Raw genomic sequence first — 115,343 nt, forward strand, 5'->3', positions numbered from 1 at the left:
CGCGCCGCGGGGGGGGCGGGGCCCCGGGGGGCCCCCCCCGCGCCGCCCCCCCCCCCCCCCCCCCCCCCCGCGGGGGGGGGGGGGGGGCGCCCCCCCCCCCCGGGGGCGGGGCCCCGCCCCCGGGGATGTGGGTCAGGAACCCGACGGCGGCTGGGTGGGATACACCCAGTTCGTCGGCGTCGCGGAGCCGGTGGCCGACGGGTTGGACGCGGACGCCGGAGTGCCCGAGGCCGAAGGTCCGGGGTCGGCTGGCGGCATGGAGGTCATGTCGCCGCCCGGAGCCGATGCGGCTGAGAGGTGACCGGAGCCGCCCGCAACGCCTTGGGCGGTCGATTCGGACCCTTCCGGTTCGTCCTCGCCAGGACGTGTGATCAGCGGCGGGATCCCGGGGCGCTGGATCAGAGCCCGGCCCTTGTCGCCGCTCGCGTTCGGGTCTTCGCCGTACCGGAAGCGGGTCTGCTGCTTGGGCGGCCCGGCGTCGATGCCCTCCTTGCTGAGGTTGCCGCCGGAGGGGTTGATGCCGGAGGCGACGCCATCGGTGCCCGCGCCCGGGACCTGATTCGGACCCTGCGGAGCGGGGGCGCCGGTACCGGCCCGCAGCGCCAGGCTGCCTGCGGTCTTCGCGGCTCCTGCGGCGACCGCCATGCCGGCGACACCGGTGCGGTGCATGTCGTCGTGGCCGCCGCCGTCGCTGGCCCAGTGGACGAACTTGTACGTCGCGTAGGGGCAGAGCAACACCAGGACCATCACGACGATGCCGGCCATCGCGTCGGACAGGGCCGCCATTCCGTCGCTGGCGTCGGTCTTGCCCATGGCGGAGACGCCGATCAGGAAGACCACGGTCATCAACAGCTTGGAGACGATGAGGGTGCCGGTGGCCTCGATCCAGCCGCGCCGCCACCGTTTGGCGACTTCCCAGCCGCCGCCCGCCCCGGCGAATACCGCGAGTGCGACCATGATCAGGACGCCGACCTTGCGGGCGACCATCACGCCCCAGTAGAGGAAGGCGCCGATCGCGCACCCGAAGGCGACCAGCGCGGGCACACCCCAGCCGAGGCCGTACATGGCCCCCATCTGATCAACCTTGATCACACGACGGATCGCGTCGTCGATCGAGGTGTTGGCGGCTTTGAAGAGGCCGTCGGACAGCGCGTCCACCACGGTGATGGCGACGGTCGTGAAAGCGATGGCGGAGAAGCTGAACAGGACTCCGGTCATGGTGCCGAACGCCGCCTTGGCGAGGGCGCGTTCGTCGCGGCGCCAGGCCGCGGTCATGAGCTGGATGCAGAAGATGCCGACGGTCAGGGCGAGGCCGATGGGCAGCAGCAGCTCGTAGTTGTCGCGGAACCATCCGGCGTTGAGGTCGATGGCTGTCGTCTTGTTGACGGCCTTGGCGGCCAGGTCGGCCGCGCTGGACGCCAGCTCGCCCGCCGACTTCGCGATCCACGCGCCGAGGCCGTCGGTGACGGTGCCGGCGGGGTTGGTGGCGAAGTCGACGGCGCCGCACACCTTGTCCATCAGCGGGAAGTCGCAGACTCCCATGGGTCGTAACTCCGTTCTGGGGCGAGGGTCAGGGCGCGACGGACGGCATGACGCCGACCAGGGCGCAGGGGTGGTTGGGCCGGCACTGGACCGCGAGGGTGGTGGACCGGCTCTCCGCGCCGCCGGCAGCCGATCCCTTCCAGCGAATCGACTGCTTGCCGGAGACCATGACGGCGTAGACGTACGCCTGGGTGATCGCCCCGGGGTCGTCCTGGAGGGCCTGGGTGAAGGCGTGCGGGAAGTGCCCCTCGTTGATCTTGGCGGTGGCGACCTGCTTGTTGGCCGCCATCTCCTTCCACAGCACGGCCGAGGGGACCGCCTGGTCGACGGAGGCCGGGTCGGCGTACTTCGGCTCCGTGGTCAGCCAGCCGCGCAGCGCCTTGCGCAGCTCGGGCTGCGAGTACGCGCGGGTGTCGTACGACCACAGCGCTGCGGCGGCGGCCTTCCCGTACGTGATCGGGTCGTGGGTTTTCGGCGGAACGGGCAGAGCGCGGGGCCGGGTGTGCGGCCCGGACGGTGCCGCGGACGACGAGGACGCCGTGGGCGAACTCGGCGGTGGCGCCGCAGTATCGGAGGGGCTTCGGTTCTCGCGGGTGAGGTAGGCGGCCAGGCTGGCGAGGGCGACGAGCACCGCCAGGACGGCAGTGCCGAGCAGCGCCCGGCGGCGCACGCGAGATGCGCCGCCGGGGTGGGTGGAGTGCTGAGCCATCAGTGGACCTGCGTCCCGAGCGTCGAGAAGAACGCCACTACACCGTTGGCCGCACCGAGAAGAAGGGCCGCGCCAGCGCTGACCAGCACGCCCTTCTTCCCGTTCGCCTCGGCCTGGTGACCACCGGAGTGGTGACCCCAGGCCCACACGCCTGCACTGACGGCGAGGGCTCCGACCACGGCGATGAGTCCGAACAAGTTGATCGAGCCCATCACCTGCTTGAGGACGTTGAGGCCAGGGAGCCCGCCCTCGTTGGGCTTGATTCCGGGGTCGTAGGCGAGCTGTATGACCTGTTCAGCGAGATACATGGGAACTCCAGTTCGAATGAGCGCACGCCAAAGCCCGGTGGGGCGAACCAGCGGTGCGAGGGGAGGTGAGGAGGGGGAGGAGCGCCGGTCAGACGACTCGGCGGGCCGCGAGAATCCGCGATTTCCAGGACGCGACGGTGGTGATCCGCACGACGTCACCGGTGTGCGGGGCGTGGACGATCAGGCCCTGCCCGATCGCCATCCCGACGTGTTCCGGTACGGCGGCCGTCCCCTCGGTGAAGAGGAGGTCGCCCGGTTTGAGGGCACCGACCGAGACGGCCTTGCCGTCCTTGAGCTGCGTGTAGGTGGTCCGCGTCAGAGTGACCCCGGCGGCCTTGTACGCGCCCTGCATCAGGGAGGAGCAGTCGCAGCGGCCCATCGGGTTCTTGCCGTGGGAGTCGGTGCACGTGCCGCCCCACTGATACGGGGTGCCGAGCTGGCCGAGCGCCCACCGGATCGCCGTCTGTACCTTCGGCGGCGCGGAGGCGGGAATCTTGTACTCGTCCGGCAGTGCACCCGCCGGGATGGTGCCGAAGTCCGTCCCGTCGCCGTCCGCCGAACAACCCCCCGCGGAATCGGGAGAGGGGCTGCCGGTGTCGGCAGAGCCGGACGGCGACGGGCTCGGCGATGCGCCGGCCTTCTGCAGCAGGGGCTCGATGGCCTTCTGCAGGGCGGTGGCCAGCGGCTCCCATTTGGCGTACGCCTCCGGGAAGCCCGACTTCTGTACCGCCTGCGCGGCCTGCGTTACAGAGAGGGACTGCCAGCCGGAGACCTTCTTGAGCCCCTCGTAGAACTTCGTCGAGGCGTGCACCGGATCGAGGATCTGGCTGGCCGTACCCCAGCCCATCGACGGCCGCTGCTGGAAGAGACCCAGCGAATCGCGGTCGCCGTAGGTCAGGTTCCGCAGGCCGCTCTCCTGCAGCGCGGTCGCCAGGGCGACGACCTGCCCTCGGGCGGGGACGTTCATCGCGACGCCCGTGGCCTGGATCGTCTTGGCGTTGGGCACCAGGTCGGCAGGCGCGTCCAGCCCCGGCACGGAGACCGAGCCCTTGTCGCCGCCGTCCAGGATGGCCTTCACCTGCTTGGCGACGGCGGAGGCGTCCACACCCTGTGCACCGCCGGTCGAGCACGAAGCCGAGGCGGTCCCGGCACCGATGCCAAGGATCGGCAGTGCCAGCAGGAGTGGTCCAGTGGCGCACAGACCGACGAGCACTCCTGTCGTCTTCTTCACGGCTGCCGCCGTTCAGCGCGACGGCGGTGCGGAGCGGTCGAGGGAGGTGGGTCGGGGCGCGGGTGTGTCAGGGCATGCTGCATCGCAGCGGCTCCTCGGTGGTCGAAGGAGACGCGGTGCCGACTTCTCGTGCAAAGCGGTCGGCACCGCGCCGATGTGCATCCGCCTCTCGGCGGGCCCGGGTCAGAGGAGTTGGTAGCTCCAGGACACCGGTTTCAGGTCACGCGCGGCAGCCAGCCGCGCTCGTAATCTCAGGCAGTGCACAGGGGCCTCCTCACGGCGCTCGCGGGCAGATGGGCAACATGCCTCCGACGCTGCTCGATTGGACGAGAAAGCACAGATAAGCACAGCTCAACGGGGGTGGAGCAGCGCTCCTTCCCGGTGGCACGGCGAGACAGTAGACCGGGATTCCGGCCGCGCCAAACGACTGCCATCCAGGGGCCCGAAGCAGGGAGCCACCTCGTTAGGCGCGGCCGGAATTCGCCGTTAACCTCCGCTGCAACCTCGCACCGCATGCACGCCGTTGAGCGCAGCCCGGAGCAGGTCCAGACTCCGCCGCGCCCGAAGAGAGGCCCTCCCCATGAGCTACACGCTGCACCGAGGCGACGCCCTGACCGTCCTGAAGTCCCTCCCGGACGAGAGCGTCCAAGCGGTGATCACCGATCCGCCGTACAACTCCGGGGGCCGCACCAGCTCTGACCGAACCGGCCGTACCGCACGTGCCAAGTACGTCACGAGCAACTCGGCGCACGACCTCGCCAACTTCCCGGGTGAGAACCGTGACCAGCGCTCTTACCGCTCCTGGCTCACCGAACTGCTCACCGAGGCGTACCGGGCCTCGACCGAGCACGCGGTCGCCATGGTCTTCACCGACTGGCGGCAGGAGCCGACCACCTCCGACGCCCTTCAGATGGCGGGATGGACCTGGAGCGGCACGATCCCGTGGATCAAGCCGTCCAGCCGGCCCCGCAAGGGCGGGCCGAAGCAGGACTCGGAGTTCATCATCTGGGGCGTCAAGGGCTCCCTCGACAACACCCGCGATCTCTACCTGCCGGGGCACTACATCGCCTCCCAGCCCCGCAAGGGCCGGGTTCACATCACCCAGAAGCCGGTCGAGGTCATGCAGCAGCTCGTCCAGGTCTGCCCCGAGGGCGGCACCGTCCTCGACCCGTTCACCGGCAGCGGCTCCACAGGGGTCGCGGCCCTGCGCGAAGGACGCCGCTTCGTAGGCGTCGAGCTGTCCGCGCACTACGCCGACGTCGCCGAGGAGCGGCTGCGGGCCGAACTGACGAAGGACGACTTCGAGCTGGCCGGACCGGAGGCACGATCGTGAGAGCGAAGAGAGGCCAGGGCCGGCGGCCCACAGACGCCAGAGGGGCGGCTGGAGCATCGACCAACCGATGCACCAGCCGCCCCTCCTATTACGTCAGGCCGCCTCGAACGCTCGCCGGATCAGCCGCGCCGCCTTCTCCAAGTCGGCTGCCGAGACGACGCGGACCTCCAGGTCGCCGGTCCCAAGGTGTCCGATACCGCGCATGTCCCGGGTGAAGCCCTCCTGCAGCTCGACCGTGTCCGGGTCGAGTCTGAGGTACACCAAGATCGCCTCGTGCTTCGGACGGAAGATCACCGACGCCACGTTCACCAACCGCCGGTAGGCGATGTAGTGCCGCAGCGACGCCACCTCCACCTCGCCCCATGCCGTGAGCGCCTCGTCCAGCTCCGCGTACAGGTCCCGCAGGCACTCCGGCACCGCTCCTCCACCCGCAGGCGGAGAGACCGTCGAAGCCGTCGGCACGCTGTCCGCCACGGGTGCCCGCTCCCGGCCCCGGCGAGAGGAGGCAGCGCTCGGGAAGCCGGTCGCGGAGTCCACGAGCAGCAGCCCCAGCAGGCCACCGTCGAAGATCCGGTAGCGCACCAGGTCGATCCGCTCGGGCAACCTCTGCACCGCCACCCGGTCGTGGTGCGAGAAGCCCGCCGCGATGCAGATCATCCGCGGACGACGCCAGTCGACGGACTCGGCCACCTCCGCCCCCAGCACCTTCCGCACGAGCGCCTCGAACTCGTGGTGCGCCGACTCCAGCCAGGACAGGTAGGAGACCGCCTGGGACATCACCCCGCTGTCCGAGCCCTTCTTGAACTCGATCACCACCGGGCTGCCGTTCTCATCGAGCCCCAGGGTGTCGATCCGCCCCCGGTGCCAGGGGCCAGTCGGATACTCCGATGCCAGGAAACGGACGCCCAGCATCTGCTCTAGGCCGGCCTCGACCCGCCGCTGCAGCTCCACCTCCAGCGCCACCGTCGAGCTGGGCAGTTCGATGTCTCGCCCGTCCGCGTTGCGTCGGAACAACATCAGTTCGGCCACCAGCGCCCCTCCCACCATCCCTGCAAGAGATGCAATCGACGGAGGGCTCTGGGTATTCCGTGTCCCGGCGGCCCAACGGCTGTCTGCCTAGCTCTGGGCCCGAGCTGCCCCACGCGGATGCCGCAATCGCCCTACGACAGGGAGGCCACTGCCGATGTCACGTCGCGCGCCGGTGGAGTCCTGCTTGTCCGAAGTACAAAAACCCTTCACGAGACTCGTGCAGCGATTACGCTAGCCACAAGGTCATCAGGAGGATCGATCGTTTCAGCGGTGCGGCGACCGTGCGAAGGAACGAAGGGGCCGAGAACCGACCAGACACCGGATCGAAGCGCGGCGACGTGCATCGGTGCCGTGGCGGCCGTGACTCCGGTGGGGGAGAGCCATGAACCGTTGGGTTGGCATCGTGTCGCTGCGGGAGCCCGCGGCCCCGACACCCGTGCACAGGATCGCGCTCGCCATCGAGGCGGCGCGCCGACGTACGTCTTACAGCCTGGACGGACGGCAAGTGCCCTACGAACGGATGCGAGCCGCTTTGCGCAGGCTGGGGCAGACGTATGCGGCCCGCTCTGAATGGGGTCAGTGGACATACTGCGTCGACTTGACCGGCGACTTCTTCGACGGCGGACTCGTCGGCCGTCTGCCCGCGTGGCTCACCACCGACCTTCGGGCCGAACTCGGCAGAAAGCCAGCAGCTTCAGTCGGCGACCGTGCACGGCAGCACAGGTCGGACGGTGCGCGGGCGCAGAGCCGTGGCGGAAGTGCCTCTCGAGGGAGAAAACCTGCGGCTGCCGCGCCGGCCCGGAAGGCTTCCGGCCCTGCTCGGGCAGTTCATTGGAAGCCAGACGATCCCCTGCGGCCGTATGTACGCGTCGTGCGGCAGCTCGCCGTCCTTGACGTTCCCCCGCTGACCCTGGCACAGCCCCCCGCCACCCTGGTGGGCACGTTCGGGGAGACCGTCCGTACAGCGATCCAGGACATCGCGGGCGAGTGGGATGTGGACGAACAGACCACTGCGTGGCTGGGGCTGGCGTCGATGCACATCAGCCGCCTTTACGAGAGCGGCCTGTCCGAGACGACGGTGACACCGCACGTCCTGGGCATGCTCGACCAGTTGGGCCGCAGCACGATCGACGTTATCCTCATCGACGCGTGGATCGCACAGCGGCAGCCGGAGAAGGTCGGAACACAGGCGAGTGAACACAACCGACGCTCCACGGAGGCCCGACGGTTGCTCGGCCAGTGGGCGACGGAACGCGGCCTTGTTCAAATGGGTGCCGGTGAGGCGCAGCGCCCCGCTCCCTCCGTCGCCGAGGGAGTCGCCCGGCAGATCTTCGGCCTCCTCAGTCTCACCGGTGCCCACGAGACCGCCCGCCGGCTGGTCGACGTCGTATGTGTCGGCCTTGACCACGGCACCGACCAGATCGGCGGCGCCGACCCCCTGACCGAGGCGCAGACGCTCTTCGCGAAGGAAGGGCTTTCCTACGAGTACGCCGAGGAGGGGCCCGATCACGACAAGGCATACACAGCCATCGCCCGCACCGGTGGCGGCCGCAGCGCACGGGGCGAGGGCCGCAACAAGAAGGCGGCGCGGGTCGCTGCCGTACGAGCCCTGCTGCGAGACCTTCCGCCAGCCGGGCGGCCCGCGGCCCGCCCGGCGAAGACCGCCCCCATTACTGCGCCGCCGCAGCCGTACAGAAATGCCCCTCCTCGCGGGCACCGGGACGCCCTCAGCGACCTGGTGGCTATGTTCGAACTCGACGACCGTCTGATCGCTGGCCTCCTCACCCAGGCTCTTACCCACTCGTCATACGTCTATGAGAACCGTGCCGACGTGGCGGCGCACCACCAACGGGACAACCAGTTGCTCGCCCATCACGGCTCTCTGGTCCTCAACCACTTGGCCAAGCACGCGAGAGTCGGTCGTATCCTCGCCCACGGGCTGGTCCCGGACGAGGATGAGGCCCGCATGCATACACCCGCCAACGAGGACACCGCCCGGCTCGGTACCGCCCTCGCCCTTGCCGACGGGATACGGATCGGACGGGGAGAAGACAGTCAGCGGCGGAGCACGGTTGCCGATGCCGCGCAGTCGGTCGCCGCCACTGCCTGGCGCCTGCACGGTACCCGCCTGCTGAGGAGGCGCCCCGCAGTCCTTGATGGTTGGCTCTCCGAACTCCAGTACCAGCACGAACCGGTGACCGTTCTGAACCTCCTAACAACGATGTTCGGGATGACGCACCACTACGAGTACGAGCGCACCGGCCTGGACCACCTGCAGACCTTCACCTCCACACTCGTACTGTCCGACGCGCATGGCCGTGTCCACCGGTGGGCTGTGCCGCCCGAGAGGCCATCCTCCAAGAGCGACGCCGACAAGACGACTGCTCAGGACGTGCTGGAGATTCTCGCTGCCCCGGCCGACGATCTCGTGGACGCCCTCACCACGGCTGAATGTGACCTGTTGCGGTACCTGCTTCGCGCCCAGCTCGATGGGCTGGCGACGACGACCGCGCGGCAGCGCATCCGAATAATCAGCGGCGGCCTGCTTGGTACGGATCTGCTGGCCACGGGGGACCTCGATGCATTCTGCGCCTGGGCCCGCCGGGTGCGTGATCTGCTCCACGCCGAGGACGACACCGTGCCACCACCACTAGGTGAGCTGTACCGGCAGATCCTTGCCGACACCCGCTTCGGGCCGCGCTCTCTCCTGCGTCGTATGACAGCGGAGCAAGGGAACGACCCGGACGGCACGGTCCGTCGCAACGCGGCCGAAGTGGTCGGACGCGCCGCCGCAAGAGGGCCATGGGGGGTTACGGTGCGCGACGTGGTGCAGGGTTGGTGGCGTGAACAGGCATGCCGGACTAGCGTCACGGTACGCGACGACATGCGGCAGGAGCTCTTCCTACCGCTCCCTGCGCAGCTCGCGGCCCTAGACGAGACACTGGCCTGGTGTGGAGAGGCGGCCGAGGCGGCGGGCAGCCCGATCGATGTCGAACTGACCATTCAGGACGGAATCCTGCACACTTGGATCGGACTGCAGGGCCTCGACACCAGGGTGGCCTGTGACGACTTCGCCCGGCTGCTGTCTCGCACCCTGCCACGCACCGACTGCCTCGTTGACGACGACCACGTACTGCTGCGCCTCCACGGCCGACTCGACACGGAGTCATTGACGCCGCTGGCCGCGGCCGGGATCGACGCCTACTTGTCGGGTGCCGGGTCTCCGTCGCCCCCGGTGATCGCACGCGGAGTGGAACCGGTAGCCGAACAAGAGGAAACCTCCTGAAGCCACAGTCTTACGCCCCATCACTCGTCCCACCAGGAGTAATGTCCCGGTGGCGCGACCGCAGCCGCTGAAGCAGAGGCATGGCGTGCCGGCCCCCACGTCCGCGGCCGTCTTGGCGACGGCCAGCAGTTGGCTGAGCGTGTCAGCCACGATGTGCCGCTTGCGGCCCGGCACTCTCATTCCGGCGCCGTACTCGCACGAGAAGCCGGCACGAACGCGGATGCTCGAACCGACGGCGCGTCGATAATCCTCGCCGATGGCTCAGCCTTCCGGCCCTCGCGCTCACGGGCCTTCCCCGCAGCCGATCATAGAACTTCGCGACCAGCCCGCGCTCTCGCCATCGGTGGAAGAAGGCATAGAACCGTCCCCAGGTAGGGAAGGAGATCCCGCCCGCGAGCAGGTAACGGATCGCATCCACCATCTGACGGTGCCAAGAGGGCCTCATAGAGCTGGTCGGTTCGGTGCGAACCTCCGAGCTACCAACGAGCCCTGCCTGCATGAGCCTACAGCCGGGAATTATCTCGATGGGAAATGTGTTCGATTCACGCCCTCCGCCAGCGGTTTGAGATGCGACTTCTTAAGGGGGCCTTGACCCCGAATGCTGAACACGGGTTATGCGGCTTGCGCCAGCGTAGTTGGTGAGCGGTGGAGGGCGTTCTCGAAGGCGATCGGTGATTGTTGTCCGAGGCGAGAGTGTCGGCGTCGGGTGTTGTAGCGGTGGAGCCATCGGAAGGCGTCGAGTCGGGCCTCGCACTCGGTCGGCCAGCTCTTTCGTCCTTGCAGGGTTTCGCGTTTGAAGGTCGCGTTGAAGGATTCGGCGAGTGCGTTGTCCGCGCTGGACCCGACCGCGCTCATGCTTCGCCGAACCCCTGCTGCCCTGCAGGCTTCGGCGAAAATCCTGCTCGTGTACTGAGCTCCGTGGTCGGTGTGCATGATCGATCCGGCGAGACTGCCGCGGGTTCGGATCGCCGCGGCCAGGGCGTCGGTGACGAGGTCCGCGCGCATGTGGTCGGCGATCGCCCAGCCGGCCAGTCGGCGTGATGCGAGGTCGATGACGGTCGCCAGGTAGCAGAACTTCCCGCCCTCGATGGGCAGGTAGGTGATGTCGCCGACGTACTTCGTGTTCGGCCTGTCCGCGGTGAAGTCGCGGCCGATCAGGTCCGGGGCCTTGGCGGCGGCCGGGTCAGAGACGGTGGTGCGGTGCCGGCGGTGCAACCGGACTCCTTCGATCCCGGACGCCCGCATGATCCTGGCGACGCGCTTGTGGTTGACCGCGACACCGTTCTCCTCGCGGAGCTCGGCGGTGATTCTCGGGGCTCCGTAGGTGCCGTCCGATTCCTGGTGCACCGCCCGTATCCTGGCGGCCAGGCGGGCGTCGGCCGCCTGCCGGGCGGCCCGGTCCGCAGCCGTCCGGCGCCAGTGGTAGAAGCTCGAGCGGCTGACGCCGAGGATCCTGCAGAGCCGCTTCACGCCGTGACGGCGCTGGAGGTCGGCGACACACTGGAAGCGGTTCACCAGCGTGTCTCCCCGGCGAAATACTTCGCCGCTTTCCGCAGGATCTCCCGTTCTTCCTCCAGCTCGCGGACCTTCTTCCGCAAGGCGGCGTTCTCCGCCTCCAGCGGAGCCGGCGGCAGGGCTGGTTCCTGCGTCCGCCGTCCTCGGGGACGGCTCACTCCGGCTGCCCGGACCCAGTTCCGCAGGGTCTCCGGGTTGATCCCCAGATCGGCTGCGACCGACCTGATCGTCGCTTCCGGCCGCGACTCGTACAGCGCGACCGCGTCCGCCTTGAACTCCGGCGGATAGTTCTTCATGACCACGAGATGTCCGTTCTCAGATCCCCAGGATCCAGTGTCTCGTGTGTCCAACATCCGGGGTCAAGGCCCAGGGCCTTACACCGATAGGGTGTTGACGGTCTGATGCATTGACAGGGGTGGATCGTGAGCAAACTGCACGTGGGGTATGTCCGCAAGGCGATCGAGGACCGTTTTACCGGTCTCATCGACATGTCGGACCAGGCGCGTATGTCGGGGGACAAGCTCCATCAGGCGTTCCTGAGTCGCGGTCTGGCCGCGCTCGCCGCGCAGATCGAGCACCCGTGCAGCGACCGGGTCGCCGCCACACGAGTCTTCGACGGGCAGGACGACCAGGGACTCGACTCGATCGCCGTGGACTTAGGAACCACGCGCTCCAGGATCTGTCTGGTGCAGGCGAAGTGGAGCGACCAGAACAGAGGAGGCTTCGGCGAGGCCGAGGTGCACAAGATGTTCCACGGTCTGGACCTGATGCTCGACCGGAACTTCAGCCGGTTCAACCGCCGCTTCCAGCCGTTCGTCCCGGAAATCGAGCGGGCCTACGACTCCGGCACTCCGAAGATCACCTTGGTGCTCGCCCTGATGCGCGAGGCTCCGCTCAGCGACGGCGTGCGCGACCTGATCAAGATGAAGCAGGACGAGCAAAACCAGGTTGTCCGAGACATGGTTGAAGTCAAGGTCCTCGACCTGCGCGACTTCCACCGCGCGATTCTCGGTGAGTCCGCCGCACCGAAGATCGACACCAAGGTGCAGTTGGAGTGCTTCGGCCAGGAGTCGACACCGTACAAGGCGATGTACGGCACCATGACGGTCCCCGACCTCGCTGATCTCTATGAGGAGCACCGGCGCGGCCTTTTCGCCCGGAATATCCGTGACTCTCTCGACGAGAGCGACGTGAACTCCAAGATCAGGGAGACTCTGCGGGAGGAGCCGGAGCACTTCTGGTACTTCAGCAACGGCATCACCATGCTGTGCGAGTCGATCCAGCCGATCGGCCGGGCACTGCCCGGCAAAGTGGGCAGCTTCCAGCTGTCCGGCGTCAGCGTGGTCAACGGCGCGCAGACGGTGAGTGCCATCTACCGGGCCTTCACCGAGGATACGGGCGCGGCGCAGGACGGGCGGGTTCTTGTGCGCCTGATCTCCCTGGAAGACTGCCCGCCCGGCTTCGGCGACCAGGTGACCACCACCACGAACACGCAGAACCCGATCGAGGACCGAGACTTCAAGTCCCTCGACCCCGGCCAGATCACGCTCCGCGAGGACTTCGCCAGGCTCCTCAATCGCAGTTACGTCACGAAGCGCGGCGAGACGGTGCCCGACTCGGCGCATGGCTGCTCCATCACCGAGGCCGCCGAGGCACTCGCTGCCGTCAGCCCGAACGCCCGGCTTGCCGCCGTGGCCAAACGCGACGACAACCTTGCCGGGCTGTGGGAGGACCACAACTACCAGGAGACCTTCGGCTCCGAACCTAACGTCTTCAAGGTCTGGCGCAGCGTCGAGCTCCTCCGCGAGGTCCGGGCACAGCTGCAGTCCCTCCGTGAAGGGCTGGTCTGGCGTGCCGACGCGGCGGCCTTCTACGGCGATCTCCTGGTCACCCACCTCGTCTATCGCCGTCTGGACACCCGGGCCATCGAGGATCCGGAGTGCGACTGGGCGGCGGAACTCGCCAAGGTGCCAGATTTGGTTCGTGACTCTCTGTCCTGGGTGCTCGACGCGATCAACAACGAGTACGGCAAGTCCAGCCACATCATCGCCGCCGTCCGGAACACCGAACGGATTGAGCGAGTGGTACGTGCGGCCCTGCGCAAACTCGACTCTGAGGAGGAGGCCCCGGCGCTCAACGAGGACTACCGAGTGGCTACGGCCGAGGCCAAGGGGCGGAAGGTGAACGCCGTGACGACCCTGGTCGCCGCCGGCGAGATCGAAGAGGGCACGGTTCTGGAATTCCGCCCGTACAGCAAGCCGGAGCGCCGCGAGATGACTGAGTGGCTGGCGGCGGATCCGCGGCGGACCCAGGCGACGTGGAGCAACGAGGAGGGCCGTAACCCCTTGCAGTGGCACGCTGACGACGCGTGGTACTCGCCCAGTGGTCTCGCGCGGAAAATGCGCTTCGAGGCGTCCGGGGTGAACAGCGCGGCGCAGGGCACGATCCGGTGGTTCGTGCCGGGGCAGGGGTCGCTGGACGAGCTGGCGCTGGCGGTGCGGCTGCGGGAGGGTAACGAGCCGACGGAGAAGTGAGCGGAGCCAGGGAGCAACGGGCTGGGGTGCCGCTGGCGCAGTCCCGTCGCCCGCTTCCGCCCAGGCTTTGTCAGTGCTCCCCTGTAGGGTTCGACGGCACTTGACTGCGCCCTCTCAGGCCTGGCGGAACGCGCCTTCGGAGGCGCCCTGGGGCCGTAGGATCACAGGTGGCGGCTGTGATGGCGCACGCACCGACCGCCCCAGGGCGCAGGCCCCTAGCCGCACCACCGAGCACAAGAAAGCAGCAGCACGCCGATGAAGGAACTGACCTTGGACCTGGACATCCCGCAGCGGCCCGAGGAGGACACGGAGCCTGTCGCGGAGGGCTCCGAGCCTAAGGTCACGGCCCTCAAGGAGGGCCAGGTAGTCGACTACATCTCCGGCGAAGCGATCAAGGAGACGGAGAAGGAAAAGGTCCGGCAGCGGATCGCCCGCGCCCTGGTACACGAGCACGGCATCGACCCCGGCGATATGCAGCGCGACTTCTCCGTAACGGTCAGCGAGGAGGGCGCTAAGCGGAAGCGGAGCAAGAAGGCCGACATTGCGATCTTCGAGTCCGGTGCCCCGCACACCACGGCGAACCTGCGGCGGGTGGTGATCTGCAAGCAGGAACCCAAGCGCGGGAAGTACGTCGTCAAGCTCCGCGAGCCCGACCAGGCCAGGAAGGATCTGGAGGAGCTTCAGGAGCTGATGGGCAACGAGGACCGCCCGCAATGCGCGGACGGTATGTGGACCGACGGTGTCGACTTCTTCTTCCTCAAGAAGGTGGTCGGCGACTTCGGCGCCGACTTTGAGGACCGCAGCGACTGGGAGATCGCCGACGGCACTCTCGGCAGCCGCACTGTCGCCTCGCACCAGCGGCTGCGCCAGGCCGACCCGGAGATGCTCAAGATCGCCTTCCGGCGCTGCCACAACTACATCCACGGTAACGAAGGCATGCCCAAGGACGCCGCCTTCTGGCAGTTCCTCTACCTTCTCTTCGCCAAGATGTACGACGAGAGGGTCAGCCACGGCTCCGTGCACGGCCGGTTCCGCACCGGTCTGAATGAGATGTTCGACGAGAACGGGCGCGCGGCCATCAGTAAGCGCGTCAAGGAGCTTTTCGAGGACGTCAAGGGCGAGTACAAGGGCGTCTTCAAGCCCACCGACGAGATCTCCCTCTCCGACCGGGCCCTCGCCTTCATCGTCAGCGAGCTCGCTCCGTACGACCTGAGCGGCACGGACGTCGACGCCAAGGGCATTGCCTACCAGGAGCTCGTCGGCACCAACCTGCGCGGTGACCGAGGCCAGTACTTCACCCCGCGCGGCGCGGTCAACCTGATGGTCGAGATGCTCGACCCGAAGGAGGACGAGACCGTCCTCGACCCGACCTGCGGCACCGGCGGCTTCCTCCAGGCCACCCTCAAGCACCTGCACCAAACCTGGAAGAAGGAGGCCGGCACGCTCGGCTTCCCGGATGAGAAGGAGGAGCGGGAGCGGTACGGCGACAAGCTCAAGGAGTATGCGGAGAAGCGCCTGTTTGGGTCCGATTTCGACCCGTTTCTGGTGCGCGCGACAACCATGGCGATCATGACCCTGGCGCAGACCACAGGGAACGTCTTCCACATGGACTCGCTCGCCTTCCCGCAGGGACACCTCCCAGGCGTCGAGGCGGCGAAGAAGAAGATCCCGCTCGACAAGCCCACCGTGGACGTACTCCTGACCAACCCGCCCTTCGGTGCGGACATCCCGGTCAGTGACGAGTCGGTGCTCGGCTCGTTCCGCAACGGGATCGCCAGGTCCTGGGGGCGCAACAAGGAAACCGGCGAGGTCGAGGCGAGCACGACCAGCATGCCGTCGAGCATGGCGCCGGAACAGTTGTTCATCCAGCGCGCCATCGAGTGGGTCAAGCCCGGTGGACGGATCGGCATCGTCCTGCCGAACGGCATCCTGTCGAACCCCGGACCGACGGATGAGGCGATCCGCCGCTACATCCTGCGGAACTGCTGGGTCCTCGCGAGCGTCGAGCTGCCGGTGGAGACGTTCATCGTTGACGCGAACGTCAACATCCTCACCACGCTCCTCTTCCTGAAGCGCAAGACCCGGCAGGAGATCCAGAACCACGACCTCGGGACGGAGAAGGCGTACCCCGTCTTCATGGCGGTCGCCGAGAAGGTCGGCTTCGACCGGCGTGGCAACGACCTCTACAAGCGTGAGTCCAACGGGGAGATCGTGGTGGAGACGGAGGTTGTCATGGAGCGGCTCCGTATCCGAGGCAAGGAGGTGACCCGGCCGCTGACCCGCAGCAAGAAGGTCATCGACAACGATTTGCCGGTGATCGCGGAGAAATACCGGAAGTTCCGGGCCGAGTACCCGGTGCCGGGTGTGGATCCGCGTACGGCTGGTTCTGCGCGAACGGAGGCCGGGGCGTGAAGGTCGCCGAGCTGTCCAACCCGGTGAAGTCCGACTGGTTCGCGGACCAGGGGCTTCGGCTCGATGCCTCGCCGTATGTGGCGGGGTCGATGAAGACGAAGAAGCTGCTGGAGCAGTTGCCGAAGACGGAACCGCTGGCAAGGCTGACGGTGGGGCATAACGGGGGCATCTTCAACGGGCCCATGTTCCGGCGGGTCTATCTCACTGACCCCGAGCACAGCGTGCCGTTTCTCGGGACGAAGGACATGATGGCGGCTGACTTGACCGGGCTGCCCCGGTTGCGTAAGTCGGACGCGGAGTCGTCGACTTTGTCCTATCTCCAACTCAAGCCCGGGATGACGCTGATCTCGTGCTCGGGATTCAATGCCGGTCGGCGGGCCTACGTCCGGCACGATATGGGTGACTGCTGGTCATCGCAGGACACCCTCAAGGTTGAACCCGACCCGGAGAAGATCAAATCCGGCTATCTGTACGCCTTCTTGCTCAGCAAGTTCGGCGAGTCGCTCGTGCGAGGGTCGGTGTATGGCTCGGCCGTGAAGCACATCGAGCCTCACCACATCGCGGGGCTGCCGGTGCCGCGATTGGGAACGAAGCTCGAGGGTCAGATCCACGACCTGGTGGAAGAGTGCGCGCGGCTGCGTGCCGAGTTCCAATCGTCCTCGGTCAGCGCGACGAAAGACCTCTTCACGAGCGTGGGGCTGCCCGAGCTGATCGATGTCCGCTGGCATCAGCAGGAGCGGGACCTCGGGTTCGAGGTTCCAAGCGTGGGCTCTGCCTCGCTGCGAGCTTTGAATTTCGCGCCAAGAGCGCAACGTCTGGTCGAGAAGTTGGGCTCCGTGAGTGGCCGATCGCTCGGCTCCATCTGCGAGGGCGGCAGCCTGCGTACGGGCGCCCGATTCAAGCGGATCGACAGTGATTCAGAGCATGGCATCCGCCTCGTCGGCCAGCGTCAGTCGTTCTGGTTGCGCCCTGAAGGACGCTGGATCAGCGAAGCGCACGCTCCCGATGACATTCGGCTCCAGGACGAGACGATTCTGGTTGCCGCGCGCGGCACCCTTGGCGAGAACGAGGTGTACAGCCGCTCCATTCTCGTGACTGGGTCATGGCTCAAGCATGCGTACAGTCAGGACTACGTTCGTGTCGTCAGCGGGGACTCTGACGTACCTGGCGCCTACCTGTTCGCCTTCTTCAGGTCTGAGGCGGCATTCCGCGCCCTTCGGTCGTTCAGCGTTGGGGGCAAGCAGCAGGAATACCACCCGAGGTTCCTGCGTGAATTGCCAGTCCCTCTCGCATCCCCCGCCGCCCGCGCCCGCATCGCCGCCACCGTCCGCCACGCCTACAAATGCCGCGACCAAGCCGATGTCCTAGAGGACCGGGCCCTCGCGCTGCTCACCACCGCCATCGAGGAGGCCGCCGACTGATGAGTGCCAGGATCGTTGCTGTTGGGGAGGCCGTCAACGATGCCGAGCGGAGGGTGATTGCGCACCTGCGTGATCACGCCCCCGACGACTGGACGGTCCTGCACTCCGTCGAGATTTCGTACAACCGGAACGAACTGTTCGAGGTCGACCTCGTCGTGGTCACCGGGCACGCCGTGTACGTCATCGACGTCAAGGGCACCCGAGGCCGCATCGAGGTCGACGGCGGCCGCTGGCAGCCCTCTCACCGGGCGCCGTTTCGCTCACCGCTACCGAAGCTCCGCGGGCACGCTAAGCAACTGAAGACGCTCCTGGAGACGGCTCACCGTCCGTTGTCCCGGCTCTACACCGATGCGCTGGTCGTCCTGCCCGCACCCGACGCCCTGCTCGTTGACCGGACGCCCCGCCAGCACGACGCCCGTGACACCGTCACTCTCCGGGACCTGATCGGCCGGCTCGCGGACGTGAGCCGCGTACCCACCTCGACCAACCGCTTCGACACGGACGTCTCCGCGCACCACGAGCTGATCGTGCGTGGGGTGCAGGGTTCGTCCCGGCCGCCGTCGGGCCCCCTGCGGTTCGGCAGCTGGGAAGTGGTCGAGCGGCTGAGCGAGACGGGCCCGGAGGAGGGCGATGACGTCCACCGCGAATACCGGGCGAAGAATGCCCTTGCGGTACAGGGGTCGGGCACGGTCCGGCTCTCCGTCCGCAGGGCCGATCCGTACGCGCCGGAGACCGAGCGGCTCCAGCAGCAGAAGCGGATCGGCATCGCGTACGAGGCGCTCGGCAAGTTGCCCTCGCACCCGAACATCGTCGGGGTGCGGGACTTCTTCGCCGACGAGGACAAGGACTCCTTCGTCACCGTTTACGACGACGTTCCGGGGCACGCCCTCGCCCTGCACCTGAACGGGGCCGCAGACCCGCTGACCGCCGACGCGAAGCTGCGAACGATCCGGCACATGCTGATGGGCCTGGCCCACGCGCACAGCCGCCTGATCGCGCACCGCGAGCTGAATCCGTCCACCGTGCTTATCGCACAGGACGGCCGGGCGACGCTGACCGGTTTCGAGTACGCGAAGACCGCGCAGCGCCGTGCCCACACGGTGATGCGGGAGGCGTACCAGGTCGCCGACCGTGCGTATCTGGCGCCCGAGTGCCATGCCGAACCGGCGGCGATGGGCATGAAGGCGGACATCTACGCGGTCGGTGTCCTCGGGTTCCAGCTCCTTACCGGCGAGCTGCCGTTCACCTCCGCCACCGAGCAGGCCGACGCGGCAGGGCGGCTCCCGGCGCAGGTCCTCGAAGCCGCCGAGGTCCGTGTCGAACTGGCCCACTGGCTGCAGAAGTTGTGCGCGACGGCTCCGGACGACCGGCCGACCGCCGTGGAGGCACTGCGCCGCCTCGACCTGGTGATGGGAGCGCGAAGGGCTCCCGCCCGGCGTATCGGCTCCTCGGCCTCAGTTCCCCCGGCTCCTCCTGCGCTCTCCGCCGGGCAGCCCGTGCAGGACGGTCCGCGGGGCCCGGAGTTCTTCCGTGACCTGCCGGCCGACCACCAGCTCGGTACGAAATACCTGGTGCGTCATCGTCTCGGCCGCCCCGGCTCGTTCGGTGTGGCTTATCGGGTGTACGACACGATCAGGAGTGTCGACCGGGCGGTGAAGCTGGTCCTGCGGGACCGGGACTCCGTCCTGGAGCGGCTGCGCCGCGAGGCGGGCGTCCTGGACCGGCTGCAGAACGCCCCGCACCCCAATGTGGTGTCGATGGTGGACGCGGACCGGTTGATGCCACCGGACGAGTACCCGTACCTGGTCTTCGAGTTCGTCGACGGCAAGGACGTCGCCGAGGTGATCCGCGGCGGCCGGATGGGCGCGGCGGACGTGCTGCGGCTCGCGATCGACACCGCGCGCGGGCTGCGCCACATCCATGATCGCGGGGTGTGGCACTGCGACATCAAGCCGAGCAACCTGCTGTGGACCGACGACGGCGTCAAGCTGATCGACTTCGGGATCTCGAAGTCCTCCGATTCCTCCGAGGGGCACAGCTACACCAGCCCCCGCTACAGCCCGCCGGACCTGGACCAGGTGCCCGCCGACGCTTCTGGCTACACCGACCGGGACCTGTTCGGCCTCGGCGTCACGCTGTACGAGGCGCTGACCGGCGGGCAGTACCCGTGGGAGGGTGTTGGACGGCCCTCGCCCGGTGTGTCGCCGGTGGACCCGCGCACCGCGTACAGCGGTTTCGGTGATCTGGCGCCCGGTTTCGCCGAGATCATGCTGCGCGCGGTCTCTCCGTACCGGGCGGAGCGGTTCTCCACAGCCGAGGAACTGCTGCGCGCGTTGGAGGCGCTGGAATCCGCACGCGTCGCCCCTACACCGCTTCTACCAGCCGTGTCACGGTCGTCCGAGCGGTCTCAGCCGCCGCCGACGCCACCGGCTGCCCCCAGTGTCGGTCAGGAGCCGCAAGAGCCCGAGCCGAACTCCAATCCGTTCGTGGCACACCTGCAGACGCTGTACAGCCAGAGCCGCCGCAGCAACCGCGGCACCCGCGGCCTCGATCCGCACACGATGTCCGTCTACGTCGAGACGGCCCTGGACCGGGAGCTCGTGCCCGCACTGCGGGAAGGCCGGCATGCGCTGGTCGTGGTGACCGGTAACGCGGGCGACGGCAAGACGGCCTTCCTGGAGCGGTTCGAACGCCAGGCGGGCGAGCTCGGCGCCGAGTTCGGGCCCCGCCGGGCCAACGGCAGCGACTTCACCCTGGCTGGGCACCGGTTCCGTACCAACCACGATGGCAGCCAGGACGAGGGTGAGGTCAGCGGCGACGACGTACTGGATGAGTTCTTCGCACCCTTCGCCGGGGCCGACGCATCGGCATGGCAGGTCGCGGGAGAGACCCGGTTGATCGCCATCAACGAGGGGCGTCTGGTCGACTTCCTCAGCCACCACCACGACCGCTTCCCGCACCTCGCCAAGGTGGCCAACCTCGGCCTGGCGGGCCGTGACACCGGGCAGGCCGTCGCCGTCGTGAACCTCAACGCACGTGATGTCGCGGCTCGTCCCCTCGACGCCGACGGCGAGCCGCAGGACGGCGAATCGCTCCTGGAGCGCATGCTCGACCGGATGACGCACGATCGGTTCTGGGAGGGCTGCGAGCGCTGTGACCTGGCTGCCACCTGCTATGCCCGGCACAACGCCCAGACTTTCCAGCACCCCGCCGCGGGGCCCCAGACCGCGCGGCGGCTGCGCCGCCTCTACGAGGTGACCCAGCTGCGCGGCAGGCTCCACATCACCCTGCGCGACCTGCGCTCCGCGCTCGCCTACACCCTTACCTCGGGCCGCGACTGTGCCGAGATCCACCAACTGTACGCGGGCGGTTCCGGTCAGGAGATCCTGGACAGCTTCTACTTCTCCGCCCACCTCGGCGCCCCGGCCGCCGCCGACGGCAGTCCGCGCGAGCGGGACCGACTGCTGACCCTGCTGCGCGAGGCCGATGTGGCGGCGGTTCCGCAACCGCAGCTCGACCGTCGTCTGGACTACGCCGGGCTCCTGGAGGACCGGGCGCTGATCGCGGTCGACGGGCGCGGCGACCGCGATCGCGTACTGCTGCGCGGCGCGTTCGAGCAGCTCGGCCGGTCGGTCGCCGAACGCGTCTCCCAGACCGCTGCCCACCGTCATTACGTGGACGCTGCCCGCCGCTTGCTCTACTTCGAACTCCACGACGAGGACCGTGCGGAGCGGATGCTGCCGTATCCATCGGTGCTGCACTTCATGGCGCTGTTGTCCCGCGCAACGCAGACGGGCACCAAGGAGCGGGACCGGATCCTGCGGGCGCTCAACCGTGGTGAGGGACTCGTGGCCCCGGAGCGGATCGGCGACGCTCTCGCGCTGAAGGTGCGCGACGTACCTGGCGGCACCATCCGTACCTTCCGCCGCTTCCCCGCAGAAGGGTTCCGGCTCGAACCAGGTAACGCGGCGGCCTCCCCGTACATCGAGTCGGGGCGCACCTCGCTGCGGCTGAGCTACCGGGATCCGGCCGGCAGCCAGGGCGGCACGGCCGAACTCGACATTCGGCTCGACCTGTTCGAGCTTTTCCAGCGGTTCGAGCGCGGCTACCGGCCGTCCGTGACCGACTTGCAAGGGCAGCAGCTCGCCCTCGCCGTGTTCAAGAACCGGCTGGCGGCCGTGCCGTACCAGGAGATCCTGCTCACCACACACGGACACGACCTGCGGCGGATCCACCGCACCGAGGACTCCGTCCTGCACATGGAAGAACTGACAGCACGGTCCGGCGACGACCACAGTGGTGCGGACGGTGACGGTCCGGCTGTCGCGGGCACCGCGGCCGGCATTGAAGGGGACGTCGCGAGGGCGGAGGAGACGACATGGCGCTGAGCGGTTCCCTGGGGACGTTCCACCACCCCGGCATCAGCCGGCTCGACTACAAGACGCTGGACATGGACCGTGTCCTGACCGGGCTGCTTGCGCGCCTGTGGCACCAGGGCATGCCCAGCAAGATCAACCGCTCCAACGAGCTCAAGGTCGACGTCTTTGTCAAGCTGTTCCTGGACCACCCGGAAGTCTTCGACGGTTTCGACCGGGAGACCACCACCCGGTGGGCCTCCACCCATCTCCTCGACATGGTCAACCGGGGCAAGGCCACCGAGGCGGTGGCCGGCCCCAGGCCGCTGCACGGTCTCACCCACCGGTTCCGCAACAAGCGCAAGTCCCGCCCGTACGGGGCCGACGAGCAGCTGTATGAGATGCTCGCCACCGAGGAGGGAGCCCTGGACCAGCTCCGCGAGTTCTTCTTTTCCGACGTCGACCGCGCCACCGCGGAGATCACCCCGGGGGCGGACACCGACGTGGAGACCCAGGCGCTGCTCCACCTGGTGGGACAGGCGGGCGGACAGATGCGGGACCGGCCCGACACCACCCGCCCCCGCACCCCCTACCCCGCCCTGTGCGCCGAACCGGCCCGCCAGCTGTGCCGGGACGTTCTGCGGCTGCTTTACCACCAGGAACACATGCCCCGGACCGTCCTCGTTGACTACCTGAAGATCCTCTTCGCTTTTCACCTGGCCCTCTACCACCTGCGGATGATCAAGCTGCTGCCCGCCGTGATCGAGGCCGGATCGGCGCCCGCCACTTGCCGGACGGGGCACCAGGACACGCCGACGGCGGACCGCTGCCCGCACAGCGTCCGGCTCTTCGTCGACGTCGAGGGCGTGCCCGGCACCCCGGCGGCTGCGCTCGCCGAGCGCAGCGCCGGCATTTGGTACGGGCGGATCACGCGGTTCATCCAGGCGACCTATCAGATCAAGAAGCTCGACGAGTTCTCCGAGGACCTCGTCAAGAGCCAGAAACTGGCCTCGCCCGTCGGCCGGAGCTACTTCACTCCGGTCGAAGTCCTAAGGCGGCTCTCCACCCATCCCAAGGAACGCGAGGCGTTCTTCCTGCAGCGCGCCACCCGCGTACGGGACGAGGAGAAGGACCTTCCCCCGGAGCTGAAGCAGATCACCCAGCTCGGGCTCAACGCCTTCGACGAGTACATCGAGATGCTGATGCACTACAAGGGCAGCTACCACCGCAGCTACTTCATCGACTGCCTCGACTCGATGTTGCTCAAGCACCGGCCCGGTGCCCTGCTCGCCCAACCGCGCGGCAGACGCGACAGCGCCGTCCGGCGATTTGTCCTGGACGCGCGCCTGCTCGAAGTGCTCCTTCAGGTGTCGCTCCTGAGGGAGGGCGACGACGACAGCGGCAATCTGCGTACCGCCCCCATGCGCGTGGACGAGTTCCTCACTCTGCTGCGCGAACGGTACGGACTCCACATCGACCAGCTGCCGGACGGCGACGGTTTCTCCGGCGCCCACCTGGACGACCAGGCAGCACTGCGGGCCAACGCGGCGGCCTTCCTCAATCGGTTGCGCGAGATCGGCTACTACCAGGACATGTCGGATGCCTATCTGACGCAGACCATCACTCCCCGGTACATCATCGGGGCCGCGACAACGGGGGCGACGGCCTGATGAGCAGCGCCAGCACCAGCAACGGCCTGGCGGAGCCCACCGCGAAGGACCTCCGCGAAGCCCTCGAAGGCGTCCTCGTGCCGCGCCTAGCCAAGCTGGTTGGCGAGCGGGGCGCCGGGCACTGCATGCGGGTCACCGAGGTGGAGCCCGAACTGGCGGCCGCGCTGGTCCGTAGGCTCCGGGGGGCACTCGGGCCGGCCGCCACTGTCTGTGTCCTGGGCACCGCCGACGACCTCACTCCCGGACAGCCGCACCACGACACCGTCGTCACCAGCACCAAACTGGTCGAGCTCCGCAACCGCACCGAAGGTGACGACGGGAACGGGAACAGCCTGCCCGGACCACTCCTCGTCTTCGTTCCCCCGGGCACGCGGGTCAGTGCCGAGGACTCCTTCGGTATCGCGACCTTCGAGGAAGTACCCCTCAGCGACGCGTACGCGCAGCTGGCCGACCACCTTCTCGATCAGGTACCGGAGCGGCTGCGGCCCGGCGTCGACGAGCTGCTCGCCGTACTCCGTGACCAGCCCGGACACCGGACGGGCGACCGTGCCATCGCCCTGTACCTGCTGACGCTCCGGACCAACGACTACCGCACCCAGGCCGCGGGGGCTGCTGTCTACCACTTCGGCCTGGTACCCGACTTCGAGCTGTACACCGACCCGTCGCTCGTCAAGGATCGGGCCGAGCGGAACCGCAAGCTGGTCGGCAAACTTGCCACCTCCAGCCGCTCGGAGCGCCAGCGCGTCCTCGATCTGGGTCTGACCGACGCGGACTTCGCCGGCAGGCTAGCGGGATTCGCCACCCGATGCGGCCTGGAGGACCCGGCGACATGGACCCGCCGTATCGTCGTCGACCGGGAGAACTGGTCGCTCTCCTTCGGTAACTGGCGCGTCGATGAACGGCGTCGCGCCACCGTCTCCATCGAGGTACGCGAACTCGGTCTGCCCGCCGCCGGCGACAACGCCGAGGAGCTACAGGCCCACCCAGCACTCGAAGCCATTGTGGGGCAGCCCTACCTGCTCGCCGGGGACAAGGGCGTCCGCGATCTGGCACCCCGGTTCACCATCGAACCGTCCCCGCTCAAAGTGGAGGGTCTCGACCGCTTCCGCGTGGAGATCGTCTCGGAGAGCGGCGGGCCGATCGGCCGGATTGCCCACGTCACCAAGGGGACCCGGGCCAAGCCCGATTACAAGGCACCGCTGCGCCGGCTGAACAAGATCGACTGGGAGGAAGGGTGGCACTACCTCAGAATCACCCCGCTCGACGCCGCCGGTGACGCTCTCGATATCGCCCCTGGTGCGCACGGCCTGCCCGGCGGCGAGAGCGAACGCTTCTACGTCGTCCCCGAGGGAGAGGCCGAGGAGCCGCCGGAGCGCAGCGCCGGGCGCTACGACGGCATCATCCAGGCGCTGCGCTCACTGCAGTTCGACGCGCTGGCTGCCACGGACGATCCGGCCCGTGTGAACCTGACGGACGTCCGCTGGAAGACCGCTTCAGCGCGCAGCCCCCTGCGCGTCCTCAACGCCCGCATCCACACGGCGGGAAGCGCAGAGATCCGGCTCTCCCCGCAGCTCGTACAACTCCAGCAGGATCTACTCGCCCGCCCCCAGGACACCTCCCTGCGTCGGCTCGTACTGCGCCCCGACGGCACCAGCGAGACCCCCGGGGGGAACGAGGAGGACTTGTCCCTCGCCCTGACCGGGCGGGCTGCCGAGGCCTACGACCGCTACCTCGCTACGCGTTACGACTATTTCGCCGCCCTGTGCGGCCAGGCGGGAGACGTGGTCGATCCCGATCAGCTCCTGGTCAGCGAAGCTGTCGACTTCGAGGTGATCCGCGACGAATTGGTCGCCTACACCGAGGCGTACGCGGAACTGGTGGAAGCCCAGTCGCTTCAGGCGGAGCGGGCCGGTGAGGGTGCCCGGGGCGCCGCGCTGGTGGGGCTGGCCCGCATCCAGCAGACCGACTGCGCGGCCGTCACCCTCACCGACGGTCTCGGCGGGCGCGACACCGTCCTGCTCATCTCCCCGACGCACCCCCTCCGCGCACTCTGGCTGGCGACCTGGTCGGCCCTAGGCCGGGACTGGGCCGCGCGCCTCGTCGGCGAGGACAAGCGACGGGTCATCGCCGCCCGCGACTCCTTCCTCCAAGCCCTCTCGCCCTTGGGCTTCCCGTTCGCCGTCCCGCGCCAGGACGGCCGACTCATGACAGCTGCGGACAACCTCACCCCGTACTGGGCCGCCTACCTGCCCAGCGAGACCGCCGACCCTCGTGGCCTGCTGGGCCGGCTCACCACAGCGCTGCACCTCCCGGCCGCCGGCCCTCGCGCTGCAGGCGCGTTGTCCGGTACGGCGATCGCCGACCGGATCGAGCGGTACCTACGCCTCCACCCGTACGTCCGCACCCTGGTCATGAACGTCGTCAACGCAGGCCGCGCGGAGATCGTCGCCGACGCCCTCCTCGAACTGCAGCGCCGTACCTCCACCCGGGACCTCACCTACGACATTCGCCTGTGCGTGTCCGACCCGGAAGCCCCCGAGTCTGGTGCGGCGCTGGGTGAACTGATCAGCACGCAGAGTCAGTTCACCTCCGCCGCGGCGGAGGCGTTCCTGCACGCCGCGGAAGGCACCCGGAGCGCGAAACTCGTCTACTCCGTCCGCTCAGTGGAGGAGTTCAGCGAACCCGGAGCCGAGTTCGACGCCCATCTGACCGTGCTCATCGACGCCTTCGGCGGGGAACAGCACGGTTCCGTCATACGCCACGACATTGCGCACGCCCCGGTCCACGGCCTGGTACAGCCGACGTCCTCCACGTACGAGGAAAACGAGCAGCAGATCGTGTGGCGGACCATGCCACGCCACGGCACCGCCCTGCCCGCCGAGGACGCGGAGGACATTGCCACGCTCCTGAGCCGGCTGCCCGGACTCCTCGCCGGCGCCGCGGCCAACGTCGCCACCGCGGGACAGGCGCCCCGCCATGTGCCGTGCACCGTTCTTTCCCTCGACAACACCGACCGGGCCCTGCTCTACCAGGCCCACCAGGTCAGCGACTGGGTCGTCACCATCGACAGGACCCTGGGCCTGGAGTACTTCGACCACGCCGGACAACACGACCGACCCGAGTACGTCATCGACTACGCGCCCTCGCTGGACAGCGGCCTCGGCCACCAGATCATGGTCAGCTCGAACTCGGTCGACGAACTGCGCACCCTGCTCGGACCGACCGCCCAGCAGCACGGGCTCGACGTCGAACAGCGCCACCTCAACACCTTCTTCGAGCAACTGCGCCTGCTCTCCGGCAACCTCGCCTTCAAGCTGGCCTCAACCGCCCCCACCCAGCGCACTGAAGTGCTCGGCCTGGCCTTGGCCCGCCTCTACCTGGACTACCAGGACGCACTGCGCAACCAGATCGTCGTCCCCCTGGACGCCCACCCCGAGCTGTACGCCGAAGTCCGCCGTCAGGCCCGGGAACTCGGCGACGCCCTCTCCTTCCAGCGCAGCGACCTCGCCCTGTTCCATCTCGACGCGCGGACCCGGACCATCACCTGCCGCCTCGTCGAGGTCAAGTGCTACACCGCGCTCGATGACATCGGCGCCTACCAGCGCCTCAAGACCAAGGTCATCCAGCAGCTCGGACGGAGCCAGACCGTCCTCACCGACTCCTTCGATCCGGCCCACATCGCCCCAGACCGGGTGGACCGACCGGTCAAGAACCTGGCTCTCGGCTCTATGCTCCGCTTCTACCTGGAGCGGGCGGCACGCCACGGGACCATGGGGCACGCCCCCAGGACGGCGGCCCACGCCCTGCTCGACAGCCTCGACGATGGCTACACCCTCCACTTCACCCGCAGCGGCCTGATCTTCGACCTCGCCCGCGAGGGGACAGACCGCGAACTCGACGACGAGGTGGAGTTCCACCGCATCGGCAGCGATCTGATCACCGAGTTGATCAACGCGATTCCCACTGTTCGACCGGGTGTACCCGCGCCCACGGGCCTAGCCGTTGCGGAGGAGGACGGAGCGGCCACCGCTCCCACCTTGGCGATGTCGCAGTTGGCTGTGCCACGGCTCTCCGACGCAGAGTTCCGGGCACCTGACGTACAGGATGAGCGGGATGCCAAAGATGCCCAGGAGGAAGACCGCGGGCAGGCCGGTGGGGGCACGGCAGTGACCATCCCCGATAAGGACGAGGTCGCGAACGGCAACGAGACCAGGCCACTTAACGCGCTTGAGCATGCGGGCCGCGAGACAGGTCCGGCCCAGTCCGTGGCGACGTTGCCCGTGCCTGCTTCCGACGCGGCGGAGGCGGTTCCGGTACCTCCCTCTCCGGGAGGAGCCTCATCCGCTGCTCGTCCTCCGGGCGGTACCGGAACACCGCTGCGGACGGGCTCTGCCCCTGAAAGTCAGGGCTTCCACGAGTCGCCGACCATCGATGCCCAGCCCACCTCTGTCACACCGGGATCGGCTTCACCAGGGGGCCTCCCCGAGATCTTCCTCGGCGTCACCCGCCCCTCCCCGCAACACGGTGTACTCGGCGAAGTAGCCGGCCGGAAAGTCGCGGTCGATCTCGACGAAACCCACACCATCAGCCTCTTCGGCGTACAAGGAGGCGGCAAGAGCTACACCCTGGGCAGCATCATCGAGATGGCCTCGCTGTCCGCCCCGCCGGTCAACGAACTTCCCCGCCCTCTCGCGACCGTGGTGTTCCACTACAGCCGCGACATGAACTACGCCCCGGAGTTCACTTCCATGGCGTGCCCAAATGATGACAAGGCGCAGCTCCAGGTGCTGAAGGAGCGCTACGGAGCCGACCCCCAAGCGCTGTCGGACGTGCTGCTGCTCGCCCCCGCCGCCCAGGTCGCCGACCACCGACGGAATTTCCCCGGCATCGACGTCCAGCCGCTCGCCTTCTCCTCCGCTGAACTCCAGTCGTCCCACTGGCGCTTCCTCATGGGAGCGGTCGGCAACCAGTCAACGTACATCCGGCAGCTGACCCGCATCATGAGGTCGAACCGCAACAACCTGAACCTCGGCGTCATCCGGCAGGGCGTGGCCGATTCCGGTATGCCTGACCACGTCAAGCAACTGGCCCAGGAGCGGCTCAACCTCGCCGAGGACTACATCGACGACAATGCCCGGCTCGCCAGCCTCATCCGACCAGGCCGGCTGATCGTCGTTGACCTCCGCGACGAGTACATTGAGAAGGACGAAGCACTCGGCCTCTTCGTCGTCCTGATGCAGCTGTTCGCCGAGGGCCGCAGCGGGGACGAACACTTCAACAAGCTGGTCGTCTTCGACGAAGCGCACAAGTACATCGACAGCCCGGACCTCGTCGCCGGCCTAGTCGAGACCGTCCGCGAGATGCGCCACAAGGGAGTGAGCATCCTGGTCGCCAGCCAGGACCCGCCCTCGGTACCGATCTCTCTGATCGAACTCTCCGACCACGTCATCCTGCACAAGTTCACCTCGCCGGCCTGGTTGAAGCACCTCCAGAAGGCAAACACCGCCTTCGCTAGTCTGCGCGCTGAGCAGATGGCGCAGCTTCAGCCCGGTGAGGCGTACGTGTGGGCGAGTAAGTCCACTGACCCGGTGTTCACTCACGGAGCCGTCCGAATGCGATGCCGTCCTCGGGTGACCCAGCATGGCGGAGGGACGAAGACGGCGACGGGTGGACAGTGAGCTGGCGGCACGTCGCCCAGAGTCGGACTTCGAACGAGTGGCGGGGGGACCTCGGCTTCGGCCTTGGGGCAAGGCCCCAGTCAGATTTCACGACGCCATCTGATCACCGCACCCGACTACCGCACCGAGATGCAGCACCGCTTTACCCTCTGGAACCAGATCGCCGGCGTAGCCACCGCGGTCTGAACACACCACCACCACCGGCCGCCATTCCTGACGTGCCATCAGTCAGCCCGCTCGCGGATAACTTGACAACGCCACTCGTCACTGAGCTCGCAGGGAGCGAATATCGTCGCGCATGTTGACGACGGCTGGATCGTTAGGCCCCAGTCTGCTGGCGGCAAATTCAAGCGTCTCCTCGTAGAGCGGAATCGCCCGAGCGAGGTCTCCGGCAAGCTTGTATGCGTAGGCGAGATTATTCCGCGAGTTGAACGTGTCTTGATGCTCCGGTCCAAGGACTCGGGTACGGCCGATCAGTGCCTGTTCGTAGAAGATAATGGCACGGGGAAGATCACCAACTGCGCTGTACGTGAATCCCAACATGTTCTGGGTTGCGAGGGTCGTGGGATGGTCGACTCCAATAATCTGGATACGATTTTCCAACAGCTGGTTGTAAATTGAGATGGCGCGATCCGGCTGCCCTGTTGAAATATACAGGCTGGCGAGTCTTTCTTGCGTGCTCGTCAACTCGGCGCTATCGGGGGCGAAGATGCCTGGCGCATCATCGATCACCTGCTCCAAGAGTGGAATAGCGCGGTGTGGTTCATCAACCTCGCAGAGAGCAATTGCGAGGTTGTTCCGCGACGTCACTGTGTCCAGGTGATCCCTCCCCAGTATCCGAACCCTCACGCCAAGGGCTAGTTCTAGATAGGGGATGGCGCCAGATGGATCCCCGTTGGCGAGATGGACGCCGCCGAGTAGGGCTGATGAAGCGGCAGTTGCTTCGTGATTCAAACCGAGCGTATGCAACCGATCGAACAGGACCTGGCTGTACAGTGACATCGCTGTGGCTATATCTCCGCTGGTCTCATACGCAAGACCAAGGCAGGCTCGCGCGGTGAAGGTCAGCGGGTCCTCCCCGCCAAGGATGTTTACGCAGTCGGACACCGCGTCGTCGAGCATGGAGATCGCAGCAGAGTGGTCGCCCCCTGCGAGGATGGCCCGCGCATAGTTCACCCGATAGGTCAAAACGCTTCGGCTGTCTTCGCTAAATCTCGGAGTCGCTTCATCCAGCGCCCATTTGAAGTGCTCCGTAGCCCCCGACGCGTTCTCTGCGGCAAATTGTATCTGTCCAAGCAAGTTTTGGATGTCTGGTGAGCCTGAAGGTCCCGCTCCGATCCGGACTATTACCTGATGTGCCCTCTGTGCATAGTAGTTTGCCTGTCCCAACTGGCCTTGGCGCAATAGAAAATATGCGGAAATCCGATAGAGTGCGGCTGCTCCAAGGGTTTCGTCGCTCGCTTCAATTTTCGAGGTCAGCGAGTCGACGTGCGGCATCAGACTGCGACGCCACCGTGTTTTGAAACCCTCCTCGGGATCCTCATCGCCCAGTGCCTGACACAGAATATCTGTAGCGGTAAACGATGACTCGAACGTCCCATCAGGGGAGGTTCGACTCCAAGCAATGACTAGCTTTTGCACGAGGCGGTGGACATTCAATGTCGGCTCGTCGGCACCTTCGGTCCAACGGATCACGCTGTATTTCGCGAGAAGTCCGACCGCTGTGCGCACCGCTTGTGGAGACTCCATCCGGAAAAATAGCGAACGGGGGATTCCGTCAGGCGCAAACCATGCCATTACGCGCAGCAGCTCTTCCGCAAGTGGATGGCCGCTGAGTCTCTTAAGGTTTGCCTGAAGGACCCTGGCAACTGTGTGCGCTGAGTCCTCGGAAGCCGAATGGTCGATGAGTACGTCGAGCGGGGCGGCACTCAGGTTCTCAAGATAGTGGCGTGGTCTGGTTCGGGTCTGCGCGATATTGGCTGCCGCTAATTCGATCGCGAGCGGTAGATAGCCCAGCTCTTCACACACGAGGGCAGCGTCGCTCAGGTCCTCACTGTTCAGGGCTGACCGTCCGGCGATTGTGACCAGTAGGCCCAGCGCAGCGTCAGGGTCCAGAACGTCGAGTGGCATCACCGGGCCGATGTGGTGCCAGCCCGTGGCCTGTTGGCTGGTGACGATGAATCGTCCCCGAGGCAGCTGGCTGAGTAGAGCGCGTACGTCCCTGGGGGATGAGGCATTGTCCAGAACGAGCAACCAGTCGTCATGAGTCTGAAGCCAGGCTCGCGCCCACTCCGCAGCAACTTCGCTCGGCTGATCGACCAGCCCAGGGTCAATGCGACAGGCCAGCCGGGACAGGCCGTACTCGATCTGGGTCGCGTCTCCGGCCGATATTTCCCAAACAGGGTTGTACTTGCCCCGGTACTCGGAGGCTGTCTGAGCGGCCAACGACGTTTTGCCCACGCCGCCGCATCCAGTGATTACAGCGACCGAACCGGGGGGCCCGCCGAGGATGCCCTTCAAATGTTTCTGCTCGCCGATCCGGCCAGAGAAAACCGGGCTCTTGCCGCTGTGGAACCCGAACACATCGGGGGGCGCAGGCACCGCCGCTGTCGGCTTCGGTGCGCCCGGCGCAAGAGTGATCTGGGTGATCGAGGCATTGTCACCGGTGGAAACGATCCCGGTGTTGTTCCCGACAAGGACGGATCGTTCGAAGCCCTGATCCACGCCTACCTCTGGATGGTCGCGTTGTCGCCTGTGGAGATGACTCCGTCGTTGTGCGTGACGGCGACGGAACGTGTTCCCGTCGCCTGAGCCGTCACAGGCGAGTCAGTCAGAAGCTTCTTGAGGTCGGAGGCCAAGTCGGCGTCTCCTGCAAGGGCCTTCTTTATCTGGGCGCGCAATGCGCCGAGGAAGTCCTCGTCGTCGAGGGCACTGGTCAGATCCTGAACGGCAACATCGATACGGGGCTGCACGTCCTCATTCCGTCGCAACCGTGCCAGCAACCGTTGTCCCAGGCGCACGGTCTCCATGGCCGCCGCGTCCTCGGCATGCACCAAGACGTTCGCTCCGTAGGCGGCGACGGCTGCCGTCACGCTGGGCATCACCGCATCGACAAGCGATGGATCCACGCATTCCTCCCCAGAGGTTGATCGAGTGCGTAAGAGATGTCCACTGTATCGAACAGCCTTGAGGTGCAGGGCCGTTGATTCCAGACGGTGCGGGGCAGCTCTTGTGGATGGGCGGCCGGCGCTCTGGCGCACCCGCGGGGTGCAGCGCTGGGCTGGTGCCCCAGTCACGAAGTCATCGAGGCAGCGGGAGAACTAGAAACTGGAATCTTTCCTGTCGTAGACGGGTCACGCCGAAGGCCGCCACCGCAATCCGCCCGAGCGTGCGGTGGTGCTCCGTGTCGACGAGAAGTCCCAGGTGCAATGCCTGGGACGATCGCAGCCCGTGCTGCCGGGGATGCCTGAGCGCCGCACCCACGACTACCTGCGGTACGGCATTACCAGCCAGTCCGCCGCATTCGACGTGGATGGTCGACCAGACGCAGTCGGCGTGACACGGCCGACATCGAATGTTGCGAGGCCACTTCGGCGACAACTCTCCGTAAAGGCTGACTGGCGCTCAGGTTTTCCTGACATACCGTCAACCGTGCAAGATCATCTTGCACATGCGTTGCACAAGGTGCTGAAAAGCAACGGTGATCGTCGAAGGGGTGTGAAGGTAAGTATTCGCAGGTCAGCTCGCATATTGGGGTGTCGTGCCCCTTGCCCTCAAGGGGCACAACACCCCGCCCCTCAGATGTCCCGGAAGATCTCGATCTGCGCCCCCACCGAGTTCAGCCGCTCCGCGAGCTCCTCGTAGCCGCGGTTGATCACGTACACGTTGCGCAGCACCGACGTGCCTTCCGCCGCCATCATGGCGAGGAGGACGACCACCGCGGGGCGTAGGGCCGGGGGGCACATCATTTCGGCGGCGCGCCAGCGGGTGGGGCCCTCGACCAGGACGCGGTGGGGGTCCAGGAGTTGGAGGCGGCCGCCCAGGCGGTTGAGGTCGGTGAGGTAGATGGCGCGGTTGTCGTAGACCCAGTCGTGGATCAGGGTCTGGCCGTGCGCCGAGGCCGCGATGGCCGCGAAGAAGGGGACGTTGTCGATGTTGAGGCCGGGGAACGGCATCGGGTGGATCTTGTCGATCGGCGCCTCCAGCTTGGAGGGGCGGACCGTCAGGTCGACCAGCCGGGTGCGGCCGTTGTCCGCCGCGTACTCCGCGGTGCGGTCGCAGTCGACGCCCATCTCCTCCAGGACCGCGAGCTCGATCTCCAGGAACTCGATGGGCACCCGGCGGATCGTCAGCTCGGACTCCGTGACGACGGCGGCGGCCAGCAGGCTCATCGCCTCGACCGGGTCCTCGGACGGCGAGTAGTCCACGTCCACGTCGATCTCGGGCACACCGTGCACCGTGAGGGTCGTCGTACCGACGCCGTCCACGCGTACGCCCAGTGCCTCCAGGAAGAAGCACAGGTCCTGGACCATGTAGTTGGAGGAGGCATTCCGGATGACCGTGGTGCCGTCGTGGCGGGCGGCGGCCAGCAGGGCGTTCTCGGTCACCGTGTCACCGCGCTCGGTCAGCACGATCGGGCGGCCGGGCGTGACGGAGTGGTCCACCCGGGCGTGGTAGATGCCCTCGGTCGCGGCGATGTCCAGGCCGAAGCGGCGCAGCGCGATCATGTGCGGCTCGATCGTCCGCGTACCGAGGTCGCAGCCGCCCGCGTACGGCAGCTTGAACGCGTCCATGCGGTGCAGCAGCGGGCCGAGGAACATGATGATGGAGCGCGTGCGGCGGGCGGCGTCCGCGTCGATCGCGTCCATGTCCAGCCGGGCCGGCGGCACGATCTCCAGGTCGGTGCCGTCGTTGATCCAGCGGGCGCGCACGCCGATGGAGTTGAGCACTTCGAGGAGGCGGTAGACCTCCTCGATACGGGCCACGCGGCGCAGCACCGTACGGCCCTTGTTGAGCAGCGACGCGCACAGCAGAGCCACGCAGGCGTTCTTGCTGGTTTTGACGTCGATCGCGCCGGAGAGGCGGCGGCCGCCGACCACGCGCAGATGCATGGGACCGGCGTAGCCGAGCGAGACGATTTCGCTGTCGAGTGCTTCACCGATACGGGCGATCATCTCAAGGCTGATGTTTTGATTGCCGCGCTCGATGCGGTTCACCGCGCTCTGGCTGGTGCCTAGCGCCTCGGCGAGCTGGCTCTGTGTCCAGCCCCGGTGCTGACGGGCGTCACGGATGAGCTTGCCGATACGTACGAGGTAGTCATCTGACATGCCGAAAGGCTATCTCAGATATGAGATTGCACTCGCGTGGGGGTGTGCCGTTCGGGTGAGAGCGGTGTGCCGGAGGGGGCGGGGGAGTGAAGGGCGGTGGTCGAAACCCCCTCGCGTCCCGGCCCCGCCCCTCATAGGGTCCCGCCCCATGGATTCCCGCGGCACGCACGTGCTCTCCGTCAACATCGGCCGTCCCCGCCCCAACCCCTGGAAGGGGATCAGCGAGACCGGCATCGACAAGCGGCCCGTCGACGGGCCGGTCGCGGTGACCGCCCCCGGACCCAAGGGCACCGGCGCCGTCGGCCTCGCCGGTGACCGCGTCTACGACGTGAAGCACCACGGCGGCACCGACCAGGCCGTCTACGCCTACGCGCGCGAGGACCTGGACGGCTGGGAGGCCGAGCTCGGCCGGCCGCTCGCCAACGGGGTGTTCGGCGAGAACCTGACCACCCTCGGCGTGGACGTCAACGGCGCCCTGATCGGGGAGCGCTGGCGGATCGGGCCGGACGTCGTCCTGGAGGTGTCGTGCGCGCGGATCCCGTGCGGGACCTTCCAGGGCTGGCTGGAGCGGGACGGCTGGATCAAGCGGTTCACGCGGGCGGCCCTGCCCGGCGCGTACCTCCGGGTGATCGAGCCCGGCGAGATCCGCTCCGGCGACCGCCTGGAGATCGTGCACCGGCCCGCGCACGAGGTGACCGTCGCGCTGGAGTTCCGGGCCACGACCCTGGAACCGGAGCTGCTGCCGCGCCTCCTCGTCGCCGACGCGCTGCCCGACGAGACGAAGGAGGCGGTCCGCCGCCGCATGGACGCCACGCGCCCCGATCGGGGCGCCCGGACATGACCCTTCCGCGGTCATGTACTAGAGTTATCTCGACATCGAGATATATGCCGAAGGCGCACAGCGAGCCGCCCACGGTAAGGGTTACCTAACTAAGCCTTACCTTAGCGGATGGCCCGGTGGTCCGAGGCGGCACCACGCGGCGCCCGCCGTGGTGAGGCGCGGCGCGGAGTTACGCGCACATTGATGAAGGAGACTGTCGTGTCGGCGAACAGCTTCGACGCCCGCAGCACGCTGCGCGTGGGCGACGAGTCGTACGAGATCTTCAAGCTGGACAAGGTCGAGGGCTCCGCGCGCCTCCCTTACAGCCTGAAGGTGCTGCTGGAGAACCTGCTCCGCACGGAGGACGGCGCGAACATCACCGCCGACCACATCCGCGCGCTCGGCGGCTGGGACTCCCAGGCCCAGCCCAGCCAGGAGATCCAGTTCACGCCGGCCCGCGTGATCATGCAGGACTTCACCGGTGTGCCCTGCGTCGTGGACCTCGCGACCATGCGTGAGGCCGTCAAGGAGCTCGGCGGCGACCCGGAGCGCATCAACCCGCTCGCCCCGGCCGAGCTGGTCATCGACCACTCCGTCATCGCCGACAAGTTCGGCACGAAGGACGCCTTCGGCCAGAACGTCGAGCTGGAGTACGGCCGCAACAAGGAGCGCTACCAGTTCCTGCGCTGGGGCCAGACCGCGTTCAGCGAGTTCAAGGTCGTCCCGCCGGGCACCGGCATCGTCCACCAGGTCAACATCGAGCACCTGGCCCGTACGGTCATGGTCCGCAACGGCCAGGCGTACCCCGACACCCTCGTCGGCACCGACTCGCACACCACCATGGTCAACGGCCTCGGCGTGCTGGGCTGGGGCGTCGGCGGCATCGAGGCCGAGGCCGCGATGCTCGGCCAGCCGGTCTCCATGCTCATCCCGCGCGTCGTCGGCTTCAAGCTGACCGGCGAGCTCCCGGCCGGCACCACCGCCACCGACCTCGTGCTGACCATCACCGAGATGCTCCGCAAGCACGGCGTCGTCGGCAAGTTCGTGGAGTTCTACGGTGAGGGTGTGGCCGCCACCTCGCTCGCCAACCGCGCCACCATCGGCAACATGTCGCCGGAGTTCGGCTCCACCGCCGCGATCTTCCCGATCGACGACGAGACCCTCAACTACCTGCGCCTGACCGGCCGCGAGGCCCAGCAGGTCGCCCTCGTCGAGGCGTACGCCAAGGAGCAGGGCCTCTGGCTGGACCCGGCCGCCGAGCCCGACTTCTCCGAGAAGCTGGAGCTCGACCTCTCCACGGTCGTCCCGTCCATCGCCGGCCCGAAGCGCCCGCAGGACCGCATCGTCCTCGCCAACGCCAAGGCCCAGTTCGCCCAGGACGTCCGCAACTACGTCGACGACGACGAGGAGGCGGGCAAGGAGTCCTTCCCGGCCTCGGACTCGCCGGCCGCCGCCAACGGCGTCCCTTCGAACCCGGTCACCGTCACCGCCCCCGACGGCACCACGTACGAGCTGGACCACGGCGCCGTGACCGTCGCCGCGATCACCTCCTGCACCAACACCTCGAACCCGTACGTCATGGTCGCCGCGGCGCTCGTGGCGAAGAAGGCGGTCGAGAAGGGCCTGACCCGCAAGCCGTGGGTCAAGACCACCCTCGCCCCGGGCTCCAAGGTCGTCACCGACTACTTCGACAAGGCGGGCCTGACCCCGTACCTCGACAAGGTCGGCTTCAACCTCGTCGGCTACGGCTGCACCACCTGCATCGGCAACTCCGGCCCGCTGCCGGAGGAGGTCTCCAAGGCGGTCAACGAGCACGACCTGGCCGTGACCTCGGTGCTCTCCGGCAACCGCAACTTCGAGGGCCGGATCAACCCCGACGTCAAGATGAACTACCTGGCCTCCCCGCCGCTGGTCGTCGCGTACGCCCTCGCCGGTTCGATGAAGGTGGACATCACCAAGGACGCGCTCGGCGTCGACCAGGACGGCAAGCCCGTCCACCTGGAAGACATCTGGCCCTCCGAGGCCGAGGTCAACGACGTCGTGGCGAACGCCATCGGCGAGGACATGTTCAACAAGTCCTACCAGGACGTCTTCGCGGGCGACGCCCAGTGGCAGGCGCTGTCCATCCCGACCGGCAACACCTTCGAGTGGGACTCCGAGTCCACCTACGTGCGCAAGCCCCCGTACTTCGAGGGCATGACCATGGAGACCTCGCCGGTCGAGGACATCACCGGCGCCCGGGTCCTCGCCAAGCTGGGCGACTCGGTCACCACCGACCACATCTCCCCGGCCGGTGCGATCAAGGCCGACACCCCGGCCGGTCAGTACCTCACAGAGCACGGCATCGAGCGCCGTGACTTCAACTCCTACGGCTCGCGCCGTGGCAACCACGAGGTCATGATCCGCGGCACGTTCGCCAACATCCGCCTGCGCAACCAGATCGCGCCGGGCACGGAGGGCGGCTTCACCCGCGACTTCACCCAGGCCGACGGTCCGGTGTCGTTCATCTACGACGCCTCGCAGAACTACCAGGCCGCCGGCACCCCGCTCGTCATCCTGGCGGGCAAGGAGTACGGCTCCGGCTCGTCCCGCGACTGGGCGGCCAAGGGCACCGCGCTCCTCGGCGTCAAGGCCGTCGTCGCCGAGTCGTACGAGCGCATCCACCGCTCGAACCTCATCGGCATGGGCGTCCTGCCGCTCCAGTTCCCCGAGGGCCAGACCGCCGCGACCCTGGGCCTCACCGGCGAGGAGACCTTCTCGGTCACCGGCGTCACCGAGCTGAACGACGGCACGACCCCGCGCACGGTCAAGGTCACCACCGACACCGGTGTGGAGTTCGACGGCGTCGTCCGCATCGACACCCCCGGTGAGGCGGACTACTACCGCAACGGCGGCATCCTGCAGTACGTGCTCCGCAGCCTGATCCGCAAGTAGGGATCAGCCGCAGTACGGCGAGAGGGCCGCACCCCCGGCGACGGGGGTGCGGCCCTCTCTCATGCTCCGAGAAGCACTGCCGTGCGGATCAGAACAGGAACTTGTAGCCGTCCCAGCCGCTCGTGCCGATCTGCTTCTTGGCCTTGTACGGGGCCGCGGCGTTGCCGGTGCCGCTGTACAGGTACAGCGCGCCGCCCTTGCGGGCGATCAGGTCGGTCTTGCCGTCCAGGTCGATGTCACCCGTGGAGACCAGGCGGTTGTACTGGTTCCAGCCGCTGCCGATCTCGGTGCGCTTGGCGAACGGCGCGTTCTGGTTGCCGGTGCCCTTGTACAGCCACAGGACGCCCGACTTGTCGCGCGCGACGACGTCGTTCTTGCCGTCGCCGTTCAGGTCGCCGTTGCCGGCGATCTCGCTGTAGATGTTCCAGCCGTAACCGGCCTTGATGCGCTTGGTGACCTTGCCGTTGCCGTAGCCGAGGTAGACGTACAGGTCGCCCTTGGTGTCGACGGCGAGGATGTCACCACCGGCGCCTCCGCCGATCTGGCCGGGGGAGACGAGCTTGCTGTAGGTGTTGTAGCCGTAGCCGACCTTGACGGCCGACGAGCCGAACGGCAGCCAGCCCAGGTCTCCGTTGCTCTCACGGAACCAAAGACCGTCGCTGTCACCGTCGTTCTGGTGGTCGACCTGCATCATCGCGGTGACGGTGGTCCAGCCCTCGCCGTACTGCTCGCGGGCGGTGAGCCCGCCCTTGCCGTTCGGGCCGTACGCGTACGCGAGGCCCGCGGAGTTGACCGCGTAGAGCGAGAAGTGCGGGTTGGCGGCGGCAGCAGCCGCTGCCGGCTGGTCGGCCGAGGCGCCGAGCGAAGGCTGCGGGGCGTCGGCGGCCACGGCGGAGGTGCCGGTGGCGACGAGGGCGGCGGTGAGCGCCGCGGCTGCCGCGCGAGCGGCGATGCGCATGTGGTGCCGGCCAGTGGTTTTGGCCACAAGTACTCCATGGATCGTGAAGTGGGAGTGGCCCGCCGCACGTTGGCGACGGGCCACCGATTCACGGAAATCGTGTCACGATTTCGTTCGTGAAACCTTCACGTTTCGTCATGAGTGTGTAACCGCTGTGACGGTGACCGCTCAGAAGAAGAGGCGGTACGTGTTCCAGCCCGAGGTCCCGATGAGGGCCTTCGCCTTGTACGGGGCGGCTCCGTTGCCGGTGCCCGCGTACAGGTACAGCTCACCCTTGGCGTTGCGGGCGACCAGGTCGGTCCGGCCGTCCATGTTCAGGTCACCGGCGGCGAAGAGGGTGTTGTACTGGTTCCAGCCGCTGCCGATCTTGGTGCGCTTGGCGTACGGGGCCTTCTGGTCGCCGGTGCCCTTGTACAGCCACAGGACGCCCGACTTGTCGCGCGCGACGAGGTCGCCCTTGCCGTCGCCGTCCAGGTCGCCGTTGCCCGCGATCTGGCTGTAGATGTCCCAGCCGTAGCCGACCTTCAGGCGCTTGGTGACCGTACCGTCGCCGTAACCCAGGTACAGGTAGACGTCGCCCTTGTTGTCGCGGGCGAGCAGGTCGCCGCCCTCGGCGCCGCCGAACTGGCCGACGGAGACGACGGTGTTGTAGGTGTCCCAGCCGTAACCGACCTTCTTGGCGGGGGAGTTGCCCTCGTAATACCAAATGTTGCCCGAGGTGCCGAGCTGCCAGCGGCCGTCCGCCAGGTTGTCCGCGTCGTTGTCCACCAGGCCGACGAACTTGAGGCCCGTCATGCCGGTTTCGAACTGGACGCGCGCCGAGAGGGTGCCGTCACCCTGCGGCACGTAGGTGTACGCGTTGCCCGAGCCGTCGAGGCCGTAAAGGCCGAACATGGGCGCGTCGCCGACCTCGGCGGCGGAGGCGGAGGCGGCGGCAGCGCCGGTGACGACCAGGGCCGCGGTTATCGCGGCGGCGGCGAGCCGACGGCCAGAGATCTTGGCCACGTGTGTTCTCCATGGATGGTGGGACGAGGCGTGACGCGCCGCGGGATACGGGGACACGCCACGGAATTTGAGGGTGATCCTTTCACGACTCCCTCACGTCTCCAAGGGTTTGTCGAAATGAGGCCAACACATCGCCTTCGCCCCGGTATGCGGACACCCCAAGGGCTCCAGCCGTCCTTTGTGCGCGGCGGCATGCGTACACCGGTGCATGCCGGGCACGCGGAAGTCAGCTTCCCGAAACCAGTCGGACAGCGGTAGAAGAGGAGTTGTCGTGTCATTTCTCTGGGCCATCATCGCGGGACTCATCATCGGCCTGCTGGCCAAGCTGGTCGTTCCCGGCCGTCAGCCCATTCCCCTGTGGCTGACCGTCCTGCTCGGTATCGTCGGCGCCATCGCCGGCAACGCCCTCGCCACCGCCTTCGGTGTGCGTGACACCGGGGGCATCGACTGGATCCGCCACATCTTCCAGATCGGTGTGGCCGCCGTGCTCATCGCCTTCATCAGCCCGATGTGGGCCCGACGACGCGCCTGACCCCCCCGCGCGTACGACGAACGCCCTGCCCCGCCGCGAGAAGCGGCGAGGCAGGGCGTTCGCCATGTCGTCGTCAGGCCCGGTGCGCCGCGATCAGCGCCTGATACCAGCGGTAGCTGTCCTTCGGGGTGCGCTCCAGGGTGTCGTAGTCGACCCGGATGATGCCGAACCGCTTCGCGTACCCGAGCGCCCACTCGAAGTTGTCCAGCAGCGACCACACGTAGTAGCCCCGCACATCGACGCCCGCGTCCATCGCGGACCGCAGCGCCGCCAGATGCGTACGCAGGTATTCCACCCGGTCCGCGTCCCGCACCGCACCGTCCGGCTCCACCGCGTCGTGCTCCGCCGAGCCGTTCTCCGTGATGTGCACCGGCGGCAGCGCGTCGCCGTAGGTGTCCTTCAGCGCGGTCAGCAGGTCGGTGAAGGACTCCGGCACCACCGGCCAGCCCATCGCCGTCCGCCGCACGTCCGGGTACTGCCCCTCGGCGTACCGGTTGTCCGTGGCGACCCGCAGCGCGGGGTCCGGCTCGCGGTGCGGGGCGTCGGCCACCACGATCGGGCGGTAGTAGTTGATGCCCAGGAAGTCCAGGGGCTGGGAGATCAGGTCGAGGTCGCCCTCGCGCCGGAAGTCCTGCCCGGTGATCAGCTCACCCCAGGTGTCCTCCTCGGTGGCCGGGTAGCGGCCCACGAGGATCGGGTCCGTCCACACCAGGTTGTGCTGGGTGTCGGCGCGGACCACCGCGGCCCGGTCGGCGTCCGTCGGGGCGGCCGGGACATTGCGGTCCAGGTTCAGCGTGATGCCCGCCTCGCGGACCCCCGCGGCCCGGAGCGCCTTCATCGCGAGGCCGTGGCCGACGAGCAGGTGGTGCGCGGCGGCCAGGGCACCGCGCCCCTCCTTCGCGCCGGGCGCGTGCCGGCCCACGGAGTAGCCGAGGAAGGCGCTGCACCACGGCTCGTTGAGGGTGATCCAGCGCGGCACCCGGTCGGCCAGGTGCTCCGCCACGATCTCCGTGTACTCGCCGAACCGCTCGGCCGTCTCCCGTACCCGCCAGCCGCCCCGGTCCTCCAGGGCCTGCGGCAGGTCCCAGTGGTAGAGGGTGGCGGCCGGCTCTATGCCCGCCTCCAGGAGCTCGTCCACCAGCCGGGAGTAGAAGTCGAGCCCCTTCGGGTTCACCGCGCCGGAGCCCTCCGGCAGGATGCGCGACCAGGCGATCGAGAAGCGGTACGAGCCGACGCCCAGCTCCCGCAGCAGCGCCACGTCCTCCCGGTAGCGGTGGTAGTGGTCGCAGGCCACGTCACCCGTGTCGCCGCCGTCCGTCTTCCCGGGCGTGTGGCTGTAGGTGTCCCAGATGGACGGGCCGCGTCCGTCCTCCCGCGCGGCCCCTTCGATCTGGTACGAGGCGGTGGCCGCGCCGAAGACGAAACCGGGCGGGAAGGCCGGGAACTCACTCATGGATACCCCTACTTGACCGAGCCACCGGTGATCCCGGCGGCGATGTACTTCTGGGACAGGACGAGCAGCACCGCCGCCGGCACCGCCGACAGTACGGAAGCGGCCATCACCGAGCCCCAGTCGCCGACATGGGCGCCGATGTACTGGTAGATGCCCAGCGTGATCGGCTTCACGTCGTCCGTGGTGTTCAGCGTCAGCGCGAACATGAAGTCGCTCCACGCGTACAGGAACGAGAACAGTCCGGCCGTGATCAGCGAGTTGCGGCTCATCGGCAGCACGACCCGCACGAACGTCCGGAAGCGCCCGGCCCCGTCGACCTCGGCGGCCTCGATGACCTCGCGCGGGATCGCCACCATGAACGACCGCATCAGCACGATGGCGAACGGTATCCCGAGCGAGGCGTCGGCCAGCATCAGACCGGCGTACGAGTTGACCAGGCCGAGATCCACGTACGCGCTGTACAGGGCGTTGGCGATGACGATGCCCGGCACCATCTGCGTGATCAGCGTGGAGAAGACGATCGTCCGGGTGCCGCGCAGCCTGAACTGCGCCAGCCCGTACGCGGCGGGCGCCGAGACCGCCAGGCAGATGACGACCGCGCCGAGCGCCACCGCGAGCGAGGTCAGCAGATTGCCGCCCTGGTCGGTGAGTGCCGAGCGGAAGCCCGACAGGTCCAGGCCGTGCGGGACGGGGTCGACCTCAAGCAGCCCGGACTCGGGCTGCAACGCGGTGTTCACCATCCAGTACAGCGGGAACAGCATCACGCACAGCACCAGGACGCCGAAGACGGTGGCGCCCCAGCGCCGCCCGGGCCGGCCGGTGGCCCGCGTGGACGCGGCGGGGGTACGCACGGTGCTCGCCATGCCGGTCACTTCCCCTCGTTGCGGTTGGCCCGCAGATAGAACACCGCGAAGACGGCGGAGATCAGGATCAGGATGTTGCCGACCACGGCACCGGCCCCGAAGTCCAGCTGGACGAAGGAGTTCTGGTACGTGAGAGTGCCGAGGGTCTGGGTGGAGTCGGCGGGTCCGCCGTCCGTGAGCGCCAGGATCAGGTCGAGGATCTTCACCGTCGACATGAAGCCGAGCACCAGGACCACGGTGATCACCGGCCGCAGCATCGGCAGCGTGATCGAGCGGAACGTCCGCCAGGCGGAGGCGCCGTCCAGCGAGGCCGCCTCGTACAGCTCCTTGGGGACCTCCTGGAGTCCCCCGTAGAGGATCACCATGTTGAACGGGATGCCGATCCAGATGTTCACCAGGATCACCGAGACCAGCGCCATGCCCGTACTGGTCAGCCACGGGGTGTCGCCGCCGAGGCCGATCGTGCCGAGGAAGGAGTTGAGGACACCGGTGTCCTGGTCGAGGATGCGCCGCCAGACGACGCCCGAGACGACCATCGGGACCAGCCATGGCAGCAGGATGAGCGACCGCAGCACGCCGTTCAGCGGGAAGCGGCGGTTGAAGAAGACGGCGAGGCCGAGGCCGATGCAGAACTGTCCGATCAGCGAGCCGATCGTGAACAGGACGGTATGCCACAGGGCCTTGCCGAAGAGCTCGTCGTTGAAGACCTTGCTCCAGTTGTCCGTCCCGTTGAACGGGGACTCGCCCGTGAAGAAGGTGGACGGCGAGTAGTCCTGGAAGCTCATCACGATGTTCCGGACGAGCGGGTAGCCGAAGAACAGCGCCATGAAGATCACGGCGGGGGCGATGAAGCCCCACTGGGAGAGCCGCCTGCGGCGCCGGACACGGGCGGGGTTCGGCGGCTTCGCGGTCTTCGTGGACTTCGCGGTCACGAGAGCCGGGGCGGCGGTGGGGGTCGACATGGTTCGGATACCTCAGTTCCCGCTCGTCGCGCGCTTCTGGGCGCGGGTGAGGGCGGCCTCGCTCGACTCGCCGGTCAGGGCGGACTGGAACGCGCTCTGGAGCGCGAGGGAGACGGACGACCACCGCGCGCCGAGCTTTGCGGTACGCGAACGGGCCGTGGCGACCTGGTCGGCCAGGGCGTCCAGCTCCGGCACCTTCCGGCGCCACTCGGCGGCGGCCTTCTCGTTGGCCGGGACCATCCAGCTGTTCAGCGCGTAGGTGATCTGCTCCTGCTCGCCGGACATGCAGCCGATGATCTTCGCGGACATCTTCTCGCGCTTCTCGTCACCGGTGTTGGGCACGGTCAGTACGCCGCCGCCCAGCGGGCCCACCGAGTCGTCGCCGGCCTTCGGGACCGGGATCTCGGCGATGCCCCAGTTCAGCCCCTTCTTGGAGTTCAGGGTCTCCACCTGCCAGGGGCCGTTGATCATCATCGCCGCGTTGCCCGCCATGAACTGGTCGTTCACGTCGGCCTGGGTCCAGTTGACCGTGGACTTGGACAGCGAGCCGTCCTTGAGAAGGCTCTTCCAGTAGTCCAGCGCCCCGGCCACCTCGGCGCTGTCGAGCTTCGTCTCGTCGCCGCCGTTGGACCACATGAAGGGCGTGAACTGGAAGACGCCGTCCTCCGCGCCGCCCGCGCTGAGCGCCAGTCCGTACCGCTTGCCCTGAGTCAGCTTCTTCGCGGTCTCGCGCATCTCGGCCCAGGTGGTGGGCACCTTCAGGCCGGCCCGGTCGAGGGTGTCCTTGTTGTAGAAGAGCGCCAGCGTGTTCACCGTGCGCGCGGCCCCGTAGTACGTCCCCTCGTACGAGCCGAAGTCCACGATCCCCTCGGGGATGTCCCGCGTGGTCAGCCCCAGGTCCTTCAGCGGGATCAGCCCGCCCGCGTCGGCGAACGTCGGCATCTCGGAGGCGTCCAGCTGGAGCACGTCGGGCAGCGACTTCGAGGACGCCATCCGCAGTGCCTTGGTCATCACCTGCGAGGCCGGGACGCTCTGCTGCTCGATGGTCACCCCCAGCTCCTTGCCGCACCGGGCCAGCGTCTGGGCGTCCCAGCGGTGGTACGACTCGTCGGTGGAGGAGTTCAGAACGGTGTAGACGTCCGGGTCCCGCTGCTGGCCGCAGCCCGACAGGACCGCACCGCCGATCAGCGCGGAGACGACGGTGAGCGGGACGGCGACCCGTGGGGTGAAGCGGTTCGACATTCAGCTGCCTCTTGTCGGCAAGGGCCCGGGCGGCTGCGCTGCCGCCCGACCGATTTGTTTGCTGCCAGTACTAATACGTCATAGGGGCGCCCGTTTCTAGACCGTCCTGGTGACGCACAGGTCACACAGGGGCAACATGGCCGCTCCCGCGGGGTGTTCGGGCCCTTGTTCCGGCGGATCCATAGGCTCCGACCGCTGAATCGAAGCGCTTCGAAAAATATTTGTTTTGTGTACGATCAAAATCAGGAACCACAGGAACGGACCCCCCATGAAGTTCACCGACGGCTTCTGGCAGATGCGAGACGGTGTCCACGCCTCGTACGCCACCGAACTCCGCGACCTCCGCCTCGACGCCGACCGCCTCACCGCCTACGCGGCGGTCCAGCGCGTGACACGGCGCGGGGACACCCTGAACGCCCCGCTGATCACCGTGGAGGCGTACGCCCCCGCCGAAGGCGTCATCGGCGTCCGCGTCACCCACCTCGCGGGCAAGCGCCACCCGGGCCCCGACTTCGCCCTGCCCGGCGCCATCGGCGACCCCTCCGCCGCCACCCGCGAGGACGGCGGGGCCGCCGAGCTGACCAGCGGCCCGCTCACCCTCCGGCTCCCCGCCGACGGCTTCGGCCTGGAGTTCCGGGACGCGGACGCGGACGCGGACGGGCGCCTCCTGACCGCCGCCGGGCGCAAGGGGACCGCCTTCGCCACCACCGGCGACGGCGCGCACCACATGGTCGCGCAGCTCGCGCTGGGCGTCGGCGAGACGATCCACGGGCTCGGCGAGCGGTTCACCCCGTACGTGAAGAACGGCCAGGCGGTCGACATGTGGCAGGCGGACGGGGGGACCAGCAGCGAGCAGGCGTACAAGAACGTCCCGTTCTACCTCTCCTCGCGCGGCTACGGCGTCTTCGTCAACCACCCCGGCAAGGTGTCCTTCGAGGTCGGCTCCGAGGCGGTCGGCCAGGTGCAGTTCAGCGTCGAGGACCAGACGCTGGAGTACTTCGTGGTCGCCGGACCCACCCCCAAGGAGGTGCTGGCCCGCTACACCGCGCTGACCGGCCGCCCGGCGCTGCCCCCGGCCTGGTCCTTCGGGCTCTGGCTGACCACCTCGTTCACCACCGCGTACGACGAGGCGACCGTCACCTCATTCGTGGACGGCATGGCCGAACGGGGCATCCCGCTCTCCGTCTTCCACTTCGACTGCTTCTGGATGCGCGAGTACCAGTGGTGCGACTTCGAGTGGGATCCGGCCGTCTTCCCCGACCCGGAGGGCATGCTCGCCCGCCTCAAGGCCAGGGGCCTGCGGATCTGCGTCTGGATCAACCCGTACATCGCGCAGAAGAGCCCCCTGTACGCGGAGGGCGCGGCCCGGGGCTACTTCGTCCGCACCCGCGAGGGCGATGTCTGGCAGTGGGACAAGTGGCAGGCCGGCATGGCCCTCGTGGACTTCACCAACCCGGAGGCCACCGCCTGGTTCCAGGGCAAGCTGCGCACCCTCATCGGCCAGGGCGTCGACGGCTTCAAGACGGACTTCGGCGAGCGCATCCCCACCGACGTCGTCTGGCACGACGGCTCCGACCCGGAGCGCATGCACAACTACTACACGCACCTGTACAACAAGGCCGTCTTCGAGCTCCTGGAGAAGGAGCGCGGCCAGGGCGAGGCCGTCCTCTTCGCCCGCTCCGCCACCGCCGGCGGCCAGCAGTTCCCCGTGCACTGGGGCGGCGACTGCTGGTCCTCCTTCGAGGCGATGGCGGAGTCGCTGCGCGGCGGCCTGTCGCTCTCCCTCTCCGGCTTCGGCTTCTGGAGCCATGACATCGGCGGCTTCGAGGGCACCCCGGACCCGGCGGTCTTCAAGCGCTGGCTCGCCTTCGGCCTGCTCTCCTCGCACAGCAGGCTGCACGGCTCCTCGTCCTACCGCGTCCCGTGGGAGTTCGGCGACGAGGCGGTCGCGGTCGCCCGGCGCTTCACGGAGCTCAAGCACCGCCTCATGCCCTACCTGTACGGTGCCGCCGTCGAGGCCCACCGCACCGGCGTCCCCGTCATGCGCCCGATGCTCCTGGAATTCCCGGACGACCCGGCCGCCCGCACCGCCGACCGGCAGTACATGCTCGGCCCCGACCTCCTGGTCGCCCCGGTCTTCAGCGAGGACGGCGAGGTGGAGTACTACGTCCCCGAAGGCACCTGGACCCACCTGCTCACCGGCGAGACGGTCACCGGCCCGGCCTGGCACCGGGACACCCACGGCTTCGACAGCCTCCCGCTGCTGGTCCGCCCCGGCGCGGTCCTCCCGGTCGGCGCGGACCCCTCCCGGCCGGACGGCGAGTGGACGGAGAACCTCCAGCTGCGCGTGTACGCCGCCGAGGGGACCGGCGACCTCCGCCGCACGGTCACCGTCCCCGGACTCACCGGCGAGCCCGCCGCCACGTACGAGGTGATCCGCGAGGCCGGCACGCTGCGGGTCACGGCCGACACGGACCGGCCGTACGAGGCGGTGGACGTCACGGGCGGGGCGAGCGCTCCCGCGATCTGACCCAGGCGGTGAACGCCTCGACCGCGTCCACCACCGCGTCGAACCGGAGCGAGTGGTACAGGTCGAAGGCGTGGTGCCCGCCGCGCAGTTCGGCGTAGACCACCGGGCTCTCGGACGCGTCGTGGAGTCCCGCGGCCACCTCGCGGATATCGGCCACCGGCACCAGCGGGTCCAGGTCGCCGTGGACGATCAGCAGGGGCGGCGCGTCCGGCCGGGCATGGCCCAGCGGGGACGACTCGGGGCCCTGGTGCCAGTAGCCGCCCAGGAAGCCGTTCAGCACGACGACCCCGCTGACCGAGGTGTCGGCGCCCTCGAAGCCCGGCTGGTACGCGGGGTCGTTCGGGGTCAGCGCGGCGATCGAGCCCATGTGGCCGCCCGCCGAACTGCCCGACACGAACAGGGTCGAGGGGTCGGCACCGTACTCGTGGGCGTGCTCCCGGGCCCAGGCGATGACCCGCTTCAGGTCGATCAGGTGCTCGGGGTGCCGGACCTGCGGCTTCAGCCGGTAGTTGGCGCTGATGGTCACCCAACCCCGGCTCGCCAGCCGGTACAGGAGCGGCAGCGACTGGCTGTTCTTGTGGCCGCCGGTGTAGCCGCCGCCGTGCATGTGGATCAGCACAGGCGCACCCTGCGGGCGGGCCCGGTGGTGGTACACGTCGAGCAGATTGCGGCGCCCCGCATCCCCGTACGACAGGTCGGCCACGCGCCGCACGTCCGCACGGCGCTTGAGGATCGGCACGAACAGGACGCGGAGCCACGGGGGCCGGTGCCGCAGCCCCTCGGCGAGGTCCGCGTCGATCTCGGCGCGCCACCCCTTGCCCAGCCCCTCGGCCATCGCGCGCTCGATCCGGTCCCGGTCACCCCACGCGCGGTGGGCGACCACCGCGAGCCCGGCGGCGGTCACGGCGGCCAGCGCGACGATGCCCCAGGCGCCCGGTGACTCCATGACGTCGTCCTGGGCGAAGGCCATCGCCGTCGGCACGAACAGCATCCAGAAGAACGCGGCGAACGGCAGCTCGTTGGCGGCCAGCCCGAAAATGTAGCTGGGGCGGCCCAGCGGGTGCTCGAACGGCACCGGCCGCAGCGCACACCAGGTGCCGATCGCGACGATGAGCACGGGTATCAGATATCCGACAGGCACGGCACCTCCTGGAACGGCAGCCGGGCCTGCCCACTCGCGCGCACCCCAGGTCGAGGGCGGCGCCCACCAGTCTTCCCTCACGCCCGCGAGGCATCAACGACGTGACTGGTAACGTCTTTTGACTCTGGACTAAAGAATCCGGGGGGCCGGGCGTGGAAATGCGGGAGATCGAGATATTCCTGACGCTCGCGGAGGAGCTGCACTTCAGCCGCACCGCCGAGCGGCTGGGCGTCAGCCCCGGCCGGGTCAGCCAGCTGGTCAAGAAACAGGAACGCCTCATCGGCGGCCCCCTCTTCGACCGCACCACCCGCACCGTGCGCCTCTCGCCCCTCGGGGAGCAGCTGTACGAGGCGCTGAAGCGCGGCCACGAACAGATCACCCAGGGCATCGAGGCCGCCAAGGCCACCGCCCGGGGCACCAGGGGCACCCTGACCCTCGGCACCATGGGCCCGTACGCCCTCCAGATCAAGGACACCCTCGAACTCTTCCAGGCCCGCCACCCCGACGCCCGCGTCCGGCACCGCGAGATCCAGCCCGCCTCACCGCTCGACCTGCTCCTGTCGGGCGACGTGGACATGGTCTACGTATGGCTGCCCGTCGACGGACCCGGACTGATTGTCCGGCCGACCGCGCACACCTCCGCACTGCTCCTGATGGTCTCCGCCGGGCACCCCTTCGCCGAGCGGGAGTCCGTCTGCCTGGAGGACTTCGGCGACTGCGCCGTGGTCGAGGGCGGCTCGATCCCCGCCGCCATGGAGGAGGTCCTCAACCCCCGGCGCACCCCCTCCGGCCGCCCGGTCCGCAGGGGCCCCCGGGTCACCACCTGGCAGGAGGCACTCAGCGTCGTCGCCTCGGGCCAGGCCACCGCCGCCGTCCCGGCCGAGACGCCGGACTTCTACGCCTGGCCGAGCCTGGCCTACGTCCCCATCCGCGACGCGCCGCCCTGCCGCTGGGCCCTGGTCTGGCGCACGGCGGCGGAGACCCCGCTGATCCGCGCGTTCGCCGAGGCATCGGCCGACGCCGGACGGCTCAGGGACTGACCTCTCACGGGCGCGCCCGCCCGCACCGCCCCGGCCGGAATGCGATCGTGGACCGGCGGGTTAGCGTCTGTACGGAACGTGAACGCGAGCGGTAACAGCACTGAGAGCGGATGGCCTTCACATGGGCGAGCTGATCCTGATCCGGCACGGCGAGACGGAGTGGTCCCGCAACGGGCGCCACACCAGTTACACCGATCTGCCCTTGACCCCCCTCGGTGAGCGTCAGGCCCGCGCCCTGGCCCCCCTGCTCGCCGACCGGCGCATCGCCCTCACCCTGGTCAGCCCGCTGGTCCGGGCCCGGCGCACCGCCGAACTCGCCGGGCTCGCCGCGCCCCGCATCACTCCGGAGCTGCGCGAGTGGGACTACGGCGGCTACGAGGGCATCACCACGGACGAGATCCGCCGCACCCGGCCCGACTGGAACCTCTGGACCGACGGGGTCGGCGCCGGCCCCGAGGCCCACCCCGGCGAGACCCCGGCCGAGGTCGGGGCCCGGGCCGACCGGGTGCTGGCCGAGGTGGCGGAGGCGGCCGGACGCGCCGGTGACGAGGACATCGTGCTCGTCGCCCACTCGCACTTCCTGCGCGTCCTGACCGCCCGCTACCTGCGGCTGACCCCGGCCGAGGGGACCCTCTTCCAGCTGGCCACCGGCGCCGTGTCCCGGCTGGGCCGGGAACACGGCAACCCGGTCATCACCGCGTGGAACGTCACCCTGCCGGAGAGCCTGTTCCCGGCGGCGGTCCCGGAGACACCGGAGCGGACGTGACCCCGGCGGCCCGGCCCGGCGGCCTCACCGCAGGCCGTCGGTCATCGCGTTGAGCAGGGTGCCCGACGCGTCGTCGTTCTCCAGCGAGAAGGCGAACATGCCGGCCAGGCCCTTGCTCCTGGCGTAGTCCGCCCGTGCCTGGATGGCGCGGGGGGTGTCACCGGTCCAGAAGTTCGTGCCGTCGTAGATCCAGGAGCTCTCGGTGACCGGGTCCCAATGGGTCTGCGCCTCCGTGGCGTTCAGCTCCTTCCAGGCGGCGAGCCCCGCCTCCTGGCTGAGCTGCTTGGCGGGCGTGGGGCCGGTGGCCGCCTGATAGAGCCCGTAGTCGTCACCGGCCGGGACGCCGGTCCAGCCGCGCCAGTAGAACGGCACGCCGAGCACCAGCTTGGAGGCGGGGAAACCGCCCGGGATGCCGTAGTCGGGGAGCCCGACGGTGTAGGCGGTGACGGCGGTGTCCAGGTTGTACTTGGCGGTGCCGGGCGCGATCGGCGTCGTCGGGTCGGCGGGGCTGTCGTGCAGCGGGTCCTGGTGGTTGGTGGGGCCGGTGGCGTCCCAGGCGCCGTGCATGTCGTACGTCATGACGTCCGCGTAGTCCAGGTAGTCACCGATCCGGTCGGTCTCCAGGTACGCGATCTTGTCCTGGCCGCTGGGCAGCGCGGCGGTGAGCAGGAACCGCTTGCCGACCGTCGCCCCGTACGCGTCGAGCTGCGTGCGGAACTCCTTGAGCAGCAGGGTGAAGTTGGCCTTGTCGGCGGCGGAGTAGTGGTTGCCGGTGTGACCGCCGGACGAGCCCGGGTACTCCCAGTCGATGTCGATCCCGTCGAAGATGCCGGCGGCGGACGCGGGGCCGCCGGACGGATCGCCCTGGACGTTCTTCGGCAGGTTGCCCTTCATGAACATGTCGATGCAGGAGGAGACATACGCCTTCCGCGAGGCGGCGGTCGCGGCGGCGTCGGAGAAGTACTTGGAGTAGGTCCAGCCGCCGAGCGAGACGGTGAACCGCAGGTTCGGGTACTTCGCCTTCAGCGCGCGCAGCTGGTTGAAGTTCCCCTTCAGCGGCTGCTCGTAGACGTCGGCGGTGCCGTCCACGCTGTCCGCCGCCGAGACGTCGGCCTGGTAGTCGGCGTAGGCGTCACCGGCACCGTCGCCGGCGTTCGGGTTGTCCTCGTTGCCCGCGTCGGACGCCTTGATCGTCTCGAAGCACTTGTGGGTCGTGGGGTGGATGTTCTCGAACGCGTAGGTGACCACGTCAAGGCCGGCGGCGGCCCCGCTGGTGCCGATCTGCTTCGGGTAGTAGGCGTTCTCGTAGATGCCCCACTGGTCGAAGTAGGCGGAGGCGTACGGCTTCGCGGCGGGCGCCGCCCCGGTCGTCACGGTGACCGCCGTGGACTGGGCCGAGGCGTGCGAGCCCTGGTAGCCCTGCACGGTGAAGGTGTAGGCGTGGTTCGGCAGCAGCGAGCTGACGGCGACGGTGGTGCCCATGGAGGTCGCCACCAGCTGTCCGCCCGACCACACCTTGTACGAGGCGACGGCGCCGTCCTGCGAGGAGGTCGTCGACCCCTTCCACGTGAGCACGGCGGCGTTCCCGGTGACCTTCGACGCGGTCAGCCCCGTGGGGGTGGTGACCTTGCCGTCACCGGCGGGCCCGTTGGGGTCGGTGGGCGGATCGGTCGGCGGGTCGGTCGGGTCCGTGGGGGGATCGGTCGGGTCCTTCGGCGGGTCGGTGGGCGGGGTCGTGGAGCCGCCCGGTCCCGTGAGGCTGAGGTCGTCCGCGTGGTAGGCGCCCTGCCCGTACCAGCCGTGCGTGTAGACCGTCACCGAGGTGGTGTTGGCGCCGGTCTTGAAGGTCGTGGACAGCTTCTGCCAGGAGGGCGCGGAGGGCGCCCAGGCGCTCGCGTCCACCCCGGTGCCGGTCGCGCCGAGGTAGACGTACGAGCCCTGCACCCACCCGGACAGGGTGTACGAGGTGTTGGGCCGCACGGCCACGGTCTGGCCGCACTGTCCGGTGTCGGCGGCGGTGGCGTTGCCGGCCAGGCCGCCCGATCCGCTGTGCGCGGTGGTGGTGACCGAGCCCCCGTTCGTACAGGTCCAGCCGCTCAGGGAGCCGGCCTCGAAGCCGGTGTTGGTGAGGAGTTCGGCGTCGGCCGCGGCGGCGTGCCCGGGGACGGCGGCCAGGGCGGCCCCGGAGGCGACGAGCACGGCGGCGACCGCCAGCGCTCCGTTGCGCCGGGCGCGGGCCGCCGGTCCGCGCACCTGCGCGGTCGGGGAGCCTGCTGGGCGTGCGGACATCGTGCCACCTCCGGGTACGGGTGCGGTTTATGTGTGCATGTCAGGCGGCCGCCTTGTGCGGAGATTGGACTGGACCAATGCGCCGGGTCAAGCGTGGGGCGGGACTTGGGGGAAACTTGGTGTAGACCAATTTCGGCCGAACCCGCTGTACGCAGCACGACCGGGCGGGACCAGAAGGCCCCGCCCGGTCGTGTCGGACAGCTCGGTCAGGCGATCAGCTCCACCTCCGCGAGCGATGCCTCACCGTCGAACACCAGCCGGTAGTGCGCGTACGAGCCGGGGGACTTCACGGAGAAGGCCCGCGTCTGCTTGTCCCAGGCGAAGGACTGGCCGGACCGCTTGTCGAGGTCCTTCCAGCTCTTGCCGTCCGAGGAGCCCTGGAGCACCCAGCCCTTCGGTGCCGTCGCCTTGGCGGCCGAGGTCAGCGTGTACTGGACGCCCTTCGTGGCGGACGGGACGGGCAGCTCGACCGTGGCGGCGGTGCCGGTGGTGGCCGAGGTGTCGTCGAACAGCGGGCCCTCGCCCTTCAGCACGTCCTTGCGCGGGGACGGCACCTGGTCGTCCTTGGTGATGGAGACCGGAGCGGCGTCCTTGCCGGTGCCCCAGGAGGACGGCTTCGGGCCCATGTCGAAGTCCAGCGTCCCGCCCTTGGCCAGCAGGTCGTGCGACAGCGAGGTGGAGGTCCACTTCTTGCCGTTCACCTTGAGGCCCTGGACGTAGATGTTCTTCGCGCTGTTCTTCGGCGCCTTCACGACCAGCGTGCGGCCGTTCTCCAGGTGCACCGTCGCCTTGGTGAAGAGCGGCGAGCCGATCGCGTACTCGCCACTGCCCATCACCAGCGGGTAGAAGCCGAGCGAGGAGAAGAGGAACCAGGCCGACTGCTCGCCGTTGTCCTCGTCGCCGTGGTAGCCCTGGCCGATCTCGCTGCCCGTGTACAGGCGGCCCAGGACCTCGCGGACCTTCTCCTGCGTCTTGTACGGCTGCGAGGCGGCGTCGTACATGTACGTGACGTGGTGGGCGACCTGGTTGCTGTGCCCGTACTGGCCCATCCGTACGTCACGGGCCTCCGTCATCTCGTGGATGACGCCGCCGTAACTGCCCGCGAACTCCGGGGTGCCGGTCTCCGGGGTGGCGAAGTACGTGTCCAGCTTCTTGGCGAGCCCGTCGCGGCCGCCGTACAGATTGGCCAGGCCCTTGCTGTCCTGCGGAGCGGTGAAGGCGTAGCCCCAGCCGTTGGTCTCCGTGTAGTCGTAGCCCCAGACGCGCGGGTCGTACAGACCGGACGGCAGCCGCCAGTCGCCCTTGGCGTCCTTGCCCTGGAAGAAGCCGGCCTTGTCGTCGAACAGCTCCACGTAGTCGCGGGCCCGGTTCATGAAGTACTCGGACTCGTCCTTGTAGCGCTGCTCGTGCGTCTTCTTGTAGAGCGCCTCGCCCATCTTCGCGATGCCGTAGTCGTTGACGTAACCCTCCATCGACCAGGACATGCCCTCGTGGGTCGTGGTGTCGGCGTACCCCTTGAACGGGGACGTCTCCATGCCCTTGCGGCCCACGCCCGAGGACGGCGGGACGACCGTCGCGTTCTTCACGGCCGCGTCGTACGCCGCCTTCGCGTCGAAGTCCACGCCCTTGACGTACGCGTCGGCGAACGCCACGTCCGAGGAGGTCCCGGTCATCAGGTCCGCGTAACCCGGCGACGACCAGCGGGAGATCCAGCCGCCGTCCTTGTACTGCTGGACGAAGCCGTCGACCATCTCACCGGCCTTCTTTGGTGTCAGCAGCGAGTACGCCGGCCAGGTCGTCCGGTAGGTGTCCCAGAAGCCGTTGTTGACGTACACCTTGCCGTCCACGATCTTCGCGCCGGTGTGCGTCGGGGTGTCCGAGCCGACCTGCGGGGAGAACGGGGAAGCGTACTTGTCCTTGCCGTCGACCCTCTCCGACCCCGAGTTCGGGTAGAGGTAGAGCCGGTACAGGCTGGAGTACAGCGTGGTCAGCTGGTCGGCGGTGGCGCCCTCGACCTCCACCTTGCCGAGCAGGTCGTCCCAGGCGTCCTGCGCCTTGTCCTCGACCCGGCCGAAGGAGCGCGAGGCGGGGATCTCGGCGGCCAGGTTCTTCTTCGCCTGGTCGATGCTGATCAGCGAGGTCGCCAGGCGGAGGTTCACCGTGCGGTCCTTGCCCGCGTCGAAGCGCAGGTAGCCGGTGACGTCCTCACCGCCGCCGCCGGAGAGCTTGCCGCTCGCGGTGACCGGCGCGTCGAAGACGCCGTACACGAACAGCCGCGTCGCCCCGGTGGAGCCGCCGCTCTTCACGTCCGAGAAGCCGGTGAACGAGCTGGTGGCCGGGTCCAGGGTGAGCCCGCCGTCGTTGGAGACGTTGTCGAAGACCATGCTCGCGTCCTTGCCCGGATACGTGAACCGCATCCGCGCCGCGTGGTCGGTCGGCGTCATCTCGGCCTTGAGGCCGTTCTCGAACGTCACGCCGTAGTAGTGCGGCCGCGCGGTCTCGTTCTCGTGCTTGAACGGCAGCGCGCGGGCCGTGCGGGAGGCGTCCGGGGTGCCGGAGGCCGCCGACGGCATCAGCTGGAAGGTCTGCCGGTCACCCATCCAGGGGCTGGGCTCGTGGCTCGCGGCGAACGCCTGGAGCGTGGGGAGGTTGTCCTCGTTGTTGCCCCGCGCGTAGTCGTACAGCCAGCTGGTCGAGCCGGCGTTGGTGACCGGCGTCCAGAAGTTGAACCCATTGGGGACGGCCGTCGCGGGGAAGTTGTTGCCGCGCGAGAAGGAGCCGCTGGAGTTGGTGCCCCGGATGGTCGAGGCGTAGTCCGCGAGGTGCGCCTTGCGCTTCTCCGGCTTCGCGGGCGCGATCTTCAGGTCGTCGATCCAGCCCTGGAACTTGGCCGGGCCCTTGGGGGAGTCGTACGCGACCAGGATGCGGTCGACGGTCTTCCCCGCGGCGACCGAGCCGATGCCGGCCTCGACCTTGTTCCACTGGTTGACGTAGAGCCGCTTGGCGTCCGCCTGGCCCTGCGGCGTCAGCAGCCCGCCGTTGGTGTCGGTGGCGTGCAGGTCGCTCAGGTAGGTGCCGTCCGTGAAGGCCAGGTCCACCGCGACGTGCGTGGCCGGGTAGGACAGGTCCGTCTCGCCCATCTGCGGGTAGACCAGGTAGGACAGCTCGGTGTCCCGGTCGACGCGCGTGTTGACGTCGAAGACCTTGTTGTACGAGTACGCCCGGCCGTCCGCCTTGTGGGTGCCCGCGTACCGCAGCGCCTTCCTGCCGGTGAAGCCCGCGCCGGCCTTGGCGGTGGGGGAGCCGGAGGGGCCGTTGCTGATCTGCGTGCGCATGTCGGAGGGCGCGGGGGCGGAGGTGTCGCCGTCGGAGAACTGGACGTCGGCGAGCTGGGTGGCGTCGGTGGCGCCGTTGTTCTTGGTGATGTTCAGGCGGAAGTGCTGGTACGCCTTGTCCGTCTCGAAGTCGTACGACTTGGTCTGGAAGCGCTCGCTGAAGGTCTGGCCCGTCCGGGTGTCCAGGTCCGTCCAGGTCTTGCCGTCCTCGGAGCCCTGGAGCGTCCAGTCCTTGGGGTCGCGCTCGTCGTGGTCGTCGGCGGAGGTGAGCGCGTACGTCACGACCTTGACCGGTGCGGCGAGGTCGAACTCCAGCCAGCCGGTGGGCTCGAACGACAGCCACTTCGTACCGGATTCGCCGTCCACGAGGTTTTCCTTCACCTCCCCGCCGCCGGTGTTCTCGTCACTGGCGCGGACGTCTGTGACCTGGTCGGTCACATTGCCCGGTATTCCGGAGGAGAATCCGCCATCGACACCCGATGACCGCTTCTTTCCGTCGGGGCCCTCTTCTACGGAATTGCGCCAGTCCGGCTGCTTTTCGTCTTCTTCGAAGGACGTGTTGAACGTCCGGTCACCCGTGGGCCTTTGGCCTCCGGGGCCAGACCCGGCCGATTGAGCGGCGGCCGCCGTGGGGGCTGTCACGACCAGGACCAAAGAGGCCGCGATCAGCGCTGCCGTGCTGCTTCGTCTCGTACGAGAACGGTGTCGGGGGTGCATGCCGAGCCATTCCTCCCGGGGAAGTGTGCGCTTGGACAACGTTGTCAGAAGATGCGCAGGAACAAGTAGGGAGGCAAGTGGCTGATGGTGTCAAGGGAGTTGGATCGAGGCCCGCCGCCGAATCGACCGGAATGCGGAAATCGTTACATCTGAAGGAGGGGCCGGAGTGTCGAGGTATCCGCGAGGTCTCAACTCGGGAAAGACTGCCATGCAACCTTGCTTTCGATCTTGCTCAGTTGGCGGCAAGTGGACTATACCTGTCGGCGTCTGCACAGCTGGTTCACCGGTTGTGCGGCTGGGGGACACGGGGGCAGGACAACGCGACGCCGCAGGTGCGTCGGCTGTTCGGTCCCCCGTCGCCCCCCACGGCAATCGTTAGCCTGAAATCTGAACCACCCAAGCGCAACTGACCGCGGTGGCGGGGCCCTTCGCTGAGGCGAATTTCGACGGGGCGACCGGTACACACCGCCTGAGTCCTGGAGAAGGCGAGGACTTGAGCATGGGATCCACCTCCGCCCACAACAATGAGGGCCTTGGCCGTCGCGATGTGATCAAGCGTTCTGCCGCACTCGGTCTGATCACCGTTCCGACCATGAGCTTCCTGTCTGCCTGCGCGAGCGGCGACAGCGGCGGCGACGAGCCCGTCAAGAAGGGCAAGACCAGCGCGAAGAACCCGCTGGGCGTCAACGAGAGCGCCGCGCTCGACGTGGTCATCTTCAACGGCGGCTTCGGCGACCAGTACGCCAAGGACGCCGAGAAGAAGTACGGCGAGGCGTTCCCGAAGGCCAAGGTCAAGCACACCTCGACGCAGAAGATCCAGTCGCAGCTCCAGCCGCGCTTCAACGGTGGCACCCCGCCGGACCTGATCGACAACTCGGGCGCCGAGCAGATGGACATGGGTGTCCTCGTCGGCAAGAAGCAGCTGCTCGACCTGACCCCGCTGATGGACGCCCCGTCCTACGACGACCCGAACAAGAAGGTCCGCGACACGCTGCGTCCGGGCGTCCTGGAGATGGGCCAGTTCGACGGCGACCCGGTCTGGATCATGTACTACGCGTACACCGTGTACGGCGTGTGGTACTCGCAGACCAACCTGGAGAAGCTGGACGCCCAGTACCCCGAGAACTGGGACGACATGCTCGCCCTCTGCGCCAAGGCGAAGAAGAAGGGCATCGCGGGCTGGACGTACGCCGGTAAGTACCCGTACTACCTGCCGTTCTCCCTCTACCCGTTCATCGCCAAGATCGGCGGCCGGGAGGTTCTCGACAAGATCGACAACCTGGAGCCGAACGCCTGGAAGGACCCGGCCGTCAAGGCCGCGTTCGAGGCGTACTACGAGCTGAAGCAGAAGGGCTACATTCTCAACGGCACCACCGGCCTGACCCACATCCAGTCGCAGACCGAGTGGACCAAGGGCAAGGCGCTCTTCCTCCCGAACGGTTCGTGGGTGGAGAACGAGGCGGCGCCGACCACGCCCAAGGACTTCAAGATGATGGTCTCGGCCCCGTCCAGCCTGGACTCGTCCGACAAGATGCCCTTCGGCACCATCTGGGCGTCCGGCGGCGAGCCCTTCGTCGTCCCGGCCAAGGCGGCCAACCCGCAGGGCGGCATGGAGCAGCTGCGCATCATGCTCTCCGAGGAGTCCTCGAAGAACTTCACCAAGCAGGTCAAGTCGCTGAGCGCCTACAACGGCGGAACCGACGGTCTGACCCTCTCCACGGCCATGCAGGCCGGCGTCGACGCGCTGAAGAAGGCCGGCGACAACGTGGTGAACCCGCGCATGCAGGACTGGTACGTGAAGCTCCAGAAGGAGCAGATCGGCGCCGGTCTCGGCGAGATGATGGCCGGGCGTCTGACGCCCGCCGAGGCCATCAAGAAGATCCAGGCCTACGCGGACGCCGCGGCCAAGGACCAGTCCATCAAGCACTACAAGCACCAGTGAGCAACCGTCACCAGCGGCGGCACCCGCGGAAAGATCGGGGTCGGTAAACGATGCAGCACGGCAAGTACCGGTTCATTGTGGGGTTCCTGGTAGTCCCCTTGGCCTTGTACGCGGTCTTCGTCATCTGGCCGTTCATCCAGGCCATCTACTATTCCTTCACCGACTGGACCGGACTGAGCCCGGACTTCAAGATGGTCGGCTTCGGCAACTATTCGCGGATGCTGAAGGACGACATCTTCTGGAAGTCCCTCCAGCACAGCGTGATTCTCGTGCTGGTGCTGCCGCTGGTGACGTTGGGCCTCGCGCTCTTCTTCGCCTTCATGCTCAACGTCGGAGGCCGCCGGCGGAAGAACGCCGCGGTCTCCGGCGTGCGGGGCTCGGCCTTCTACAAGATCGCCTACTTCTTCCCCCAGGTCCTCTCCATCGTCATCGTCGCCCTGCTGTTCCAGTTCGCGTACAACCCGACGTCCGGCATGGTGAATTCGGCGCTGAAGGGGATCGGCCTGGACTCCCTCCAGCCGGAGTGGCTGGGCGATCCGAACCTGGCGCTGATCTGCGTCATGGTGGTGCTGGTCTGGTCGACGGTCGGCTTCTTCGTCGTCCTCTTCTCGGCCGGAATGGCGTCCATTCCGAAGGACTTCTATGAGGCGGCGCTCCTGGACGGGGCCAGCCGCATCACCACGTTCTTCAAGATCACGGTGCCGCTGCTCTGGGACACCATCCAGTCGGGCTGGGTGTACATGGGCATCCTGGCCCTCGGCGTCGAGGCGTTCACGGCCGTGCAGGTCATGACGGTCGGCCCCGGCGGCCCCGACTACTCGACCACGATCCTGCCGCTGTACGTCTACCAGACCGCCTTCCGCGACGGTCAGGCCGGCTACGCGACGACGATCGGTGTCGGACTCCTCATCGTCACCATGGCGTTCGCCGCCGTCGTGATGCGGCTGGGCCGGCGCGAGCGGCTGGAGTTCTGATGCCGCGCTTCGTGGGACGCGTTCCCCGGACCCCCAGCAGGCAAGACAGCCCGGCCGCGGCGGCCGGCTCGACAGTAGTACGAGGTGAGCACGCGTGAAGGCCACTGAAACCCCTCCCGCGGTCGCGGCGACGGATCCGGCCCCCGTGTCCAAGTCGCCCGCCCCGGGCGGCAAGAAGGCCGAGAAGGGCAGCGAGGGCAAGGTCCTCAACGTCTTCTCGCACGGCGTGCTGATCATCTGGGCGATCCTGGTGGTGCTGCCGCTGCTCTGGGCGATCATGTCGTCGTTCAAGACCGACGACTCGATCCTGTCCACGCCGTGGAAGCTGCCGGACAAGCTCCACTTCGAGAACTGGTCGCGCGCCTGGAGCCAGGCGCACATGAGCGACTACTTCTTCAACACGATCGTCGTGGTGGGCTGTTCGCTGATCGGCACGCTGCTGCTCGGGTCGATGGCGGCCTATGTGCTCGCCCGGTTCGACTTCCCGGGCAACCGCTTCATCTACTACCTGTTCATCGGCGGGATGAGCTTCCCGATCATCCTGGCGCTGGTCCCGCTGTTCTTCGTGATGAACAACATGGGGATGCTGAACACGCGGCACGGACTGATCCTGGTCTACATCGCGTACTCGCTGCCCTTCACCGTCTTCTTCCTCACCTCCTTCTTCCGGACGCTGCCGGGGTCGGTGGCGGAAGCGGCGATGATCGACGGGGCCTCGCACACCCGGACGTTCTTCCAGGTCATGCTGCCGATGGCCAAGCCCGGCCTGATCAGCGTCGGCATCTTCAACTTCCTGGGCCAGTGGAACCAGTACATGCTGCCCACGGTGCTGAACACGGACCCGAACTACCGGGTGCTCTCGCAGGGTCTGGTCGAACTGGCCACCAGCCAGGGCTACAAGGGCGACTGGTCAGGGCTCTTCGCCGGTCTGGTGATGGCGATGCTGCCGGTCCTCGCGGCCTACATCATCTTCCAGCGCCAGGTCGTGGCGGGGCTGACCGCGGGAGCGGTGAAGTAACGCCCCGTACACCCTGAACGCACTTCACGAACGAAGCGAACCGCCCGCCGGCATCCCAGCCGGCGGGCGGTTCGTCTGCGTACGGGGGAGTTCGCCCGGGCCGCGGGGTGGAGGAGCGGTGCTCATCGGTGGCTCCGACTGCTCAAGGTCTTGACGGGGCCCGCCCGAAAACGGTCAGCTTAGAGTTCACATGTTGGAGAATATGGCAGGAGTGAGTGAGTCGATGGAGACTCCGGGGTCGCAGACGTCTCTGCATCGCGCCAACCTTGAGCGGGTCGTGCGCGCCGTACGCATGGCTGGTTCGCTCACCCAGGCGGAGATCGCCAGGAGTACGGGCCTCTCCGCGGCCACCGTCTCCAATATCGTTCGCGAACTGAAGGAAAGCGGCACGGTCGAGGTGACCCCCACCTCGGCGGGCGGCCGCCGGGCCCGCAGCGTCTCGCTCAGCGGCGACGCGGGCATCGTGATCGGCGTCGACTTCGGCCACACCCACCTGCGCGTGGCGGTCGGCAACCTGGCCCACCAGGTGCTCGCCGAGGAGTCCGAGCCGCTGGACGTCGACGCCTCCTCCGCCGAAGGCTTCGGACGGGCGGAACAGCTGGTCAACCGGCTGATCGAGACCACCGGGATCAGCCCCGGCAAGGTCATCGGGGTGGGCCTCGGTGTACCCGGCCCGATCGACGTCGAGTCCGGCACCCTGGGCTCCACGTCGATCCTGCCGGGGTGGACGGGCATCAACCCCAGCGAGGAGCTCGCCGCCCGCCTCGGCGTGCCGGTCTACGTGGACAACGACGCCAACCTCGGGGCCCTGGGCGAGCTGGTCTGGGGGAGCGGCCGGGGGGTCAGGGACCTCGCGTACATCAAGGTCGCGAGCGGTGTCGGCGCCGGTCTGGTGATCGACGGGCACATCTACCGGGGCCCGGGCGGCACGGCCGGCGAGATCGGCCACATCACCCTGGACGAATCGGGCCCGGTCTGCCGCTGCGGCAACCGCGGCTGCCTGGAGACCTTCACGGCCGCGCGCTACGTCCTGCCCCTGCTCCAGCCCAGCCACGGCCACGATCTCACCATGGAGCGGGTGGTCCAGCTGGCCCGCGAGGGCGATCCGGGGTGCCGGCGGGTGATCGGCGACGTCGGGCGCCACATCGGCAGCGGGGTGGCCAACCTCTGCAATCTGCTGAACCCGAGCCGCGTGGTGCTGGGCGGCTCGCTGGCGGAGGCCGGGGAGCTGGTCCTGGGGCCCATCAGGGACTCCGTGTCGCGTTACGCCATCCCGAGCGCGGCCCGGCAGCTGTCCGTGCTTCCGGGGGCCTTGGGCGGCCGTGCGGAGGTGCTGGGCGCGCTGGCGCTCGTCCTGAGCGAGATGGGGGATTCAACCCTTTTGGAGAGCACCCTCCCTGCGGCCACTCCTGCCTTCACTTAGATAACGAATGGCACCGTTGTCATCTCGTTAAGGATTTACTCCTTGACGCCGCCCTCGCGGCCGAGTTGACTTCCAGCCACCTCGGCCGCGACGTTGCGGCCTCGTCAGGGAGGCAAACCCCCAATGAACGCAATGACGCGACGCATCGTCATAGGCACGGCCGCCGTTTCGATGGCCGTCTCCCTCGCCGCTTGCGGCAAGGCCGGCGACGACAAGAAGGACTCGGCGGACTCGGGCAGCAAGACCAAGATCGGTCTGCTGCTCCCGGAGAACAAGACCGCCCGCTACGAGACGCTGGACAAGCCGCTGTTCATCGAGGCGGTCAAGAAGAGCTGCGCCGACTGCGAGGTCGTCTACAACAACGCGGGCGGCGACGGCGGCCAGCAGAAGCAGCAGTTCGAGCAGCAGATCGCCGACGGCGTCAAGGTCATCGCGATCTCCTCGGTCGACTCCGAGAAGTCCGCCAGCTGGATCGCCGGCGCGCACAAGAAGGGCGTCAAGGTCGTCGCGTACGACCGCGCCATCGCCGGTGCCGACGCCTACGTCAGCCACGACAACGAGAAGATCGGCCGGCTCCAGGGCCAGGCCATCCTCGACGCCCTGGGCGCCAAGGCGGCCAAGGCCAACCTCGTCATGATCAACGGCGACGAGAAGGACCCGAACGCCGGTCTGTTCAAGAAGGGCGCCCACGCGTCCCTCGACGGCAAGATCAAGATCGCCTACGAGGCGTCCGGCGAGTGGGACCCGAAGATCGCCGGCGAGAAGATGACCGCCGGCATCTCGTCGGTCGGCAAGAGCAAGATCGACGCCGTCTACTCCGCCAACGACGGCATGGCGGGCGGCATCATCACCTCCCTGACCAACGCCGGCATCAAGGACATCCCGGTGGGCGGCCAGGACGCCGAGCTCCCCGGCATCCAGCGGATCATCGCCGGCACGCAGACCTTCACGATCTACAAGTCGCCGAAGCAGCTGGCCCCCGAGGCCGCCAAGTTCGCGGTCAACCTGCTCCACGGCAAGGACATCGGCGCCCAGGGCGAGACGGACGGCGTTCCGTCCACGCTGCTGGAGCCGACCGTGGTGAACAAGGACAACATCGAGTCCACCGTGATCAAGGACGGCATCTACAAGGTCGCCGACGTCTGCGTCAAGGACATCGCCGCCAAGTGCACCGCGCTGGGCATCAAGTAGTCCCTCCTCGCGCCGGGGCCTGACGGCTCCGGCGCGTGCGGGTCCGGTTCCGCCCCGCACGGCGAACCGCCCCGCCCCCATGACTGTCCGGCCCCGGCCGGCTCACACCCCGCTTCCGGCCGGGTGCCGGACACTCTTCACCCCCCAGTGCTTCCCGTATGTCGACGCTGCCCTCGCGGCGCGGCGTCTCCGCCGGTCAGGCGGCACATCCCCGCCGGTCAGGCGGCGAAGGAGATGGTTCACGTGTCACAGACGCCCGTGCTGGCGTTGCGTGGAGTCTTCAAGCGATTCGGAGCGGTCCAGGTCCTCTCCGGTGTCGATCTCGAAGTCCACGCCGGAGAAGTGGTCGCCCTCGTCGGCGACAACGGTGCCGGAAAGTCCACGCTGGTCAAGACGATCGCCGGCGTGCACCCCATCGATGAGGGCGTCATCGAGTGGGAGGGCAAGAAGGTGGACATCGACCGTCCGCACGACGCCCAGAACCTCGGCGTCGCCACCGTCTACCAGGACCTCGCGCTCTGCGACAACCTCGACGTCGTCGCCAACCTCTTCCTCGGGCGCGAGATCAAGAAGGGCGGCGTCCTCGACGAGGTCGCCATGGAGAAGCGGGCCCAGGACCTCCTGTCCACCCTCTCCATCCGCATCCCCAGCGTCCGCATCCCGGTCGCCGCGCTCTCCGGCGGTCAGCGCCAGGTCGTGGCCATCGCCCGCGCCCTGGTCGGCAACCCCAAGATCGTGATCCTGGACGAGCCCACCGCGGCCCTCGGCGTCGAGCAGACCGCCCAGGTCCTCGACCTGGTGGAGCGGCTGCGCGAGCAGAACCTCGGCGTCATCCTCATCAGCCACAACATGGCCGATGTGAAGGCCGTGGCCGACCAGGTCGCCGTGCTGCGACTCGGCCACAACAACGGCGTCTTCCCCGTGGCCACGACCAGCCACGAAGAAATCATCGCCGCGATCACGGGCGCCACGGACAACGCCGTGACCCGCCGCAAGTCGCGCAGCGCGGAGGCATCCAAGTGAGCAACACCAACGAGACCTCGGCCAAGATCCCGGCCCAGGCGGAGACCACCGAGACCTCCGAGGCCCCCGCGGCGGCCGAGGGCGCGGTGCGGGTCGTCGACCCCCGGCTGCTCGTCCGCGAGCAGGGCTTCAAGGGCTACTGGACCGAGTTCAAGCGCAAGGTGCGCTCGGGCGAGATCGGCTCGCTGCCCGTCGTGGTCGGCCTGATCATCATCGCCATCGTCTTCCAGGCCGAGACCGGCAACTTCCTCACCTCGTACAACCTCGACCAGATCACGCTGTACGCGGCGGGCCCCGGCATCATGGCCGTCGGCATCGTCTTCGTCCTGCTGCTGGGCGAGATCGACCTCGCGGTCGGCTCCGTCGCCGGTCTCGCGGGCGCGGTCTGGGCCGTCCTCGGCTCCGACATGCCCGACGGCCTCGCCATCCTGCTGGGCATCCTGTCCGGCACGGTCATCGGCGCCTTCCACGGCATCGTCTTCGCCAAGATCGGCGTGCCCGCGTTCGTCGTGACCCTGGCGGGCTTCCTGGGCTGGGCCGGCATGCAGACCTGGGTGATGGGCGAGAAGTCCACCATCACCACCCCGCTCGGCAGCTTCGTCCGCGACCTGACCAGCTACTACTTCGAGGACGTCGCCGCCGCCTACGGCCTCGCCATCGTCGTGATCGTCGCCTTCTACCTCACGCAGCTGCGCGACGCGAAGCGCCGCAAGACCGCGGAGCTGCCGCACCGCCCGCAGAGCGAGATCATCCTGCGCACCGCGCTGCTCGCGGTCCTGGCCCTCCTCGCCGCGTACGCGTTCAACCAGGAGCAGGGCCTCCCGCTCTCCCTGGTGATCTTCCTCGCGATCCTGGTCTTCACCGACTTCGTGCTGCGCCGCACCACGTACGGCCGTCAGGTCTTCGCGGTCGGCGGTGGCGTCGAGGCCGCGCGCCGCGCCGGTATCAACGTCTCCTGGATCCGCATCTCGGTGTTCATGATCTCCGGCACGCTCGGTGCGGTCGGCGGCCTCTTCCTGGCCTCCGCGACCGGCGGCGCCGACCGCTCCCTCGGCGGCGGCAACCAGCTCATGATGTGCATCGCCGCGGCCGTCATCGGCGGTACGTCCCTGTTCGGCGGACGCGGCAAGGTCTGGTCGGCGCTCCTCGGCATCCTGGTCATCCAGTCGATCGTCCAGGGCCTCAACCAGATGAACCTGTCGTCCAACGCGATCCAGTACATGATCACCGGTGCGGTCCTCCTCATCGCCGTGATCATCGACTCGGTCTCCCGCAAGACGCAGAAGACCGCCGGGCGCGCCTAGGGCGTGTTGCGACACGCAACACCGCAGGCCGCGCGCCGTACGCACCACCCGCCGGAGCCCGGCGCCCCCACGGAGGGCGCCGGGCTCCGGCACGTACCGGCACGGAAGGGGCAGCACGCCCCGACTCCCGCTTCGGGGGGAGGCCGTTAGACTCATCGGATCGGCATGCTCGACCAGCACAATCGCAAGGAGGCACGGTGACTCAGCCGCGCGAAGCGCGTCACGCACGGGCGGGCGACGGATGGGATCTGCTGACCCGCATCGGCGGACCGCGTGACCTCGACCGGCTCACTCCCGAGCAGCTGGAGCAGCTCGCCGAGGAGATCCGGACCTTCCTGGTCGACGCGGTCTCCAAGACCGGCGGACACCTCGGACCCAACCTCGGCGTGGTCGAGCTCACCATCGCCCTGCACCGGGTCTTCGACTCGCCGAAGGACAAGGTCCTCTTCGACACCGGCCACCAGAGCTACGTGCACAAGCTCCTCACCGGCCGCCAGGACTTCAGCAGGCTCAAGAGCAAGGGCGGCCTCTCCGGCTACCCCTCGCGCGCCGAGTCCGAGCACGACGTCATCGAGAACTCGCACGCCTCCACCGTCCTCGGCTGGGCCGACGGCCTCGCCAAGGCCAACGAGGTCCGCGGCAAGGACGACCACGTCGTCGCGGTCATCGGCGACGGCGCCCTCACCGGCGGCATGGCCTGGGAGGCGCTGAACAACATCGCCGCCGCCAAGGACCGCCCCCTCGTCATCGTCGTCAACGACAACGAGCGCTCCTACGCGCCCACCATCGGCGGCCTCGCCAACCACCTGGCCACCCTGCGCACCACCGACGGCTACGAGCGCTTCCTGGCCCGCGGCAAGGACCTCCTGGAGCGCACCCCCGTCGTCGGCAAGCCGCTGTACGAGACGCTGCACGGCGCCAAGAAGGGCCTGAAGGACTTCATCGCCCCGCAGGGCATGTTCGAGGACCTCGGCCTCAAGTACGTCGGCCCCATCGACGGCCACGACATCGAGGCCCTGGAGTCCGCCCTCCAGCGCGCCAAGCGCTTCGGCGGCCCGGTCATCGTGCACTGCCTCACCGAGAAGGGCCGCGGCTACACCCCCGCGCTCCAGGACGAGGCCGACCGCTTCCACGCCGTCGGCAAGATCCACCCCGACACGGGCCTGCCCGTCGCCACCTCCGGCCTCGACTGGACCTCGGTGTTCGGCGAGGAGATGGTCAAGCTCGGCCACGAGCGCGAGGACATCGTCGCGATCACCGCGGCCATGCTCCAGCCGGTCGGCCTGACCGGCTTCGAGAAGGAGTTCCCGGACCGGATCTACGACGTCGGCATCGCCGAGCAGCACGGCGCGGTCTCCGCGGCCGGCCTCGCCACCGGCGGCCTCCACCCGGTCTTCGCGGTGTACGCCACCTTCCTCAACCGCGCCTTCGACCAGGTCCTGATGGACGTCGCCCTGCACAAGTGCGGGGTCACCTTCGTCCTGGACCGGGCCGGCGTCACCGGTACGGACGGCGCCTCGCACAACGGCATGTGGGACATGTCGATCCTCCAGGTCGTGCCCGGCCTCCGGATCGCCGCCCCGCGCGACGCCGACCAGGTCCGCGCCCAGCTGCGCGAGGCCGTCGAGGTGGACGACGCACCCACGGTCGTCCGCTTCTCCAAGGGCGCCGTCGGCCCCTCGGTGGCGGCCGTCGGCACGGTGGGCGGCATGGACGTGCTCCGCGAGCCCGGCACCGCCCGGCCCGACGTGCTCCTCGTCTCCATCGGCGCGCTCGCCCCGATGTGCCTGGAGATCGCCGACCTGCTCGACGCCCAGGGCATCTCCACGACCGTCGTGGACCCCCGCTGGGTGAAGCCGGTGGACGAGGCCCTGGCCCCGCTCGCCGCGCGCCACCGCGTCGTCGTCACCGTCGAGGACAACAGCAGGGCCGGCGGCGTCGGCTCCGCGGTCTCCCAGGCGCTGCGCGACGCGGACGTGGACGTGCCGCTGCGCGACTTCGGCATCCCGCCGGTCTTCCTCGACCACGCCTCCCGCAAGGAGGTCATGGCCGAGATCGGGCTGACCGCCCCGGACATCGCCCGCCAGGTCACCGGCCTGGTCGCCAAGCTGGACGGGCGCTACGAGCCGGGCGCGGAGGACCGCACCGTCGCGGAGCGCGTCCGGGACTGACCCGTAGCAGCTCGGCCGAACGGGCCGGTCGGACCACCCGTAACGAGTGGTCCGACCGGCCCGTTCGCGTGAAATCCGGCCGTGGCAGGCGTGCCGCGAACGAGTGGTGGGGCCCGGTCCGGAACATGGCACGCACGACGAGTGCGTGGAGGTACGCCGGTGAGCACGCAGCAGGACCTGCCCCCGAGCGGGAACGGGCTGTTCAGGACCAAGACGGTCGAGCAGTCCATCCGCGACACCGAGGAGCCGGAGCACGCCCTCAAGAAGTCGCTCTCGGCCCTGGACCTCACGGTCTTCGGGGTCGGCGTCGTCATCGGCACCGGCATCTTCGTCCTCACCGGCAAGGTCGCCAAGGAGACGGCGGGCCCGGCCACCGCCCTCGCCTTCGTCGTCGCGGGCGTCGTCTGCGCGCTGGCCGCCCTGTGCTACGCGGAGTTCGCGTCCACCGTCCCGGTCGCGGGGTCCGCGTACACCTTCTCGTACGCCTCGCTGGGCGAACTGGTCGCCTGGATCATCGGCTGGGACCTGGTGCTGGAATTCGCGCTGGGCACGGCGGTGGTCGCGGTCGGCTGGTCCGGCTACGTCCGCTCGCTGCTGGACAACGCGGGCTGGCACCTGCCGGACGTGCTGTCCGGGCCGGACGTGGCGGACGGCTTCGGCTTCGACATCCTGGCCTTCGCGCTGGTGCTGGTCCTGACCGTGATCCTGGTACTGGGCATGAAGCTCTCCGCCCGGGTCACCACGGTGGTGGTCGCCATCAAGATCGCCGTCGTGCTGATCGTCATCATCGCGGGCCTGTTCTTCATCGACACCGGCAACTACTCGCCGTTCATCCCGGAAGCCCAGCCCCAGCCCTCCGGGTCCGGGTTCGACGCCCCGCTGGTCCAGCTGATCTTCGGCTACGCCCCGACGAACTTCGGCGTCATGGGCATCTTCACCGCCGCCTCCATCGTCTTCTTCGCCTTCATCGGCTTCGACGTCGTCGCCACGGCCGCGGAGGAGACGAAGCTGCCGCAGCGCGACATGCCGCGCGGCATCCTGGCCTCGCTGTTCATCTGCACCGTGCTCTACGTCGCCGTGTCGATCGTCGTCACCGGCATGCAGCACTACACCGAACTGTCCGTCAGCGCCCCGCTCGCCGACGCCTTCAAGGCCGTCGGACATCCCTTCTACGCGGGCGTCATCAGCTTCGGCGCCGCCGTCGGCCTCACCACGGTCTGCATGATCCTGCTGCTCGGCCAGACCCGGGTGTTCTTCGCGATGAGCCGCGACGGCCTGCTCCCGAGGTTCTTCTCCAAGACGCACCCGCGCTTCCACACCCCGTACCGCCCGACCATCCTGCTCGGCGTGATCATCGCCGTCGTCGCCGGGGTGACCAGCATCAACGAGCTCGCCACGCTGGTGAACATCGGTACGCTCTTCGCCTTCGTGGTCGTCGCCCTAGGCGTCATCGTGCTGCGCCGCACCCGCCCGGACCTGCACCGCGCCTTCCGCACGCCGTGGGTGCCGGCGGTCCCGATCGTGTCGGTGGCCGCCTCGGTCTGGCTGATGCTCAACCTGCCGGCCGAGACCTGGCTGCGGTTCGCGGTCTGGATGGTGATCGGCGTGGTCATCTACTTCGCGTACGGCCGCTCGCACAGCCGGGTGAACCGCGACCGGGTCTGACCCTCAGGCCCCCGGCCGCACCGTACGCGGCCCCGTGCACCGCGCCCCGTGCGCCTCGACCCGGCGGCGCAGCTCACGGTCGGCGGTGACCACGACGCAGGGGCGCGGCGCCGCCTGTGCCGCCAGCTCGGCGATCAGGTCGTCACCGCTGCCCGGGGCCGCCTCCACCCGCACCCCGGGCACCGGCGCGACGTCCCGGGCCCGCCCCTCCACCACCAGCACCAGGTCGACGGGTCCTGGCGTACCGGGCAGGCCGTCGGAGGCGTAGGGCACCAGCGAGTCGCGCAGCCGCTCTGCCGCGCCCCGCCGGTCGCGCCACCAGCCGTCCGGGACGGACCCGACGACATTGGCGGCGTCGACGATCACCAGGGGCAGCGGATTCGGCATGGGACCACCCTGTCATGTCCGGGGTGTGCCGAAGTGCCGCGCAAGCGGTGCGGACGCGGTGATTCCAAGGGTTCGAACGGTGATTCTATGATGGGTGCTCCCCGCCTTCCGGATGCCGGTCGTGACACAAAGCCGCAGATCGGGGGCGGACCATCACGGAAGGAAGACGCCACGACATGCGAGTCAGGTCGAGACGTGCCCAGGGGAGCGCCTCGGGCAAGGGCGACGATGCCCTGCGAGACGTCGAAAGCACCCGTGGGACCGGCGAGACCCCGGTCGACGGACACTGGCTCGTACGTGGCAAGGACGGCAGGCTCACCGCCTACGCCCGCGACGAGGACGGGCTCCTGCGCTGGACCGAGGAGCGCCCCGGCGGTCCCGGCTGGGAGGGCCCCGAGTTCTTCCCGGTGCCGGACCTGACCCACCTCGGCCTCGCCCAGGGCCCGGACGGCTACGTCCACTTCATCGGCCGCCGCGCGGTCCACGGCGACGAGGAGCAGCCGCAGGTCGACCTCGTGCACGCCATCCAGTACCAGACGGGCCGCCCGGTCACCGCGTGGCGGACCGTGGGCAATCCGTACAAGGACGGCGACGAGCGCGCCGCCCGCATCGGCCCGCCGGCCGCCGCCGTCGCCCCGACCGGCATGGTCCACGTCTTCGTGCGCAACGCCAACGGCGGCATGATGCTGCGCCGCGAGGCGAAGAACGGCAAGTGGGAGGGGTGGAAGGACCTCAGGGGCACCCTCGGCAAGGAGACGATGGCCGTCGCGGTCGCCGAGTCGGGCCGCATGGAGCTCCTGGTCCCCGGCACCAACAAGGCCATGCGGTGGGCCCAGGCCGAGCCGGGCGGCGCCTTCCAGAAGGGCGACAACCTCACCGTCAAGATCGCCGGCGGCGCGGTGAGCGTGCTGGAGACCGCGCCCGACCGCAACACCTTCTACTGGACCGACGCCTCCACCGGCACCCTGGTCGCCCACCGCCTGGACACCCCGCCCATCACGATCGGGGACACCCCGGCCGAGGGCCCGGTCGCCGTGCTCCGCGCCGAGCTGGACGACTACGACTGCACGGTGCTCGCCCACCGCACCCGCGACGGCCGCGTGCTGCTCGCGGCCTGCGGTACGGAGAACGAGGCGGGCGGCCTGTGGTGGGCGGCGACCGGCGAACGCACCTCGGCGCCCCCGGCGTTGGCGCTCGACGGCGAGGGGCGCGTGGTGCTCGCGATGATCGGCGAGCGCGGCGGGCTGTACGTGGCCCGGCAGAACGACGAGCCCGGGCTCGCGCTGGGACCGGCGCAGCGGGTGTGAAGCGTACGGCTCGGGTGGGACACATGCGCCCGGCCCGTGTGAGGTGACGCGTACGGCCCCGGGAGCGTTCCCGGGGCCGTTGACGTGTTGTCCGGTCAGCCCTGGCCGAGCGCCGGGGACTTCTTGGCGGACTCGGGGATCGGGCTGTCCTCGCGGATCGCCTTCCACAGGGCCTTCGCCCGCGACTCCACGGCCACGACGCGGTTGTGGTCGATCTTGTCGTACTCGACGGGGAGCATGATCGTCTCCATCGTGTCCGGGTTGACCCCGTTCATGGAGCGGGCGAACTTCGCGAGCGAGGTGAGCGAGGCCAGCTCGTCGTCGGTGGTCAGGGCCGCCGTGGCCGAGTTGGCGATCTTGTAGGCGCTCGTCGGGCTGCCCAGCAGGTCCTGGCTCTGGACCTCCTTGAGCAGCGCCATGAGGAACTGCTGCTGGAGGCCGATGCGGCTCAGGTCGGTGCCGTCGCTGAGGCTGTACCGGGTCCGGACGAACTTCAGGGACTCGGTGCCGTCGAACTTGTGCGGTCCGGCGTCGACGTTCAGCCCGGTCTTCTTGTCGTGGATGGGCTCCTTGACGTCGATGTTCACGCCGCCGATGGCGTCCACGAGCCCCTTGAACCCGGCGAAGTTGATCTCCAGGTAGTGGTCGATGCGCACCCCGGACATCTTCTCGACGGTCTTGACCACACACGCCGGACCGACCTGCGAGTAGACCGAGTTGAACATCACACGGTCCTTGCCCGCCACCGTGGAGCCGTCGCCCTTGGTGCAGTCGGGCCGGGTCACCAGGGTGTCGCGCGGGATGGACACGGCGACGGCCTTGTCACGGCCCTCCGGAATGTGCACGACGAGCGCCGTGTCGGACCGGGCCCCGCTGACCCCGGCCCCGCCGCCCAGCTCCTTGTTCTCCGCGCCGGCCCGCGAGTCGGACCCCAGGACCAGCAGGTTCTGCCCGCTGGTGGGCAGCTTCTCGGGACGGTCCTCGCCGAGCGCCTTGTTGATGTCGACGCCCTTGATGTTGCCGTTGAGGTGGCTCCAGAACCACCACGCGGTACCGCCTGCGGCGAGGACGAGCACCAGGGCCGAGACCAGGATCACCCGTCGTATGCGCTGGCCCCGCGTCCGGACACGCTTGCGCCCGCGGCGGCGGGGGGTCTCCGGGGAGCTCCCCTGGCCGGGGGTGGTGTCGTCTTGGCTCATCCTGAGTGAGTCCTCACAGCTTGTGGCCTGGTCAGGGCGCAGGTGATGGGGGTGGGACTCGGGTGGGGGGTGGAGCCGGTCCGCGTTTTCCCGGGATGAGAACTATAAACAGTCGATCAGGTGTACGTACGAAGGCTGTGGCGTAACTGTGACAGACCGGGCGGTCATCGCTCGTTTGTTCCGTTCCTGTCTATGATGTCTCGATTCCCTGGCCCCGTTGTGGGGGCCCGCTGCCCTGAAAGGTTGAGGACGAGCCATGCGGGGTGCCTCGCTGTACGGAACGGAGCGGCGGAACGCGCCCTCTGCCGATAGCGAGGGGGACCTCGGCCGCGTCGAGGGCGGTCCCTGGCTGCTTGCCGGACACGACGGCCGGCTCACCGTCTATCTGCACACCGGGGACGCGCTGCTCCGCTGGACGCAGGAGGCGGTCGGGGCTTCGCGCTGGTCGGGGCCGGACGCCCATCCGGTGAGGGACCTCACCAGCCTCACGGTGGCTCAGGGGCAGAATCGTTACGTCCACTTCATCGGGCGCCGGGTACGGCCGAAGGCCGACGGCAGGTCGGCCGTGGACATCGTGTGCGCCACCCAGTACCAGACCGGCCGGCCCGTCACCGAGTGGCGGTCGCTGGGCAACCCCTTCAAGGACCTCGAACGCTCCGAGCAGGTGGGCGTACCCAGCGCGGCCGTGGCGAACGGCGGCGCGCTGTACGTCTGCGTACCGACGGCCTGGGGCGGCGCGGCGCTGCGACGCGAGGACCGGAAAGGGCAGTGGGAGGCGTGGAAGGAGCTCGACATCGCCGGAGTCACCGACCGGCCGTCGCTCGCGGCGACGGCCGGCGGACTGGTCGAGCTGCTCGCCCCCACCCGTGCGGCGGCTCTCCACCTCCGCCAGAGCGGCCAGGGCGAGGGCCTGGTCCGGGGCTATGACGCCGGCGTCGTTCCGCTGCCCGGCAGCGCGACGGCTCTGGAGACCGCTCCGGGGCGCATGACGCACTACCTGACCGACGTCCGCGGCGCCGGAGTCGTCGCCTTCCGGCCCGGGAACTGGCCGATGCCGCTGGGCGGAACCCCGGGCGACGGCCGCATCGCGGCCGTGCGGGGGGCGGTGGACGGTTTCGACTGCACGGTGCTCGCCGTACGGGGAACGGACGGCTCGGTCCATCTGGGCGCCTGCTCCACTGAGGAGGAGCGGGGCGGAATGTGGTGGACCGACACCGGTACGACCGCCGTCGGTGACCCCTCGCTCGCTCTCGACGGATACGGACGGGTGGTCGTGGCCGTGGCCGGGGCCGACGGACGCCCCGTCCTCGCGCGGCAGACGGACGGGCCCGGTCTGACCCTGGGTGACTGGAGCCGGATATGAAAGCCCCTGCGGGGAACGGCCGTGTGGCCGTCGTAGCGGAGTGCGCGGCCGACGCCGCGCTGCTCGTCGCGGCCGAGGCGGCCGCCGGGCCGGAGATCGCGGTGATCTGTCTCCGGGACGACGGCGAAAAGGGGCGGGCCGCCCTGGACCGCGCGCTCGCCGATGCCGCCGCGCGGGGGTGCGAGGTGCGGGGGCGGCCCCGGATCGCCGACGGGTCCGGGGTCCCCGGAATCGTGAAGGAGCTGCGGGCCCTCCAGCCCCTGCGCATCCGCATCCCGGATCCTGATCCGATCCATCAGGGCTGGGATATGGACCGGAACCGCCCCGTGCACGACGAGCCGCCGGAGCGCGCCGCCGCCGCGCTGCTCGCGCTGGACGCCGCACGCCTCTTCCAGCGGGAATCGGCGACGCCCGTGCTGGTCGACTGCCGGCGTACGGAGGCGGCCACTCCGCAGCTGCCCGTCACCTCCTGTCCCCGCTACCCGGCCGTGACGGGGTGGCTGACCGAGGGGTTCGACGGCCGGGCGACCGCCTTCCTCCCTTCGGCGGCCGGTGTGCTGCGGTGGACTCAGCTGCGCCCGCACGGCGCCGACTGGGGCGGACCCGAACTCCTGCCGGGGCCGAGGCTGATGCCCGGACTCCGTGTCGTGCGCGACCTCTCGGGCTTCGCCCACCTCTTCGCGCTGCGGCGGACCGCGCGCTCGGACGGCGGGGAGAACGTGGAGATCGTCCACGCCGCCCAGTACCGCTCGGGGCATCCGCTCACTCCGTGGCATTCCCTCGGGAGCCCGAACACCGGGGACGCGTACAAGAGCCGCGAGGTCGGATTCCCGGCGGCCGGATTCGACGCTGCGGGCGGCGTCGTGGTCTTCGCGCGGAACTTCGGGCACAGCGTGAGCTACCGCGAGCAGCGGTCGGAGAGTGCCTGGACCCCCTGGCGCCACCTCTCGGGCCTGCGTGTCGCGGACGAAGTCGTGACCGTCACCATGCCCAAGGGCGACGTCCAGGTCTTCGCCCGGCTGCGGGACACCCCGGGCGTCGTCCGCTGGCACCGCCGCGGATACGACGCCGACTGGACCGAGGACCGCGCGGTGCCGTTCGCCCCCCGCCCCGGCTCCATGGCGTCGGGGCCCGAACCGGGCACGGTGGTCTTCCGCGATCTGCGGACGAACGAGCCGTGCGTCTGGCAGCTGGGGGCGCCTGCCCCGGTCCCCCTGGGGGCGGCCGACGGCGAGGGGCCGGTCACCGGGGTGCCCGGGGTCCGCGTCGACGGGTGGGACTACTCGCTCCTCGTACGCTCCGGGGCAGGTGGATCCTGCGAGGTCGGCGCCTTCGCGGAGGGGCGGCCCGACGCGGGCGTCTGGTGGAACGGACTGGCGGGGGAGGCCGTGCACGGGGTGCCCGCGGTGCTCCGGGACCGTACCGGAACGGTCACGGTCGCGACCCTGACGGAGGGGGCGCGACTCGCGGTATCTCACCGAGAGTCACACGCCGAGGGCTTCACCTTTGGATCTTGGTACTCAGCGTGATATTGACGATCGCCGCCGATCGCCCCGCTGATCGCTGACGATCAATTATGGTTGGGGCTGGATCAAGTTTTGATAAGGTCTGCAAGCCTTCTTGTGAGGGACCCGTGTGCATGTTGTGAACATGAAGGCACCTTCACGTTGAACGCGTCGGCGGGCCTGTTCGCTGTCGTTCTCGTGACTGAGGGGTTATGGCCAAACTGTCCCTGCGCGCTGTCCAGAAGCTGACATGCAAGAAGCGCGACGCTTGGTGGACGGTGGTCCTGGTCGACCCCGTCGCGACCCGGATGCTCATCGTCATGGCCCGGTTCCGCTTCATCACGCCCAACCGCGTGACCTGGGCCGCGCTGTTCGTGGGGCTCGGTTCGGCCGCGATGTTCCTCAGGGGCGACACACAGTCCCTCATCATCGGAGCCGCGCTCTACCACCTGAGCTTCATCTTCGACTGCATCGACGGCAAGCTGGCGCGCCTCAAGGGCAATGGCACCGTGTTCGGCGGCTGGCTGGACTATGTCTTCGACCGCATTCGCGTGCTCTTCTGCGCCTTGGCCCTGATGGGCGGTCAGTACCTGCGCACCGAGGACGAGCGTTTTCTGCTGGCGGCGCTGCTCGTCGTCTTCCTCGACATGCTCCGTTACGTGGACGCCCTCCAGATCTACAAGATGCGCATGTCGATGCGCTCCAAGATCGAGAAGGTCACCCGCGAGAAGCAGGAGGCCGAACTCGCCGCGGCCGAGGCCGTGCAGGGGACGGCGGAGGAGCCGGCCGCCCCGAAGATCCAGTTCATGGAAGACCTGCTGCGCGAGAACCCCGAGGCAGAGGCTCAGACCCTCAAGGAGCAGGCCACCGCCGGGAACGTCGTGGACCTCCACGCACAGTTCCGCCACCGCTTCCCCTGGTACCAGCGGTTCCGCCAGGCTCTGCTCCGCAGCCGGATCAGGCCGCACCTCATCAGCGGCATCGAGTTCCAGATGTTCATCTTCATCGTCGGCCCGCTCATCGGCCGGATCCTGGCGGTCACCCTGATATCCGCGGTGCTGCTCGGCATCTTCGAGCTGGTCATCATGTACAAGTTCTGGCTCTCCACCCGTGACTTCACCGCCGTCATGGAGGAGCTGAGCGTCACCCCCACCCAGGCCGGCACCATCGCACCCCATCTGCACCGCGGCCGGCACCGCCGGGGCGAGCAGGAAGCCCTCCTGGCCGACCAGCGGCTCATCGACCCGCAGCCCGACGAGGACCCGTTCTTCCAGCCGTACCCCGAGCCCTACACATCGCAGGAGACGGGCGGCTGGGAGGAGGGCCACACCCTCCGCCTCCAGGTGCCGGGCGGGTCACTCGGTGCACGCCCCTCCTCCCTGCCGCAGCAGCGCCGGTACCCGGGTGAGCGAGAGAGCGTCCGATGAAGAACGAACGGGACACGCCCGATGTCTGGGTGACGGTGGTCATACCGGCCTACAACGCCGCGACGACGATCGGCAAGGCCGTCCAGTCCGCCGTCAACCAGACGTACGAGCTGGTCGAGGTCGTGGTCGTGGACGACGCCTCGACGGACAACACCCTCGACGTCGTCAAGAACTTCGCCGGCCACAACCCGCGGGTGCGGGTCCTGCGCCGAGGCCAGAACAGCGGCGGAGTGGGCGCGCCGCGCAACATGGGCATCGCCCAGGCCGCCGGCCGCTACGTGATGTTCCTCGACGCCGACGACGAGCTGCCCCCGAGAGCCTGCGAGCTGTTGCTCGCCAGCGCTCTGGAGACCGGCAGCGACATCACCGCGGGCAAGGCCATCAGGGTCAACCGGGCCACCGGTGACAGCCAGGCATGGGCTCCCGAGGTCTTCGCCCTGGGGCGCACCGTCCCCAACCTGGTGGAATTCCCGCTGATGCTCACCGACCCCATCGCGGCGGCGAAGCTCTACCGGGTGGAATTCCTCCGGTCGCAGGGCGTCTTCTTCCCCGAAGGGGTCTTCTACGAGGACACCTACTTCTCCACCGTGGCCGGCTGCCTCGCCGACGGGATCACCATCATCACCGACCCCGTCTACCGGTGGATGTGGGAGTCCGAAGGGGCCTCGATCACCGGCCGCACCGGTGAGCTGCGCAGCATCACGGACCGCGTCGCGGTGCACCGTGCCACCGACGCGTTCCTCCTGGACCGCGGACTGTGGCAGCTCAAGGTGCGCAAGGACTCCAAGTTCCTCGCCCACGACCTCCGGCTGTACATGAGGGCGCTCGCCGAAGGCGGTCCGGACTTCCAGCAGGGCTTCGCGCAGATAGCGAGCAACTACCTCTTCTCCATCAGTGAGGAGGCGTTCGAGCTCTGCGATCCCGTGGACCGGGTCCGTGCCTTCTTCCTCATGTACCAGGAGATCGAGGCGGCCCTCACCACGCTGGACTACGCGCAGCGCAAGAGCATGCTGTCTTCCTTCCTGGTCGAGGAGGAGGGGCGCGTCTACTGGTCGGGCGACCACCTGCATCTGCCGGAGGCGCGGCGGATGCTCGACGTGACGGAGCTCGGGCTCTCGACCGCGAACCTCTCCCAGGTCCCGCTCTTCGCCCAGCTCGACCAGTGGTCCGTCACGGACGGGAGACTGAGCTTCGAAGGCAGCCTCGTCAACCGCTTCGGGCGCATCGGCTCCGGCGACGACCTCAAGCTCACGCTGGCCGTCCGCAACCGGCACACCAAGCGCGACCTCACCGCTCCCGTCCCGGGGACGGCCGTCGAAATCGGCGAGCGGCTCGTCGGCTTCCGGGGGACGGCGGAGCTGGAGTCCCTGCTGGGCAAGGACTTCTCCGACAGCACCGTCTGGAACGTCTCCGTCATCGTGGAGTGGAAGCGGTCCCGGTCCCGGTCCCCGCTCAACGTACGGGACACCGACCTCTCCGCGTTCACCTTCCGGGCCCACGGCCAGGACCTGGAGGGGTACCGCACGGTCAGCGGCAACCTCGCGCTGCGGTGCGCCGTCGACGGGGGCCGCACCTTCGACGCCGAGCAGAGCGACCCGACCGCCCCGTGGATGTGGTGGCGCGACAGCGTCTCCGCGCCGCTCCCGCACGCGCCGGACCTGTACGAGCTGGCCGTCGTGGTGCCCTGCTACAACGTCGAGAAGTACATCGACGACTGCCTCGGCTCCATCGCCGCCCAGCGCGGGTTCGCGAGCACCCAGGTGATCCTCGTGGACGACGGCGCCACCGACGACACGTCGAGGATGCTGGACCACTTCGCCTCGTTCTACGCCAACGTGGTCGTCGTCCACCAGAAGAACGGCGGCCTCGGCAACGCCCGCAACAACGGGCTCGACATGGTGACCGCCCCGTACGTCACCTTCCTGGACTCCGACGACATCCTCGGCGAGGACGCGCTGGCCGCGATGCTCCAGGCCGCCCGGCGCGACGGCTCGGACGTGGTGGTCGGCGACCTCGTCAACTTCCCGGACCGGCCCTACGGCCCCTGGAAGAAGTACTTCGGCGAGGGCGACCGCGTCGTCCAGGACTTCGCGGAGCTGCCCGACCTGATCTTCAGCGGTTCGGCCTGCAACAAGCTGTTCAGCACCCGCCTGCTGCGCGAGCTCGGCCTGCGCTTCGGGGAGGGCGTCCACTTCGAGGACGCGTGGCTGACGCTGCCCGCCATGCTGCGCGCCCGGGCCATCAGCGTGGTGGACCGGCCCGTCTACTACTACCGCGGACGCCCCGACGGCTCGTCCATCATGGACTCCCTGTGGAGTAAGCCGGCGAACTACTGGGACCACCTCAAGCTGAACCAGTTCCTGCTCGAAGTGTCGCGCGGTGAGTCACCGGAGATCCGCAGGATGTTCCACCGGTACGTCACGCGTACCTACAAGGGCTTCCTCTGCAACGCCCGCAACATGATGGGCCGGTCCCAGCTCGAAGAGATCTTCCCCGGACTGCGGGCGCACTACGCGGACATCCCGGACGAGGTGATCGACGAGTTCGTCACCAACCCCGCCCAGCAGCTCGACCACTACGCGGCGAAGACCGGCAACTTCGAGCTGTTCGTCTCGCCCGAGAGCGTGCTGGACAACGTGCCGCTGGCCGTCCACATGGACGGCAAGGGCTTCTTCCGCATGTTCGGCGGGCCAGCGAACCAGTCGAGCTCCGCCCGGGTCAAGGACCCCAACGTCGTCGTGGAGTCCGTGCGCTCGCGCGGCTCCGTCCTGGTGGTCGAGGGCTGCATGTCCTTCCCGGGCCTGAACATCGACTCGAAGTTCGTCAACCGCCTGGAATTCGTGCACCAGACGTCCGTCGAGAAGATCGTCGTCCCGCTGCGCCAGATCTACCGGCGCGACCTCAGCAACGCGAGGAACGGCAAGGACGTCTACGCCGGCTGGTACGCCGAGATCCCGCTGGAGAAGCTGGCCGAAGGGGGATTCAAGGCGGGCGACTTCCGGCTGCGCGTCCATTCCCCCGACGGCGCGCGTCACCGCAACGTCGTGATGAAGGCCCGGCTGCCCCTGCACCGCCTCAAGGGCATCGGCGAGATCGGCCGGCACTCGTACATGCTCACCATCGGTGACGGCGACTCCCTGCACTTCAGGCTGATCGGCCGCACCCCACTGGCCCGCGCGAAGCAGATCCTCTGGCGGACCGCGCGCGAGATCAGGATCATGAAGCGGCGCAACCCCGGGTGGCGGATGAGGCTGGCCTACTGGCTGACCTACCCCCTGCTGCACTCCCGCGAGATATGGGTGATCGGCGAGCGGTCCGACACCGCCCAGGACAACTCGTACCACTTCTTCAAGTGGATCAGGCAGAACCGCAAGCGGTGCAACGCCTACTACGTCATCGACGGCGATTCCCCGGACCTCGCCAAGGTGAGCCCGTACGGCAATGTGCTGAAGCTCGGCTCGTGGAAGCACCGGATGTACCTGCTCCACGCCACCAAGCTCATCGGGGCGTACGACTCCGAGTCCTATCTGGTACCGCAGGGATACCGGAAGGCCCTGTACCTGCACCGGTTCGGTGAGCTGATCCGATACCAGCGGATATTCCTCCAGCACGGCATCACGTACAACGACGTGACCAGCGGTGCGTCGCAGTGGATCACCAGCTACGACATGATCATCACGGGTGGACGCCAGGAACGGGAGTTCTTCGCCGAGGAGGCGGGCTACGGGGAGCGTGCCGTCCTCGCGGGGTTCACCCGCTTCGACGCCCTGGACAAGGAGCCGAGGCAGCGCCCTCGCATCCTGCTCATGCCCACCTGGCGCCAGTGGATCGTGACCGCCTCGTACAAGAAGGGCGCGGGCCCGGCGAAGACCTCGTTCACGCAGTCCGAGTACTTCCGGTTCTACCGCGCGCTCCTGTCCGACCCCCGGCTGGCGCAGGCGCTGGACCGGTTCGGCGTGGACCTGGAGTTCTTCCCGCACTACGAGATCCGCCCGTATCTGCATCACTTCCAGCTGGACTCGCCGTCCATCATCGTGGCCGATCCGCAGTCGCGTAACGTCCAGCAGGCCATGAAGGAATGCTCGCTGATGGTGACGGACTACTCCTCCGTCTTCTTCGACGTCGCCTACATGGACACGCCGATCGTCTACGTCCCCTTCGACGAGGAGGACTTCTACGGCCGGCATTACAAGCGCGGGTACTTCAACCTGTCGGCGGACGGCTTCGGTCCGGTGTGCCGCACGGTGGACGAGGCCGTGGAGGAGATCATCGCCTCGATCAGGAACCGGTTCGTCGTGCAGTCGCCGTACCGCGAACGGGCCGAACAGTTCTTCGCCCACCGGGACCACGGCAACTGCGAGCGGGTCTTCGAGGCGATCGACAGCCTGGGAACCGCCGGTGCGAGTGAGCTCGCCCCTCCGGGGCCGACCGTTCCGGAGCACGTGCGGCAGACGGAGAGGGTGTGGGCAAGTGCTGCATGAGAACGGCGCGGGCGCCGAGGCCGCCTGCCGTATCTTCATCGCCGGTGACTCGACATCGGTCGCGCGGGAGATGAGCCGGGCGCCGATGACGGGCTGGGGGCAGGTGCTCCCGCTCTTCTTCGACCGCCGGATCGAGGTGGTGAACTGCGCCCGCGCGGGTGCCAGTTCCCGTACGTTCAGCGAACGCGGCAGGCTCGACTGGATTCTCCAGAACATCCGGCCCGGCGACTACATGCTGATCTCGTTCGGCATCAACGACGCCAAGCCCGAAAAATGGCTGAGGACCGAGGCGTTCGGCGACTTCCGCACCTACCTCCGCCACTTCGTGGACGGCGCCCGCTCCCGCAACGCGCACCCCGTGCTGGTGAGCACGCACGAGCGGAACACCCACGACGCGCACGGAAATCTGCCGCGGGAGCACGTGGAGTACGCCATGGCGATGAGCGACGTCGCCGCGGAGACCAGCACGCCCTACATCGACCTGTACCACCAGAGCCTCTCCTGGTGGTCGGAGCTGGGCGACGAGGGCACCCGCTCCTTCTTCATCCACCTCGGGCCGGGGGAGCACCCCAACTACCCCGAGGGGTTCGATGATCCCGGGCACTTGGTCCCGGCCGGGGCCATCGCCTGCGCCAGGTTCGTCGCCTACTCACTGGTGGCGCAGCAGATCATCCCGGCGAACTGGACCGTCGACCTCGATCGGCAGGACTTCCCGCCCTCCGCGGTGACCTGGTTGGACGACGAGGCGCACGCGGCCCTGACCCATGCCCGGACCTCCGGCGCGGGAGCGGAACTGTGACGGACGTACGGCACATGTACCCGATAGCCCGGCTGCGGAGCGTCCAGCCCGGCCGATCGGAGATCGTCTGCACGGTGGAGCTGCACGGGGACAAGGACCCCGCGCTTCCCCTGCGGCCGGGCGAGACGGTCGAGTTCGAGTTCAAGGTCATCCCCGAGGGCCCGGGGTCGCGCTACTACGGCTATCTGATGGTGGAGTCCTTCAGCGAGGCCGCGGCGATCGAGCGGGCCGCCGGCATGAGCCTGCTCGCGGTGGGCGACCGTTATGCCACCTCGACGGTCTCGGGGGAGGTGCGCACGGCCCGGTTCGCGCTCACGGTGCACGAGAACGTGCCGCGCCACGCCTTCCTCGTCCCCCAGTTGCGCGCGGGCATCATCGCCGACGGCGGCAGCAGCCTCACGGCGAGCACGCGGTCGGTCAAGCAGCTCGGCTACCGGATCGCCCCCCTCCCGCCCCAGGGGCGGAAGCTCATGGTGCCGCCGGGATACCGAGGTGCGCTCAACGGGCTGACGGACGGGCTCGGCGAGGGGGTGCGGCTCGTCGGCGTCGGCCCCGCCCGGTTCGGAGAGACCTCCGTGACTCCGGACGGGTTGGTGACCTACAGCCCGGTCGCCGGCTTCGCCGGCTACGACTCATTTGACTACGTGCTCGCCGATCCGGCGGAACGGCTCACGCGCGCGCAGGTCACCGTCTACGTGGGCGACCTGACCATGACACCGGGCGTGATCGCGGGCTGAGGCCCGCGGCGCGCGTACCGGCGTGCTCCCCTCGCCGACCGGAACGAGGACCGCCGAGTGACTACCAGAGGGGCGGCCGGCATGAGCCGTACGGGCGCGTACGCCCTGGCCGCCTGCCTGCTGCTGTCCTCCTGCGCCCCGGGCGGCAGCGGGACCGGCGACGAGGGCGCGGCGCCGCACGCGGGCAGCCTCCGTCCATCGGTGCCGGCCGGGGCCGAACTGACCCGGTCCACCCGCAGGCTCGCCGACGGAAGCCCGGTCCGGGTCAGCGCGATCACCGTGTCCCCCGACGCGTCGCTGCGCGTGGAGGGGGTGCACGGCACCTCCCTCGCCCGCTCGGAGACCGTGCGCGCAATGGCCGGAACGGCGGGCGCCTGGGCGGCGGTGAACGGTTCCTTCTTCGACATCCGCAGCGGGCCCGCGTTCAGCGGCTACGAGGGGGACCCGCTCGGCGTCTACGTGTCGAGGGGCGGCCTGCTGAGCGAGGCGGCCGACGGACGGACCGCCCTGATCCTCGGCGGAGGGGCGGCCAGGCCCCGGATCGGCGAAGTCACCTCGTCCTCCTCCCTGACCGCCTCCGACGGCGCGCACCGGGAGCTGGACGGGATCAACCGGGCGCCCGGACGCATCGTGGGATGCGGGGGAGTGGGCGGCGACCGGCTCGCCCGAACCGGCGAACCCATGTCGGCCCCCGCGCACAACCAGCTGTGCGTGGACGAGGACGAGATCGTGGCCTTCACGGGCGAGTGGGGCGCCCCGACCCCGAAGGGCGGCGTCGACAGTGCGGAGGCGCTCCTGGACCGCGCCGGACGGGTGACGGCGCTGCGGGCGCCCGCCGGAGGACCCGTCCCCCGGGGCGCACGCGTCCTGAGCGGCACGGGCAAGGGCGCGGCCTGGCTCAGGTCGCACGCCCGGCCGGGGGCACACGTGAACCTGACGTCCGAGGTCCGCGACAGCCGGGGCGTCCAGCTGTCCGGTGCGGAGACCTCGGTGGTCGGGGCCGGCCCCGCACTCGTCCGCGACGGCCGCCGCTGGATCAACGGCGAGGCAAACGGCCTGACCCGGGCGGCGCTCGCCCAGCGGGAGCCCAGAACCGCGGCGGGCGTCACGGCGGACGGCACGCTGCTGCTGGTGACCTTCGACGGGCGGCAGCCAGGCGTCAGCGTCGGCGTTTCCATGCCGGAAGCGGCGGACATCATGATCGCACTGGGCGCGACGGACGCCGTCAACCTGGACGGGGGCGGATCGACCACCATGGTGGTCGACGGCGAGGTGTGGAACAGGCCGACCGACTCCCCGGGCGGCGCGCGGACCGAACGGGCGGTGGCCACCGCCCTGGCGGTGATCGCCGAATGAACCGCGGCCCGGCACACGTGTGCCGGGCCGCGATCAGCTCAGTGAGCCTGTTACGCCGGAACGCTGGCCACGCCCGCCGCCAGGAACTTCTTCCCGTTCACGCGCTCCGAGACGCCCTCGCGGTCCAGGTACGGCGTGATGCCGCCCAGGTGGAAGGGCCAGCCGGCGCCCGTGATCAGACAGAGGTCGATGTCCTGGGCCTCGGCCACGACGCCCTCGTCCAGCATCAGGCCGATCTCCTGGGCGACCGCGTCCAGGACGCGGTCGCGGACCTGCTCCTCGGTCAGGACGGTGTCGCCCTGCTTGAGGAGGGCGGCGACCTCGGGGTCGAGGACCGGCGCACCCGAGTCGTAGACGTAGAAGCCGCGCTTGCCGGCCTTGACGACCGCCGCCAGGTTCTCGGAGACGGTGAAGCGCTCCGGGAAGGCGCGGTTCAGGGTCTCGGAGACGTGCAGGCCGATCGCCGGGCCGACCAGCTCCAGGAGCACCAGCGGGGACATCGGCAGGCCGAGCGGCTCGATGGCCTTCTCCGCGGTCTCGACCGGGGTGCCCTCGTCGATGACGTTCTGGATCTCGCCCATGAAGCGGGTGAGGATGCGGTTGACGACGAACGCCGGGGCGTCCTTCACCAGCACCGCGGTCTTCTTCAGCTTGCGGGCCACACCGAAGGCGGTGGCCAGCGAGGCGTCGTCCGTCCGCTCGCCGCGCACGATCTCCAGGAGCGGGAGGATCGCGACCGGGTTGAAGAAGTGGAAGCCGACGACCCGCTCGGGGTTCTTCAGCTTCGACGCCATCTCGGTGACCGAGAGGGACGAGGTGTTGGTGGCGAGGATCGCGTGCGCCGGGGCGACCGCCTCGACCTCCGCGAACACCTGCTGCTTGACGCCGATCTCCTCGAAGACCGCCTCGATGATGAAGTCGGCGTCGGAGAAGCCCTCCGCCTTGTCCAGCACACCGGAGACCAGGGCCTTCAGGCGGTTGGCCTTGTCCTGGTTGACGCGGCCCTTGCCGAGCAGCTTCTCGATCTCGGCGTGGACGTAGCCCACACCCTTGTCGACGCGCTCCTGGTCGATGTCGGTCAGCACGACCGGCACCTCCAGGCGGCGCAGGAAGAGCAGGGCGAGCTGGCTGGCCATCAGGCCCGCGCCCACCACGCCGACCTTGGTGACCGGGCGCGCCAGGTTCTTGTCCGGGGCCCCGGCCGGGCGCTTGGCGCGCTTCTGGACCAGGTTGAAGGAGTAGATCCCGGACCGCAGCTCGCCGCCCATGATCAGGTCCGCCAGGGCCTGGTCCTCGCGGTCGAAGCCGGCGGACAGGTCGCCGTCCTTGGCCGCGGCGACGATCTCCAGCGCGCGGTACGCGGCCGGGGCCGCACCGTGCACCTTGGAGTCGGCGATGGCCCGGCCGCGCGCGACGGCCTGGTCCCAGGCGTCCCCGCGGTCGATCTCGGGGCGCTCGACGGCGACCGTGCCGTTGAGCACGTCGGCGGTCCAGACGAGGGACCGCTCCAGGAAGTCCGCGCCCTCGAAGAGCGCGTCCGCGATGCCGAGCTCGAAGACCTGCTTGCCCTTGAGCTGGCGGTTCTGGTTCAGCGAGTTCTCGATGATCACCGAGACCGCGCGGTCGGCGCCGATCAGGTTCGGCAGCAGCACGCAGCCGCCCCAGCCGGGGACCAGACCGAGGAAGACCTCGGGCAGCGAGAACGCCGGCAGCGCCTTGGAGACGGTGCGGTACGTGCAGTGCAGCCCGACCTCGACACCGCCGCCCATCGCCGCGCCGTTGTAGTACGCGAACGTGGGTACCGCCAGACCCGAGAGCCGGCGGAAGACGTCGTGGCCGCCCTTGCCGATGGCCAGCGCGTCCTTGTGCTCCTTGAGCAGCTCGACGCCCTTGAGGTCGGCGCCGACCGCGAAGATGAACGGCTTGCCGGTGATGCCGACGCCGGTGATCGCGCCGTCGGCGGCCTCCTTCTCGACCTGGTCGATCGCGGCGTCGAGGTTCGCCAGCGACTGCGGTCCGAAGGTGGTCGGCTTGGTGTGGTCCAGGCCGTTGTCCAGCGTGATGAGGGCGAAGCGCCCCGCACCGGCCGGCAGGTCCAGGTGGCGTACGTGCGCCTGGGTGACGACCTCGTCCGGGAACAGCTCGGCCGCACCCTTCAGAAGCTCGGTGGTGGTGCTCACTTGTCGCCTCCGGCGTTCTCGAAGTGCGGGTTCTCCCAGACGACCGTGGCGCCCATGCCGAAGCCGACGCACATGGTCGTGAGGCCGTAGCGGACCTCGGGGTGCTCCTCGAACTGGCGGGCCAGCTGGGTCATCAGCCGGACGCCCGAGGAGGCCAGCGGGTGACCGTAGGCGATCGCGCCGCCGTACTGGTTGACGCGGGCGTCGTCGTCGGCGATGCCGTAGTGCTCCAGGAAGGCCAGCACCTGTACGGCGAACGCCTCGTTGATCTCGAAGAGACCGATGTCCGAGATGGACAGCTCGGCCTGCGCGAGGGCCTTCTCGGTGGCCGGGATCGGCCCGTAGCCCATGACCTCCGGCTCGACGCCCGCGAAGGCGTACGAGACGAGGCGCATCTTGACCGGGAGGCCCAGCTCGCGGGCGACGTCCTCGGCGGCGAGCAGCGAGGCGGTGGCGCCGTCGTTGAGACCCGCGGCGTTACCGGCCGTGACGCGGCCGTGGGGGCGGAACGGGGTCTTCAGGCCGGCCAGGGACTCCATGGTGGTGCCCGGGCGCATCGGCTCGTCGGCGGTGACCAGGCCCCAGCCGGTCTCACCGGCCTCCGCGTTCGTGCGGCGCACCGAGACGGGCACCAGGTCCTGCTGGATCTTGCCGTTGGCGTACGCCTTGGCGGCCTTCTCCTGCGACCGCACCGCGTAGGCGTCGGCGCGCTCCTTGGTGATCGTGGGGTACCGGTCGTGCAGGTTCTCCGCGGTCATGCCCATGAAGAGGGCGGACTCGTCGACCAGCTTCTCCGACACGAACCGCGGGTTCGGGTCGACGCCCTCGCCCATCGGGTGGCGGCCCATGTGCTCGACACCGCCGGCGACGACGACGTCGTACGCGCCGAAGGCGATGGAGCCTGCCGTCGAGGTGACGGCGGTCAGGGCGCCCGCACACATGCGGTCGATGGAGTAGCCCGGGACGGACTGCGGCAGACCCGCAAGGATGCCGGCGGTGCGGCCGAGGGTCAGACCCTGGTCGCCGATCTGCGTGGTCGCGGCGATGGCGACCTCGTCGATCTTCTTGGGGTCCAGGTCCGGGTTGCGGCGCAGCAGCTCCCGGATGGCCTTCACGACGAGATCGTCGGCGCGGGTCTCGTGGTAGATGCCCTTCGGGCCCGCCTTGCCGAACGGGGTGCGGACGCCGTCTACGAAGACGACGTCCCGGATGGTGCGAGGCACGATGGCTCTCCTCCAGGGTGCGGGATGGCACTGCTGCGGGGCGCGCCCGGAGGCACGCCGCTCCGGTCATGCTACTTGCGGGTAACCAGACTGCCCACCCCCTGGTGCCGGAGCGGCGAAGGTCACACGCGGAAACTGCCCGGAGAGCGCCCCTCCGCACACGGCGAATGGCCCGGACGGACTCGTTTTCGAGTCCGTCCGGGCCATTCGCGAGCCGAGCGGGGCGGCGCGGAACCTGGCGTGATTACGCCCCTGTCCTATGCCGTACGAGGGCCATGCGCCGTCACGAGGGCTGCGTCAGCGCCCGGTACAGCAGCGGGGCCACCTGCTCGATCTGCCAGTGCCGCGCGCCGTACCCGGCGAGCGCCGACTCCACCGTCTCCGGCGTCGGGTTCTTCGGCGGCTCCCAGCAGACCCGCCGCACCGTGTCCGGAGTGATCAGGTTCTCCTGCGGCAGGTGCAGCCGCTCCGCCAGCGCGGACACCGCGGCGCGGGCCGCCGAGAGCCGGGCGGCGGCGGCCGGGTCCTTGTCGGCCCAGGCGCGCGGCGGCGGAGGTCCCGCGAGGGCCTGGCCGGGCTGCGGCAGCTCCGTGTCGGGCAGCGCCTTGGCCCGGTCCACGGCGGCCTGCCACTGCTCCAGCTGGCGCCGGCCCATGCGCGGACCGAAGCCGGTGAGGGCGGTCAGCGCCTGCGTGTTGGCCGGAAGCGAGAGCGCGGCCTCGATGATCGCCGCGTCCCCGAGCACCTTGCCGGGCGAGACGTCGCGCCGCCGGGCGATCTGGTCCCGGGCGGTCCACAGCTCCCGGACGACCGCCATCTGGCGGCGGCGGCGGACCTTGTGCATCCCGGAGGTGCGGCGCCACGGGTCCTGGCGCGGGGGAGCGGGGGGCGCCGAGGCGATGGCGGAGAACTCCTCCTGGGCCCATTCCAGCTTGCCCTGCCGGTCGAGCTCGTCCTCCAGCGCGTTGCGCAGGTCGATGAGGAGCTCGACGTCGAGCGCGGCGTAACGCAGCCAGGGCTCGGGCAGCGGGCGGGTGGACCAGTCGACGGCGGAGTGGCCCTTCTCCAGCGAGTAGCCGAGGACGTTCTCGACCATGGCGCCGAGGCCGACGCGCGGGAAGCCGGCCAGCCGTCCGGCGAGCTCGGTGTCGAAGAGCCCGGTCGGCGTCATCCCTATCTCGCGCAGACAGGGCAGGTCCTGCGTCGCCGCGTGCAGGATCCACTCGGTGCCGCGCAGGGCCTCGCCGAGCCCGGACAGGTCGGGGCAGCCGACGGGGTCGACGAGCGCGCTGCCCGCCCCGTCACGGCGCAGCTGGACCAGGTAGGCGCGCTGGCCGTAGCGGTAGCCGGACGCCCGCTCGGCGTCCACGGCCACCGGGCCCGAGCCCGCGGCGAATGCGGCGATCACCCCGGCCAGGGCGTCGTCGGACGCCACCACCGGCGGAATGCCCTCGCGCGGTTCGAGCAAGGGGATCGGCGCCGGGGCGACGTCGTCCGGGGGAGCGCCCCCGGTGGTTCGCAGTGATGTGTCTGCTGCGGTCTCTTGGGCGTCGGTCACGTGTCAAGGGTATCTGTGTGTGCGCGGCGCCTGCCGACGGAACGTTCCGTCGGCAGGCGCCGATGCACGTAATCCAGCCGGTTCCGTACGCCGTGCACCGGCCGGGGCGGGGAATCAGTGGATGATGCCCGTCCGCAGGGCCACCGCGACCATTCCGGCGCGGTCGCCGGTGCCCAGCTTGCGGGCGATGCGGGCGAGGTGGCTCTTCACGGTCAGGGCGGAAAGGCCCATGGAGACACCGATGGCCTTGTTGGACTGGCCCTCGGCGACGAGCCGCAGGACCTCCACCTCGCGGCCGGACAGTTCGCGGTAGCCGCCCGGGTGGCTCGGGGTGCCGGGGGGCCGGCGGTGCATACGGGCGGCGGTGGCGCCGATGGGGGCGACGCCGGGACGGGCCGGGTGGCCGATGTTGGTACGGGTGCCGGTGACGACGTAGCCCTTGACGCCGCCCGCGAGGGCGTTGCGCACGGCACCGATGTCGTCGGCGGCGGACAGGGCGAGACCGTTGGGCCAGCCGGCGGCTCGGGTTTCGGACAGCAGGGTCAGCCCGGAACCGTCGGGCAGGTGGACGTCGGCTACGCAGATGTCGCGCGGGTTGCCGACGCGGGGACGGGCCTCCGCGATGGACGACGCCTCGATGACGTCACGAACTCCGAGGGCCCACAGATGACGGGTCACGGTGGAACGGACGCGCGGGTCGGCCACGACGACCATGGCCGTCGGCTTGTTCGGGCGGTAGGCGACCAGGCTTGCGGGCTGCTCGAGGAGAACGGACACCAGGCCTCCTGGGGAGTGGCGGGACGGGCCGGCTCGGGGATGAAGCCGGGGCGAACCGTGCTTGAAGGGTCATTGACTCCTTCGGCAGCAGACCCCTGCTCCTTTAGGGGAAGATCACGATTTGTTGAGTAACAATTCGGGCAAATGGGGTTCTCGATCGATTCCTGAGAGCGTTTTCCGCTGGCCGAAAGTGATCGCATGACGCGGTGTCACGGAAAATCGCACGACCCGGCGGCACGAAAAACGGGGCGGCCCGGAGGCCGCCCCGCTCGTCCCGCTCACGGCAGGGACTACGGCCCCTGCGGCCCCCGGCGCTGTGGGAGCGTGACCACCGCCGCGTCGAGAGGGCCCGACGGCGGCAGGCCCGCGATCTGGCAGAGCAGGTCGCCCCAGGCGACCAGGTGCGCCGCCGCGTCCGGTGCCCCGCCCAGCCCCTCGCGCGGGGTCCAGGAGGCCCGGATCTCGATCTGCGTAGCGGGGCGCCGGGTCTCCAGCGCGCCGAAGTAGTGCGAGCCCGCCATCGTGACCGTCCCGCCCGCCTCCCCGTAGAACAGGCCGCGGGCCTCCAGCGCGCCGGTCAGCCAGGACCAGCAGACCTCGGGGAGCAGCGGGTCGGCGGCCATCTCCGGCTCCAGCTCGGCGCGGACCAGGGTGACGAGCCGGAAGGCGCCCTGCCACGCCTCGTGGCCGGCCGGGTCGTGGAGCAGGACGAGCCGCCCGTCGGCGAGGTCGTCCTCGCCGTCGACGACCGCCGCCTCCAGCGCGTACGCGTGCGGGGCGAGCCGCTTCGGCGGCCGGGTCGGCTCCACCTCCAGCTCGGGACGCAGCCGCGCCGCGCGCAGCGCGTCCACCGCCGAACGGAACGCGGGCGGGACGGCACCACCCTCCGCGCCCTCCGTGCCGTCAGCGCCATCGGATTGACCGGAGATGTGTCCCTGAGCCGCAGCCATGCGGGGAAGAGTAGGCGGAACGGGAGCTCTGCGCGCGGAAGGACACCCGTGCGGGGCCGGGCTCGTTGCCCACGCGTGCGAAGATTCTGTGCGTGAGTGCCAACGACCGCCCCTCCGGGCCGCAGACGAAGACTTCCGCCACCTATGACTCGGCGTTCCTCAAGGCGTGCCGGCGCGAGCCGGTCCCGCACACGCCGATCTGGTTCATGCGCCAGGCGGGACGGTCGCTGCCCGAGTACCTGAAGGTGCGCGAAGGCATCCCGATGCTTGAGTCCTGCACGATGCCGGAGCTCGTCGCCGAGATCACGATGCAGCCCGTACGCCGGCACAAGGTCGACGCCGCCGTCTACTACAGCGACATCGTCGTCCCGCTCAAGGCGATCGGCATCGACCTCGACATCAAGCCCGGCGTCGGCCCCGTGATCGCCGAGCCGATCCGCACCCGCGCCGACCTCGCCCGGCTGCGCGACCTGACCCCGGAGGACGTCCCGTACGTCACCGAGGCCGTCCGGCTGCTCACCGCCGAGCTGGGGGAGACCCCGCTGATCGGCTTCGCGGGTGCGCCGTTCACCCTCGCGAGCTACCTCGTGGAGGGCGGGCCCTCCCGCAACCACGAGCACACCAAGGCCATGATGTACGGCGACCCGGAGCTCTGGGCCGACCTGCTCGACCGGCTCGCCGAGATCACCGGCGCCTTCCTCAAGGTCCAGATCGAGGCGGGCGCCTCGGCCGTCCAGCTCTTCGACTCCTGGGTCGGCGCCCTGGCCCCCGCCGACTACCGGCGCTTCGTGCTGCCCGCCTCCGCGAAGGTCTTCGAGGCCGTCGCCGCGTACGACGTGCCCCGCATCCACTTCGGCGTCGGCACCGGCGAACTGCTCGGCCTGATGGGCGAGGCCGGGGCGGACGTCGTCGGCGTCGACTGGCGGGTGTCGCTGGACGAGGCCGCGCGCCGCGTCGGCCCCGGCAAGGCGCTCCAGGGCAACCTCGACCCGGCGGTGCTGTTCGCGCCGACCTCCGCGGTGGAGGCCAAGACCCGGGAGGTGCTGGACGCGGCCGCCGGTCTGGAGGGCCACATCTTCAACCTGGGCCACGGCGTCATGCCGAACATGGACCCGGACGCGCTCTCCCGCCTCGTCGAGTACGTCCACACCAGCACCGCCCGCTGAACCCCGCGCGAAGGCGGGCGCCGCTCAGTCGGTGCCCGCCTTCCGCAGCACCGACACGGTCTTGCGGGCCGCCACCAGGACCGGGTCCCAGACCGGCGAGAACGGTGGGGCGTACCCCAGGTCCAGGGCGGTCATCTGCTCGACCGTCATCCGGGCGGTGAGCGCCACCGCCGCCACGTCCACCCGCTTCCCGGCGCCCTCGCGGCCCACGATCTGCACGCCGAGCAGCCGGCCCGTGCGGTACTCCGCGAGCATCTTCACCGTCATGTTCCCCGCGCCCGGGTAGTAGCCCGCCCGGCTGGTCGACTCGATCGTCGCCGTGACGTACCGCAGGCCCACCGCCCGGGCGTCCTTCTCGCGCAGCCCGGTCCGGGCGATCTCCAGGTCGCACACCTTGCTCACCGCCGTACCCACCACACCGGGGAACGTGCCGTAGCCGCCGCCCACGTTGGAGCCAATGACCTGGCCGTGCTTGTTGGCGTGCGTGCCGAGCGCGATGTGCCGGGTGTGGCCCGCCACCAGGTCCTGGACCTCCACGCAGTCGCCGCCCGCCCAGATGTTCTCGTGGCCCTGGACCCGCATCGCCAGGTCGGTGAGCAGTCCGCCGTGCGGCCCGAGCGGCAGCCCGGCCTCCCGGGCGAGGGCCGTCTCCGGCGCGACGCCGATGCCGAGCACCACGATGTCCGCCGGGTAGGACGCGTCGTCCGTGACGACCTCGGTGACCCGGCCGTCGTCGCCGGTCCGGATCGCGGTGACCGCCGCCCCGTTCACCGTGGTGATCCCGAGCCCGTCCATCGCGTCGTGGACCAGGCGCCCCATGTCCGGGTCGAGCGTGGCCATCGGCTGCTCGCCCCGGTTGAGGACGGTCACCTCGAAGCCGCGCTTCAGCATCGCCTCGGCCATCTCGACGCCGATGTACCCCGCGCCGACGACGACCGCGCGCCGGCCCTCCGTCCGGTCCAGGCTGTCCAGCAGCGCCTGCCCGTCGTCCAGGGTCTGCACCCCGTGCACCCCGGGCGCGTCCATGCCGGGCAGGTCCGGACGCACCGGGCGGGCCCCGGTGGCGATGACGAGCTTGTCGAACCCGGTCCAGTACGTCTCGCCGGACTCCCGGTCCAGGGCGCGCACCCGCCGCCCCGCCACATCGATCTCCGTCACCTCGGTACGGGTACGCAGATCGATGTCGCGGGCTCGGTGCTCCTCGGGCGTACGGGCGATGAGGTCGTCCCGGTCGGTGACGTCGCCGCTGACCCAGTACGGGATGCCGCACGCGGAGTACGAGGTGAAGTGGCCCCGCTCGAAGGCGGTGATGCTCAGCTCGTCCGGGCCCTTGAGCCGCCGCGCCTGGGACGCGGCGGACATGCCCGCCGCGTCCCCGCCGATGACCACCAGTCGTTCCGCCGCCATGCCGGGTCCCTCCGCAGATTCTCCGAAAGCACCCACGCTACGGCGCGGGCCGCGTCGGTGGCGTACTCACTCGCCCTTCGCGCCCCGGCGGCGGTGCAGCAGCCGCCACAGCACGGCCAGGAGGGCCGCCACGCCGAGGAACGGGGCCGCGGCGCCGATCGCCATCGCCAGCCAGCGCAGCATCGTCATGAAGGCGTGCCAGCCCCCGGCGACGGCGTCCGGGAAGCCCGGGTCGTCGTCGGCCGCCCCGTCCGCCGTCTCCGGCTCCACCAGGTCGAGCGTGATGGTCGCCAGCGTCGTACGGTCCTTCAGCGACGCCTGCTGCGCGAGCAGCGACTCCAGCTCCGCCTGACGACTGCTCAGTTCACCCTCCAGCGTGACCACATCGGCCAGTTTGTCGGCCCGGTCCATCAGCTCGCGGACCCGCGCCACGCTCGCCCGCTGGGTGGCGATCCGGCTGTCGGTGTCCACGACCTGGTCGGTGACGTCCTTGGCCGCCGAGGTACGGGAGACCAGCTTTCCCGCGCCCGACAGTTCCCGCAGCACCTCGTCGTACGAGTCCTGCGGTACGCGCAGCACGAGGTTCGAGGATTCCCGCGTCGAGTCGATCCGCTCCGTGGTCTCCTTCTCGACCAGCCCGCCCGCGTCCTGCGCCGCCGCACGGGCGTGCGCCGCGGCCTTCGACGTGTCCTTCACCTCGACGGAGAGGGTGGCGGTGCGGATGACGTGGGCCGCGGACGGCTTCGCGTTCTTACGCGGCTGCTCCGGCCGCTCCGCGTCGGCCGCCGGCGCACCGGCCTTGCCGCTCTTCTGCTGTTGCGTCCCGGCGACGCCCCGGTCGGCGCTCGCACTCGAATGGTCGCCGGACGCGCCGCAGCCGCTTAGCGCCAGCACGGCGGCCAGCAGCACGGCGGCCGGCGCGGCGCGCATGCCTCTGCCGGTGCTTACGAAAGGTGCTCCTCGCATAACTGTCCCCCCAGGACGGGTGATTGATGACGGCGGTGGGACGTACCGGGGCGCGCTGAAGGACCCGCGAATCCGGTTTCGAACCGGTCACGGTCGGGACTCGGAACCGGTTTGAGAGAGTGGAGCCATGCAGCCATCCACACACCGCGCGGACCGGGCCCCCCGCCATGTCGTCGTCATCGGCGGCGGCATCGCCGGACTCGCGGCCGCCCACCGGCTCGTCGGCGCCGGGCTGAGGGTCACCGTCCTGGAGGCGACCGACCGGCTCGGCGGCAAGCTCATGACCGGCGAGGTCGCCGGTGTCCGGGTCGACCTCGGCGCCGAGTCCATGCTCGCCCGCCGCCCGGAGGCCGTCGCCCTGGCCCGCGCCGTGGGCCTCGGCGACCGCCTCCAGCCGCCCGCCACGGCCACCGCCGCGCTGTGGACGCGCGACGCGCTGCGCCCGATGCCCAAGGGCCATGTGATGGGCGTCCCGGGCGACCCGTCCGTCCTGGGCGAGGTGCTGTCGGCCGAGGGGCTGGCCCGGATCGCCGAGGACCGCGAACTGCCCCCGGTGGCGGTCGGCGAGGACGTCGCGGTCGGCGCGTACGTGGCGGACCGGCTGGGCCGGGAGGTCGTGGACCGGCTGGTGGAGCCGCTGCTCGGCGGGGTGTACGCGGGCGACGCCTACCGGATCTCGATGCGCGCCGCCGTACCGCAGCTCTTCGAGGCCGCCCGGGAAGGCGGCTCCCTGCTCGACGGGGTCACCCGGCTCCAGGAACGGGCCGCCGCCCGGCAGCAGACCGGGCCCGTCTTCCAGGGCATCGAGGGCGGCATCGGCACCCTCCCGGGGGCCGTCGCCGACGCCGTGCGCGCCGGGGGCGGCGAGATCCTCACCGAGACCCCCGTGCTGGGCCTGACCCGTAACGCCGACGGCTGGGACATCCGCACGGACACCGGGGTCGTCTCCGCGGACGGCATCGTCCTCGCCGTGCCCGCCTGGTCCGCCGCCACGCTCCTCGCCGCCGAGTCGCCGGGGGCCTCGGCCGAGCTGGCGGGCGTCGAGTACGCGTCGATGGCGCTGGTCACCATGGCGTTCCGGCGCTCCGACGTGAGCGGTACGGCCTTCGACGGGCGCTCCGGCTTCCTCGTACCGCCGGTCGACGGGCACACCATCAAGGCCGCCACCTTCTCCACGCACAAGTGGCAGTGGGTCGCCGACGCGGCCCCGGACCTCTTCGTACTGCGGACCTCGGTCGGCCGGTACGGCGAGGAGGAGCACCTGCACCGCGAGGACGTCGAGCTGGTCGGGGTGTCCCTGCGCGACCTGGCCGCCGCGACCGGGCTCACCGCCCGGCCCGTGGCGACCGAGGTCACCCGGTGGATCGGCGGACTGCCGCAGTACCCGGTGGGCCACCTCACCCGGGTCGCCCGCATCCGCGACGCGGTCGCGAAGCTGCCCGCGCTGCGGGTGTGCGGCGCGGTGTACGACGGGGTCGGCATCCCGGCCTGCGTGGCGAGCGCCCACCGGGCGGCGAACGAGATCGCCGGGGATCTCGGCGGGGGTCCCACCGGGGAGATCATCGCCACTCCGACCCTGGTTCAGGGCACTCGGAGCGAGGCGGGACAATAGCCGTATGAGTGCACCCGAGACTGCGACATCAAGCAAGGCTCCGAACGCCGGCAAGAAGGCCAAGGACCTCAACGACGTCATCCGCTACACGCTGTGGTCCGTCTTCAAGCTGCGCGACGTCCTGCCCGCCGACACGGACCGCGCTGCCGTGTCCGGTGAGGTCCAGGAGCTGTTCGACCAGCTCGCCGCGAAGGACATCACCATCCGCGGCACGTACGACGTCTCGGGCCTCCGGGCCGACGCCGACCTCATGATCTGGTGGCACGCGGAGACCGCGGACGAGCTCCAGGAGGCGTACAACCTCTTCCGCCGCACCCGGCTCGGCCGCCACCTGGAGCCGGTCTGGTCGAACATGGCGCTGCACCGCCCCGCCGAGTTCAACAAGTCGCACATCCCGGCGTTCCTCGCCGACGAGACGCCGCGCAACTACGTCAGCGTGTACCCCTTCGTGCGCTCGTACGACTGGTACCTGCTGCCCGACGAGGACCGCCGCCGCATGCTCGCCGACCACGGCAAGATGGCCCGCGGCTACCCCGACGTGCGCGCCAACACCGTCGCCTCGTTCTCGCTCGGCGACTACGAGTGGATGCTGGCCTTCGAGGCGGACGAGCTGTACCGCATCGTGGACCTGATGCGTCACCTCAGGGCCTCCGAGGCGCGGATGCACGTCCGCGAGGAGGTCCCCTTCTACACCGGCCGGCGCAAGTCGGTCGCGGACCTGGTGGCCGGGCTCGCGTAGCGAACGGGCTTTCGACCACCCCAACCCGGAAGATCAGACGGCGGGCCCACGGCACCTCGTGCCGTCCGCTGGTCCAGCGACACCGGGTTCGGCTCAGCGGTGCGGCGCGCTTCCTGCGCGCCGCACCGTTTGTCATTACCGGCCCAGCCGCATGCGTACGCCCGCCCGGCCGGTCAGCGCCGCCCGCAGCGCCGGGTCGTCCACCGCGTCCACCCCGCACACCGCGACCGTCACCAGCGTGTCGCCCGTCGCACCGTCCCCCGGCACCGCGCACGCCGCCAGCAGCCGCTGCCCGTCCGGGGAGGCCCAGGAACCGTAGGGGTGCGCCTCGACGCGGGCTATGGCCAGGCACCCCAGGGTCAGCGCGAGCGGCAGCGCGAACCACACCGGCATCGGGGCCGTGCCCCCACCGCCGGGCGCGAGCAGGGCGGCGGCGCCCAGCGCGGCCACCAGCAGCGCCGCCCCGCGCACCGTCCGCACCGCCGAGGCGACGTCCGCCCCGCGCGGGAGCGCCAGACCGGCCGCGACGAGCCGGTCGGCCACCGCGCGTACGGCGTCGGCCGCGGCGGCCGACGCGCGCACCGGTGCTATCGGCGACTGGCCCTCCGGCCCTATGGCGCGGATCACCGTACGTTCCACCTCGTCGCGGCCCTCGGGGTCCACGACCGTCGCCCAGCCGGTGTGGGCCAGCAGCAGCCGGCGCCGCAGATGCATGGAGACCAGCGCCAGGTCGGCGACCCGGCCGGGCCCGCCCGCCAGGAACGCCGCCTCGTACAGCGTGAGTTGCCGCCCGGGCCCGCCGCTCGCGCCCTCCGGCCGCCGGGCCGCGCGGGCAGCCGCGAGGCAGAGCCGGGCGCAGGAAAGACCTGCCGCACCCCATGCGACCAGCAGAAACAGAAACGGCACCATGCCGGTGTTCTATGTCAGCGCCGCCCGTGGCGCCATAGCTCGTCCAGTAAGTGGACGGCCGTCTCAGGAACTGCTGCCGCAGCTCGACCCGCCCCCGCAGCTGGAACCGCCGCCGCAGCTGCTGCCGCCCCCGCAACTCGACCCGCCTCCGCCGCAACTGCTGCCGCCGCCGCAGCTCGACCCGCCCCCGCAACCCGACCCGCCGCCTCCGCCGCAGCTGCTGCCCGAGGAGCCACCGCAGCCACCGCCCGGGCTCGCCCCCGCGCACCACACCGCCGGTGCGACCGTCAGCGCCGCGGCGCCGAACGGGGTGTACGAGGAGGCGGTGGGCCGGGTCCGCGCCGCCGCGATCAGGTGCGTCCGCAGCTCCGGGTCCGCGACGCCGCGCAGCCCCCGGGTCGCCACCAGGAACCCCGGGTCGGTGCGGTGGGCGTGCGCGGCCCCGAACTCCGCCGCCGCCCTGCGTCCCGCCCGGGTGATCCGCGACCGGGCCACCCCCGCGCAGACCAGGCCGGACACGAAGCCGATGACGACGGCCGGGATCATCGCCACCGCGAACGGGTAGCTCCAGCCCGCGCCGTCGTCGCCCTCCATGAACCGGGCGAGGGCCAGGCCGATGGTGACCGGGCCGGACGCGAGGCACAGAAACGTCTGCAACAGGCCCCAGACGCGCCACACGACACTGGCACGGGGCGCTGCCAGCAGCCCGCGCGCCGCGAGACCGTCCCCGGTCTCCTGCACCGCCGGGTGCCGCATCACCGCCACCCGCAGCGCAGCCAGCGACCCGCTCGGCGCGGCCGCCAGCCCGTGCAGAACCGCCCGCTCCACCGGGTCGTACGCGACCGGCCGGAGCACGGCGACGATGCCGGGACCGCCGATGGCCACCCGGCCGTCCGCGTGCATGGCGGCCAGGGCGGTGTCGACCACCCGGCCGGGCCCGCCGTTCAGGAACGCCACCTCGGACAGGTCGTGCGCCGGACCGCCCACCCCTCGGCGGGAGCGGGCCAGGCCGACGATCAGCACGGTGAACGAGGCGATCACCGCGAGCGTGAGGAACACCAGCATCCCGTCCACGCCCGTCACCGCCCCACCAGTACGGCGCGGGCGGCCCGGGCCAGGCGGGTCGCGCGGCCGGGCGGCCGGGGCGCGGCCCGGTCCCGCCACCACTGGGTGAGCCGCCGCCGGACCGCGTCGTCCGCCGGGCGGCCCGCGACGAGCAGGTGCTCGGCGAAGTCCAGGGCGTCGCGCCGGTACCCCGCCGTCATGGGCCGCGCCCCGGCGTACGCGAGGAACGCGGCCCGGTAGCCGTCCCCCAGGATCTCCGGCAGCTCGGGCGCCACCTTGGCCACGACGTCCGCGCGCTTGGCGGCCAGGGCGCGGCTCTGCACCCGGAGCCGGCCCGGGGCGAACCCCTCCGGCGCGGGCGTGCCGGCGACCAGCGCGGACAGCAGGGCGGTCTGGGCGACGGCGACACCGTCCCGTACGGACTCGGCGACGGGCGAGGTGGGCGCGACTTCCTGGGCGGCCCAGGCGGCAGGGCCCGCCGATGCGCCCCCGCCCTTCTCCAGCACCCCCCGGATCGCGTCCAGCTCGCCCGCCAGCTCACCGGCCGGCGGGAACGCCTCGTCCCGCTCCAGCAGCACCCCCGGCGGGTCCACCCGGGAGCGCAGTTCCGCCAGCACGTCGAGCACCGGGGCGGTCACCGGGTGGGCGTGCGTGTCGTGCCACACGCCGTCCTTCTCGACGCCGCCCGCCACATGCACGTACGCGATGGCCTCCACCGGCAGCTCGTCCAGCGCCGTCGCCGGGTCCTCGCCCCGGTTCACGTGGTTGGTGTGCAGATTGGCCACGTCGATCAGCAGCCGCACCCCGGTCCGCTCGACCAGCTCCGCCAGGAACCGCCCCTCGGTCAGCTCCTCGTCCGGCCAGGAGATCAGCGCCGCGATGTTCTCCAGCGCCAGCGGCACCGGCAGCGCGTCCTGTGCGATGCGCACGTTCTCGCACAGCACGTCCAGCGCCGCCCGGGTGCGCGGCACCGGCAGCAGATGACCCGCCTCCAGGACCGGGGACCCGGTGCGCGCCCCGCCCGCCCGCACGAAGGCGATGTGCTCGGTCACCAGCGGCGCGCCGAGCAGCGTGGCCCGGGCGGCGAGGTCCGCGAGCTTGCCGGGGTCGGGGCGGTCGGCACCGCCGAGGCCCAGCGAGACGCCGTGCGGCACCACGGTGACCCCGCGCTCCCGCAGCCGTACCAGGGAGTCCGGCAGGTGATCGGCGCAGAGGTTCTCCGCGACCGCCTCCACCCAGTCGATCCCCTCCAGCGCCTCCACCTCGCCGGCGATCTCCGGCCGCCAGCCGATCCCGATACCCAGCCTCATACCGTCCCCCATGTCGCTTCCCCCTCGTTCCGTGCAGGGGTGATGGCCCCGGAGCGCGGCCCTGAATCCGCAAGGGGAGACGTTCAGAGCTTCATTTGAGGTTCCGCCGGCCCCGGTCCTCTCAGCGACGGCGCCGCAGCGCCGGGTGGTCCGCGACCACCGTGCACGAGCCCGGGGCGATCTCCGTGAAGCCCGCGTCCCGTACGACCGGCAGCCCGCTCACCGTCAGCTCCGCCCAGCGGCCCGGCTCCGCCGTGGCCACCGAGAGCGGGAACCCGGCCTCGCGCCACGCCTTGCGCTCGGGCTCCGACAGCTCCCACCAGGCGAGCTGCGCCCCGTGCCCTACCTGCGCCATCTCCTTGCCCGCCGACATGCCGAGCTCCGGGTTGAGCCAGAGCACCGGGTGCGCCGGGTCGGGCGCGGCCGGCGGCTCCGGGTCGTCCAGGTCCGTGCCCGACACCTGGAGCTTGGCCAGCTCCTTCGGCCAGCCGTCCAGGGGCACCGGCGGGAAGACCCGCACCTCCGCCTCCTCGCCCGTCACCGTGATCCCGGGCAGGGCCGACGCCTTGCGCCACTCCGCGCCCCGGGCCCGCCGGACCACCTTGCGGATGCGGGCGTCCTGCCAGTCCCGCATCACCCGCGCCCACTCGCCCTCGCCGACCGACCGCTCGTCGGACAGCATCACGAGCACCGCGCGGGCGGCCGTGCGCAGGGCGTCCGTGCGGGCCGGCGGCGCGGCCTTCTCGATGTGCACCACCAACGGCAGTACGTACTGGGGTGCTTCGTCCCGGTCCGTGCGCTCGGACCGGAAGGGGCTGTCCACGGGCTCGGGGGCCGGCTCGGCGGACGGGGACGCGGGGATGTCGTTGCTGCTCACCCGCCTAGTCTGCCAGCCGCCCCGGACACCGTTCTTGGCGGAATGGAAGGCTCCGGGCGAGGATGCCGTCCATGAAGAGCGATCTCTTTTCCAGCGAGCACATGGCCGAGCAGGCGACCGTCCCCGGGATGACGCTGCAGAACGCCAAGTCCATCAAATACGCGGTCAACGGGGAGATGCACGCCCGCCAGGGATCGATGGTCGCCTTCCGCGGGAACCTCCAGTTCGAGCACAAGAGCCAGGGCATCGGCGGCCTCCTCAAGCGGGCGGTCACCGGCGAAGGGCTGCCGCTCATGGCCGTGCGCGGCCAGGGCGAGGCGTGGTTCGCGCACGAGGCCGCGAACTGCTTCATCGTGGAGATGGAGCAGGGCGACGCCCTCACGATCAACGGCCGCAACGTCCTGTGCTTCGACGCGTCGCTCTCGTACGAGATAAAGACCGTCAAGGGCGCCGGGATGACCGGCGGCGGCCTCTTCAACAGCGTCTTCTCCGGCTACGGCAAGCTGGGCCTGATGTGCGACGGGTATCCCATCGTCATCCCCGTCACCCCGGAGCAGCCGGTCTTCGTGGACACGGACGCCGTCGTCGGCTGGAGCGCCCAGCTGAACACCTCGCTGCACCGTTCGCAGAGCCTGGGCTCGATGATCCGGGGCGGTTCGGGGGAGGCCATCCAACTCCGCCTGGACGGGCAGGGGTTCGTGATCGTACGGCCCAGCGAGCTGAAGCCCGAGAAGGCGTCGTCCCACTGAGCACCGGCACGGAGGTCCTGCGGCTGCGGGGAGCCGGCCGGCGGTACGGGCTCACCGGCCCCTGGGTGCTGCGCGGGGTCGACCTCGTCCTGCCCGCGCGCGCCCTCGTCCGCGTCGAGGGCGCCAACGGCACCGGCAAGTCCACCCTGTTGCGGCTGCTGGCCCGGATCGACGCCCCCTCCGAGGGCCGCGTCACGGGCCGGCCGCGCACGGCGTACGTCCCCGAGCGGTTCCCGGCGGCCCTGCCGTTCACGGCCGCCGGGTATCTCGTCCGGATCGGCCGCGTCCACGGACTGCGTGCCTCCGAGGCGGCCGACCGGGCGGACCACTGGCTCACCCGGTTCGGCGCCGCCGCGCACGCCCGGACCCCCCTCGCCGAACTCTCCAAGGGCACCAGCCAGAAGGTCGCCGTCGCCCAGGCGCTCCTCGCGGAACCCGAGCTCCTGGTCTTGGACGAGGCGTGGACCGGCCTCGACACCGAGGCGCGCGACGTGCTGGACCGGGCCGTGGCGGAGCGCGTCGCGGCCGGGGCGACGGTGGTCTACGTCGACCACGACCCGCGCCGGCTGGCGGGCTCGGCCGACGCGGCCTACCGGGTGGAGGGGCTGGGCCTGACCGCCGCCCCGCTCGCGACGGGCCTTGAGCCCCGCGTACGCATCGAGGCCACGGCCCCGCCGGGGACCCCGCTCCCGTCCGAACTGCCCGGCGCTCCCGCGTACACCCTGACCGACGACGGAACGGCCCGCCTCACGGTCCCGGCGGCGCACTCCGACGCCCTGCTCGGCGCGCTGCTGACGGCCCGGCCGCGGTGGCACATCGGGGGCGTGGAACAGGTGCGGGAGCCGGGCGGAGTCCTTCAGCAGCACCGCTCACCCACCCTGGACGGGGACCCCGCACCATGACCGCGCTCATCCGCTACCAGGCCGCCCTGCTCGTCCTGTCCCAGCGCTGGCTGGCCCCGGTTCTGCTCTACCTGGCCTTCCTCGCCGTGGGCATCCGCTCCGGGCAGCCCGTCCTGGACTCGCTCGGCTACACCGCCGCCGGGATGCTCCCGGTCACCGCCTGGCTGGTGCGCGTCTGCGTCACCCAGGAGCCGCCCGCCGCCCGGGCGGTCGTCGCGGCGGCGGCCGGCGGGCAGCCGAAGGCCCATCTGGCGGCCCTGCTCACCGGCCTGGGCGGTGCCGCGCTCCTCGGCACGGCCGCCACCGTCGTGGTCCTCGCGATCAGCGACCCGTCCAGCACGGATCACTCGGTGCGGGTGCCCCTGCCGCCCGCCGGGGCGCTGTGCGGCCGGCCGCTGCTGCACGGGCGCGGCTGGTCCATCGCGGCGACGGCGCTCGTGGCGCTGCTGGCGCTGGTCACCGCCGGATCGCCCGCGAAGTACGCGGTGACGGGCCTGGTCACCGGTTCGCTGACCGGTAGGGTCCACGTGCCGGTGCTGCCGCTGCTGGGGGCCGTCGCCGTGGCGGCCGCCGTGTTCGCGCTCGTCTGCCGGCTCACTTCGGTACGGGGCTGAGTAGGCTCGTACGTATGAGTGAGGAATCGGGGCCCTACTGCGAGACGTCGCCCGCCGAGTCGCCGGAGCGGGCCGAGGGGCCGCCGTACGCCGAGTGCGTGCTGTGCCGGAAGCCGACCGAGTACGCCGAGTCGGTCAAGGGGATCACGTTGTGCCCGGTGTGCGAGTGGCAGGAGGCCCAGCGCACGGCCTGCTCGGGTTGAGGCGCCTCAGCCGCCCATCAGCCGGGACACCTTGACGAAGCGGTAGCCGCGCTTCCGTAGCTCCGGCACGACCTGGCGGACCGCTTCGGCGGTGACCGGCGCCGCGCTGCGGGTGCAGTGCATGACGACGAGCGAACCGGACCGCACCCCGTCGAGCACCTGCTCGACGACGGCGTCCGCGTCCGTCGCGAAGGCGTCGCCGCTGACGACGTCCCACTGCACGGCGGTCACCTTCTCCGGTCCGAGGGCGCGCAGCGTGTCGTCGTCGTAACAGCCGCCGGGGAAGCGGAAGTACGGCACGACGTTGCGGGCGCCGGTCGCCCGGATCGCCCCGAACGCCCGCTGGACCTCCTCGCGCACCGCGCCCTCCTCCACCGTCGGCAGCCCGTAGCAGGGCGTGGTGAACGCGTAGTGGCTGTAGGAGTGGTTGCCGATCTCGAAGAGGGGGTCGGTCCCGATGGAACGGGCCTGGTCCGGGTACTCCTCGGCCCAGCGCCCGGTCATGAACACCGTCGCGGGCACCTTCAGGCGGCGCAGCAGGGCGATCAGTTCCGGGTTGTCGAAGTGCTCGCCGGCCGCCGCGCGCGGCCCCTCGTCGGCCGTCATGTCGGCGTCGAAGCTGAGCGCGACGACCTTCGCGGCGCGTTGCGGCCCGCGCTTGAAGACGGGGGTCCGGCCGCCGGGGCCGGGGGCCATGACGGGGGGCTTGTCGGCGGGCTTTTCCGTGACGTGAGGGGCGGGCGGCCGTTCGACGGCGGTGCGCGTCGGCTGTGCCTGGCCGCAGCCGACGAGCACCGCACCCAACACACCCAGAACGGCCGTCTTATGTGCAAATCCGATCATTTCCGGACGCTAACCGATCGTCCGGAAGCGGTCCCGGGCTGGCGCGCTAGACCGGCGGCGCCCCACGCAGATGGCGCATCAGCTGTTCCAGGGCCGCCCAGCCCTCGGCGGTCTCGCCGTCGCCGAGCGGGTAGTAGTAGCCCGGCCGGCCGCCGGGGCCCAGCCGCACCGGCGCCTCCTTGAGCGGGGTCCGGGAGGCGGTGTCGAGGCCCACCTCGGTCACCTCGGGGGAGCCGAGCGCGAAGGAGTACGGGAGCGGGGGGCGTTCGAAGCGGGGCGGGGCGTTCAGGTCGCGGCGGCCGTGGCCCAGCTGGCAGAGCATGGTCCGCAGCCCGTGCCGGGTCACCAGCTCGTCGGCGAGCCCCGGCAGCGCGTCCAGGGCCGGTGACTCGTCGGGGCCGTAGCCGAGGACGAGGGTGATGTCCTCCTCCACCCCGTCCGGGGTGCGGCTCACCTGGAGGGTGGCGACGGCGGGGTGGTCCGGGCTGCCCACGGCCACCAGCCAGGTGGGCCGGGGCGCGCGCTCGTACGCCAGGTCGGTCAGCCGCCGCCGCGACCAGATGAGCCCTGCGGGCTCCGACGTCCCCCAGCCGGCCGGGGGTGCGCCGGTCAGCGCCTCCCAGGCGGCTTCCAGGGAGCCGCCGAGCACGAGGTCGGCGGTGGGGCGGTGCACGGTCCGGAGCGACACGACGAGCTGCCGCTCACCGGTGGGCCCGGCCTCGGTGAACGCCTCGGCGACCGGGGTCTGCCCGTCCTCGCGCCGGTCCGGGGCGAAGGCGTCGTCCTGCCAGCGGAGTACGGCGCCGGTCAGCCCGTCGTAGTAGCCGCAGCGCTCGTCCTGGACGACCCAGCGCGAGGAGGTGGACTGGAGCAGCAGCCGCGTGGGCAGGGAGAGCGTGCAGTGGGGCGGGGTGACGATCTGGAGCGACCGCTCGCTCTCCACGGTGGCCCGCAGCGCCTCCGTCAGCCAGCTCGTCATGGGGACGACCGGGCGGTCCTGGATGACGACGGCGGCCTGGTCGGTGAGCATGTCGACGGCGGGCTGCGCGGCGGCGGGGGAGGGCACGGCCGTGATGCCCGAGACGTCAACGGGGCTGGCGGCGCCGGTGGTGCCGGGGGCGTCGGCCGGCCAGACCCTGCCGCCGAGCAGCAGCGTGAGCCGCGCGGCGAAGGCCCCGGCCAGCTCCTCGGCCCGGTCGACCCCGGCGGCGGCCCGCGCCTCGACCCACCACCAGGGCCCGTCCCCCTCCGGCGCGGCCTCCGCCCCGAGCAGCCGGACGGCTTCCCCGGGCACCTGGATCAACAGGGGCACCTCGACGGACACGAGCGGCCGCCCCTCGTCGTCGCACAGCTGCACGACGGCCCCGTCCCCGGTGGTCCCCACCCGCAGATCGGGCCCGCCGGCGAGCAACCCGGCCAGCACGGCGAGCGAGTCGGGCATCCGCCGGGTGAGTGCGACGACGTCCTGGGTCATGCGGGGTCCTTCGGGGTCAGGGGGGCGGGGATTCTGGCTAGCCAGGGGGCATCGGCTGTTCCGGCGCATCGCCGAACAGGTAGTCGTACATGTCCCGGAGATATGCGTCCAGTGTCTCCCTGTCGGGGAACTCGACGTCGGTCAGGTCCTCGTATTCGGCGGGCCCGAAACCCTTGTCCGACATGATCTGCTCGAATCCCGTCCGGATCAGGTCCACGTAGGAATCCTTGAAGCTCAGCAGGGTGCGCCGCAGGTGGCCGGTGTTCTCGTACCCCCGCTCAAGGTCCAGGTACACCCGGAAGAAGTTCCTGACGTGCGGGTCCAACAGCCTTACGTCTCCCATTCGCACCTACCGCACCCGTCGCTGCGGAGGGATCACTTGAACCTCGCCGCCACGCGCACTGATCCACGCCTCAAGGTCCGCGCCGCCCACTTCCCGGGAACCCTCGTCGCTGACCACCGTGACCGGCCCGAAGGCCGTGCCGGTGAGGCCGCGTACCAGCGTGGTGTCGTCCATGGTGACCTTGAACGTGTTCTGGAACAGGACGGCGTCCGTCAGGTCCGCGCCCCGCAGGTCCACGTCGTACAGCGAGGCGCCCATGATGCGCGTTCCGCGCAGGCTCGCCCCCGAGGCGTCGACGTCGTGGAGTGACGCCTTGACCATGTCGGCCCCGTCGAGCCGGGCGAACCGGAGCACCGCCCGGTCGAGCTTCGCCCGGACGAGGTCGGCGCCGCCCAGGTTCGCCCCGGCCAGGTCCGCCCCGCTGAGGTCTGCCCGGTAGAGACACACGCCTCCGAGCTCCACGTCCGCAAGCACCGCGTCGATGAGCCACGCGCCGGAGAAGTCGCCGTTCGCGAGACCGGCACCCCGGAAGTCGTGCCCGATCCCGTACAGGGCGTAACTCGTGTCATCGAGCCATTCCCTCACCTGCCGCGCCGCCGCTGGGTCGGCGGGGAACGCGGCCGGCCGCCAGGGGTCCGGTATCTCCGTCACAGCGAACCTTGGAACGCCTCGCGGACTTCCGTCCGCACGCGCTCGACGCGGTCGTGTTCCTGGTCCAATCGGTCCTCTTCCTCGAACTAACCCGGGGGCATCGGCTGTTCCGGCGCATCACCGAACAGGTAGTCGTACATGTCCCGAAGGTAGGCGTGCAGGGTCTCCCGGTCGGGGAACTCGATGTCGGTCAGCCGTTCGTACTCGGCGGGGCCGAAGTTCTCGTCTGCCATGATCTGCTCGAACCCAGAGCGGATCAAGTCAACGTAGGAGTCGCTGAAGCTCCACAACGTGGGCCTCAAGTCGCCCAGGATTTCATATCCGCGCTCAAGATCGAGTTGAGTTCTGAAGAAATTTCTGAAGTCCGGGTCCGCTTGAATCGGCTCGCTCAAGGCGTACCTACCGCCGGTCGGCGCGGCGGGATCACCTGAACCTGCCCGCCACGCGCACTGATCCACGCTTTGAGTTCCGCACCGCCCACTTCGCGCGAGGAGTCGTCGCTGATGACGGTGATCGGCCCGAATACCGTGCCCGTCAAGCCGCGAAGAACCGTGGTTTCGTCGACCTTGATCTCGAAGTAGTTCTCCTTGACCATGGCATCGGACAGGTCGCTGCCCCTCATGTCGGTGTCGAGCAACTCCGCGCCGATGAAACGTGTTCCGCGAAAACTGGCTCCCCGTGCGTCTGCGTCGGACAACGAGGCCCCGACCATGTCCGCCCCGTCGAGCACTGCCGACCGGAGAACGGCCTCATCCAGGTTCGCCTTCACCAGGTCCGCACCCGTCAGGTCCGCGCCTGTCAGGTCCGCCGACCGGAGATCGGCACGGTAGAAGGAAGCTCCGATGAGCCGTACACCGACCAGTACGGCGTCGGTGAACCAGCAATTCGAGAAATCCCCACCCGAGAGGTCAGCGCCCCGGAAGTCCCGCCCCATGCCGTCAAGGTTGTATTCCTCGGAGGCGAGCCACTCACGGAGCTGCTCGGCGGCCGCAGGGTCAACGGGGAGCGCGGCAGGCTGCCAGGGGTCCGGCACGGTGACCGGCGTCTCCGTCACCGCGAGCCTTCGAACGCCTCGCGGACTTCCGTCCGTACGCGCTCGTTGCCGACCGCCGTGAGGTATTCGCCGAACTCCCGGATCTCCGGCCCCTCGGCCCGGTAGACGATGGTGACGGCGTGCTCCAGCGTGCGGGCCGAAGCGCTGACCCGTAGCACGCTCATGGCCAGTTCAACGGACATGGGCCCGTCGACTGGGGCGACGGCGCACGCGAGGTCCACGAGCTGGGTGGCCAGGTCGAACCGCTGCTTCTGGCCGGCGGCCAAGGCGCGCACGCCTCGGCCGATGGCTTCCTTGATCTCGCCAAGTGCCGCCCTGACCGTGGCGCTGTCGATCAGTTCGCCGAGGCGGTCCTCGAAGTACTGCGTGTCGGCGAGCCGCACGAGCGCGCGGAACGCCTCCTCGCGTAGCGCGGCCGTTCCCTTCTCCTCGATCTCGTAGTGGCTCATGTCCACGGCCACCGCAAGTTGAGAGAACGTGCTGTCCACGGAGAACTTCCGGTCGATCGAGAAGTCGTACCAGGGGGTGCCCTCCGGGTCACCGGCCGCCCGGATCACGGCTTCGAACCCGGCCGCCTCGGCCTCTTCGGTCAGATCCCGGCACGCCAGAAACCGTTCCATGGGCGGGGCACCGGGGTCATTCATCACACGGATGAGCCCGGCGATACGGTCGCGTTCCTGATCCACTCGGTCCTCCTCCTCGGACTAACCCGGAGGCATCGGCTGTTCCGGCGCATCGCCGAACAGGTAGTCATACAGGTCCCGAAGGTAGGCGTGCAGTGTCTCCTTGTCCGGGAATTCGATATCGGTCAGCCCTTCATATTCTGCGGGGCCGAAGTTCTCATCTGCCATGATCTGCTCGAATCCGGAGCGGATCAAGTCAACGTAGGAATCGCTGAAGCTCCACAACGTGCGCCTCAAGTCGCCTGTGATGTCATATCCACCCTCGAGGTCGAGTTGAGTTCTGAAAAAGCCTCTGAAGTCGGGGTCCGCTTGAATCGGCTCGCTCAAGGCGTACCTACCGCCGGTCGGCGCGGCGGGATCACCTGAACCTGCCCGCCGCGCGCACCGACCATGTCCGCCCCGTCGAGCACCACCGACCGGAGAACGGCCTCGTCCAGGTTCGCCTTCACCAGGTCCGCACCCGTCAGGTCCGCGCCCCGGAAGTCCCGCTCCATCCCGTTGAGGTTGTAGCAGTCGTTGCCGAGCCACTTCTCCAGCCGACGGGCTGCCGCCGCCTCGGCAGGGAAAACGGCTGGGCTCCAGCTCCGAGGAATATCGGCCAGCATGATCACCTGCGTAACTTGGTAAGGGCGGGGAGTCGCTCACGAGAGGTCTATTCGGGAGGCGTCGGCTGTTCCGGTGCGTCATTGAAGAGGTAGTCGTACATTTCCCGCAGGTAGGTGTGCAGTGTCTCCTTGTCGGGAAACTCGATATTGGTAAGTCGTTCGTATTCCGCGGGTCCGAAATTTTCGTCCGACATGATCTGCTCGAAACCTGAGCGGATCAAATCCACGTAGGAGTCTTTGAAGCTCAACAGGGTGGGCCTCAGTTCGCCGGTGTTCTCGTATCCCCGTTCGAGATCAAGGTGGGCACTGAAGAAGTTCCTGAAGCGCGGGTCTGCTTGGATTTCTCCTGTCGAAGCGCGCCTGCTTCGCTTGTCGGCGATCAGCCCACCGCCGTGTCGGTGAGGTCCGGTCCTCGGCCGTCGACAAGGTCGGGTGCCGCCAGTTCGTATCCCTTGGCGTGTCCGTAATACGTCGGCTCTCCGGGTTCCGGTTCGACGCCGAGCAGCATCACGATCTCTTCCAGTGCCGACGTGAGCCGGGGTGCGTTGGCCGCGTGGATGGCCGGGTGGGGCTCACCCCGGAAATCGCACGGGCCCCAGATGTCGTGGTATACGGAGATCTCGGCCGAAGGGCCGATCTCGTCCGGAGACACCATCAACTCGACGAGCCGGTGCTCGCTCTGCGGTGTTCCCTTCGCGTCGAACCACGTTCCGGATCCCAGTACGAGGATTCCGCCCATCTCGGCCTGCGGATATCCGGCGGGCCGACAGGAACGGAGTGCCTCCGGCAACTTCGGGTCTTCGAGCGAACGCTCGACCAGATCCAGTCGGCTGTGAATACCGAGACCGCCCTTACCGACCTGGAACCAGTTCCATTCGAGGGCGTCCGGCTCCAGAAGGCCGTGCTGCCGGAGAACGGCACTCATGCGTCCCGCCGTCAGCAGTGCGGATTCCAGGCCTGGTTCCACCACGTCGTCCAGGTCCCAGAACCACGAGCCGCTCTCTCTTGGCGCGCGCGTCAGCATAGCGATCGAACTTCCTTAAGGTTTGGCGGCGTTGGTCGGATAAATAGTGACGGAGCCGTCCTTGAACTTTAGCTCGAACGAGGCGTTGGTGCGGTCAGCGGCCCGCTGGACCGCCTGGATCTCGCGTTCCGTGAGTTCGTTCCTGAAGCCCTTGATATCGAGGATTCCGACCTTGACGTCCACCCCGGCGCCGGCGAGCTGCTTCTCCGCGATCTTCTTGACCGCCGACTTGATGCCCGCGACGCTGTCCACGTCCTTGAGCTGAGCACCGTACTCGATACGGCCGTCGGTGCGGACCAGGACATCGAGGTCGAGATTCTTGTCGGGGAGTTTCAACTCGAACTCGATGTTCTTGATTCCCTTGGCCTGCAATTCCGCCGCGTGCTCCATAGCCTGGTGCACTGCCGGAATCATGTCCTTCTGCTTGACCTGGAAAAGAAGGCCCTTGGGGTCCTTGAACATCGGCACGTCCGCGAAGCGGCCACTCGAGATGTAGTCGGCGACAGCCGCCCCGTATTCCGACTTCCTCAGCTGCGTCAGCATGCGGGCCTGGTCCGTCGGAGGGACCTTCAGATCCTTGAGGGCGTCCGTAACGGCGGCTTCCTTGTCGGCGGTCATCACGCCACTGGGCTGCTGCGCCGTGTGATTGCCCTCCAGTATGACGCCCGGCTCGCGCTCCGGCGTTCCGGAACCCCCCTCCGGACCGTTGCCGGTGCCGCCGCCTTCGCCCGAGCCCGGTCCGTCGGTGTCGCCGCCACCCGGTGTCTCGTGCTGGCCGCCGTGGCCCGCCGGCTCGTGGCTTCCGTGGCCGCCCGGCCCGTGTCCCCCGCCGCCGTGTCCGCCGCCCCCGTGACCGGCAGGCGGGTGTGAGCCGCCGCCTCCGCCCGACCCCGTCGGATGCTCCGTCACATGCCCGCCCGTCGACGGAGTCGTGTGGTGCGTCGTCCCCTCCGGCGAGGAGTGCGGCGGCTTCGCGGAGTTCTCCACGCGGCTCGGGCCCCCCGCGCCCTCCAGGACCTTTTCGTGGTCCGGGACGCGCTCATGGGTGTCCGGGAGTTCGTTCTTGTGGGGCTCCGGGACCGGCTCGGTGTCCGGTACGGGGTTGCCGTGCTCGTCGCGGATGACCGCGTCGTCGCCGACCACGCGGGGGTTGCCGTTGTGGTCGGTGTAGTGGAAGCCGGGGGTCTCCGTCGTCGGGTGCGGGGCCGTGCCGGTCGGGGCCGTACGGGCCATGTCGTCCACGCCCGTGGAACTCGTCCGCAGGCTGTCCATCAGGTCGCCGACCTTGATCTTGGTGAGGCCCGCCGCCTTGCCGAGGTAGCTCATCGGGTCGACCAGCGCACCCGCCTTGCCCGCCACCGACGCCGCGTCCGCGACCACGCCCAGCTTGCCGGCCTTGCCCAGCTTCAACAGAGAACCGGAGCCGATGGTCACCACGTTGAACAGCACCGAGCCGAAGGCGCGTGACGGGTCGTGGCCCCATTCGTCCCAGGCGACCAGCGACTTGCCGAAGTTGCGCAGGGCCGCCTTCTGGCGGTCGGTGTCGCTGTGGTCCACCGGGCCGAACATCTTGTCCATCGCCCAGTCGTACGGCGTCATGATGTACGCGCTGATGCCGCCGAAGACGTCACCGATGCCCGACCAGGTCTTCTTGAAGTTGTCCCAGTCGAAGACGTTGACCATGCTGCCGAGGCCCTTGATCGTGCCCCAGACCCCGTCGACGAAGAAGCCCTTCAGCGCACCGCCGACGTTGTCCTTCGTCCACTCCCACGCGGCCCGCCATCCGGTGTACTCGCGCTCGTCCACGGTGCCCCACGGCGTCTCACCCGCGTCCTTGACGTCGTCCGCCTTGAAGCCGTACATACCGGCCTTGTGCGAACCGTCGTCCACGACGAAGTGCGTCCCGCCCACGAGCGCCGTGATCTTGTTGGCCGCGTCGCGTTCGGCGCCCTGGAAGGCCACCCACGTCGTGCCGACCTCGTGGACCAGGCGGGCGTTCTCGTCGATCTTGTCCTGGTCCTGCTGCCAGTCGTCGTCGTCCCTGTTCTCCGCGACGAACCTCGCCGCGTCCTCCCGGAGCCGGTTCATCCTGGCCACCAGCGGCCGGGCCGTCGTCGCGAATCCCGAGAGCGCCCCGCTCACCGACTCCAGCTTGTCCGCGAACCCGTCCGCCTTGTCCCGTACCGGAATCGTGGAGTCGAGCAACTCCTCCTGCTCCGGGGCGTCATAGACCGGGTCCAGCGCCTGGAAGGCCGTGTGGACGTCCTTGCCCGTGGTCCGAATGTCGGAGGCGGTCGTCTTCAGCGTGGCCGCGTGCTTCTCCAGGGCCTCCAGATTGCCGGTGTAGAAGGGGATCTTCGCCAGGTCGATCACTTCTTGGGACCCTTCCCCTTCAGCTCCTCCGGGGTCGGCGCCTTGGAGTACTGCTCCTGCTTGTTCTTCGCCATGTCCAGGTCGCCCGCGAGGTACGCCTCAGTGGCCAGCCGCGCCCCCGTCATGGACTTCGCCGCCCGGACCGGAAGGAACTTGAGGTCGGCGAGCGTGTGCTCCTGGAACTCCTGCAACGCCTGGGCCACCGGCCCGAACGCGCCCCCTTTCGGGACCTCGGTCCCGCCCAGCACCACCGTGCCCGCCGAGGTCGCCGATCCCACCAGGTGCTCGTTGTAGGACGTGAACTCCTTCTCGAACTCCCCGCCCACTTCAGCGGTCTTCTTCAGCACCCGACGAACGCCGTTCGGGTCGATGTCCCACTTGGTCACGGTGCCCCCCCGTCAAGAATCGCTTCCACTGAGCGTCCGGGCGCCCGGCGCGCCGAAGCGCGGGCGCACCGAAGCACACCCCGCCATCCTGCACCGGCACACCCGGATGGATCAAACCCCATGTTGCCGTCTGCAAAGACGCGGCGGGGTGCGCCGCGGTTCCGCTCAGTCCGTCAGCGCCACGGACCCGTGATGGCGAACGTGGTGCCCGGTGTGTAGACATTCACGTACATCGTCCCGTAATCCGGTGCGAACGTGACGCCCGCGAACTCGCCCCACTCCGGCTCCTCGGGCGTCCCGGTGTTCTGCCGGCCGCGCGCCATCGCGTACACCTCGCCGCGCCGGGTCAGGCCGAACACGTGCTGGGCGCCGCCGCCGTCCTCACAGACCATCAGGCCGCCGTCGGGGGCCAGGGTGATGTTGTCGGGGGACTCGCCGGGGAGCTGGAGGTCGGTGTCCGGGCCGAAGACGACGACCAGGGTGAGCCGGCGGCGGTGCGGGTCGTAGCGCCAGACCTGCCCGTAGTGGTCCGCCGCCGAGCCCTCCGCGCTGTGCGCGAAGCTGGAGACGAAGTAGACGCACGAACCGCCCCAGTAGCAGCCCTCCAGCTTCTGGCCGTGCGTGATGCCCTTACGGCCGAAGTCCTGGAAGCGGATAGGGGTTTCGGCGGCCTGCGGGTCCGGTACGGGCACCCACTCGACGCCCTCGAACACCGTCCCGGTCTCCCGCACGGCCGAGAGGTCGGGCACCCCCGGCACCCGCATGGCCTCCAGTCGGCCGCCCGCGCGCAGCGAACCCGTACCGCCCAGCGGCTTCTTCGGCAGGAAGCGGTAGAACAGCCCGAACGGCTTCTCGAACGCGTCCTCCGTCTCGTACACCGTCCCGTCGCGCGGGTCGATCGCGACGGCCTCGTGCTGGAAGCGGCCCATCGCGGTCAGCGGCACGGCACCCGTGCGGCGCGGATCGGCGCCGTCCACCTCGAAGATGTAGCCGTGGTCCTTGGTGTAGCCGTTGGTGCCGGCCTTGTCCTCGGTCTCCTCACAGGTCAGCCAGGTGTTCCAGGGGGTGCGCCCGCCCGCGCAGTTCACCGCCGTACCGGCGATGGCGACGCGCTCCGACAGCACCCGGTTGTGGCCGTCGAGCTCCAGGGCCGTACAGCCGCCCTTGCCCATCGGGTCGTATGTCAGCCCCTCGACCACCGGCACCGGAATCGCGGCGTCCACCCGGTTCTCGTGGTTGCGGACCAGTCGTACATGCCCGCCCCGGGCGGCGAACGCGGCCATGCCGTCGCAGTGGCTGGGCACTTGCCCCTCGCCGGAGCGGAGCGGGTCGCCCTCCCGGGACAGCACCCGGTAGTGGAAGCCTTTCGGCAGGTCGAGCAGGCCGTCCGGGTCCGGCACGAGCGGGCCGTAGGCGTCGTGACCGCGTGCGGCGGAGCTGCCCGCGAAGAGTTCGGTGAACGCGCCGGTGAAGGCGATCGAGACGGCGGCGCCGCCCGCGGCAAGAACGTTCCTCCGGGTGGCGGTGGGACGGGGTGCGGCTGACATGGGCAACTCCCTGCTGGGGGACAGGTGACATGGCTTCGTCAAGAGCAGCCCTGCCCATCGGAGGCCATCGCTGAACGTTGTCACGCCACGCTTTACGGACCCGCGCCGACGCTCCGGGGCAGCAGCAGCCGGAACGTCGAACCCTCGCCCGGCCGGGTGTCGAGTTCGAGCCGCCCGCCGTGCGCCTCGGCGATGGTCGCCGCGATCGACAGCCCGAGCCCCGATCCCTGCCCGCCGCCCTCCCGGTCCGCCGACGGCCCCCGGTAGAACCGCTCGAAGACCTGCCGGGCCACCTCGGCCGGCAGTCCCGGCCCGTCGTCCGCGACCTCCACCACACACGCCGCCACCCCGGCCGGCAGCGCCGCCGTCGCACCGCGGCGGCCGGGCCGGTCGGTCCCGCCGGTGTCCGGCCCGGTGCGCACCGCACCCACCCGGACCTCCACGCACGCGCCGGGCGGGGTGTGCACACAGGCGTTGGCCAGCAGATTGCCGATCACCTGGGACAGCTGATGGGCGTCGCCCAGCGCCTCCACCACGTCCAGTGCGGACCCGGACCCGTCCTTCCCGCCCCCGCCCAGCGGTGCCAGCCGCACCTCGCGGCCCGGATGCGCGACGACGGCCGCGCCGACCCCGTCCGCCGCGAGCGACAGCAGGTCCACGGTCTCGCGGTGCGCCACGGGGGCGTACCCCAGCTTGGCCAGCAGGAAGAGGTCGTCCACGAGCCGGCTCATCCGCTCCGCGTTCCGGGCGATCAGCACATGGGCCTCGCGCCGCCGGGCCGCGGGCAGGCGCGGCTGCTCCACGAGGAGTTCGGCGAACCCCTGGATCGAGGTGAGCGGGGTGCGCAGCTCGTGCCCCGCGTCCGCCATGAAACGGCGCAACCGCTGTTCGGAGGCGTCCTTACGGTGCAGAGCCGCCCGGACCTGGCCGAGCATCGTGTTGAA

General features: G+C 69.5%; 84 protein-coding genes and 1 pseudogene (1 of these 85 running past the window's edge). 39 read left to right on the forward strand and 46 right to left on the reverse strand.

Translation table 11 applies throughout. The features are described 5' to 3' along the window. Positions 1-132: 132 nt before the first annotated feature. The 4 genes from ACIQZN_RS19615 to ACIQZN_RS19630 all read right to left on the reverse strand — a co-directional run bounded on the left by ACIQZN_RS19615 (position 133) and on the right by ACIQZN_RS19630 (position 3,790). Positions 133-1,542, reverse strand: coding sequence for an ATP-binding protein (locus ACIQZN_RS19615; RefSeq protein ID WP_403995146.1), 1,410 nt, complete (start codon positions 1,540-1,542; stop codon positions 133-135). Between the two features lie 28 nt (positions 1,543-1,570). Beyond that, positions 1,571-2,251 (reverse strand): hypothetical protein, encoded by a 681-nt coding sequence (locus ACIQZN_RS19620; protein WP_403995148.1) that lies wholly within the window; start codon positions 2,249-2,251, stop codon positions 1,571-1,573. Continuing rightward, complete coding sequence (locus ACIQZN_RS19625; RefSeq protein ID WP_011029048.1) at positions 2,251-2,559, reverse strand: DUF6112 family protein; 309 nt, start codon at positions 2,557-2,559, stop codon at positions 2,251-2,253. The genes ACIQZN_RS19620 and ACIQZN_RS19625 overlap by 1 nt, the downstream gene beginning before the upstream one ends. Before the next feature lie 88 nt (positions 2,560-2,647). Further along, complete coding sequence (locus tag ACIQZN_RS19630) at positions 2,648-3,790, reverse strand: C40 family peptidase (protein ID WP_403995152.1); 1,143 nt, start codon at positions 3,788-3,790, stop codon at positions 2,648-2,650. Positions 3,791-4,370: 580 nt separating this feature from the next. Here ACIQZN_RS19630 and ACIQZN_RS19635 point away from each other — a divergent pair. After that, entirely contained in the window at positions 4,371-5,123 is a 753-nt protein-coding gene (locus tag ACIQZN_RS19635) for a DNA-methyltransferase (RefSeq protein WP_403995155.1), read from the forward strand. A gap of 93 nt (positions 5,124-5,216) precedes the next feature. On the opposite strand, the gene ACIQZN_RS19640 is transcribed toward ACIQZN_RS19635, so the two are convergent. Continuing rightward, entirely contained in the window at positions 5,217-6,152 is a 936-nt protein-coding gene (locus tag ACIQZN_RS19640) for a DUF5655 domain-containing protein (protein WP_403995158.1), read from the reverse strand. Between the two features lie 871 nt (positions 6,153-7,023). Between ACIQZN_RS19640 and ACIQZN_RS19645 the strand changes: the two genes are divergently transcribed. Next, complete coding sequence (locus ACIQZN_RS19645; RefSeq protein WP_403995161.1) at positions 7,024-9,438, forward strand: putative dsRNA-binding protein; 2,415 nt, start codon at positions 7,024-7,026, stop codon at positions 9,436-9,438. Positions 9,439-10,050: 612 nt separating this feature from the next. Here the strand turns inward: ACIQZN_RS19645 and ACIQZN_RS19650 are convergent. Next, a protein-coding gene (locus ACIQZN_RS19650; protein WP_403995164.1) for an IS3 family transposase occupies positions 10,051-11,255 on the reverse strand; the annotation gives its coding sequence in 2 pieces (ribosomal slippage) (positions 10,051-10,964 and positions 10,964-11,255; 1,206 coding nt in all). Between the two features lie 120 nt (positions 11,256-11,375). Here ACIQZN_RS19650 and ACIQZN_RS19655 point away from each other — a divergent pair. The 6 genes from ACIQZN_RS19655 to ACIQZN_RS19680 all read left to right on the forward strand — a co-directional run bounded on the left by ACIQZN_RS19655 (position 11,376) and on the right by ACIQZN_RS19680 (position 29,023). Next, positions 11,376-13,487: an AIPR family protein gene (locus ACIQZN_RS19655; RefSeq protein ID WP_403995167.1), complete on the forward strand. Its 2,112-nt coding sequence runs from the start codon at positions 11,376-11,378 to the stop codon at positions 13,485-13,487. A 255-nt stretch (positions 13,488-13,742) separates the two neighbouring features. After that, positions 13,743-15,899, forward strand: a complete 2,157-nt coding sequence (locus tag ACIQZN_RS19660; protein WP_403995170.1) for a restriction endonuclease subunit M — start codon at positions 13,743-13,745, stop codon at positions 15,897-15,899. Next, positions 15,896-17,320 carry a restriction endonuclease subunit S gene (locus ACIQZN_RS19665; RefSeq protein ID WP_403995173.1) on the forward strand — a complete coding sequence of 475 codons (1,425 nt, stop codon included), beginning with the start codon at positions 15,896-15,898 and terminating at the stop codon, positions 17,318-17,320. The genes ACIQZN_RS19660 and ACIQZN_RS19665 overlap by 4 nt, the downstream gene beginning before the upstream one ends. Then, the gene (locus ACIQZN_RS19670) at positions 17,320-21,708 is read left to right on the forward strand and encodes a protein kinase (protein ID WP_403995176.1); all 4,389 of its coding nucleotides are present in this window, start codon (positions 17,320-17,322) and stop codon (positions 21,706-21,708) included. The genes ACIQZN_RS19665 and ACIQZN_RS19670 overlap by 1 nt, the downstream gene beginning before the upstream one ends. Next, positions 21,699-23,345 carry a methylation-associated defense system protein MAD7 gene (locus tag ACIQZN_RS19675; protein ID WP_366533110.1) on the forward strand — a complete coding sequence of 549 codons (1,647 nt, stop codon included), beginning with the start codon at positions 21,699-21,701 and terminating at the stop codon, positions 23,343-23,345. Before ACIQZN_RS19670 ends, ACIQZN_RS19675 begins: the two co-directional genes overlap by 10 nt. After that, complete coding sequence (locus ACIQZN_RS19680) at positions 23,345-29,023, forward strand: hypothetical protein (RefSeq protein ID WP_403995179.1); 5,679 nt, start codon at positions 23,345-23,347, stop codon at positions 29,021-29,023. The genes ACIQZN_RS19675 and ACIQZN_RS19680 overlap by 1 nt, the downstream gene beginning before the upstream one ends. Positions 29,024-29,287: 264 nt before the next feature. Here the strand turns inward: ACIQZN_RS19680 and ACIQZN_RS19685 are convergent, their stop codons facing one another. Both ACIQZN_RS19685 and ACIQZN_RS19690 read right to left on the reverse strand, forming a co-directional pair. Further along, positions 29,288-31,747 (reverse strand): tetratricopeptide repeat protein, encoded by a 2,460-nt coding sequence (locus tag ACIQZN_RS19685; RefSeq protein ID WP_403995182.1) that lies wholly within the window; start codon positions 31,745-31,747, stop codon positions 29,288-29,290. A 2-nt stretch (positions 31,748-31,749) separates the two neighbouring features. Continuing rightward, positions 31,750-32,151: a hypothetical protein gene (locus ACIQZN_RS19690; RefSeq protein WP_403995184.1), complete on the reverse strand. Its 402-nt coding sequence runs from the start codon at positions 32,149-32,151 to the stop codon at positions 31,750-31,752. A gap of 235 nt (positions 32,152-32,386) precedes the next feature. Between ACIQZN_RS19690 and ACIQZN_RS19695 the strand changes: the two are divergent. Then, positions 32,387-32,554 (forward strand): annotated as a pseudogene (locus tag ACIQZN_RS19695) (IS630 family transposase); the annotation flags it as partial. A 266-nt stretch (positions 32,555-32,820) separates the two neighbouring features. On the opposite strand, the gene ACIQZN_RS19700 reads toward ACIQZN_RS19695, so the two are convergent. Then, a complete protein-coding gene (locus ACIQZN_RS19700; RefSeq protein ID WP_018100749.1) occupies positions 32,821-34,350 on the reverse strand; it encodes a UDP-N-acetylglucosamine 1-carboxyvinyltransferase in 1,530 nt (509 codons plus the stop codon). Positions 34,351-34,498: 148 nt separating this feature from the next. Here ACIQZN_RS19700 and ACIQZN_RS19705 point away from each other — a divergent pair, with 148 nt between their 5' ends. Together ACIQZN_RS19705 and acnA are read left to right on the forward strand one after the other, a co-directional pair. Continuing rightward, the gene (locus tag ACIQZN_RS19705; protein WP_403995187.1) at positions 34,499-35,191 is read left to right on the forward strand and encodes an MOSC domain-containing protein; all 693 of its coding nucleotides are present in this window, start codon (positions 34,499-34,501) and stop codon (positions 35,189-35,191) included. A gap of 198 nt (positions 35,192-35,389) precedes the next feature. Beyond that, the gene (gene acnA, locus ACIQZN_RS19710) at positions 35,390-38,104 is read left to right on the forward strand and encodes an aconitate hydratase AcnA (RefSeq protein WP_403995190.1); all 2,715 of its coding nucleotides are present in this window, start codon (positions 35,390-35,392) and stop codon (positions 38,102-38,104) included. A gap of 88 nt (positions 38,105-38,192) precedes the next feature. On the opposite strand, the gene ACIQZN_RS19715 is transcribed toward acnA, so the two are convergent. Together ACIQZN_RS19715 and ACIQZN_RS19720 are read right to left on the reverse strand one after the other, a co-directional pair. Beyond that, positions 38,193-39,062, reverse strand: coding sequence for an FG-GAP repeat domain-containing protein (locus ACIQZN_RS19715; RefSeq protein ID WP_403995635.1), 870 nt, complete (start codon positions 39,060-39,062; stop codon positions 38,193-38,195). A gap of 168 nt (positions 39,063-39,230) precedes the next feature. Further along, positions 39,231-40,067, reverse strand: coding sequence for an FG-GAP-like repeat-containing protein (locus ACIQZN_RS19720; RefSeq protein ID WP_403995193.1), 837 nt, complete (start codon positions 40,065-40,067; stop codon positions 39,231-39,233). A gap of 271 nt (positions 40,068-40,338) precedes the next feature. Between ACIQZN_RS19720 and ACIQZN_RS19725 the strand changes: the two genes are divergently transcribed. After that, a complete protein-coding gene (locus ACIQZN_RS19725) occupies positions 40,339-40,599 on the forward strand; it encodes a GlsB/YeaQ/YmgE family stress response membrane protein (RefSeq protein ID WP_073966161.1) in 261 nt (86 codons plus the stop codon). Between the two features lie 73 nt (positions 40,600-40,672). Here the strand turns inward: ACIQZN_RS19725 and ACIQZN_RS19730 are convergent, their stop codons facing one another. From ACIQZN_RS19730 to ACIQZN_RS19745, 4 genes are read right to left on the reverse strand one after another with little or no spacing between them, the layout of a single operon-like run. Beyond that, positions 40,673-42,052, reverse strand: coding sequence for a GH1 family beta-glucosidase (locus ACIQZN_RS19730; RefSeq protein ID WP_403995196.1), 1,380 nt, complete (start codon positions 42,050-42,052; stop codon positions 40,673-40,675). 8 nt (positions 42,053-42,060) lie between these two features. Beyond that, positions 42,061-42,915: a carbohydrate ABC transporter permease gene (locus ACIQZN_RS19735; RefSeq protein WP_403995199.1), complete on the reverse strand. Its 855-nt coding sequence runs from the start codon at positions 42,913-42,915 to the stop codon at positions 42,061-42,063. A gap of 5 nt (positions 42,916-42,920) precedes the next feature. Further along, entirely contained in the window at positions 42,921-43,877 is a 957-nt protein-coding gene (locus tag ACIQZN_RS19740; RefSeq protein ID WP_403995203.1) for a carbohydrate ABC transporter permease, read from the reverse strand. 12 nt (positions 43,878-43,889) lie between these two features. Then, complete coding sequence (locus ACIQZN_RS19745) at positions 43,890-45,119, reverse strand: ABC transporter substrate-binding protein (protein WP_403995206.1); 1,230 nt, start codon at positions 45,117-45,119, stop codon at positions 43,890-43,892. A 268-nt stretch (positions 45,120-45,387) separates the two neighbouring features. On the opposite strand from ACIQZN_RS19745, the gene yicI reads away from it, so the two are divergent. Further along, positions 45,388-47,649 carry an alpha-xylosidase gene (gene yicI, locus ACIQZN_RS19750; RefSeq protein WP_403995209.1) on the forward strand — a complete coding sequence of 754 codons (2,262 nt, stop codon included), beginning with the start codon at positions 45,388-45,390 and terminating at the stop codon, positions 47,647-47,649. Here the strand turns inward: yicI and ACIQZN_RS19755 are convergent. Beyond that, positions 47,618-48,790, reverse strand: coding sequence for an alpha/beta hydrolase (locus ACIQZN_RS19755; protein ID WP_403995212.1), 1,173 nt, complete (start codon positions 48,788-48,790; stop codon positions 47,618-47,620). The two genes, yicI and ACIQZN_RS19755, sit on opposite strands and share 32 nt — an antisense overlap. 158 nt (positions 48,791-48,948) lie before the next feature. On the opposite strand from ACIQZN_RS19755, the gene ACIQZN_RS19760 reads away from it, so the two are divergent. Both ACIQZN_RS19760 and ACIQZN_RS19765 read left to right on the forward strand, forming a co-directional pair. Continuing rightward, a complete protein-coding gene (locus ACIQZN_RS19760; protein ID WP_403995638.1) occupies positions 48,949-49,830 on the forward strand; it encodes a LysR family transcriptional regulator in 882 nt (293 codons plus the stop codon). Positions 49,831-49,951: 121 nt separating this feature from the next. Then, positions 49,952-50,596, forward strand: a complete 645-nt coding sequence (locus ACIQZN_RS19765) for a histidine phosphatase family protein (protein WP_403995215.1) — start codon at positions 49,952-49,954, stop codon at positions 50,594-50,596. A gap of 24 nt (positions 50,597-50,620) precedes the next feature. Here the strand turns inward: ACIQZN_RS19765 and ACIQZN_RS19770 are convergent, their stop codons facing one another. Both ACIQZN_RS19770 and ACIQZN_RS19775 read right to left on the reverse strand, forming a co-directional pair. Next, positions 50,621-52,885: a glycosyl hydrolase family 18 protein gene (locus ACIQZN_RS19770; RefSeq protein ID WP_403995219.1), complete on the reverse strand. Its 2,265-nt coding sequence runs from the start codon at positions 52,883-52,885 to the stop codon at positions 50,621-50,623. Between the two features lie 206 nt (positions 52,886-53,091). After that, positions 53,092-56,658 (reverse strand): GH92 family glycosyl hydrolase, encoded by a 3,567-nt coding sequence (locus ACIQZN_RS19775; protein ID WP_403995222.1) that lies wholly within the window; start codon positions 56,656-56,658, stop codon positions 53,092-53,094. Between the two features lie 778 nt (positions 56,659-57,436). On the opposite strand from ACIQZN_RS19775, the gene ngcE reads away from it, so the two are divergent. The 9 genes from ngcE (at position 57,437) to ACIQZN_RS19820 (ending at position 69,648) form a co-directional block, all read left to right on the forward strand. After that, entirely contained in the window at positions 57,437-58,879 is a 1,443-nt protein-coding gene (gene ngcE, locus ACIQZN_RS19780) for an N-acetylglucosamine/diacetylchitobiose ABC transporter substrate-binding protein (protein WP_403995225.1), read from the forward strand. A gap of 50 nt (positions 58,880-58,929) precedes the next feature. Then, positions 58,930-59,853, forward strand: a complete 924-nt coding sequence (locus ACIQZN_RS19785; protein WP_403995228.1) for a carbohydrate ABC transporter permease — start codon at positions 58,930-58,932, stop codon at positions 59,851-59,853. A gap of 94 nt (positions 59,854-59,947) precedes the next feature. After that, the gene (locus ACIQZN_RS19790) at positions 59,948-60,871 is read left to right on the forward strand and encodes a carbohydrate ABC transporter permease (RefSeq protein WP_403995232.1); all 924 of its coding nucleotides are present in this window, start codon (positions 59,948-59,950) and stop codon (positions 60,869-60,871) included. Between the two features lie 223 nt (positions 60,872-61,094). Beyond that, entirely contained in the window at positions 61,095-62,294 is a 1,200-nt protein-coding gene (locus tag ACIQZN_RS19795) for an ROK family protein (RefSeq protein ID WP_403995641.1), read from the forward strand. A gap of 123 nt (positions 62,295-62,417) precedes the next feature. Beyond that, positions 62,418-63,485, forward strand: coding sequence for a sugar ABC transporter substrate-binding protein (locus ACIQZN_RS19800; RefSeq protein ID WP_403995235.1), 1,068 nt, complete (start codon positions 62,418-62,420; stop codon positions 63,483-63,485). Positions 63,486-63,719: 234 nt separating this feature from the next. Further along, positions 63,720-64,508, forward strand: coding sequence for an ATP-binding cassette domain-containing protein (locus ACIQZN_RS19805; RefSeq protein ID WP_328903034.1), 789 nt, complete (start codon positions 63,720-63,722; stop codon positions 64,506-64,508). Further along, positions 64,505-65,812: a sugar ABC transporter permease gene (locus tag ACIQZN_RS19810; RefSeq protein ID WP_403995239.1), complete on the forward strand. Its 1,308-nt coding sequence runs from the start codon at positions 64,505-64,507 to the stop codon at positions 65,810-65,812. Before ACIQZN_RS19805 ends, ACIQZN_RS19810 begins: the two co-directional genes overlap by 4 nt. 197 nt (positions 65,813-66,009) lie before the next feature. After that, a complete protein-coding gene (gene dxs, locus ACIQZN_RS19815; RefSeq protein WP_403995242.1) occupies positions 66,010-67,983 on the forward strand; it encodes a 1-deoxy-D-xylulose-5-phosphate synthase in 1,974 nt (657 codons plus the stop codon). Positions 67,984-68,142: 159 nt separating this feature from the next. Continuing rightward, entirely contained in the window at positions 68,143-69,648 is a 1,506-nt protein-coding gene (locus tag ACIQZN_RS19820; protein ID WP_403995245.1) for an amino acid permease, read from the forward strand. 3 nt (positions 69,649-69,651) lie between these two features. On the opposite strand, the gene ACIQZN_RS19825 is transcribed toward ACIQZN_RS19820, so the two are convergent. Further along, positions 69,652-70,035, reverse strand: coding sequence for an NTP pyrophosphohydrolase (locus ACIQZN_RS19825; protein WP_403995248.1), 384 nt, complete (start codon positions 70,033-70,035; stop codon positions 69,652-69,654). A 176-nt stretch (positions 70,036-70,211) separates the two neighbouring features. On the opposite strand from ACIQZN_RS19825, the gene ACIQZN_RS19830 reads away from it, so the two are divergent. After that, positions 70,212-71,342 carry a hypothetical protein gene (locus ACIQZN_RS19830; RefSeq protein WP_403995251.1) on the forward strand — a complete coding sequence of 377 codons (1,131 nt, stop codon included), beginning with the start codon at positions 70,212-70,214 and terminating at the stop codon, positions 71,340-71,342. 95 nt (positions 71,343-71,437) lie between these two features. Here ACIQZN_RS19830 and ACIQZN_RS19835 read toward each other — a convergent pair whose 3' ends face one another. After that, the gene (locus ACIQZN_RS19835; protein WP_403995254.1) at positions 71,438-72,541 is read right to left on the reverse strand and encodes an LCP family protein; all 1,104 of its coding nucleotides are present in this window, start codon (positions 72,539-72,541) and stop codon (positions 71,438-71,440) included. A gap of 256 nt (positions 72,542-72,797) precedes the next feature. Here ACIQZN_RS19835 and ACIQZN_RS19840 point away from each other — a divergent pair, with 256 nt between their 5' ends. The 7 genes from ACIQZN_RS19840 to ACIQZN_RS19870 all read left to right on the forward strand — a co-directional run bounded on the left by ACIQZN_RS19840 (position 72,798) and on the right by ACIQZN_RS19870 (position 84,209). Next, positions 72,798-73,904, forward strand: coding sequence for a hypothetical protein (locus ACIQZN_RS19840; RefSeq protein WP_403995257.1), 1,107 nt, complete (start codon positions 72,798-72,800; stop codon positions 73,902-73,904). A 23-nt stretch (positions 73,905-73,927) separates the two neighbouring features. Beyond that, on the forward strand, positions 73,928-75,433 hold the full coding sequence (locus ACIQZN_RS19845) for a hypothetical protein (RefSeq protein WP_403995260.1): 1,506 nt from the start codon (positions 73,928-73,930) through the stop codon (positions 75,431-75,433). Between the two features lie 188 nt (positions 75,434-75,621). Continuing rightward, on the forward strand, positions 75,622-76,836 hold the full coding sequence (locus ACIQZN_RS19850) for a CDP-alcohol phosphatidyltransferase family protein (protein ID WP_403995263.1): 1,215 nt from the start codon (positions 75,622-75,624) through the stop codon (positions 76,834-76,836). Further along, positions 76,833-81,317, forward strand: coding sequence for a glycosyltransferase (locus ACIQZN_RS19855; protein WP_403995266.1), 4,485 nt, complete (start codon positions 76,833-76,835; stop codon positions 81,315-81,317). Before ACIQZN_RS19850 ends, ACIQZN_RS19855 begins: the two co-directional genes overlap by 4 nt. Next, a complete protein-coding gene (locus ACIQZN_RS19860) occupies positions 81,307-82,116 on the forward strand; it encodes a rhamnogalacturonan acetylesterase (RefSeq protein WP_403995269.1) in 810 nt (269 codons plus the stop codon). Before ACIQZN_RS19855 ends, ACIQZN_RS19860 begins: the two co-directional genes overlap by 11 nt. Next, positions 82,113-82,853 carry an Ig-like domain-containing protein gene (locus ACIQZN_RS19865; protein WP_403995272.1) on the forward strand — a complete coding sequence of 247 codons (741 nt, stop codon included), beginning with the start codon at positions 82,113-82,115 and terminating at the stop codon, positions 82,851-82,853. Before ACIQZN_RS19860 ends, ACIQZN_RS19865 begins: the two co-directional genes overlap by 4 nt. An 81-nt stretch (positions 82,854-82,934) precedes the next feature. Then, entirely contained in the window at positions 82,935-84,209 is a 1,275-nt protein-coding gene (locus ACIQZN_RS19870; RefSeq protein WP_403995275.1) for a phosphodiester glycosidase family protein, read from the forward strand. Positions 84,210-84,259: 50 nt separating this feature from the next. Here ACIQZN_RS19870 and ACIQZN_RS19875 read toward each other — a convergent pair whose 3' ends face one another. The 5 genes from ACIQZN_RS19875 to ACIQZN_RS19895 form a co-directional block, all read right to left on the reverse strand. Next, positions 84,260-86,389, reverse strand: coding sequence for a 3-hydroxyacyl-CoA dehydrogenase NAD-binding domain-containing protein (locus tag ACIQZN_RS19875; protein ID WP_403995278.1), 2,130 nt, complete (start codon positions 86,387-86,389; stop codon positions 84,260-84,262). Further along, entirely contained in the window at positions 86,386-87,612 is a 1,227-nt protein-coding gene (locus ACIQZN_RS19880) for a thiolase family protein (RefSeq protein WP_403995281.1), read from the reverse strand. The genes ACIQZN_RS19875 and ACIQZN_RS19880 overlap by 4 nt, the downstream gene beginning before the upstream one ends. Before the next feature lie 283 nt (positions 87,613-87,895). Further along, the gene (locus tag ACIQZN_RS19885) at positions 87,896-89,170 is read right to left on the reverse strand and encodes an HRDC domain-containing protein (RefSeq protein ID WP_403995284.1); all 1,275 of its coding nucleotides are present in this window, start codon (positions 89,168-89,170) and stop codon (positions 87,896-87,898) included. Positions 89,171-89,284: 114 nt separating this feature from the next. After that, positions 89,285-89,947, reverse strand: coding sequence for a response regulator transcription factor (locus tag ACIQZN_RS19890; RefSeq protein WP_018100712.1), 663 nt, complete (start codon positions 89,945-89,947; stop codon positions 89,285-89,287). Positions 89,948-90,237: 290 nt separating this feature from the next. Further along, positions 90,238-90,897 (reverse strand): DUF3000 domain-containing protein, encoded by a 660-nt coding sequence (locus tag ACIQZN_RS19895; protein WP_403995287.1) that lies wholly within the window; start codon positions 90,895-90,897, stop codon positions 90,238-90,240. A gap of 92 nt (positions 90,898-90,989) precedes the next feature. Here ACIQZN_RS19895 and hemE point away from each other — a divergent pair, with 92 nt between their 5' ends. Further along, on the forward strand, positions 90,990-92,063 hold the full coding sequence (gene hemE, locus ACIQZN_RS19900) for a uroporphyrinogen decarboxylase (RefSeq protein WP_403995290.1): 1,074 nt from the start codon (positions 90,990-90,992) through the stop codon (positions 92,061-92,063). Positions 92,064-92,087: 24 nt separating this feature from the next. Here hemE and ACIQZN_RS19905 read toward each other — a convergent pair whose 3' ends face one another. Beyond that, the gene (locus ACIQZN_RS19905; RefSeq protein WP_403995293.1) at positions 92,088-93,470 is read right to left on the reverse strand and encodes an FAD-dependent oxidoreductase; all 1,383 of its coding nucleotides are present in this window, start codon (positions 93,468-93,470) and stop codon (positions 92,088-92,090) included. Positions 93,471-93,536: 66 nt separating this feature from the next. Further along, positions 93,537-94,400, reverse strand: a complete 864-nt coding sequence (locus ACIQZN_RS19910; RefSeq protein WP_403995295.1) for a DUF4349 domain-containing protein — start codon at positions 94,398-94,400, stop codon at positions 93,537-93,539. A 163-nt stretch (positions 94,401-94,563) separates the two neighbouring features. Here ACIQZN_RS19910 and hemG point away from each other — a divergent pair, with 163 nt between their 5' ends. Then, positions 94,564-96,048, forward strand: a complete 1,485-nt coding sequence (gene hemG / locus ACIQZN_RS19915; protein WP_403995298.1) for a protoporphyrinogen oxidase — start codon at positions 94,564-94,566, stop codon at positions 96,046-96,048. A gap of 4 nt (positions 96,049-96,052) precedes the next feature. Continuing rightward, complete coding sequence (gene hemQ / locus ACIQZN_RS19920; RefSeq protein ID WP_403995301.1) at positions 96,053-96,787, forward strand: hydrogen peroxide-dependent heme synthase; 735 nt, start codon at positions 96,053-96,055, stop codon at positions 96,785-96,787. 135 nt (positions 96,788-96,922) lie between these two features. On the opposite strand, the gene ACIQZN_RS19925 is transcribed toward hemQ, so the two are convergent. From ACIQZN_RS19925 to ACIQZN_RS19940, 4 genes are all read right to left on the reverse strand, one after another. After that, a complete protein-coding gene (locus ACIQZN_RS19925; protein ID WP_403995304.1) occupies positions 96,923-97,696 on the reverse strand; it encodes a TIGR04222 domain-containing membrane protein in 774 nt (257 codons plus the stop codon). A 63-nt stretch (positions 97,697-97,759) separates the two neighbouring features. After that, positions 97,760-98,860 (reverse strand): TIGR04222 domain-containing membrane protein, encoded by a 1,101-nt coding sequence (locus ACIQZN_RS19930; protein ID WP_403995644.1) that lies wholly within the window; start codon positions 98,858-98,860, stop codon positions 97,760-97,762. Next, entirely contained in the window at positions 98,776-100,071 is a 1,296-nt protein-coding gene (locus tag ACIQZN_RS19935) for a DUF692 domain-containing protein (protein ID WP_403995307.1), read from the reverse strand. The genes ACIQZN_RS19930 and ACIQZN_RS19935 overlap by 85 nt, the downstream gene beginning before the upstream one ends. A gap of 121 nt (positions 100,072-100,192) precedes the next feature. Further along, the gene (locus ACIQZN_RS19940) at positions 100,193-100,948 is read right to left on the reverse strand and encodes an aminoacyl-tRNA hydrolase (protein WP_403995310.1); all 756 of its coding nucleotides are present in this window, start codon (positions 100,946-100,948) and stop codon (positions 100,193-100,195) included. A 71-nt stretch (positions 100,949-101,019) separates the two neighbouring features. On the opposite strand from ACIQZN_RS19940, the gene ACIQZN_RS19945 reads away from it, so the two are divergent. The 4 genes from ACIQZN_RS19945 (at position 101,020) to ACIQZN_RS19960 (ending at position 103,416) form a co-directional block, all read left to right on the forward strand. Beyond that, positions 101,020-101,697, forward strand: a complete 678-nt coding sequence (locus tag ACIQZN_RS19945; RefSeq protein ID WP_403995313.1) for an AIM24 family protein — start codon at positions 101,020-101,022, stop codon at positions 101,695-101,697. A gap of 65 nt (positions 101,698-101,762) precedes the next feature. Then, a complete protein-coding gene (locus ACIQZN_RS19950; RefSeq protein ID WP_403995316.1) occupies positions 101,763-102,599 on the forward strand; it encodes an ATP-binding cassette domain-containing protein in 837 nt (278 codons plus the stop codon). Further along, positions 102,596-103,213: an ABC transporter gene (locus ACIQZN_RS19955; protein ID WP_403995319.1), complete on the forward strand. Its 618-nt coding sequence runs from the start codon at positions 102,596-102,598 to the stop codon at positions 103,211-103,213. Before ACIQZN_RS19950 ends, ACIQZN_RS19955 begins: the two co-directional genes overlap by 4 nt. 14 nt (positions 103,214-103,227) lie before the next feature. Then, positions 103,228-103,416: a hypothetical protein gene (locus ACIQZN_RS19960; protein ID WP_403995322.1), complete on the forward strand. Its 189-nt coding sequence runs from the start codon at positions 103,228-103,230 to the stop codon at positions 103,414-103,416. A gap of 6 nt (positions 103,417-103,422) precedes the next feature. Here the strand turns inward: ACIQZN_RS19960 and ACIQZN_RS19965 are convergent, their stop codons facing one another. From ACIQZN_RS19965 to ACIQZN_RS20035, 15 genes are all read right to left on the reverse strand, one after another. Then, on the reverse strand, positions 103,423-104,259 hold the full coding sequence (locus tag ACIQZN_RS19965) for a polysaccharide deacetylase family protein (RefSeq protein ID WP_403995325.1): 837 nt from the start codon (positions 104,257-104,259) through the stop codon (positions 103,423-103,425). A gap of 46 nt (positions 104,260-104,305) precedes the next feature. After that, complete coding sequence (locus tag ACIQZN_RS19970) at positions 104,306-105,733, reverse strand: DUF6177 family protein (RefSeq protein ID WP_403995328.1); 1,428 nt, start codon at positions 105,731-105,733, stop codon at positions 104,306-104,308. A 37-nt stretch (positions 105,734-105,770) separates the two neighbouring features. Next, positions 105,771-106,076 carry a hypothetical protein gene (locus ACIQZN_RS19975; RefSeq protein ID WP_403995331.1) on the reverse strand — a complete coding sequence of 102 codons (306 nt, stop codon included), beginning with the start codon at positions 106,074-106,076 and terminating at the stop codon, positions 105,771-105,773. 6 nt (positions 106,077-106,082) lie between these two features. Then, entirely contained in the window at positions 106,083-106,727 is a 645-nt protein-coding gene (locus ACIQZN_RS19980) for a pentapeptide repeat-containing protein (RefSeq protein WP_403995334.1), read from the reverse strand. A gap of 86 nt (positions 106,728-106,813) precedes the next feature. Further along, positions 106,814-106,960, reverse strand: coding sequence for a hypothetical protein (locus tag ACIQZN_RS19985; RefSeq protein WP_403995337.1), 147 nt, complete (start codon positions 106,958-106,960; stop codon positions 106,814-106,816). 155 nt (positions 106,961-107,115) lie between these two features. Further along, entirely contained in the window at positions 107,116-107,781 is a 666-nt protein-coding gene (locus ACIQZN_RS19990; RefSeq protein ID WP_403995340.1) for a pentapeptide repeat-containing protein, read from the reverse strand. Next, positions 107,778-108,467, reverse strand: coding sequence for a hypothetical protein (locus ACIQZN_RS19995; RefSeq protein WP_403995343.1), 690 nt, complete (start codon positions 108,465-108,467; stop codon positions 107,778-107,780). Before ACIQZN_RS19995 ends, ACIQZN_RS19990 begins: the two co-directional genes overlap by 4 nt. 18 nt (positions 108,468-108,485) lie before the next feature. Continuing rightward, entirely contained in the window at positions 108,486-108,791 is a 306-nt protein-coding gene (locus ACIQZN_RS20000; protein ID WP_403995346.1) for a hypothetical protein, read from the reverse strand. Further along, positions 108,788-109,069 (reverse strand): pentapeptide repeat-containing protein, encoded by a 282-nt coding sequence (locus ACIQZN_RS20005; protein WP_403995647.1) that lies wholly within the window; start codon positions 109,067-109,069, stop codon positions 108,788-108,790. Before ACIQZN_RS20005 ends, ACIQZN_RS20000 begins: the two co-directional genes overlap by 4 nt. Before the next feature lie 47 nt (positions 109,070-109,116). Then, complete coding sequence (locus tag ACIQZN_RS20010; protein WP_403995348.1) at positions 109,117-109,296, reverse strand: hypothetical protein; 180 nt, start codon at positions 109,294-109,296, stop codon at positions 109,117-109,119. A gap of 152 nt (positions 109,297-109,448) precedes the next feature. After that, on the reverse strand, positions 109,449-110,093 hold the full coding sequence (locus tag ACIQZN_RS20015; protein WP_403995350.1) for a hypothetical protein: 645 nt from the start codon (positions 110,091-110,093) through the stop codon (positions 109,449-109,451). A 15-nt stretch (positions 110,094-110,108) separates the two neighbouring features. Beyond that, positions 110,109-112,466, reverse strand: a complete 2,358-nt coding sequence (locus tag ACIQZN_RS20020; RefSeq protein WP_403995353.1) for a hypothetical protein — start codon at positions 112,464-112,466, stop codon at positions 110,109-110,111. Continuing rightward, entirely contained in the window at positions 112,463-112,852 is a 390-nt protein-coding gene (locus tag ACIQZN_RS20025; protein ID WP_403995356.1) for a DUF6507 family protein, read from the reverse strand. The genes ACIQZN_RS20020 and ACIQZN_RS20025 overlap by 4 nt, the downstream gene beginning before the upstream one ends. 173 nt (positions 112,853-113,025) lie before the next feature. After that, the gene (locus tag ACIQZN_RS20030; protein WP_403995358.1) at positions 113,026-114,399 is read right to left on the reverse strand and encodes an alkaline phosphatase PhoX; all 1,374 of its coding nucleotides are present in this window, start codon (positions 114,397-114,399) and stop codon (positions 113,026-113,028) included. Positions 114,400-114,491: 92 nt separating this feature from the next. Further along, positions 114,492-115,343, reverse strand: the 3' portion of a protein-coding gene (locus tag ACIQZN_RS20035; protein ID WP_403995361.1) for a sensor histidine kinase. The gene runs 666 nt beyond the window's last position; only the last 852 of its 1,518 coding nucleotides appear in the window; the start codon falls outside the window, past its right edge; it ends in the stop codon at positions 114,492-114,494.

The organism is Streptomyces sp. NPDC097595 (assembly GCF_044761525.1).
Classification (GTDB): domain Bacteria; phylum Actinomycetota; class Actinomycetes; order Streptomycetales; family Streptomycetaceae; genus Streptomyces; species Streptomyces drozdowiczii_A.

What these genes read in the sequence shown, in the direction of transcription:
- yicI (WP_403995209.1), top strand. Translation starts at nt 45,388, where the DNA reads ATGAAGTTCACCGACGGCTTCTGGCAGATGCGAGACGGTGTCCACGCC.
- ngcE (WP_403995225.1), top strand. Translation starts at nt 57,437, where the DNA reads ATGGGATCCACCTCCGCCCACAACAATGAGGGCCTTGGCCGTCGCGAT.
- ACIQZN_RS19935 (WP_403995307.1), bottom strand. Translation starts at nt 100,071, where the DNA reads ATGAGGCTGGGTATCGGGATCGGCTGGCGGCCGGAGATCGCCGGCGAG.
- ACIQZN_RS19760 (WP_403995638.1), top strand. Translation starts at nt 48,949, where the DNA reads ATGCGGGAGATCGAGATATTCCTGACGCTCGCGGAGGAGCTGCACTTC.
- ACIQZN_RS19850 (WP_403995263.1), top strand. Translation starts at nt 75,622, where the DNA reads ATGGCCAAACTGTCCCTGCGCGCTGTCCAGAAGCTGACATGCAAGAAG.
- ACIQZN_RS19870 (WP_403995275.1), top strand. Translation starts at nt 82,935, where the DNA reads ATGAGCCGTACGGGCGCGTACGCCCTGGCCGCCTGCCTGCTGCTGTCC.
- ACIQZN_RS19795 (WP_403995641.1), top strand. Translation starts at nt 61,095, where the DNA reads ATGGAGACTCCGGGGTCGCAGACGTCTCTGCATCGCGCCAACCTTGAG.
- ACIQZN_RS19945 (WP_403995313.1), top strand. Translation starts at nt 101,020, where the DNA reads ATGAAGAGCGATCTCTTTTCCAGCGAGCACATGGCCGAGCAGGCGACC.
- ACIQZN_RS19625 (WP_011029048.1), bottom strand. Translation starts at nt 2,559, where the DNA reads ATGTATCTCGCTGAACAGGTCATACAGCTCGCCTACGACCCCGGAATC.
- ACIQZN_RS19925 (WP_403995304.1), bottom strand. Translation starts at nt 97,696, where the DNA reads ATGGTGCCGTTTCTGTTTCTGCTGGTCGCATGGGGTGCGGCAGGTCTT.
- ACIQZN_RS19730 (WP_403995196.1), bottom strand. Translation starts at nt 42,052, where the DNA reads ATGAGTGAGTTCCCGGCCTTCCCGCCCGGTTTCGTCTTCGGCGCGGCC.
- ACIQZN_RS19970 (WP_403995328.1), bottom strand. Translation starts at nt 105,733, where the DNA reads ATGACCCAGGACGTCGTCGCACTCACCCGGCGGATGCCCGACTCGCTC.
- ACIQZN_RS19975 (WP_403995331.1), bottom strand. Translation starts at nt 106,076, where the DNA reads ATGGGAGACGTAAGGCTGTTGGACCCGCACGTCAGGAACTTCTTCCGG.
- hemG (WP_403995298.1), top strand. Translation starts at nt 94,564, where the DNA reads ATGCAGCCATCCACACACCGCGCGGACCGGGCCCCCCGCCATGTCGTC.
- ACIQZN_RS19855 (WP_403995266.1), top strand. Translation starts at nt 76,833, where the DNA reads ATGAAGAACGAACGGGACACGCCCGATGTCTGGGTGACGGTGGTCATA.
- ACIQZN_RS19965 (WP_403995325.1), bottom strand. Translation starts at nt 104,259, where the DNA reads ATGATCGGATTTGCACATAAGACGGCCGTTCTGGGTGTGTTGGGTGCG.
- ACIQZN_RS20030 (WP_403995358.1), bottom strand. Translation starts at nt 114,399, where the DNA reads ATGTCAGCCGCACCCCGTCCCACCGCCACCCGGAGGAACGTTCTTGCC.
- ACIQZN_RS19770 (WP_403995219.1), bottom strand. Translation starts at nt 52,885, where the DNA reads ATGTCCGCACGCCCAGCAGGCTCCCCGACCGCGCAGGTGCGCGGACCG.
- ACIQZN_RS19660 (WP_403995170.1), top strand. Translation starts at nt 13,743, where the DNA reads ATGAAGGAACTGACCTTGGACCTGGACATCCCGCAGCGGCCCGAGGAG.
- ACIQZN_RS19745 (WP_403995206.1), bottom strand. Translation starts at nt 45,119, where the DNA reads ATGTCGAACCGCTTCACCCCACGGGTCGCCGTCCCGCTCACCGTCGTC.
- ACIQZN_RS19620 (WP_403995148.1), bottom strand. Translation starts at nt 2,251, where the DNA reads ATGGCTCAGCACTCCACCCACCCCGGCGGCGCATCTCGCGTGCGCCGC.
- ACIQZN_RS19635 (WP_403995155.1), top strand. Translation starts at nt 4,371, where the DNA reads ATGAGCTACACGCTGCACCGAGGCGACGCCCTGACCGTCCTGAAGTCC.
- ACIQZN_RS19835 (WP_403995254.1), bottom strand. Translation starts at nt 72,541, where the DNA reads ATGAGCCAAGACGACACCACCCCCGGCCAGGGGAGCTCCCCGGAGACC.
- ACIQZN_RS19910 (WP_403995295.1), bottom strand. Translation starts at nt 94,400, where the DNA reads ATGCGCGCCGCGCCGGCCGCCGTGCTGCTGGCCGCCGTGCTGGCGCTA.
- ACIQZN_RS19765 (WP_403995215.1), top strand. Translation starts at nt 49,952, where the DNA reads ATGGGCGAGCTGATCCTGATCCGGCACGGCGAGACGGAGTGGTCCCGC.
- ACIQZN_RS19905 (WP_403995293.1), bottom strand. Translation starts at nt 93,470, where the DNA reads ATGGCGGCGGAACGACTGGTGGTCATCGGCGGGGACGCGGCGGGCATG.
- ACIQZN_RS20015 (WP_403995350.1), bottom strand. Translation starts at nt 110,093, where the DNA reads ATGCTGACGCGCGCGCCAAGAGAGAGCGGCTCGTGGTTCTGGGACCTG.
- hemQ (WP_403995301.1), top strand. Translation starts at nt 96,053, where the DNA reads ATGAGTGCACCCGAGACTGCGACATCAAGCAAGGCTCCGAACGCCGGC.
- ACIQZN_RS19840 (WP_403995257.1), top strand. Translation starts at nt 72,798, where the DNA reads ATGCGGGGTGCCTCGCTGTACGGAACGGAGCGGCGGAACGCGCCCTCT.
- ACIQZN_RS19785 (WP_403995228.1), top strand. Translation starts at nt 58,930, where the DNA reads ATGCAGCACGGCAAGTACCGGTTCATTGTGGGGTTCCTGGTAGTCCCC.
- ACIQZN_RS19740 (WP_403995203.1), bottom strand. Translation starts at nt 43,877, where the DNA reads ATGTCGACCCCCACCGCCGCCCCGGCTCTCGTGACCGCGAAGTCCACG.
- ACIQZN_RS19700 (WP_018100749.1), bottom strand. Translation starts at nt 34,350, where the DNA reads ATGTCAGATGACTACCTCGTACGTATCGGCAAGCTCATCCGTGACGCC.
- ACIQZN_RS19675 (WP_366533110.1), top strand. Translation starts at nt 21,699, where the DNA reads ATGGCGCTGAGCGGTTCCCTGGGGACGTTCCACCACCCCGGCATCAGC.
- ACIQZN_RS19735 (WP_403995199.1), bottom strand. Translation starts at nt 42,915, where the DNA reads ATGGCGAGCACCGTGCGTACCCCCGCCGCGTCCACGCGGGCCACCGGC.
- ACIQZN_RS19960 (WP_403995322.1), top strand. Translation starts at nt 103,228, where the DNA reads ATGAGTGAGGAATCGGGGCCCTACTGCGAGACGTCGCCCGCCGAGTCG.
- ACIQZN_RS19830 (WP_403995251.1), top strand. Translation starts at nt 70,212, where the DNA reads ATGCGAGTCAGGTCGAGACGTGCCCAGGGGAGCGCCTCGGGCAAGGGC.
- ACIQZN_RS19895 (WP_403995287.1), bottom strand. Translation starts at nt 90,897, where the DNA reads ATGGCTGCGGCTCAGGGACACATCTCCGGTCAATCCGATGGCGCTGAC.
- ACIQZN_RS19670 (WP_403995176.1), top strand. Translation starts at nt 17,320, where the DNA reads ATGAGTGCCAGGATCGTTGCTGTTGGGGAGGCCGTCAACGATGCCGAG.
- ACIQZN_RS19680 (WP_403995179.1), top strand. Translation starts at nt 23,345, where the DNA reads ATGAGCAGCGCCAGCACCAGCAACGGCCTGGCGGAGCCCACCGCGAAG.
- ACIQZN_RS19985 (WP_403995337.1), bottom strand. Translation starts at nt 106,960, where the DNA reads ATGGCAGACGAGAACTTCGGCCCCGCCGAGTACGAACGGCTGACCGAC.
- ACIQZN_RS19825 (WP_403995248.1), bottom strand. Translation starts at nt 70,035, where the DNA reads ATGCCGAATCCGCTGCCCCTGGTGATCGTCGACGCCGCCAATGTCGTC.
- ACIQZN_RS20005 (WP_403995647.1), bottom strand. Translation starts at nt 109,069, where the DNA reads ATGCTGGCCGATATTCCTCGGAGCTGGAGCCCAGCCGTTTTCCCTGCC.
- ACIQZN_RS19615 (WP_403995146.1), bottom strand. Translation starts at nt 1,542, where the DNA reads ATGGGAGTCTGCGACTTCCCGCTGATGGACAAGGTGTGCGGCGCCGTC.
- ACIQZN_RS19705 (WP_403995187.1), top strand. Translation starts at nt 34,499, where the DNA reads ATGGATTCCCGCGGCACGCACGTGCTCTCCGTCAACATCGGCCGTCCC.
- ACIQZN_RS19805 (WP_328903034.1), top strand. Translation starts at nt 63,720, where the DNA reads ATGGTTCACGTGTCACAGACGCCCGTGCTGGCGTTGCGTGGAGTCTTC.
- ACIQZN_RS19715 (WP_403995635.1), bottom strand. Translation starts at nt 39,062, where the DNA reads ATGCGCATCGCCGCTCGCGCGGCAGCCGCGGCGCTCACCGCCGCCCTC.
- ACIQZN_RS19800 (WP_403995235.1), top strand. Translation starts at nt 62,418, where the DNA reads ATGAACGCAATGACGCGACGCATCGTCATAGGCACGGCCGCCGTTTCG.
- ACIQZN_RS19955 (WP_403995319.1), top strand. Translation starts at nt 102,596, where the DNA reads ATGACCGCGCTCATCCGCTACCAGGCCGCCCTGCTCGTCCTGTCCCAG.